Origin of the sequence: Cellulomonas sp., from assembly GCF_036279715.1 — a bacterium.
Taxonomy (GTDB): Bacteria; Actinomycetota; Actinomycetes; order Actinomycetales; family Cellulomonadaceae; genus Cellulomonas_A.
Window position 1 is genome coordinate 1 of record NZ_DASUIR010000153.1, and the last position, 102,397, is coordinate 102,397.

A 102,397-nucleotide genomic window follows, 5' to 3' on the forward strand; every position below is an offset into this window, starting at 1 on the left:
CTCCCCGAAGGGAGAAAGGGCCTCTGACCTGCTGTCTTACTAGTAGCGGGGGTAGGATTTGAACCTACGACCTCTGGGTTATGAGCCCAGCGAGCTACCGAGCTGCTCCACCCCGCGCCGGTTCCACCACTCTACGGCACGGTCGGAGGGCGGCCAAATCGGGCTCGACCCGGCCGCCCCCACGCACCGCTACTTGCCCAGCGCCTGCTCCGCCGCGATGGCAGCGGTGATGGCGGCGTCGAGGCGCTTCTGGGCCTCGCCGTAGGCGGCGAAGTCGTTGGCGGCAAGAGCGGCCTGGCCGTCGACGATCGCCTGCTTGGCATCCGCGAGCGCTGCCGTCAGTGCGGCCTGGGCGTCCGGGTTGACCGTCGGCGCAGGTGTCGCCGTAGCACTCGGGGTCGGTGTCGGCGTCGGAGTGGCACCCGTCCCGGTCGGCGGGACCACGCCGGCGTCGCCCGCGACCGCGCCGGCGTCACCGCCGAAGACCTGGTCGAGCGCGAGGCTGAGCGTCGGCGCGAACCCGATGTGGTCCCCGAACGCCACGAGCACCCGCTGCAGGAGCGGGAACTTGGTGCCGGTCGAGGACTGCACGTAGACCGGCTGGACGTACAGCAGACCGCCGCCGACGGGCAGGGTGAGCAGGTTGCCGCGCACGACGCGCGAGCTCTGCTGCGTCAGGAGGTTGAGGGTCGAGGAGACCGTCGCGTCGGCGTCGAAGTTGTTCTTGACCTGCCCTGGACCCGGCACGGTCGAGTTGCGGGGCAGCTCGAGGAGACGCAAGGTGCCGTACTCAGCAGCGGGCTTGCCCGCGGTGCTGCCCGCCTCGGCATCGGCCGCGAGGAAGCCGGTCAGGACGTTGCGCTGGTTGGTGCCACCCGGGATGAAGGTGGAGGTCAGCGAGAACGCCGCCGCCTTCTGGTCGGGCATCTTGAGTGTCAGGTAGTACGGCGGCTGCGGGAGGGCCTGGTCCTCGGCCGACGGGTCGGTCGGGTTGGCCCAGAAGTCGCCACCGGAGAAGAAGTCGGTCGCCGTCGTCACGTGGTACTGCGTCAGCAGGTTGCGCTGGACCTTGAACAGGTCCTCCGGGTACCGGATGTGGCTCATCAGCTGGCTGCTGATCTCGGAGACGGGCCGCAGCGACGTCGGGAAGATCGAGTTCCACGCCTTGAGGACGGGGTCGGTCGTGTCCCACGCGTAGAGCTTGACCGAGCCGTCGTAGGCGTCGACCGTCGCCTTCACGGAGTTGCGGATGTAGTTGACGGTCTTCGGCGCGAGGGCCTCGATGGTCGCCGACGTCTGAGTCACGGAGTCGGTCGTCGCCGCCTCGAGCGAGCGCGACGCGGCGTACGGGTAGCCGTCGGACGTCGTGTAGCCGTCCACGATCCACACGACGTGACCGTCGACGACCGCCGGGTACACGCGGCCGTCGAGCGTGAGGTACGGGGCGACCTTCTCGACGCGGGTACGGGGGTCGCGGTCGTAGAGGATCTGCGAGTCGTTCGTCACCCGGTTGGAGAAGACGATCTGCTCCGAGCCGAACTTCAGCGCGTAGAGCAGCTGGTTGAACGGGTTGCCGATGCTCGGGCCTGCGGAGGTCGCGGACGTCGGGAATGTCGTGTTGACCTGCCCGCCGGACGCGTCGTCGGGGTAGTCGAGCTCCCAGTTCGCGGAGCCGCCGGGCGCGCCGACGATCGAGTAGTCGGGCGACTTCGGGCTGAAGTAGATGCGCTCCTCATACTTGCCCATCTCCCCCGCCGACGGGATGCCGCCCTCCCAGAACTCGGGCTGGCCGCCGACCGCCGTCGTGTTGCCGTAGGCGGCCACGACACCGAACCCGTGGGTGTACACGGTGTGGTCGTTGACCCAGTTGCGCTGGTCGACGTTGAGACCCGCGAGGTCGAGCTCGCGGACGGCGATGACGGTGTCGCGGCTCTCGTTGTTCACCGTGTAGCGGTCGACCGAGAGCGAGTCCGTGAAGTTGTAGTAGGCCTTGTTCTGCTGCAGCTGCTTGAACGACGGGCTGACGATCTGCGGGTCGAGCAGCCGGATCGACGCGGTCGTCTCGGCGTCCGAGCGCAGCGCGCCCGCCTCGGCCGTGACCTTGGCGTCGTAGTTGGCGACCTTCACGTCGGCGATTCCGAACGCCTGGCGGGTCGCGTCGATGTTGCGCTGGATGTACGGCGCCTCGGCGTCCTGCTGGTTCGGGTCGACCTTGAAGCGCTGCACGACGGCGGGGTAGATGCCGCCCACCGCGACCGCGGACACGACCATCAGCGCGATCCCGATGGTCGGCAGCCGCCAGTTGCCGCGCACGGCGGTGATGACGAACAGCGCCGCAACGAACACCGCGACACCGGCGAGGATCGCCTTCGACGGGATGACCGCGCTGACGTCCGTATAGCTCGCGCCCTCGAACTTGTCCCCGCTGCGCATGAGCACCGAGTACCGGTCGAGCCAGTAGTTCGCTCCGATGAGGACCATGAGCACGGCGCCGACGACGGCCAGGTGGACGCGCGCTGACCGCGTCGTGCGCGGTCCCTGGGCGGCTGTGCCACCGACACGCAGGCCGCCGTACAGGTAGTGCGTGGCGAGCGCGGCGATCGTCGACAGCACGGCGACGGCCATCAGCAGCGACACGACGAACCGCAGACCGGGCAGCGTGAACATGTAGAACGACAGGTCGATGCCGTACTGCGGGTCCTTCTGGCCGACGTGGACCGCGTGCAGCCACAGCTGCACGGTGCTCCACTGCTGCGCGGCCGCCCCGCCGGCGAACAGGCCGAGGACCGCCGGTCCGACGATCATCACGAGGCGACGCAAGGGCTCGATCGCCTCGCGGTACTGGTCGAGGCTCGCCTGCTCGGGGGTTGACGGCGCGTAGATCGGCCGCGACCGGTAGGCGACGCGCATGCTCGTCCCGACGCCGCCCGCCATGAGCGCGAAGCCGAGGACGAACAGGATCGCCTGGGTGCCCCACTCGACCTTGAGCACGTCGACGAAGCCGAGCTGGTCGAACCACAAGACCTCGGTCCAGACCTGCGCCAGGATCATCACGAGGACGACCACGCCGACGAGCACCGCCACGGTGGGGCCCAGCGGACCGCGTCGGCGGACGGGGCGGGGTCGGGCAGGTCGGGCGGACGGTGTTCCGAAGCTCACGTCGTCAGGGTCCTCGTCATCGCGGCGCCCCGGTGGTTGCGGGCACGGTCGTCATGGGTGCCGGGGGTGATGCACCGACGAACGGTGAACGACCGGCAGCGGACCCAGGTTCCCACATCGGGGATGCGACGATGTCCCCCATGAGCGACGAGATCGTGACCCTGTCCCCTCGAGCCGGCCTCGCCGAGGCCGTGCGGGAGATCGAGCGGCACGTGGCGACCGGCGGCTGGGACGGGCCGGTGCGGGTGTTCGCGCTCGTGCGCACGGCCCAGGCGCTGCTGGTCGAGCCGGGTCTTGCCGACCAGCTGCCGCCGCACGTGCTCGCGGTCGCCGGTCGTGACCCGTACCACCTGACCTCGATCGAGCAGGAGGGCCTGCCGGCGGCGAACGACCTCGAGGAGCTGCTCGCTGCGCTCTCGTGGCCTGAGGGCGTCGACGGCGCGGCCGTCACGGTCGAGCGCGTCGTGCTCCCGCCCGCGGCGGAGGAGAACCTCCCGGCCGATCCCGACGAGGCGCTCGCCTACCTCGCCGCCCACCCCGACCGGCAGGACGTGCGGATCGCCGTCGGTGTGCTGCGCGACGGCACGAGCTGGTGCGCGGTCCGGACCCGCAGCAACGACTCGGACGACGCGGTCGGCCAGGGCGCCGCGCTCGTGCCGGGCCTCGTCGAGGCGGTCCAGGCGACGCTCGTCTGAGCGCAGGGGGCGCGCAGCTCGAGGCGCTGCCCGGCGCGCTCAGCCCGCGGTGCAGGTCGGCAGCGAGTCCGCGGTACCCGCGCCGATCGCGGTGATCGCCTCGCGCGCCTCGTGCAGTGTCGCGATGCGCACGACGCGAAGACCGTCGGGAACGTGGCCGACGACCTCCGCGCAGTCGTCCGCGGGCGCGAGGAACCACGTGGCACCGTCCCGGCGCGCGCCGACGAGCTTCTGCCGGATGCCCCCGATCGGACCGACGTCCCCCGAGATGTCCATGGTCCCGGTGCCGGCGACGACCTGTCCGTTGACCTCGTCCTCGGGCGTGAGCTTGTCGATGATCCCGAGCGCGAACATCGTGCCGGCGCTCGATCCGCCGATGTCGTCGATCTTGATCTTCACGTCGATCGGCGGAGAGAACGTGGGCTTGATGAGGACCCCGAGCTGCGCCCCGCCGCCCTTGCGCTCTGTCGTCACGACGTCGACGTCGATCGGGGAGCCCGCACGCTCGACGCCGAGGTGGACCGTCGCACCCGCCGCCGTCGCCTTGAGGGCGTCGGTGAGCTGCGTGAACGACGTCAGCGCCGTGCCGTTCATCATGACGAGGACGTCGTCCACGAGGAGGACACCGTCGGCACCGCTGCCGGCCGTCGTGCCCGCGACCGTGAGGGTCGCCGGGACGTCGAAGCCCAGCTCCTCGAGCGCGGCGACCGTCGCGTTCTCCTGCGACGACGTCATCTGGACCTGGTTGGCCTTGTCGACCTGGTCCTTCGACGCGTCGGGCGGGTACAGCTCCTCGACCGGGCGGACCGCCGACGAGCCGTCGAACCAGCCGCGCACGACGCCGACCACCGTCGACGGGTACCCCGGCCCGCCGGTCGCGGACACCGTCGTGAGCCGCAGCTGCCCGGTCGAGGGATAGGTCGGGGCGCCGGAGATCGAGATGAGCGGCGTCCCGCTCTGCTCCCCCAGCGTGTCGCGCGTCGGCCCGGGCGAGCTCACGACGTACGGCGCCGGGACGACCGCGAGGACCGCGAAGAGCACCGCGGCGACCAGCATGGCGATCGAGAGCGTCATCGAGCGCGCGCCGGGGCGCGCGGCGTCGTCGTCGGGCTCGGGCAGCCCCTCGGTCTCGTCAGGCTCGGGCGCACCGGTGCCGAACAGGTCGGCGCCGTCGGGCGCGGGGGTCGTGTCGTCCACGCCCCGATCATCCCCTACGGCTGGTGCGGGCCCTGCGCCAGACGGCTGCGGTGCCGATCAGTGCGACGGCGGCGCCCGCCGCGCCGAGCGCCGCGGCGTCCCGGGCACCGACACGCCGACCCGCGAGCGTGATGCGGCCCTGGACGCCCTCGAGCAGGACGTCGAGGCACTCGGAGCTCGACCGCTGCGGCTCCCAGCCCGCGGCGAGCAGCCCGCCGGCGTCGACGGTCCACGGGTACACGGCGTACGCGAGCTCGGAGCTCGGGGCCGGCAACGCACCGACGCGGTGCAGCCGCTCGGCCGTGCCGAACGCCGTCGCGGCCGCGAGCTCGATGCGCCGCAGACCCGCCGCGGCCTCGACCTCGGCCGCCGAGAGCGGACCGGGGACGCCGACGGTGAAAGGCCCGGCGAGGCGGTCGTCGAGCACGAGCGCGACCGCCGCGGCCAGGTCGTCGACGTGCACGAACTGCCAGGGCCGAGCGACCCCACGCACCGCGAGCAGGCGGGGTGCCTCGAAGTGCCGCGTCATGATCGTGTCGATCCCGGGCCCGACCAGGGCCGCCGGCCGCAGCACCGTGACGAGCGCCTGGCTGCGCCGCGCGAACCGGGCGAGCACCTCCTCGACCGCGAGGAGGTCCCCCACGACGCCCTCCGGCACGCCACCCACCGGAGAGAGGACCGGTGCGTCGTCCGTGATGACGGCTCGGTCGGGCGCAGCGCCGTGGACCATCGCGGACGTGACGACGACGACGTGCGGCACGCGCGCAGCCTTCGCTGCCGCAAGGGCCCGCTCCACCAGGTCGACGACCTCGGCTCGCCGACGGACCGGCGGGATGGCCCACGACGCCGCCAGGTCGCCCCGGTGCGGTACGACGACCAGCGCGCCGACGTCCGCGAGCGCCGTCTCGGGTGCGCTCGACGGCAGGTCGTCGAGCACACGGACCGGTCGCCTGCCGTCCGCGGAGAACCAGGCGCCGATGCCCGCGGCGACCGGGCCCGGCCCCACGACGACGACCTCGCGCGGGTCGGCGCCGCCGGGAAGTCCCTCGTGCGGGTCCCCCGCTCCCCTGCGCCCTGAGCGAACCTGGCCGCGCGCCATCCGTCGATCCCGTCCCATGTGGTTACCGTGGAGCTTCTTGGCCCATCGTCCCAGGAGTTCGCCGATGAGCATCGACCGCCCCGCCGGATCCACCCCCGGCGGAGACGACGTGCCCGCATGGGAGCAGATGCTCCGCCAGATGTTCGGGCCCGACACCGACGAGGCCCTGCGTCAGCTGCGCGCGCAAGGCATGGACCCGGCCGCCATGGCCGCCGCGTCCGGCCTCCCGGACGACCCCGCGATGCTCGGCCAGGTGCTCGAGCAGATCCAGCGCCTGCTCGCGGCGTCGGGCAGCGGACCCGTCAACTGGGATGTCGCGCACGACGTCGCACGGCAGGCGGCCGTCGCCGAGGGCGACCCGGTCGTGGCCGCACCGCAGGCCCGCAAGGTCGCCGAGGCGTTCTCCGTCGCCGAGCTGTGGCTCGACGCCGTGACGGACCTGCCGCCGTCGGGCGGTCCGGTCCGTGCCCTCAGCCGTTCTGAGTGGGTCGAGCAGACCCTGCCGGCATGGCGGATCCTGACCGAGCCGGTCGCGTCCTCGCTCTCCACCGCGCTCGCGGGGGCACTCGCCCAGACGCTGCCGGAGTTCGAGGCCGAAGACGCGCCCGCGATCCCCGGTCTCGGGTTCCCCGCCGCAGGCGCCGACCGGACCCAGCTCATCCGCCAGCTCGGCTCGGCCGTGTTCGGGATGCAGGTCGGCCAGGCTGCCGGGACGCTCTCTCGCGAGGTGTTCGGGCTGACCGACATCGGCCTGCCGCTCGTCAAGGAGCCGTCGACGGCCCTCGTGCCGACCAACGTCGACGAGTTCGCCGAGGGCCTCGACGCTCCCGTCGAGGAGGTGCGCCTCTTCCTCGCGCTGCGCGAGGCGGCGCTGGCCCGGCTGTTCACGCACGTCGGCTGGTTGCGCGGGCACCTGCTCGGCAGCGTCGCCGCGTACGCACGCGGCATCACCATCGACCTCGAGTCGCTCGAGGACGCGGTGCACTCGATCGACCCCACCGACCCGGCTGCCCTCCAGGGCGCCCTGTCGAGCGGCGTGTTCGCCCCGCAGACGACCCCCGAGCAGCAAGCGGTGCTCGACCGCCTCGAGACCTCCCTCGCTCTCGTGGAGGGGTGGGTCGACGAGGTCAGCGCCGCCGCCGCGCTGCCGCACCTGCCGCACGCCGTCGCGCTGCGCGAGATGATCCGGCGTCGCCGCGCGGCGGGCGGACCGGCCGAGCAGACCTTCGCGACGCTCGTCGGGCTCGAGCTGCGCCCCCGCCGGCTGCGCGACGCCGCGACGCTGTGGGCCCAGATCGCGCGCGACGGCGGGACGACCGCCCGCGACTCGGTGTGGGACCACCCGGACCTGCTCCCGACGACCGAGGACCTCGACGACCCGTCGGGCTACGCCGCCCGGCGGACCGCCATGCAGGACGCGCAGTCGGAGATCGACCGTGCACTCGCCGAGATCCTCGGCGAGGACCCGGGCTCAGCGATCGACTGAGCCGTCCGGCTCGTCGGGCTCGATGACGTCGTCCTCCAGCTCCTCGGACTCGATCGCGTCGTCGTGCGGCGCGTCGGTCGCGGGGATCTCGTCGTCCAGCTCGCTCGCGCTCTGCGGCGCGAAGGCCACCCCCTCGAGGAAGCCCCGGGCGCGTTCGGTACGCGGGTAGACGGCCAACGTCGCCCAGAACTCGGGACCGTGCCCGGCGTGCAGCAGGTGCGTCAGCTCGTGCATCAGCACGTAGTCGAGGACCCAGGCCGGCATGCCGCGCACCCGGTCGGAGATGCGGATCGTCCCGTCGATCGACGTGCACGACCCCCAGCGGCGGCCCTGGTTGCTCGACCACGTGACGCTCGCGGGCCGCGCCTTGCCGCCCAGGTAGCGCGCGGACAGCTCGGCGGCGCGCGTCGCGAGCTCGTCGTCGGACGGGCGGCGACGCTGCTCCTGGGTCGCGAGCCGCGTGACCATGCGCCGGACCCACTCGCGCTCCTGGGCGCGGGTGAAGCGCGCGGGGATGGCGACGACCGTGCGGTCGCCCTCGCGGAACGCCGTCACCGTGCGCACGCGGTTCCGCGATCGGCGGACCTCGACCTCGGGTTCGCGCACTGGGTCCCGTGACGGTTGCACGCGCAGAACGCTAGCGGGTCCCACGACCTGCGACATCGCGGAACCCTGCGGAGGTGTCCTGTGGAGGACGCGCACGCACGGGAATGGCGGCGTGCCAGTCTTCGCGGCATCGACAACCGCCTCGAAGAAGGGTCGCCATGCGCCTGCGCCCGGGTCTCCGCGTGCTCCGCCGGACCGACGCCGAGGTTCAGATCGGGACGGACACACGCTGGGCCGTGCGGCTGGGCGGACTCGACCCAGGTGAGGCCCGCCTGCTCTGTCTGCTGGACGACGACCCCGAGCTCGACTCGCTGGTCGACCGGGCGAGAGCGTGCGGGGTGACCGACGTGCGCGCCACCGAGCTGCTCGACGCCCTGCACGCCGCGCGCCTCACGTGCCAGACCCCGGCGAGCCGCCGGCCCCGGGTGCGGACGGCCGCGAGCGCCGACGCCGCCGTGTGGTCGCTGCTGCGCGACGACGGCGACGGTCGCGCGCTCGTGCGGGCGCGCGCCGACCGCACGGTCGGGGTCGTCGGTCTCGGGCCGCTCGGCCTCGCGACTGCGGTCGCCCTCGCGGCCGCGGGTGTGGGGACGGTGCTCCTGGACGACGACGGCCGCGTGACCTCGGTGGACGTCGGCGCAGCCGGCTACCGCCTCGGGGACGTGGGCTCGAGGCGCGTGCACGTGGCGAGCCGCCTGGTTCGCGACGTGGCGCCCGACGTGCGGACCGAGGCGGTCGCCGGGACGGTGCCGGATGTCGTCGTGCTGGTCGAGCGCGACGTCGCCGACCCCGCTACGGGGCTCGCGCTGGTGACGGCAGGGATGACCCACCTGTCGGTCGTGGTGCGGGAGGCCGACGCGCTCGTCGGACCGTTCGTCGTGCCCGGCGTGGGACCCTGCCTGCGATGCGTGGACCTGCACCGGGCGGATGTCGACGACTGCTGGCCGACCGTCGTCGCGCAGCTCGCAGGGCGGGTGGGGAAGGTCGGGGTCCTCCGAAGCGAGGTCGGCGTGCTGGCCGGGCTGTGCGGCGCCCTCGCCGCGGCGGAAGTCCTGGCTCATCTCGACGGCGGGCGGCCCGCGACCCGCGGCGCGTCCTACGAGGTCACGCTTCCGGACCTGGCGCCGCGCCGACGCCCCTGGGTGGTGCACCCGGGCTGCGGGTGCACCACCCTGACGTCGGCCCCGCCGACCTGACGCCGTGCCGCGGCGGCACGGACGGCATCAGGCAGCGGGGGCGACGACCTTGCGCGGCCTGCCCCGTCCGCGCTTCGTCGCGACGACTGCCCCCGCGACGAAGACCTCCCCGCCCCACACGCCCCAGGGCTCCTGCCGTTCGATCGCGCCCGCCAGGCAGCCCGCCATCAGCGGGCACTCACGGCACAAGGCCTTGGCGAGCTCGACCTGGGCGGACTGCTCGGCGAACCAGAGCTCGGGGTCGTTCGAGCGGCACGGGATGAGGTCGGCGATCATCCGGTCGAACTTCTGGCGGTCGTCGGTGGTGGTGACGGCCGCCGGTGGCCAGGGGCCGGATCCACCCTGGTTCACGGTGTCGAGCAGCGTCGTGAGCCGCACGAGGTCCTCCTGATGTCCTTGCTGATGAGCGATGTGCACGTCGGTTCCGGAGTGCCGGGGAACCTGCGCCGCCCACCCGAGACATCGGGGGACAAGACGAAGGCCGCGGTATCCGAGTGGACTCCGCGGCCTGGGATCTGGTCGGTCAGACCATCATGATCCTGGTGCGGGGTCGGATGCGGTCCAGGCGAGGCGACGGAAGCCGTAGTTCGCGCCGGAAGCGGTCATGGGCAGATCACCGGCGATGGGCGCACGACGCCCCTGGGTCGGCCCGGTGATGGGCACGAGGGTGCGCGTGGGAACCGCAACGACGGTTGCCGCCCCGACGACTGCGTTCAGCGTCAGCTTCATCTCTCGCACCCCCTCTCTTCTTCCGGCCTGCACCATGTCGGCGCGGCCTCGCACCAAGGACGTGTCACAGCGTAGGGGGGGCCGTTCAGGCAGCACAACCGATTAATCGCACGAGATGGTGCGAGCTTCCTCGGGCGGCCGAACCGGCTCAGGCAGGTGGCCACCTGACCATGGCCTGGACGCTCAGCGTCCGTCGGCCGCGTCGGGTGCGCCGGCCGCGACGACCGCGAGGACCGAGGGACCGAACTTGTCGAGCTTGGCCGGGCCGATGCCGTTGATCCGCGCGAGCTCCGCGATCGAGCCGGGCTTGAGCTGGGCGATCGCGGCGAGCGTCGCATCGACGAGCACGGTGTACGCGGGCTTCGAGGTCTGCGCGGCAACTCCCGCACGCCAGCCGCGCAGTCGCTCGTACAGCTCCAGGTCCGCGTCCGTGGTCAGGTCACGGGCCGCCGTCGGTACGCGCACGTCCGTCACGCGCCGACCGCCCACGCCGCGACCGGTGCCCGCCGCTCGACCGGGCCGGCCCTCCTCACCCGGCCACAGGCCGTCAAGGAAACGCGTCCGGCGCCGCGACGCCCGACCGCCGGGGTTGCGCGACCGCGCGAACGACAGCTCGAGGTGCTCGCGCGCGCGGGTGATCCCCACGTAGAGCAGCCGACGCTCCTCGGCCACCGCACTGTCCGTCTCGGCGAGCGAGATCGGCATGAGGCCCTCGCTCATCCCCGCGAGGAACACCGCATCCCACTCGAGCCCCTTCGCCGCATGCAGCGACGCGAGCGTGACCCCCTCGACCGTCGGGGCGTGCTGGGCGGAGGCGCGCTCGTCGAGCTCGGCGACCAGGTCGGCGAGGCTCGCGCGTCCGCCCGCTGCCTCGGCGGCCGTCGCGAGGTCGTCGGCGAGGGCGACGAGGGCCTGCATCGACTCCCACCGCTCACGTGCGGCGCCACGGGCCGCGGGCGGTTCGTGGGACCAGCCGGCCGAGATGAGGACGTCGCGGACGACCTCGGGCATGGGCGTCAGCGGGTCGACCGCACGGCCCGCGCCGCGCAGGAGCATGAGCGCGTCGCGCACCTCGCGACGGGCGAAGAACCGCTCGCCGCCCCGCACGAGGTAGCCGACGCCCGCCGAGGCGAGCGCCTGCTCGAACGCCTCCGACTGCGCGTTCGTGCGGTACAGCACGGCGATCTCGCTCGGGCGGGTGCCCGCTGCCACGAGCCGACCGATGCGTGCGGCGATCCCGGCGGCCTCCGACTCGTCGTCGTCGTACGCCGCGAACCCGACGGGCGGCCCGGCCGGGCGCTGAGCGACGAGCTCGAGCGGGGCGCTCGCACGGGTCCGGCGCGTACCCCGGAGTCGGGACTCCCGCTCGGCGCCCGCGAGCAGGCTGTTGGCCAGGCTGACGACCTGCGGCGTCGAGCGGTAGTCGCGCACGAGCCGCACGACCTGCGCGCGGGGGTGCGCCGCGGTGAACGTCAGCAGGTGGTGCGGCGTCGCGCCCGTGAACGAGTAGATGGTCTGGCTCGGGTCGCCGACGACGCACAGCTCCTCGCGGCCGCCGAGCCACTGGTCGAGCAGGTGCTGCTGGAGCGGCGACACGTCCTGGTACTCGTCGACCACGAAGTGCCGGTACTGAGCGCGGACCTCCTCGGCGACGTCCCGGCGCTCGCCCAGCATCGCAGCGAGCAGCAGCAGGACGTCCTCGAAGTCGATGACCCCACGCTCGGTCTTGACCTCCTCGTAGGCCGCGATCAGTCGCGCGACCGCCTGCCGGTCGAAGCCCGCGGGGGCCGGGCGGTCGATGGCGGCGCTCGCGCGGACGTAGTCGTCGGACGTGACGAGCGAGACCTTGGCCCACTCGATCTCGGAGGCGAGATCGCGCACAGAGATCCGGTCGACGGGCAGGTTCAGCCTGTGCGCGGCATCGGCGACCGCGGGCGCCTTGTGCTCGAGGATGCGCGGGGGCGCCCCGCCGACGACCTTGGGCCAGAAGAACCCCAGCTGACGTAGCGCCGCGGCGTGGAACGTGCGCGCCTGCACCCCGGCCACCCCGAGCTCACGCAGGCGCGTGCGCATCTCGCCCGCCGCGCGGGCCGTGAACGTGACGGCCAGGACCGTCGTCGGGCGGTACACGCCGGTCCGCACGCCGTACGCGATCCGGTGCGTGATGGCGCGCGTCTTGCCCGTCCCGGCGCCCGCGAGCACGCACACGGGGCCCGTCAGCGCGAGCGCGACAGCGCGCTGGTCCTCGTCGAGCGCGGCCAGGAGATCGTCGGAGGTCATCGTCCGCGATTGTCTCAGCCCCGGCTGACACGCGGGACGCCAAACTCCGCAGGCAAGGCCCCGAGGGAAGGGATCGGGGCCGCCGCGCGTTGGACCCGGCGACCACCCACGCGCGAGAGGGACCCATGACCACGCAGACGCTGCCCGAGGCCGGCACCATCACGATGTACTCGACGACGTGGTGCGGGTACTGCCGTCGGCTGAAGTCGCAGCTCGACTCCGTGGGGATCGGCTACATCGAGATCAACATCGAGGAGCTTCCCGACGCGGCCGCTTTCGTCGAGCAGGTCAACGGTGGCAACCAGACGGTGCCGACCATCGTGTTCCCCGACGGCTCGGCGGCGACCAACCCGTCGCTGGCGGACGTGCAGACGCGGCTCGCGAACTGACGTCGAGGGTCGCTCGCGATCGGCCGCGGCCCGTCGCACGTCTGCTGAGACCGTTCGTCGGCCGACACCGCTCGTCGGCTGACGACGGGGGCGCGGTCAGATCGCGTCGGGCAGCTCGGAGCCGTACCACTCCTCGATGAGCGCGTGCGCGATCGAGGTGTTGTTCGGCAGCCCGACCCACCCGGAGCGGATCCCCGCGCGCAGCTCCATGCGGGTGAACCAGCGGGCCGCGGTCACCTCGACGGCGTCGACCGTGACCTCGGTCGACAGCGCCTGCGCGCGGAAGCCGAGCATGAGGGACCCCGGGAACGGCCACGGCTGGCTGCCGCGATACTCGACGGCCCCGACGATGACGCCCACCTCCTCGCGGACCTCGCGCCGGATCGCGTGCTCGACCGACTCCCCCGGCTCGACGAAACCCGCGAGCGTCGAGTACCGGTGCTGCGGCCACAGCGCGCCGTGCCCGAGCAGGATGCGGTCCGCCTCGTCGACGACCGCCATGATGACCGCCGGGTCGCTGCGCGGGTAGTGCTCTGAGCCGTCGACGATGCACCGGCGGACCCAGCCGGACTGCTCCGAGACCGTGGCCGCCCCGCACCGAGGGCAGCGCGGATGACGCACATGCCATCGTTCGAGCGCGACCGCTGCCGTGGCGAGCCCCGCGTCCCGCGCCGACAGCACCGCGCCGACCTCACGCAGCGACGACCACCGGTCCCCCGCGAGCAGCACCGCCGCATCGACGTCGGGGACGAGCCGCGCGAGATAGCCGGGCGCCCCTGCGGGCCGGGTCTCGGCCGGGCTGACACCAGGCAGCCGGTCGACGTCGTCGACACCGAGGAAGATCCACCCCTCAGGCAGCGCGCCGCCGGGGGCGAGCAGCGCAACCTGGCCGGGCGGGAGCAGGACGAGCTCCGGGTTGTCGTCACCGCGGGTCACGACCGACCCGTCGTGCACCATCAGCACGCGCGTGGTGGCGTCGGTGAGCAGCGCCGCGACCAGGTCGGGGCGTTCGCGCAGGTCCGCTGCGCGGTCCGTCGTCGTCCGGGACAGCGGGAGCTCGGCTGAGATCACCCCGACACGGTACGCGCGGAACCCGGACATGGCAGACACGCCCGGGCGCTCCGGGCCCTTCCCCGCAGGGGCGCCTATCCTGGGCGACGTGCCCCGTTCTCCGCTCGCTCTCGCTGCCCTGGCGACCGTCGCCGTCCCGGGGCTCGACGCCTTCGACGTCCGGCGCCCCCAGGTCGCCGGCACCGAGTTCGACACCGCCGTGGTCATCGACTCCGTGCGCAAGCGCTGGATCGTGCGCGCGCCGATCCACGCGGGCGCCGGCGCGGCCCTCGAGGCCGAGGTCGCGCTGCTCGACGGCATCGTCGCCGAGGTCGATCTGGGCAGGCTCCCGTTCGACGTGCCTCGTGCCGCCGGCTTCGCCCACCTGCCCGAGGGCGGTCGCGCCGTCGTGTACCCCGAGGTCCCCGGGCACCCGCTCCGGCTCGAGGCGCTCGGCCCCGGGCCCGGGCTCGCCGCGTCGCTCGGTCGTGCCATCGCCGCGATCCACGAGCTGCCGACGGCGATCGTCGAGAACGCCGGGCTCCCCGTCTACGACGCCCCCGCCTACCGCGACCGCCGGCAGGCCGAGATCGACGAGGCCGCCCGGACGGGCAAGGTCCCGCCGCGACTCCTGCGGCGCTGGGAGGAGCGGCTCGAGGACGTCTCGCTCTGGCGCTTCTCCCCGACGCTCGTGCACGGCGACCTCACGGCGGAGCACGTCCTGACCGCCGGCGGCGCCGTCACCGGGATCCTCAGCTGGGGGGATGCGAAGGTCGCCGACCCCGCCGACGACCTGTCCTGGCTCCTGGTCGCCGCACCGCAGGAGTCCGTCGACTCGATCATGGAGGCGTACCAGCTGCGCCGGACCGAGCTGCTCGACCCGCACCTGACCGACCGCGCGCTGCTCGCGGGCGAGCTCGCCCTGGCCCGCTGGCTCCTGTACGGCGTGCGTTCACGCAACGACGACGTGATCGACGACGCGGTGCAGATGCTCGCCGAGCTGGACGAGCACACGAACGACGCCGACCAGCCGGCCCGCTCGCTCAGCTGACCGCGTCGGGAGCCGTGCGCTGCTCGGCGGCACGGGCCAGCAGCTCGGTGATCTCGTCCTCGTCGAGCAGCCGCTCAGGTCGGACCGTCCGCCCCACGCCGACGTAGCAGAACGCCGCACCCACGTGCTCGAGCGGTGTGCCCTTCCACCGCGACCACGCGAGCCGGTACACCGCGAGCTGCAGCTCCCGCGCCGCGACCTGGACCGGGTCCGACGGCGGCGCGCCGGTCTTCCAGTCCACGACGACGACCGCACCGGGCACGTCGGGTCGGTCGGGGTCGGGAAACACCGCGTCGACGCGTGAGCGCAGGACGTAGCCCGCGACGGTGGTCTCGATGTCGACCTCGACCTCGAGCGGCGTCCGGTCGGCCCAGGGGGTCGCCAGGAAGGCCGCCCGTAGCGCTGCCTGGTCGGCATCGACCCGGACGGAGTCGTCGTCGGCGCCCGGGAGCGCATCGACGTCGACCAGCGAGGCTGCACCGAACCAGCCCTCGACCCAGGCGTGGAACGCCGTGCCTCGCCTGGCTTGCGGGGACGGCTCGAGCGGGATGGGCCGTCGCAGGGCGAGCGCGAACGCCTGCGGATCGGCGGCGAGGCGCACGACCGCCGACGCCGACAGGTGCGCGGGCAGCTCGACGTCGTTCGACGGCGAGGCGGCGCGGTCGCGCTCGTCGAGCAGCACGTCCGCCAGGTGGTCCCACCGCGAGCTTCGAGGGTCCGGCGGCGCGGCCCCGGCCGATGGGGTGGAGCCGATCGCCGCCGCCAGCTCCGGACGGGCCGGCGCAGGTGCGGCCATCGCCGTCCGGACAGCAGCGGCGGCGGACTCGACAGCGGACCGGCGCGCCGGTGGCAGACCGTCCACCGCAGCCCCGAACGGATCGGCGGGCCACACCGGCGGCGTCTCGGCGCCCGCGCGTGGGTTCGACTCGCCGTCCGCCGGCGCGGCGGACCAGTCGTCGTCGGACACCAGGCCCGCGTCGGCGAGCTCGGTCAGGAACAGGGACGGCCGCCGGGACCCGGTGCCGTCGCCCCACCACGCGCCCGTCAGCAGCAGCGCCGACCGAGCCCTCGTCATCGCGACGTAGGCGAGGCGGCGTTCCTCGGCGACCTGGTGATCTCCTGCGGCCCGAAGGAACTGGCTGCGGCGCTGGTCGAGGTCCTTCGGGTTGTCCGCCCCCGCGTACGCGAGCTCAGGCAGGTCGGCCCGGTCGCCCCGCAACGGGTAGGGCAGCCGGCCGAGGCCGGTGAGCCATGCCGAGTCCGACGGGCCGTCCTTGCCCCCCGTGCGGATGGCCGGCAACCCGCCGTCGACGAGACCCGCGACCGCGACGACGTCCCACTCGAGGCCCTTGGCTGCGTGGATCGTGATGAGCTGGATCGCGTCGGGGTCCGGTTCGGTGACGGGGAGGTCGAGACCGTTCTCGTGGGACTGCGCAGCCGCGAGCCACGCGAGGAACGCGCCGAGGGTCGGGCTGTCGGCACCGTCCGCGAACTGCACGGCAACGTCGCGGAACGCGTCGAGGTGAGCCCTGGCCCGCCCGGCGGTCGCGCCTGCGCGGGCAGCCACCTCGATGTCCAGCCCGAGCAGCCGCTCGGTCTCCCCGACAAGCTCTGTCAGCGAGAGGTAGGTGTGCGAGCGCAGCGTGCGCAGCAGCTCGGCGAGCTCGACGAGGCGCGCCCGGCCGACCGCGGTCAGCGAGCGCCCGGAGTGGCTGTGCCAGCCTGACGGAGGAAGCTCGTCGAGGGCGTCGACGATGCTGCGCTCGTCCACGACGTCGCCCTCGACCGGGACGGGAGTCTCGCCGTCCGCTCCCGCTGGGGCCGGCCTCCGGTGCTGCCGCCCGAGCCCCGCGGCCTGCTCGGCCGACCATGCGCCGAGCGCATGGAGGTCCGCCGCACCGAGGCGCGTCCGGGCACCCGTGAGCAGCCGCATGAGCGCATCCCCGCGGGACGGGTCGTGGGCGGCCTGCAGCGCAGCCACGAGGTCGACGACCTCCGGCGTGGAGAGGAGCCCACCGAGCCCGACGACCTCGACGGGCAGCCCGGCCTCACGCAGCGCCCGGCGCAGCACGGTGAACTGGGCCCGCTTGCGGCACAAGACCGCGGCGCTCACCCGCGCGGCCCCCGGGGTCGCGGGCCGCCAGCGCTCGGCGAGGAACCGCGCAACGGCAGCGGCCTCCTCCTCGAGCGTCGCGGCGACGTGCGCGCGCACCTGTCCCTGACCCGCGCCCGGCCGCGTGACGAGCTCCGGGACCTCGACGCGCGTGCTCGCCCGGCGCAGCGGTGCGGCGACGTGGTTGGCCGCCGCGAGGACGGCAGCGTCGTTGCGCCACGAGGTCGAGAGCAGGTGGACGTCGGCGAGCCGGCGGTCCACCGACCCGTCAGGCGTGTGCGCGTGGACCGGGAACGTCTCGGGAAAGCGCTCGAGGCCGCCCGCGCTCGCACCGCGCCAGCCGTAGATCGACTGGTTCGGGTCGCCGACCGCCGTCACCGGGTGGCCGTCGCCGAACAGCGCGGCCAGCAGCGTCAGCTGCGCGTAGGAGGTGTCCTGGTACTCGTCGAGCAGCACGACCCGGAACCGCGCTCGCTCGCCCGCACCCACCTCGGGGACCTCGCGAGCGAGCCGCGCCGCGAGCGCGACCTGGTCGCCGAAGTCGAGCGCGTCGGCCGCTCGCTTGCGCGCACGGTAGTCCTCGACGAGGTCGAGGACGCGCGTGCGCTCCTCGAGCACCCGGGTCAGCTCGACGACCTTGGCGTACGGCCCGCGCGGCGGCGTACCCGCAGGCGTGGCCCGGATCGCCTCGATGATGGACTCCATGCCGGTCCGTGCTGCTCGGGGCGTGAGCAGGTGCTCGTCGAGCGCGCCCGAGAGGGTCAGGACCGCCTCGACGACCGTGGAGACCGCCGAGTCGGTGTCGAGGTCGCCCGTCCACGACTCCACGACCTCGCTCGCGAGCTGCCACTGCGCGGCCTCGCCGAGCAGCCGCGACGTGGGTTCGACGCCGAGCCTCATCGCGTGGTCGGCGACGAGGGACGCGGCGTAGGCGTTGTACGTCGCGACGGTCGGGCGAGCCAGGTCGAGCAGCCCGGGACCGGCACCGCCCGGTCCGCCGCCGAGGCCGACGAGTCCTGGCAGCACGAGCCCGTCGCGGGCGGCGGCGCGCGCGAGGTGCCGCAGGCGGAGACGCACGCGGTCGCCGAGCTCACCGGCGGCCTTGCGCGTGAACGTCAGCCCGAGCACCTGCTCGGGCGCGACGAGACCGTTCGCGATCAGCCACACGACGCGCGCGGCCATCGTCTCGGTCTTGCCGGAACCCGCTCCCGCGACGACGAGCGACGGGTGGAGCGGCGCCTCGATGACAGCGACCTGCTCGGCGGTGGGTGGGTGCTTGCCCAGCAGGGTCGCGATGCCGACGGCTGTGAACGCCTCGTTCACTCGACCACCTGCGCACCCTCGTCGTGCACCGGGCAGCTGCGCCGGACCGGGCAGTGCTGGCACAGGGGGTTCAGGGTCGCGGTGAACGTCGAGGCAGCCATGCGCCCTGCGACGTCCTCGACGAGCGTGCGCGCCCAGCTCGGCCCGTCGTCCTCGGGCCCGAGCGCGGACTGCGTGCGCAGCGCCGGTCCCTTGTTGACGTCCGACACGAAGACGAGCTGTGCGCCCGCGCTGCGGGTGCCGGGGGGCAGCTCGGCGAACGCGCCCGCGTCGACCGCGAGCTGGTACGCCCCCAGCTGCGGGTTCTCGAGCGCCTGCGCCGGCGAGGGTGCCTGGCGGCCCGTCTTCAGGTCGCTCACGCGCACGGTCGGGGGCTCGTCCGGGCCGCCCTCGTCGACGACCTCGATGCGGTCCGCCGAGCCTCGCACGACAGCCCGCTCGAGCTCGAGCCGGAACTCCCCCTCGACGACGATCGGCCGGCCTGCGGTGCTCAGGTACTCCGCGAACCGGCGCACCATCTGGTCGGCGCGGCGCCGCTCGACGACGGCGGGCCAACCCGGCCCGAGACCGAGCTCTCCCCAGCGCCGGTCGAGCTCCGCCGCCAGCTCCGCGTGCGTGCCGGTCGGGTGCGACTGCGCGATGGCGTGCACGAGCGTGCCGAGCGACTGCCCGGCGTTCGCCGCGGCGGTGCCACCGGCGGCCTCGAGCGCCCAGCGCAGCGCGCAGGTCGCGGCGGCCTCGACCTTCGACGGCGAGACGGGGACCTTCTCGTCGGGTCCCCACAGCGGGGCATCGCTCGACGGATCAGCGAGGCCGTGCCACGCGGACGGGTCCGCGCCCGCGACGCCCTCACGTGCCAACCGGGCGAGCAGCGCAGCGGCGTCATCCTCCGCGGCGCCGTCGAGCACGCTCTGCTCGAGTCGCGAGCGGAGCAGGGCGACGAGTCCCCGCAGGTCGAGCGGCGACGGCGCCTGGGCCCGGCGCGGGTCGAGGTCCTCGTCGCACGGCTCCACCAGCTCGCAAAAAGGGGAGGGCTGCGCGTCCGTGTCGGCGACCGCGGTCACGAGCAGGGTGCGACGCGCCCGCGAGACCGCGACCGTGAAGGAGCGCAGCTCGTCGCTCAGCACCGCGGCCCGCGCCCCCGCCCCGAGCTGACCCGCGTCGGGCTCGCGGCCGGCGAGCAGCTCGACGAGCTGCTGAGCGCCGAGCACCGAGTCGCGCAGCCGCAGGTCGGGCCACACGCCCTCCTGAACTCCTGCCACGACGACGACGTCCCACTCGCGGCCCGCGGCGCCCGCGGGTGTCAGCACCGCGACGGCCTCCCGATGCGCACGCGCCGCGAGAGAGTCGGCCGGGAGGTCCTGGGACAGCACCCAGTCCACGAACGCACCCGGTGGCGCCTGCGGCATGCGGTCGACGAAGGTCTCGGCGGCGCGGAACAGCGCGAGCACCGCGTCGAGGTCCCGGTCAGCGCGCGCACCGGACGTGCCTCCCGTCAGTGCGGAGCGACGCCACGCCGGTGCGAGCCCGGCGGCGTCCCACAGAGCCCACAGCACGGTCTGCGCGTCGGCCGTCGGGGCGACCGCGGCGGCGCGTCCGGCAGCGAGGAGGTCCGCGAGGCGCAGCACCGCGCGGCGCACCGTGGCTGGGAGGCTCGCGGCGCGTGCCGGGTCCTCGAGCACCTCGACGAGCAGCGCGTCGCTCGTGCGACCACCGCCGCCCGCGAGCTCCTCCGCACGCAGCGCCCGCCGCACGCGGCGCAGACCCACGGCGTCGAGCCCACCAAGCGGAGAGCACAGCAGCCGTGCCGCGGTCTCGGGGTCAAGACCGTCTCGAGACCCCTCGCGCGCGGCCGATGGGCCGAGCACGCACCGGACGGCCTCGAGCAACGGCCGCACCGCGGGCTCGTCGCGGAGCGCGACGTCGCTCCCGCTCACGCTGACGGGGACACTGGCCCCGGCCAGCGAGCGTCGCAGTGCCGTGACCTGCGCACCCGACCTGGCAATGACCGCCATGCGGTCCCACGGCGTGCCGTCCTCGAGGTGGGCGGCGCGCAGCGTGTGCGCGACATAGGCAGCCTCCTGCGCGGCGCTCGGGAGGATCGCGACCCGCGCAGACCCGGGATCTCCGGCCCCGGGGGCGGTGGCGCGCCGGTGGGCGACCGCCCCCACCGCTCCGACCCGTGCGGCGACGTCCGTGACGACCTCGCGCAGCCGGGCACCGTGCCGCCACACAGTCCCGAGCACGAGCCGCTCGGCGCCGAGCTCGCCGGGACCGTCGCCCTCGACGTCCGCGCGACCGACCAGGGCCGGGCTCGCACCACGGAACGTCTGCACCGCCGCATCCGGGTCGGCGAGCAGGACGAGTCGTGCACCGTCGTCGGCGAGCACGCGCAGCAGCCTGGCCGTGGCCGCGGTGCTCTCCTGGTGGTCGTCGACGACGACGAGCCGCCACTGCGGCCGCGGCGCGCCGGCGACCTCGTCGTCCCAGGCGAGCAGCGCCTCGGCGGCCTCCTCGACGACGACTGCGGGGTCGTACCGTGCGCCGACGTCCGGGGTCGCTGCTCGCAGCACCGTGACGTCGAGGTACTCCTGGTAGACGACGGCGGCCGCGACCCACGCCGACCGGCCGTGGCGCTCGCCCAGCTCCGCGAGGTCACCCGGTGTCAGCCCGCGCTCGGCGGCACGCATGAGCAGGTCGCGTAGCTCGTCGCGGAACGCCCGCAGCCCCAGCGCCTCGGTGGGGACGCCCGGCGGCCATGTGACGGGGACCCCGTCCCCCTCGGCGTGGCCGGCGAGGAGCTCGGCGAGGAGCAGGTCCTGCTCGGGGCCGGAGATGAGCGTCGGCGCGGGCTCGCCGAGCAGACCGGCCCGGGCGCGCAGGACGGCGAACGCCGCGGATGCGGCCGTCCGCACCATCGCCTGCCCCGACGTGAGCTGAAGCCGTGCGGACAACCGGTCACGGAGCTCGGCGGCCGACCGGCGGCTCGCTGCCAGGACGAGCACGTCCTCGGGCGCGAGGTCACCGCGCGCGACAGCGGCCGCGACGGACTCGACCGCGACCGTGGTCTTGCCCGTCCCCGGCGCGCCGAGCACGAGCAGCGCACGGTCGCCGCCCCCCGCGACGCGCTCGACCACGGCCTGCTGGTCCGGGTCGAGCACCAGCGCCGCGACTGCGCCAACCGCCGCCTCGACGGTGGCCGCACGCGGCACAGCGTCGGCGGCGGCGCCCGACGCCGCACCGACCGGGTCCAGGAGCTGCGGACGCACGAGCCGCAGCGGCGCGTGCGACGACGGACCCGGGTTCACGCGCCGATCACATCACGCGCCGCCCACATCCCCGGTCAGGCTGACGGGAACGGCCACGCGTTGGGAGTGCACACCCCGGTGCTGCCCGACTGCTGCTGCATGAGGGGGGCGAGCTTGCCCGCACCGGCGCAGTGCTCGTGCCGGTGCCCGAGCAGATGACCGACCTCGTGGTTCACCAGGTACTGCCGGTAGGCGACCTTGTCACCGTCCCAGCCGGCCGCCCCCTCGATCCAACGGCGCACGTTCAGCACTGCGCGACCGTTCGTCCCGCAGGAGACCTTGCCGGCGGTCGCGAGCGGCGCGCACAGCCGGTCGACGAGCCGCGGCGAGGCCAGGACGACGCTCAGGTCGGCGTCGGCGTCGGTCCGGGCGAAGGTGACCGAGCCGTCCGCCCCCCACCCGCGGGGGTCGTTGAGGGTCGTCATGACGGTCAACGCGAACAGGCCCGGATCGACGGCGAGCCCGCGCTCGACCTCGATGCGCACGGTCCGCACCGCGCCCGGTCCGGGAGCCGCCTGCACGCCGGGCACGACGACGAGCTCGCCCGACGCGCTCGTGGGCACGGCGAGCGAGAGGAGACCGGCGCTGACGTCCGTCACGAGCAACCCGTCCACGAGATCAGGGAGCGCGGCAGCCCCGAGCTGCGGCGCGACGGCCGAGCTCGTGACCGCCGCGGCGACCACCTCGTTCGTGCCGTCGGCCCAGTCGGGCACCGTCCCCCGACCGCCGACGAGCGAGCGAGACGCGCTCGGCGTGCCCCCGCCTCCCGCGAACCAGCCGCTGCCCGCCGCAGCGACGAGGTCGGGTCCGTCGACATCGGGGTCGAGAACACCCCCTGGGTCGGCCGCGATCCGCGGCGCGCCCGTGATCGCCTCCCACGCGCCGACGACTGCCGCCCCCGGGCCGGTGTCGGGCGAGGCCCACGCACCAGCGCCGGCGCCCGCCAGGAACGCCCCGAGCCCGACGCCGACGACGGCTGCTCGCACGCCCGAGCCACGGCGACGCCTGCCGCGCCCACCGGTGCGCGCAGGCGCAGCAGACCGGTGTCGGGATGTCATCGGCCCATGATCGCATCCTGTGTACCCGCCATGGCTACCATCACCTGATGACAGTGGATCGGGAGGGCCGGGGCAGGGGCCCCCGCATGTCTCGCGACGCCCGTCGCGCGCAGGTGCTGCGCGTCGCGCAGGAGCTGTTCTCGACCGAGGGCTACCACCACGTCTCGATGGACGACATCGCCGATCGCGCCGCCGTCAGCAAGCCCGTGCTGTACCGGCACTTCCCCTCGAAGCTCGATCTCTACGGCGCGGTCGTGGACGAGCGCGCGATCGAGCTGCTCGCCGCGATCGACGCCGCCGTCGAGCCGCTCGAGGCCAGGCCCGTCCAGCCCGGCGAGGGCCGCGCCGTCGTCGCCGCGATCGTGCGCGCGTACGTCGACTTCGTCGAAGGGGCCGGCGAGTCCGCGGCGCTCCTGTTCGAGTCCGACGTCACGAAGGATGTCGGCGTGCGTGCCCGCGTCGAGCACGCCTCGAGCGAGGCCGCGCGCCGCATCGGCACCGTGCTCGTCGACGTCACCGGACTGCCCCCCGAGAGCGCGAGCATGCTCGCCGTCGCCCTGACCGCGATGGCGCAGGCCGCCGCGACCCACCGGTTCCGGTCGTCGGGCGGCCCGACGCCCGAGATCACCTCCGAGCTCGTGGCCCGGCTGGCCTGGCGTGGCATCGCAGGGCTGGTCCGGCCGGACTTCGAGTACGAGGGTTCGGCCTAGGATTGACGCGGCCAGCCGGTCCGACCGGCTCGGCGTCGGACTGGGCAGGCATCGGGGTGGTCCGCCATCGGACGGTCCGGCGTCGCCGCGACGCACCGGCCAGAACTTGAGGAGACGGTTTCAGTGGAGATCACGATCGGCGTGCAGAACCTGGTTCGCGAGCTTGTGGTCGAGTCCGACCAGACCCCCGACCAGGTCGCCGAGGCTGTCGCCGCGGCGCTCGGCGGCAAGCCTGCGCTCGAGCTCGTCGACACGCGGGGGCGTCACATCATCGTCCCGACCGCGTCGATCGGCTACGTGGAGATCGGTGGGGAGACCAAGGGACGGGTCGGGTTCGGCACCATCTGACGCTCTCGCCGCAGGCCGACCTTGCGCGTGCGGGTCTCACGGGCCAGCGGTCGCGCGTCAGGCCGTCAGGCCGAGCCGCCCCATCCGACGCGTGTGCTCGGCGGTGAGCTCGCCGAACAGCTTGCCCGACGCCGCCCCCGCCTCGACGTAGGAGTCGGTGCCCGCAGCGATCCGCAGCAGCGCGGGACGTGACCCGAGCAGCGCCTGGACCACACCGAGGGCCTCTCCACCGAGCCGTCGGCCCCACAGCGCCAGACGTGCGACGAGGACGTCGTCGCCCGCGCCGGCCGCAGCGATCTCGGCGACGGCAAGATCGGCGTGGCTGTGGTCCTCGAGCACGTCGAGGACCAGCGCGCGCGACGTCTCGTCGAGCCGCGCGGCCGCGATCCGGCAGAAGTCGTCAGCGACCCCGTAGCCGACGTACGACGTGAGCAGCCGCTCCCACCACGTGCTCGGGGAGGTCCGCAGGTCGAAGTCGTCGAGCACGTGGTCGAAGCTGCCCATCGCGGCCAGGGGGTCCCCGCCGAGCTCGACGATCCGGTCGATCACACGGTCGCGGCGCCCGACGGCGGCGGCCGCCAACCGGCTCAGTGCGAGGCGCTCGGCGAGGGTCGGCGCGGCGACGGAGTCCTCGGCGCTGCGGGTGAACGCCTCGAGCTGGAGCTGGGCGACCAGCCCGAGCAGCTCGATCGCGTCGGCAGGCGTGCTCTGCGTGCCGGACGAGCCGGACGTGCCTGACTGCGCCGTCTGGGTCATCGGACGATCTTACCGCCGCCCGAACGGCCGTCCGGTAGGATGGCCCCGTACATCGGTTGCCCGGTCGTCTCGACCGCCTCGCGCACCGCGCGAATGACATTCACGATCGGCTGCCGGCCAACCGCGTGACGATGCCCGCTCCCGACCCGGCCCACGTGCCGCAGGAAGCGCGCGGCTCGTCACCACTCGAGTGAAGAGTCCTCTGTGACCACGACCGACACCACCCTCGACCCTGCGACGGACAGCTCCCAGGCCACGGACGCCGACACCGCGGCGAGCGTGCAGGCCACCAACCCGTCCTTCGCGGACTTCGACATCCGCCCCGAGATCGTCGCGGCGCTCGCCGCCGCCGGCATCACGCACCCGTTCCCGATCCAGGCGATGACGCTGCCCGTCGCGCTCGCGGGCCACGACATCATCGGCCAGGCCAAGACCGGGACCGGCAAGACGCTCGGCTTCGGCGTCCCGCTGCTGCACCGCGTCGTCGCGCCCGGCGAGGAGGGCTTCGACGCCCTTCCCGCGCCCGGCAAGCCGCAGGCCCTCGTCGTGGTGCCGACGCGCGAGCTCGCCGTCCAGGTCGCCACCGACCTCGCGACCGCATCGACCAACCGGTCGGTGCGCATCGTGCAGCTCTACGGCGGCCGCGCGTACGAGCCGCAGGTCAGCGCGCTGACGAAGGGCGTCGAGGTCGTCGTCGGGACCCCCGGACGCATGATCGACCTCCAGAACCAGGGCTTCCTCGACCTGTCGTACGCACGGTGCGTCGTGCTCGACGAGGCCGACGAGATGCTCGACCTCGGGTTCCTCCCCGACGTCGAGAAGCTCCTGTCGCGGACCCCCGCAGCGCGGACCACGATGCTCTTCTCCGCGACCATGCCGGGCGCCGTCGTCGCGATGGCCCGCCGCTACATGACCCAGCCGACGCACATCCGGGCCAACGACCCGGACGACGGCGGCCAGACCGTCAAGAACATCAAGCAGGTCGTCTACCGCGCGCACGCGATGGACAAGGTCGAGGTCCTCGCGCGCATCCTGCAGTCCGAGGGCCGCGGTCTGACGATCGTCTTCGCTCGCACCAAGCGCACCGCGGCGAAGGTGGCCGACGACCTGATCGAGCGCGGGTTCGCGGCCGGCGCCATTCACGGCGACCTCGGCCAGGGCGCGCGTGAGCAGGCGCTGCGAGCGTTCCGCAACGGCAAGGTCGACGTCCTCGTCGCGACCGACGTCGCGGCGCGCGGCATCGACGTCGACGACGTCACGCACGTCATCAACTACCAGTGCACCGAGGACGAGAAGATCTACCTCCACCGAACCGGCCGCACCGGCCGCGCGGGGCACAAGGGCACCGCGGTGACGTTCGTCGACTGGGACGACATGCCGCGCTGGGGCCTGATCAACAAGGCGCTCGACCTCGGCATCCCCGAGCCCGTCGAGACGTACTCGAGCTCTCCGCACCTGTACGCCGAGCTCAACATCCCCGTCGGGACGAAGGGCCGCCTGCCGCGGTCCCAGCAGACGCGTGCCGGTCTCGACGCGGAGGTCCTCGAGGACCTCGGGGAGACGGGCAAGCGCCACGCGACGAGCGGCGGGCACGCGGGCGGCGCACGCTCGTCCGACCACCACACCGACGGCGGACGCGGGCGTGGCCCGCGTGACGGCGGTTCACGTGACGGCAGCCAGCGCGCGAGCGGACCGCGTGACGGCGGCCGCGCGCGCGGTGCACGGCCGACCGGCGACGGCGCGTCGTCGCGCAACGCGGACGCAGCCCCGGCGGCCGGTGCCACCCGCGCACCCGAGGCGCCTGCCGGAGCGAATGGCCCCGACACGACCGCGTCGAACGACCGCCCGCGCCGCTCGCGCAACCGTCGCCGCACGCGCGGTGGCGACTCGTCCGCGACGCCGGCGGCGTCCGCCGAGTAGGTCACCGAGCCCGTCGAGGGCTCGCGCACGCAGATCGGCCGACGGGCCGGTCGCCGGGGTTCAGCGAACCCGGGCGGCCGGCCCGTCGGTCGTCAGCGGACGAGTCGGTCAGCTCGACAGGATGAACGCGCGCACCGCGTCCGCGACGAGCTGCACGGCGATCGCGGCGAGCAGCAGACCGGCGATCCGGGTGACCAGCGTCGTTCCGGAGTCGCCGAGCACGCGATGGAACACGCCGGCGAACCGCATCGCCAGGTAGAGGCAGACGTGCACGCCGAGCACGCCGAGCCCGATCGCGACCCAGTTCCCCACCGACCCGTCGGACCGCTGCACGAAGACCATCGTGGCGACGATCGCGCCGGGACCAGCGAGCAGGGGTGTGCCGAGCGGCACCATCGCAACGTTGACGCCCTCGTTGCCGGACGGCTGGGGCTCCTCCATCTTGCCGGTCAGCAGCTCCATCGCGACGAGCAGCAGGAGCAGCCCGCCGGACGCCTGCAGCGCGGGGAGCGAGATGTGCATGTAGCTGAGGAGCTGCTGGCCGAACGTCGCGAACGCGACGATCACTCCGAACGCGACGGCGATGGCCTGCCGGGAGGCGCTGATGCGCTGCCGGCGGGTCATCGCGGCGGTGAGCGCGAGGAAGATCGGCACGGTCCCCGGCGGGTCCATGATCACGAACAGCGTGATGAAGACCTCGGTGAGGAGCCTCAGGTCGACGCCGCTCACGCGCGCACGACCCCGAGCGCGCCCTGCTCCTCGATCGCCGCAAGGACGTCCGGGGCCGTCAGGTTCTCGCCCAGCACGTTCTCCTTGCCGGCGCCGTGGTAGTCGCTGGAGCCGGTCACGAGGAGGCCGAGCCGCGCGGCGATGGCGTGCAGCCGGGCGCGCTGGGCGGGCGTGTGGTCGCGGTGGTCGATCTCGATCCCGGCGAGCCCCGCGTCGACGAGCTCGTCGAACGCCGCGTCGGGCACGATGCGGCCGCGGACCTCGGCGCCCGGGTGGGCGAACACCGGGACCCCTCCCGCGGCGCGGATCGCTCGCACCGCGTCGATGCCCGACGGTGCGTAGTACGGGACGTAATACCTGGCGTGGCTGGACAGCACGCCAGCGAAGGCCGAGCTGCGGTCGGGCAGGACGCCTGCGGCGACCAGCGCATCCGCGATGTGCGGGCGCCCGACGACGGTGTTCGGCGCGGTCTGGGCGAGCACGTCGTCCCAGGTCAGCGGGTAGTCCTCGGCGAGCAGGTCGACCATCGCCCGGCCCCGACGCAGCCGTGCGGCGCGGGTCCGCTCGAGCTCGACCATCAGCTCGGGGTGCGTCGGGTCCTGCAGATAGGCGAGCAGGTGGATGCTCACGCCGTGCAGCCGGGCCGACACCTCGGTGCCGCGCACGAGCGCGACCCCGACCTCGACGGCCGCTGCGGCCGCCTCGTCCCATCCTGAGGTCGTGTCGTGGTCGGTGAGCGCGACGACGTCGAGACCCGCCCGTGCGGCTGCGGTCATCACCTCGGCCGGACTCTCGGTCCCGTCCGACGCGGACGAGTGGGTGTGGAGGTCGATGCGCACTGACCCACCCTAGGTCCCGTCCACCTGTCGAGACCGCACCCGTGCCGGGCGCCGAGAGTGACCCGTCGGCACGAGCAGGCCACCCTCGGGCCGGTGGGAGGATGGGGGCCATGACTGAGGACGTGACGCCGGAGACCACCCAGGGCGAGAACCAGGACCTGACGAGCCGGAACGACAACCGCTCGCAACGACCGGACTCCGCAGCGTTCAGGAGCTTCATCACGTCCGGCTGGGGACCACGCGCCGCCACGACGGTCGCCGCTGGCCCCGCCGCCGCGCAGACCGCCGACCGCCGCGCCCGGCTCGCCGCGCAGTTCCCCGGCGAGCGGCTCGTCATCCCGGCGGGCACGTACAAGACACGCTCCAACGACACCGACTTCCGGTTCCGCCCGCACTCGGCGTTCGCCCACCTCACCGGGCTCGGCGCCGAGCAGGAGCCGGACGCGGTGCTCGTCCTCGACCCGGTGGCCGCCGACGGGGGCGACGACGGCACCCACGAGGCCGTCCTGTACATGCGTCCGCTGGCCGGGCGGGACACCGAGGAGTTCTTCTCCGACTCCCGCTACGGCGAGTTCTGGGTCGGCGCGCGGCCCACGCTGGAGGACCTCGAACGGCTGACCGGCATCCGCACCGCGCACCTGGACGACCTGAGCGACGCGCTCGCCAAGGACGCCGGACCGGGCGGCGTGCGGGTCGTCGTGGTCCCCCGCGTCGACGAGACGGTCGAGGCCGTCGTCGAGGAGATCCGCGCGGCCGAGGACGCCGGCATGCGGGACGACGCGCTCGCGGAGGCACTGTCCGAGCTGCGACTGATCAAGGACGCGCATGAGGTCGAGCAGATGCGCACGGCCGTTGCGGTCACCATCGAGGGCTTCGAGCAGATCGTGCGCCGCCTGCCCGAGGCCGTCGCGCACCGCCGCGGTGAGCGCGTCATCGAGGCCACCTTCATCGCCCACGCCCGCCAGGAGGGCAACGCAGTCGGCTACGAGACGATCGCGGCCGCCGGCGAGCACGCCACGACGCTGCACTGGACGGACAACGACGGGCAGGTCCGGCCCGGGGAGCTCGTCCTCATCGACGCGGGCGCCGAGGTCGACTCGCTCTACACCGCCGACGTGACGCGCACGCTGCCCGTCGACGGGACGTTCACCGAGGTCCAGCGCCGCGTCTACCAGGCGGTGCTCGATGCGGCCGACGCCGCGTTCGCCGTGGCGAAGCCGGGCTCGATCTTCCGGGACGTGCACGCCGCCGCGATGGAGGTCATTGCGGCCCGCCTCGCCGAGTGGGGGCTGCTGCCCGTGTCGGCCGAGGAGTCGCTGAGCCCCGAGGGTCAGCAGCACCGCCGCTGGATGGTGCACGGCACGAGCCACCACCTCGGGCTCGATGTGCACGACTGCGCGCAGGCGCGCCGCGAGCTCTACCTCGACGCGGTCATCGAGCCCGGCATGGTGTTCACGATCGAGCCCGGGCTGTACTTCAAGAGCGACGACCTGCTGGTGCCGGCGGAGTACCGCGGCATCGGGGTGCGGATCGAGGACGACGTCCTGGTCACGGCCGACGGGAACGAGAACCTGTCCGCCGGCCTGCCGCGCCGGCCCGACGAGGTCGAGGCGTGGATGGCGCGCCTGCTGCCGCCGCGCTGAGCCTGCTCGCCCGGCGGGCGAGAACGAGCGGCGCTCAGAGCGCGCCGGGAGTCGGCGGCACGGTGGGCAGCGTCGTCGGAGGAACCGTCGGGGGAACCGCCGGCGGTCCGGCGGGCGGGACGGTGGGCGAGCCGGTCGGCGGCTGGTGAGGCGCGGCGGGGTCGGGGTAGGCCACGCGCGGGTCCGACGGCGGGGTCGACGGGCCGGCCGGCCGGGCGGGCCAGCCCGACTGGACGCCGCCGATCTCCTGCAGCAGCGTCCGGGCCTTGTTCGCGTGCTCGGCCGCGCACAGCACCGCGTACGACGTCGCGACGATCTGGCTCGTCGACGTGAAGTCGCGCTTGCCCCCGGTGAACGAGTAGGTGATCACGGAGAAGAGCAGGCCGAACGCGCCACCGATGAGGATCGCAGCGAACATGAGCGACGTGTCGCCCGAGCCGAACATCGACAGCAGCAGGCCCACGAAAAGCCCGAACCACGCGCCGGACGCGAACCCCGCGAGCGCGACGCGCGGGTAGGACAGCCGCCCGGTCACCCGCTCGACCATGCGCAGGTCGGTCCCGACGATAATCACGTGCTGGACGGGGAACTGCTTGTCGGCGAGGTGGTCGACCGCGCGCTGAGCCTCGAGGTAGGTGCCGTAGGACGCGACGGTCTCACCTTGCGGCAGCGTGGGCGCGGTCGGGGCACGGGTGGCGCGGGTGAACGACATGCCCTAATCCTCCCCCACCGGCTGCGAGAGGCGCCACCCGGTGCGACGTGCTGAGGCCACGCGCGCTCTCCGAGCTCGCGTGACGGGGCTGGCCGTTAGGCTTGCGCCCGTGAGCAGCGCCGGGACACGAGTGTTCGTCGCGCGCCTCGCCGGCACTGCGGTCTTCGACCCGATCGGGGACCAGGTGGGGCGGACGCGCGACGTCGTCATGCTCTTTCGCGACAACTCCGCGCCGCGTGCCGTCGGGCTCGTGGTCGAGGTGCCCGGCAGGCGCCGGGTGTTCCTCCCCCTCACGCGCGTGACCAGCATCGACGCCGGACAGGTCATCTCGACCGGCCTGGTCAACATGCGCCGCTTCGAGCAGCGCGGTTCGGAGACCCTCGCAATCGGCGAGCTGCTCGACCGGACCGTGCAGTTCGTGGACGGCTCCGGCAGCGCCTCGATCGAGGACATCGCGATCGAGCAGCAGCGCAACGGCGACTGGTTCGCGACGCAGCTGTTCGTGCGCCGGCACGTGGCGGGCAAGGGCGGGCTGCTCCGGCGGCGCGGGGAGACCCTCGTCGTCCCCACGTCCGACGTCACCGGGCTGGCGCAGGGCGGTCACGCGCAGGGCGCCGCCCTCCTCCTCGCGTCGTACGAGGACCTCAAGCCCGCCGACCTCGCCGACGTGCTGCACGACATGTCCACCACGCGACGGCTTCAGGTCGCGAGCGCCCTGGACAACGAACGCCTCGCGGACATCCTCGAGGAGCTCCCCGAGGACGACCAGGTGGCGATCCTGTCGGGCCTCGAACGGGGACGAGCCGCCGACGTGCTCGAGGCGATGCAGCCCGACGACGCCGCCGACCTCCTCGGTGAGCTGACGGACGAGCAGGCCGCCGAGCTCCTCGGACTCATGGAGCCCGAAGAGGCGCGCGACGTCCGGCGCCTCCTTGCCTACGAGGACAACACCGCGGGCGGTCTCATGACGACCGAGCCGGTCATCCTCGGCCCCGAGACCTCGATCGCCACGGCGCTCGCGCACGTGCGCCGGCAGGACCTCGCACCGGCGCTCGCGTCGATGGTGTTCGTCGCGCGTCAGCCGCTCGAGACCCCGACCGGGCGGTTCCTCGGCGTCGTGCACCTCCAGCGGATGCTGCGCGAGGCGCCGCACGAGTCCATCGGCGCGATCATGGACTCCGACATCGACGCCGTGAAGGCCGACGCTCCGCTCCTGCAGGTCACGCGCCTGCTCGCGACCTACAACCTGCTCGCCCTCCCGGTCGTGGACGGCGAGAAGCGGCTGCTCGGCGCGGTCAGCGTCGACGACGTGCTCGACCACCTGCTGCCGGAGGACTGGCGCGGGCTCGACGACGAGCCACCGGGCGTGAGTCCCGCGACGGCACCCGCCGCGACGACACCAGGCACGAGCCCGACGGGAGGCCCTCATGCCTGAGCGTCTCGACACCCCGAAGGAGACCCGGCGGACCCTGCTGCCGAAGGTCCAGGTCGACCAGGACGCGTTCGGAAAGATCGCCGAGGGCATCGCGCGGTTCATGGGGACACCGCGGTTCCTCGCCTACATGACGGTGTTCGTCGTGGTGTGGCTCAGCTGGAACTCCATCGGCCCGTTCTCGCTGCGCTTCGACTCGCAGAAGTTCGGCTTCACGCTGCTCACGCTGATGCTGTCGCTGCAGGCGTCGTACTCGGCGCCGCTCATCCTGCTCGCGCAGAACCGCCAGGTGGACCGTGACCGCGTCGCGGCCGAGCAGGACCGCCAGGGCGCCGAGCGCAACCTCGCCGACACCGAGTTCCTGGCCCGCGAGATCGCCGCGCTGCGCATCGCGCTGTCCGAGGTCGCGACCCGCGACTTCGTCCGCGGCGAGCTCCGTGACCTCCTCGAGGGGCTGGCCGCCGAGCGGGCGAACGGCGGCGACACCGACCAGGCACCGGGTGCCGACGCGGGCGCGGGCGCTCCATCGTCGTCGGCACGACCGGCAGGGGCGAACGGCCCATCGACGGGCTGACGACTCGACCTACGATGGTGCCCATGTCCGCCCTCACCGATCCCACCCTTCTCGCCGACGCCGTCCGCGCCACCCTCGTCGGCGTCATCGACCCGGAGATCCGTCGCCCGATCACCGAGCTCGGGATGGTCCGGTCCGTCGAGGTGACCCCCGGCGGCGCGCTCGACGGCGGCCCGCTCGTCACGGTCGGGCTCGACCTGACGACGCAGGGCTGCCCGCTCAAGGACACCCTCACGAAGGACATCACGGCGGCCGCGCGGACGGTCGAGGGCGTCACGGACGTCCGGGTCGCGATGGGCGTGATGTCCCCCGAGCAGCGCACCGAGCTGCGGACGATGCTGCGCGGCGGCTCGCCCGAGCCCGTCATCCCGTTCTCGCTGCCGACCTCGCTGACGAAGGTCTACGCGATCGCGTCCGGCAAGGGCGGCGTCGGCAAGTCGTCGGTGACGGCCAACCTCGCGTGCGCCATGGCGGCCGACGGGCTGCGGGTCGGCATCGTGGACGCCGACATCTACGGCTTCTCGATCCCCCGCATGCTCGGCGTGACACGCCCGCCGACGAAGGTCGACGACATGCTCCTGCCGCCGATCGCCTACGACGTCAAGGTCGTGTCGATCGGCATGTTCGTGCCGGCCGGGCAGCCGGTCGTGTGGCGCGGCCCGATGCTGCACCGGGCGCTGCAGCAGTTCCTGGCCGACGTGTTCTGGGGCGACCTCGACGTGCTCCTCCTGGACCTGCCCCCCGGTACGGGAGACATCGCGATCTCGGTCGCGCAGCTGCTGCCCTCCTCGGAGCTCCTCGTCGTGACGACCCCGCAGGTCGCGGCGGCCGAGGTTGCCGAGCGGGCCGGGTCGGTCGCGCTGCAGACGCGTCAGCACGTCGTCGGTGTGCTGGAGAACATGTCGTGGCTCGTGCAGCCCGACGGCTCACGCCTCGAGCTGTTCGGCTCGGGCGGCGGCGCCGTCGTCGCGGAGAACCTGTCGCGCGCGATGGGGGCGCCCGTCCCGCTGCTCGGTCAGGTGCCGCTCGACATGGCGCTGCGCCAGGCGGGCGACGAGGGCACGCCCATCGTGCTCGCCGACCCCGACTCCCCGAGCGCCGTCGTGCTCCGCTCGGTCGCGCGGACGCTCGCATCCCGGTCGCGCGGGCTGGCCGGTCGGTCGCTCGGGCTGTCCCCCGTCGCGCACTGACCCGTCGTCGGCTCGGCGGTCTCTCGCCGACCTGACGCGGACCGGCCAAGGTCCCGACGACCGGCCTGTTGGTTTCTGTTCGACTGTGGTGAATACTGTCCACATGCTCGCGCCGCAGCGTCAGGATCGGATCCTGGCCCAGATCCGCGCGCACGGCGCCGTGCGGGTCACGGACCTCGTCGACGAGCTGGACGTCTCCGACATGACCGTGCGGCGCGACATCTCCGAGCTCGCCCGGGCCGGCCTCGTCCGACGCGTGCACGGCGGTGCGGTGGCCCCCGAGCCTGCCGGCCGCTCGACCCACGAGCCAGGCTTCGAGACCAAGCGGACGTGGGCCGCCGCCGAGAAGGCAGCCATCGCCCGCGAGGCGCTCGCGACGATCGAGCCCGGGCAGGCCATCGCCCTCTCGGCCGGCACGACGACGCACCTGCTCGCCGAGCTCATCGCCGCCGACCTGTCGCTGCGACCGCTGACGGTCGTGACGAACTCGCTCCCGGTCGCCGACGCGCTGCACCACGCACCGAGCCAGGCCGGCCACGCCGCGCTCGAGGTCATCCTCACGGGCGGGGTCCGGACGCCGTCCGACGCGCTCGTCGGGCCGGTCGCCGATGCCGCGATCGAGCGGCTGCGCGTCGACCGCGCGTTCCTCGGCGTGCACGGGCTCGACCGGCGCGGCGCGACGACCCCGAACCTGCTCGAGGCCGCGACCGATCAGGCCCTGGTCGCGAGCGCCGCCCGGCTCACCGTGCTCGCTGACCACACGAAGTGGGGTGTCGTCGGGCTCGCCCGGATCGCCTCGCTCGACCAGATCGACCTGCTGCTCAGCGACGACGGGCTCCCCGCCGAGGCCCGCGCGATCCTCGAGGACACCGTCGGGCAGCTCGTGCTCGCCACCACGCCCACCACACCCAGCCCGCCCACCACGTCCGCCCCGCCCACCCCCGAGGACCTCTGATGACCGATCCCGCCCGCCCCGCCCGGGTCCGCCGCACCGCGACCCACCTGGCCGACGGCCGCGAGCTGATCTACTTCGACGACTCCGAGCCGTACGTCTCGGGTGGTGCGACGCGGCGGCTCGACGACCCGCGCCCGCTCGGCGACCGCTTCGAGGCGGCGACCTCCGACGACGCCGGCGGCGCGGCTGCCCCCGTGCAGGGCCCCGAGATGCGGCGCGACCCGCTGACGGGCGACTGGATCCCCATGGCGTCGCACCGCATGAACCGCACGTTCCTCCCCGCCGCGGACTCGTGCCCGCTGTGCCCGGCGCGCCCGGACGCCGCGTACTCCGACGGCGAGGTGCCGGACACGGACTACGACGTGGCGGTCTTCGAGAACCGGTTCCCCGCGCTCATGCGCGTCCCCGGCGTCACGCTCGAGGACGGCTGGGACGTCGACGGCGAGCCGCTGTGGCCCGCGCTCCCCGCAGCGGGCCGCTGCGAGGTCGTGTGCTTCAGCTCCGACCACACGAGCTCGTTCGCGGACCTGACCCCGGCGCGCGTCCGGACGATCATCGAGGCGTGGGCGGACCGCACCACGGAGCTCTCCGCCCTGCCGGGGATCGAGCAGGTCTTCTGCTTCGAGAACCGCGGCAAGGAGATCGGTGTCACGCTGCCCCACCCGCACGGACAGATCTACGCGTTCCCGTACCTGACCCCCCGCACGCAGGCGATGCTGCGCGAGGCCGCCGCGTACCGCGAGCGCACCGGGGGGAACCTCCTGGCCGACGTCGTCGCCGCGGAGCGCCGCGCCGGCACCCGCGTGATCCTCGAGACCGAGCACTGGACCGCCTACGTGCCGGCCGCGGCCCGCTGGCCCGTCGAGGTCCACCTCGCGCCGCACCGCGACGTCCCCGACCTGCCGTCCCTGACCGACGCGGAGCGCGACGACCTCGCGGTGACCTACCTCGAGCTGCTGCGCCGCCTTGACCGGTTCTTCGTCGAGCCCGACGGCACCCCGATACCCCTGCCGTACATCGCCGGGTGGCACCAGGCGGTCGTGGGCGACGGCCGCGAGCTCGGGCGGCTGCACCTCCAGGTGTTCTCGGTCCTGCGCGCCGCCGGCAAGCTCAAGTACCTCGCGGGCGTCGAGTCAGGCATGGCCGCCTGGATCAGCGACACCACGCCCGAGCGGGTCGCGTCGCGTCTGCAGGAGCTCGGCCGATGAGCGCGCCCCGGTGGATCCCGGCCTGGACCGGTGACGAGGGCGTCGCCCGAGCGCTGGCGGCGTTCGCTGCGCGCTTCGGGACCGACGGCGTCGCCCCGACCGTCTGGTCCGCTCCCGGCCGCGTCAACCTCATCGGCGAGCACACGGACTACAACGGCGGGCTGTGCCTGCCGATCGCGCTGCCGCACCGCACGTACGTCGCACTCCGGCCCGCTCCGGCCGGCAGCGACGTCGTCCGTCTGGCCTCGGCGCAGGAACCTGCTGCGGGGCTGATCGAGATGCGCCTGGCCGACGTCCGGCCGGGCGCCGTCGACGGGTGGACCGCGTACGTGCTCGGCGTCGCCTGGGCGCTCCGGCAGCCGGGCGCGCTGCCCGCCGGGTCCGACCCGTGGTCGATCGGCGGTTTCGATGCCGTCGTCGACTCGTGCGTGCCGTACGGCGCCGGCCTGTCGTCGTCCGCCGCCCTGGAGTCCGCGGTCGCCGTGGCGCTCGACGCGACCGCCGGGCTCGGGCTCGCCGGTCCGGCCGACGACCCGGACGACGCGGGCCGCGCGGTGCTCGCCGAAGCGTGCGTGCGCGCCGAGAACGAGGTCGCCGGGGCCCCCACAGGCGGCATGGACCAGTCGGCGTCCCTCCGGGCGCAGGCGGGCCACGCGCTGCTCCTCGACACCCTCGACGGCTCGGTCCGCCAGGTGCCGTTCGACCTCGCGGCCGACGGTCTCGCCCTCCTCGTCATCGACACCCGCGCCGAGCACGCGCTGGTCGACGGGCAGTACGCCGCCCGCCGGACGACGTGCGAGACCGCGGCGGCACGGCTCGGTCTCGGGACCCTGCGCGAGATCCACGAGACCGGCGGTCTCGCTGCGGCTCTCGCCACGCTCGCGGCCGATGACGGGGCTGAGGCGGATGTCGCCGTCCGCCGCGTGCGTCACGTCGTCACCGAGATCGCGCGGGTCGAGGAGTTCGTCGCGCTGCTCGACGCCGGGAAGGTCCACGAGGTCGGTCCGCTCATGGACGCGTCGCACGCCTCGCTGCGGGACGACTACGAGGTCTCGTGCCGCGAGCTCGACCTCGCGGTGGCGACCGCCCGCTCGGCCGGCGCGCTCGGAGCACGGATGACGGGTGGCGGCTTCGGCGGATCGGCGATCGCCCTCGTCGAGACCGACGCGGTCGAGCCCGTCGCGGCCGCGATCGCTGCGGCCTTCGACTCCGCCGGGCTCACGGCGCCGACCTTCTTGCTCTCCCCGCCGTCGGCCCCCGCGGGGTAGTCGGCGGGGGCGTCACCGCGCAGCACCCGACCCGCGAGTCATCCCACGGGGGGATATTCCCGGCGCCCGAACGTCGATAGGTTGCGCGTGCGGGGGCGACGGGTGTCGCCCCCGTCCATGACCACTCGAGGGGCAGCGCTGTGGGCATCACACGCAGGTTCATCTTCCCGACCGTGCGGATCATCCTGTGGGCGATCATCGCCGCGGCGCTCGTGAAGCTGGCGTTCACCGGCGCAGACATCACCCCGGTCGCCGACCCGCTGCGACCGACGGCCGAGATCGTCGAACCGCACGTGGCAGCCTCGGCAGGCACGATCACGAACACGGTGACGGTCAAAGCCGCCGTGGTCGCCGACGCCGCCACCTCGGTGCGCGCGACGCTCGCGGGCACGGTGACCAAGCTGCTCGCCAAGGACGGCCAGCAGGTCGACGCCGGCACGGCGATCCTGGTGATCACGCTCGAGACCCCGGTCGACCCGACGGTCACGACGGACCCCGAGACCGGCGTCCAGACCGTCACCGAGAACAAGCCGAAGGTCACGACGGCGACGATCAAAGCCCCGCATGCGGGCGCGCTCGCGCTCCCGACGCTCAAGGACCAGGTCGTCTCGGTGGGGGGCGTCGTCGCGACGGTGTCGCCCGGGACGATGTCGGTGTCCGGGACCCTGGCGCCCGACCAGCAGTACCGGCTGCTCGGCGCCCCTGCCGACGCCCAGGTCACGCTCAAGGGCGGCCCGGCGCCGTTCACGTGCTCGAACCTGCACATCGGCGCCGCGGCACCGACGACGGGCACCACCGACACCACCCAGGTCGCGGACACCACGGGGCAGTCCGCGTCCGGCGTGGTCACGTGCGCGATACCCGCAGGCGTCATCGCGTTCCCGGGCCTCGGCGCCGACATGGCGATCACGAACGGCACTGCCGAGAACGCCGTCGTCGTCCCTGTCACGTCCGTCCAGGGGTCGGTGCAGCACGGGAACGTCTGGGTGGTGCAGCCGGACGGCACGTCCGTGTCGAAGCCCGTGACGCTCGGCCTCACCGACGGCGAGACGGTCCAGATCGTCGAGGGCCTCGCCCTCGGCGACGAGATCCTGCAGTTCATCCCGGTCGGCGACGGCGGTGTGCCCGACTGCAGCGACCCCGCCTCGTTCGACCCGGTGAAGTGCGCCGGATGAGCCTCCTCGAGCTGACCGACGTCACGCGGTCCGTCCGCCTGCCCGACGACCGGGTCCTGCACATCCTGCGCGGCATCACGCTGTCGGTCGACGCGGGCGAGCACATCTCCGTCGTCGGGCGCTCGGGCACCGGCAAGTCCACGCTGCTCAACATCCTCGGCCTGCTCGACGAACCCACCTCGGGCAACTACCTCCTCGAGGGGACGGCGGTCACCCGGCTGTCGGGCCGTCGCCGGGCCCGACGACGCGGGGACGACTTCGGCTTCGTGTTCCAGCAGTTCAACCTGCTCCCGGGCCGCACGGCGCTCGAGAACGTCGCTGCGCCCCTCATGTACGCACGCGGAAGCGCGTTCTGGCGCAGGTTCCGCCTCGCCGCGGCCATGCTCGACCGGGTGGGGCTCGGCGACCGTCTCGACGAGATGCCCGACAAGCTCTCGGGCGGTGAGCAGCAGCGCGTCGCGATCGCCCGCGCGCTCGTGCGAAGCCCCCGCGTGATCCTCGCCGACGAGCCGACGGGCGCGCTCGACGTCGACACGGGCGGGGAGATCATGAGCCTGCTCGACGAGATCGCGTCGCAGACGGGCGCGGCCCTGATCGCCATCACGCACGACCTGGCCGTCGCCGCGCGTGCCCAGCGGCACTACCGGCTCACGGAGGGTGTGCTCGTCCCCATCACGCTCAACGCACCCGGCCGGATCACGGAATGGGTCGGCGACGTCCCGACCGACCGACCCGACGACGACGACGCCGCGACCCTGTCATGAGCGGCATCGTCGGCACGATCGTCGAGGCCTGGGACGAGCTGCGGATCCACAAGCTGCGCGTCCTGCTCGCGCTCATCGGTGTCGCGGTCGCCGTGACCGCGATCACCGGCGTCACCGCGGCGGTGCAGATGATGAACCAGGCGTTCAAGGAGTCCGCCGACCGTCAGAGCGGACGGTCCGTCACGCTCGACCTGTACGCGTGGCCGATGGGCGCGGGCGGCACGACGACGCCGACCCCGCAGCAGTACGCCACCGAGTTCGACCGGATCGTCGATCGCTACGACATCACGTACGCGACCCGACAGCTGGGCGGACCGATGCGGTTCCGGTTCCCCACGGGCACGGCCATCGTCAACGCGCAGGTCGTCGACCCCGACTACGGGGTCATCACACGCTTCCGGACGATCCAGGGGCGCTGGTTCACCGACGACGACGCCCAGCGGTTCGCACCGGTCGCCGTCGTCAACGAGGCGTTCCTCGCCGCGCTCGGCGTCACCGACCTGTCGTCGCACCCGACGGTCCAGCTCGGGACCGACACCCCCGTGCGGACCGAGGTGATCGGCGTCTACCACGACGAGTGGAGCGGTGCTCAGCCGTCGGCGTACCTGCTCTACGACCACGCCACCCGGTGGGGTCTGCTCGGCGCCGAGATGGCCGACCAGCCGCCGAGCTTCAAGATCTGGGTACCGCCGGACCTCGCCGCCGAGCTGCGTCCCCTGCTCAAGCGCGACCTGGCCGCGGCACTCCCCGGCACCCAGATCGAGGTGCCGGAGCCGTTCAGCGGCCAGAACGTGCTCGACGGCGCGACTCGGTGGGTCGTCCTCGGCATCGGCGGGTTCTCGCTGCTGCTCGGCGGGCTCGGGCTCGTCAACATCGCGCTCGTCACCGTGCGGTTCCGGATCCGCGAGATCGGCATCCGGCGCAGCTTCGGCGCGACCTCCGGCCGCGTGTTCTTCGGGGTCCTCATGGAGTCCGTGGTGGCGACGGTGGTCGCCGGAGTGGTCGGGGTCGTGATCGCCGTCGCGGTGATCAAGAACATCCCCATCGAGAAGGTGTTCGGCGGCAGCATCGAGGACATGCCACCGTTCCCGGTCGCGGCGGCCGTCACGGGCATGGTGTGCGCGACGGCGGTCGGCGCCCTGGCCGGACTGATCCCCGCGATCGTCGCCGTCCGCGTCAAGGTCATCGACGCGATCCGGTACTGAGGATGCGCACCGGAAGGCCGCTGACGGTGCGGGGCGGCTCCGGGACACGTCTCCACAACTGCAACAAGTGACTTGCACATCAGATCAGTTAGTGCAACCCTGTGATTGCAGTTGTCGACCGGAGGAAACCGACCGGAAGGAACAGACTCATGACCACCACCGCCAACCAGCCCGCTGTCGCCGACGCCAGTGAGCTCACCGTCAGGCGCACCATCACCATCGCGGCACCCGTCGAGAGGGTCTGGGCCGCGATCACCGAGGCCGAGCACATCGCGAAGTGGTTCGGCCAGGCCGCCACCCTCGACGAGGTCGCCGTCGGCGCAACCGGCGTGTTCTCGTTCGAGGGCTACGGGGACTTCCCGGTGCGGATCGAGGAGCTCGACCCGCCCAGGACGATCGCCTACCGATGGAGCAACGACAACGCTCGGGCGCTCGACCCCGACCAGGTCGACCCGCACCGTTCGACGGTCTTCCGTTTCACCCTCGAGCCGCTCGACGGTGGCACCCAGCTCACGGTCGTCGAGTCCGGGTTCGGCACCCTGGCTGATCCGGCCGCGAGCCTCGAGAGCAACCGCATGGGCTGGACCTCCGAGCTCGACGAGCTCGTTGCCTACCTCGAGGACGGGTCGTGACCACGAGGACCCTCGTGCCGGTGTTCGCGGCGCTCGGCGACGAGACCCGGTGGAGCATCCTGGTGGCCCTCGGCGAGGGCGACGCGTCGGCGTCGGCCCTCGCCGGGCGGCTCCCGGTCACCCGCCAGGCCATCGCGAAGCATCTCGCAGTGCTGCACGACGTCGGGCTTGTCGAGTCCGTGCGCGTCGGCCGCGAGCTGCGCTACCGAGTGCTCGGCTCGACGCTCAGTGCGACCGCGCGCAGCCTCGACCGCATCGGCGCCGAGTGGGAGAGCCGCCTGACCGCGATCAAGGGGATCGCGGAGAGCCTGGAGGCCGGGGAGGTCCGGGGCGGCGAGCCGCGGGGCGGCTCCGCCTAGAGGTCGTAGGTCGCCACGAGCGGGGCGTGGTCGCTCCAGCGGGCGTCGTAGGTGGGGGCCCGGTCGACGTCGACCGACACCGCCGCGTCGGCCAGGTCCCCGGTGGTCAGCTGATAGTCGATGCGCCAGCCCGAGTCCGTGTCGAACGCCTTGCCTCGCCAGGACCACCACGTGTACGGCCCGGGGCCCTCACCGCCGAGCTCCCGACCGAGGTCGTGCCACCCGAGGTCGTCGAACCACCGGTCGAGGTACGCGCGCTCCTCGGGGAGGAACCCGGCGGCCTTGAGGTTGCCCTTCCAGTTCTTGATGTCGACGTTGCGGTGCGCGATGTTGAGGTCGCCCGCGACGACCGCGAGCCCGCCACCCTCCGCGAGCTCACCGAGGCGGGCCGTGACGCGGTCGAGGAACGCGTACTTCTCCTCCATCGAGGGCGTGCCGACCGTGCCCGAGTGGATGTAGGTCGAGACGACCGTGAGGGTGCGCGCGGGTGCGCCGTCGCTCGCGGGGAGCTCGAGGTCCGCCTCGACCCAGCGGCCCGTCTCCCCCGGCACGTCGGAGCCGAGCCCGATGCGGACCGCGCTCATCGGCAGGCGCGAGACGATCGCCACGCCGGCACGACCCTTGAAGTCGCTCTCCTGGTGGGCCAGGTCCCACTCGCTCGTGGGGAAGAAGTCGCTGAGGATCTCGTCGGGTGCACGCACCTCCTGGAGCAGGAGCACGTCCGGCGTACGGGTCTGGATCCACGGACCCATGCCGCGCTTGAACGCGGCCCTGATCCCGTTCACGTTGGCAGTTGCGATCGTCAGCACGGGCCCATCCAACAGCACGGGACCCACACCCCGTCCCGACCGTCCGCCGGGCGCCGACCTGGCCGCGGGCCGACAGCAGCCTCGCCCAGGCACGGCACCGCCCGGGTGCCGGTGCTCCGAGGAGCGCCGGCACCCGGGCGGTCACCAGCCGCGCGTCAGGGCCTGTGCACCCGGACCGTCAGCACCGAGCTGCTCGTCGTTCCCGCAGCGTTCGCGAGCTCGGCGCGGTAGGTGTGCTTGCCCACCGACCGACCCGTGACCGTCGTCGAGGCCGACTGCGGGCCGAGACCCGCGCTCGCGGACATCGCCTGGGTGTCGATCAGGACGCCGTCCTCGTAGAGCCGGTACGTCGTGGCGGGGGTCCCCCACCACTTCACGGCCGTGACCGTGTACGACCCGTTGCCGTCCCAGTTGTCGGAGAACAGGAACGGCTTGCCGGGGTTGGCGTCGGTGACCTTCACCGTGACCGAGGTGGTCGCCGTCGTGCCCTTGAGGTTCGACAGCTCGCCGGTGTACACGTACGTGCCGTTGACCCGTCCCGTCAGGTGCACCTCGACGTGCTGGGCGTTCGGCGTGCGGTCCACGAGCGACTCGGTGTGGATCAGCACGCCGTTCTCGTAGAGCTTGAACGTCGTGCCGTTCTGACCCCGGCGCAGATCGGCCGAGATCGTGTAGTCGCCGTCGTGCAGACCGCGGGGCCACCCGTTGTCGCTGCTCAGGACGGCCCGACCGGGCGCCTTCGGCGGGATCGGGACTCCGGGGGCAACCGTCACCGGGATCGTCACCGTCGTGCCCGACGGCGCGGCGACCAGGCGCAGCGTCGCTGCCCCCACGACGTCCCGGGGGACGACCACGGACACCTGGGCTGCGCCCGCCGTGACCGGCACCTGCACCGGCGTTGCGGCGCTCCCGACCCAGGAGGCCGTGAGCGTCGTGTTGGCGGGGCTGCCGAGCGACGTCAGGTCCAGCTTCGCGACGCCGAACGCCAGGGTGTCGTCCTGCGTCGCCGCGCTCGGCAGACCGGTGACCTGCACGGCGTGCCGCGCGAAGCTCGGCGAGACCGGCTGGTTGGCCGTCAGGTAGGCGATCCACGCGTCCCGGTCCACGAGTCCCGAGTCACGCACGTCGGTCGACGACTGGAAGATCCGGAAGTTGTCGCCGCCCGTCGCGAGGAAGTTGAACGTGCCGACCCGGTAGGACGCAGTCGGGTCGAGCGCTACCCCGTCGATGGTCACCGAGGTGATGCGGCTGCCTGCGGCGAGCGACGCGTCGTAGGTGTACGACACGTTGTCCGACAGGCCGAGCTGCAGGTAGGGCCGCGACGGCACGGTGCCGTCGGGGTTGGTCTGCCACTGCTGCTCGAGCATGGTCGTGAGCTGCGCACCGGTCAGCGAGACCGTCCACAGGTTGTTGAGGAACGGCAGGACCGCGTTCGCCTGGGCGTACGTGATCTGGCCGTCCAGCGCAGGACCGGCGGGGCTGTAGGACGACTGCTTCGCGAACAGGTCGCTCCGCAGGCCGCCCGGGTTGACGACGCCGATCTGGGCGCCGCCGCGCAGCGGGTCGCTGAGCGAGGCACGCAGCGAGTTCGCGACGAGGTTGCCCAGAGTCGACTCCGACGCGCGGTCGTCGCGCGACGTCCCGACGTAGGCCGTCGTGATGTCGGCCGTGAGCGAGCCCACGACCTTGTTGCCCTCGACCGCGGCACTCGCGATCGCCGCGTCGACGATCGTCTTGACGGCCGCTGCCCGCGGGTACGTCGCGACCAGCGTTGCTGCCGGCGTCGTCGTGCGGGCCACGTTCGTCGCCTTGTAGGCGACGACGTCGTCCGTGGCGTTGTCGATCGTCAGCGTGATCTCGCCGACGAACGCCCCGTAGGAGCCCGTCTGCAGGATCGGCCGGGTGGCCGTCGTCGAGCCGGGGACCGGCGCGTCCCACGCGTACACCTTGTGGGTGTGGCCCGTGAAGATCGCGTCGACCTTGGCATCGGTCTGGGTGACGATCTTCGCGAACGCACCACCGGCCGCGACCTCCTGCTGGAGCGTCGCGCCGTCGGGCGTCCCTGCGCCCGCACCCTCGTGGTACTCGGCCACGAACACGTCGGCCTCGCCGTTGGCCTCGTTGCCGTCGCTCAGCTGCGCGACGACGCGGTTGACGGCGTCGACCGGGTCACCGAAGTCGAGCCCCGAGATGCCCGTGGGAGTGACGAGTGCGGGGGTCTCCTGGGTGACGGCCCCGATGACGGCGAGGCGCTTGCCCGCCACGTCGAGGACCTTGTACTCGGGCAGCGCGGGGGTCGTGGTGCCCTTGAGGTAGACGTTCGCACCGAGGTAGTCCCACGTCGCGTTCGTGCCGCCCGCCATGACACGGTCCGTGAGGTCGGCGAAACCACCGTCGAGCTCGTGGTTGCCGACCGCCGAGGCCTTCAGTCCGAGCGCGTTGAGCACGTCGATCGTGGGCTGGTCCTTGGCGACCGACGATGCGAACAGCGTCGCGCCGATGTTGTCACCCGCCGAGAGCAGGACCGTGTTGCCCTCACCCTTGGCCGCGCGCTCCTGCTCGATCGTCCCGGCGAAGTTGACGGTGTTGCCGTCGATCCGGCCGTGGAAGTCGTTGATGTTCAGCAGGGTCACGTCGGTCGTCGGGGGTGCCAGGTTGGCCTTGAGGCCGAGGATCACCGGGTCGTGGTCCGAGGACGCGAACGGGTCGGGCGCGTAGAACAGCGAGCCGTGGTAGTTGTACCGGCTGTACTCGAGCGCGATCGACTCCGGGGAGTTGATCGACCAGATGGTCGAGCCCGTCGAGCGCGCCATCATCGCGGCGTTCACGAGCACGTGGTCCAGCGAGCCCGAGAGCCCGCTGAAGCTGTACGAGTACTCCCCCGTCGCGAACTGCGAGGTGGCGTCGGTGTAGCCCGCCGAGTACAGCACCTGCAGCGGGTCCTCCTGGGTGTAGGAGTTGAAGTCGCCGAGCAGCGCGACCGCGGTGACCGGCGTCGTCGGGTACGACGCGAGGACGGTCGGGACCCAGGCCGCGAGAGCCGTGGCCTGCGCGACGCGCGACGCGTTGGACGCGCCCTGGCCGTCGCCGGTGTCGGCGTCGCCCGGCAGTGGTCCCGCCGAGCCCTTCGACTTCAGGTGGTTGACGGCGACGAAGAACGGCTCGCCGCCGCCGACCGGGGTGAACGCCTGACCGATCGGCTCGCGCGCGTTGGCGAACGCCTGACCGTCGGCGCTCGCGGTGCCCAGCGCGCGGGAGTCGCTGAGCCGAGTGACGGCCGTCGTGCGGTAGATGAGCGCGTTGGTGATCGCGTCCTGGAGGTCGACGGCCGGGAGCTCCGTCGACGAGGGCACGAACGCCCAGTGCGCGGCCGGGTCGGCCGCGTTGAGCGCACCGACGAGCGTGCTCACCGCGGTGTCGACCGGGTCGCCGAGCGCCACGGAGTTCTCGATCTCCATGAGGCCGACGACGTCCGCGTCGAGCGAGTTGATCGCGGCGACGATCTTGGCCTGCTGACGTGCGAGGCTCGCCGCGTCCCAGGCTCCGCGCGGGCCGGTGCCCGGGCAGGTGTTGACGGTGATCGGGTTGCCGGCACGGTCGTTGTACGACGTGCAGCCGGCGACGGCCACCCCGAGCGTGGTGAAGTAGTTGAGCACGTTGAACGACGAGACCCGCAGGTCGGCGCCCGCGAGCGCCGCCGTGTCGGGGGCGTCGGTGCGCGTGTTCTTGAACTGTGCGCGCTCCGCGAGCGGCGTGGTGTCCGTGACCCGCGTCGTGGGGTTGAGCTTCCACGCGGAGTTCCGGTAGTCGACGATCAGCGGCTGCGTGAACTGCACCTGCGCGCCGACCCGGACGGGGTTCGTCAGCGAGACGTACGGGGGCGTCAGGCCGGAGTTCGCCGCGGAGAGGAAGTTCGTCGTGGCGCCGTCGTCGAGCACGACCTTGCGCGCGGCGTTGTTGGCAGCTGCGGCGAGGGCCTCGGCCGAGCCGGGCCGGCCGACCTCGGTCGGCTGCAGCAACGGCGAGGTGCCGAACGCGAGGCCGACCTCGCCGTACTGGTTCGTGGAGTAGGTGTTCGTCACGGTGTAGTCGCCCGTGGGGGCGAACAGCATCGACTCGAGCGGCTCACGCGCGGCGTCGGTCGCGGGCCAGGCGGCGACCGCGGGGGTCACCGGGTCGACTGCGTCGGCGCCGACCTCGACGGTGGTTGCGGTCAGCTCGGTGAGGCCGTTGAACTCGCTCACGGCGCCGGTGACGCGCACGTACTGACCGATCTGCGCGGTCACACCCGACTGCTGGTAGACGAACACCGCGTCGGAGGCCGTGTGCGTGGCGTCGATCGTGCCACCCGTGCCGGGCGTCTGGATCACGAAGCCCGCGATGCCACCCGTCGGGTAGGTCGCGGTCACGACTCCGGCCGTGGTCACGGTCTGACCGACGAGCGGGCTCGCGGCGCCGGCGCCCTGGATCTCGGCGATCGGGACGACGGCCGAGGGCGTGCTGGGCGAGGGTGTCGGGGTCGGCGTCGGCTCGCCCGTCGTCGCGGCGGTCGGCGTCGGCGCCCCGGCACGGAAGTCGGCCGCGTTGTCGGCCGTGGTCACGTAGCCGGTCCGGGAGATCGAGGTGGTCGCGCTCGGCGCGGGTGCTGCGGCGGTGCCCGCGAACGCGGCGCCGGTCCCGAAGCCCACGAGGTCGACGACGGCGGTGTCGCTCGCGCAGGCGGTGGTGACGCAGGTCAGCTTCGTGGTCGACGAGACGAGGGCGACATTGCCGTTCGCCGCGGCGAGGTTGACCGTCGCGCTGCTCGCATCGGGCGTCGGGAGGTTCGAGACCGTCGTGGCGCCCGTCTGCGAGGCGGCCTGGACGAGGTAGGTGCTGTGCGCGGGGATCGAGCCGACGAGCGGGATGAGCCCGCTCCAGCTCGTCCCGGCCGCCGACGCGTACTGCAGCGACCACGTCGACACGTCGAGCGCGGTGTCGGCGCCGTTGTAGAGCTCGATGAAGTCATGGGTCAGCACTGACCCGGAGTTGCCGCCGCCGCCGTAGATCTCGCTGATGACGACCGAGGACGTCGATGACACGGCGGCGAAGCCGGGAGTGATCCCGGGGACGGCGAGTGCGGCAGCAGCCGCGACAGCGACGGTCGACCGTCGCAGCCATGGGTGGTTCAGGAGCATGCGGTGATCCCCTCCGAGCGCGGGCGTTGCCCGCGACGTGACCGAGCACAGGGTCCGGGTGTGGACGGTGCGCAGGCACCGACGACGTGCCCGGGCCGGTAGGCCAGGTCTACGCAGATGCTGTGACGCGCATGTGCGTCACCGGTGAACCCTGTGTGAACATCTCACATATCGGGCGGATCGGAGAAGGGGGACACCCGTTCGGGTGTCCGGGCATCAGGCGCCGAGCGCACGCTCCGCGGACTCGACGACGTTGTTGAGGAGCATCGCGCGGGTCATCGGGCCGACCCCGCCGGGGTTCGGGGAGATCCACGCGGCGATCTCGGCGACGCCCGGGTCCACGTCGCCGGCGATGCGCGTCGCGCCCGTCTCCGGGTCGGTGACGCGCGAGACGCCGACGTCGACGACGACGGCGCCGGGCTTGACGATGTCCGCCGTGATGATCCCCGGGACCCCTGCCGCGGCGATGATGACGTCCGCGTGCCTGGTGTGCTCTGCCAGGTCGTCGGTGCCGGTGTGCGTCAGCGTGACGGTCGCGTTGACCGCCCGCCGGGTCAGCAGCAGCCCGATCGAGCGTCCGACGGTCGTGCCGCGGCCCACGACCACGACGTCGGCCCCCGCGAGCACGACGCCGTGCCGCTCGAGCAGCTCGATGATGCCGCGCGGCGTGCACGGCAGCGGGGAGGTGATCTCCTGGTTGACGCGCAGCACGAGGCGCCCCAGGTTCGTCGGGTGCAGGCCGTCGGCGTCCTTGTCGGGGTCGACGAGCTCGAGCACCCGGTTCGTGTCGATCCCGTGCGGGAGCGGCAGCTGCACGATGAAGCCCGTGCACTCGGGGTCGGCGTTGAGCCGCGCGACGGCGGCCTCGATGTCCTGCTGCGTCGCCGTGGCGGGCAGGTCCTCACGGATCGAGGCGATCCCGACCTCCGCGCAGTCCTTGTGCTTGCCGTTGACGTACCACCGCGAGCCGGGGTCGTCGCCGACGAGCAGCGTGCCAAGACCCGGTCGCACGCCCTTGGCCGCGAGCGCGGCGACCCGGACGGTCAGCTCGGCCTTGATCGCGGCGGCGGTTGCCGTGCCGTCGAGCACCTGTGCAGTCATGTCTGTCTCCTGGCGGACGCGGCAACCTCGCCCCCGACGGCTCCGCGTGCGGAACGGTCGGGGGCGAGGTCGCGGGCGGGTGAGGTCAGTACTGCTGGAGGCCCTCGTACAGCGGGTGCGCCTCGGCCAGCTTGGCGGCGCGGGCGCGCAGCGAGTCGACGTCGGCCGACGCGCCGTTGACGAGGGCCGTGGCGATGATGTCCGCGACCTCCGTGAACTCGGCGTCCCCGAAGCCGCGGGTCGCGAGCGCGGGGGTGCCGATCCGCAGGCCCGACGTGACGCGCGGAGGCCGCGGGTCGAAGGGCACCGCGTTGCGGTTCACCGTGATGCCGACCCCGTGCAGGAGGTCCTCGGCCTGCTGGCCGTCGAGGTCCGAGTGCCGCAGGTCGACGAGCACGAGGTGGACGTCCGTGCCGCCGGTCAGGACGGACACGCCCGCAGCGGCGACGTCGGGCGCCAGGAGGCGGTCGGCGAGGATCCGCGCGCCGGCGAGCGTGCGCTCCTGCCGCTCACGGAACTCCGCGGAGCCGGCGATCTTGAACGACACGGCCTTCGCGGCGATGACGTGCATGAGCGGGCCGCCCTGCTGGCCCGGGAACACCGCGGAGTCGATCTTCTTGGCGAACTCCTCGCGGCTGAGGATGAAGCCCGAGCGCGGGCCGCCGAGCGTCTTGTGGACCGTCGAGGACACCACGTCGGCGTGCGGCACGGGGCTCGGGTGCAGGCCCGCGGCGACGAGCCCGGCGAAGTGGGCCATGTCGACCCAGAGCTTCGCGCCGACCTCGTCCGCGATCGAGCGGAACGCGGCGAAGTCGAGCTGGCGCGGGTACGCCGACCAGCCGCCGATGATGACGTCGGGGCGCTGGGCGAGCGCGGCCTCGCGGACCTTGTCCATGTCGACGAGGAACGTCTCGGGGTCGACCCCGTACGCGCCGACCTCGTAGAGCTTGCCCGAGAAGTTGATCTTCATGCCGTGCGTCAGGTGGCCGCCGTGCGCGAGCTCGAGGCCGAGGATCTTGTCGCCCGCGTTGATGAGCGCGTGCAGGACGGCGGCGTTCGCGGTCGCGCCCGAGTGTGGCTGGACGTTCGCGTGGTCGGCGCCGAACAGCGCCTTGGCCCGGGTGATCGCGAGGGTCTCGGCGATGTCGACCTGCTCGCAGCCGCCGTAGTAGCGCTTGCCCGGGTAGCCCTCGGCGTACTTGTTCGTCAGGACGGAGCCCTGCGCCTGCAGGACGGCGCGCGGCACGAAGTTCTCGCTCGCGATCATCTCGAGGGTGCTCTGCTGGCGGGCCAGCTCACCGTCGAGCACCGCGGCGATCTCGGGGTCGACCACGGACAGGGACTGGTCCAGCAAGGGGGACTGATCGGCGCTCATGTGTCTCCTCGGCAGTCAGCGGGTGTGCGCGGCCCGGCACACGGATGGGCACGCACACAGATGGTGTGGTGACCGGGGGCCCAGGCGTCCGACCCGTAGTCTGCTGCTGCGTCGCTCCCCGGTGGTGTTCCACCCGTTGCGCCAGTTGCGACGGGCACAGCCTACCAATGCCCACCCGTGCCGCGGTGCGGGGGTCAGAGCGTCGCGTCGTGCCCGAGGATCTTGCGCAGGTAGGCGTACGTGAGGTCTCCGGCGGTCTGGTCGTGCTGGTGCTCGTAGCCGTGCTTCGCGTACAGCGCGAGGTTCTGCACCGAGTCGCGGCCCGTGAAGACCCAGACCTCGGACGTGTCGTCGGGCAGGAGCGGCAGGATCGCGAGCAGGAGCTGCGTGCCGACACCCTTGCCCTGGAGGTCCGGTGCGACCGCGAGGCGGCCGAGCGTGGCCTTCGTGCCCTCGAGCAGCACCCGGATCGAGCCGACGAGCCGGTGGCCGTCCCATGCGCCGAGCGTGATGACGTTCGGGTCCGCGAGGTCCGCGCGCAGCTCCTCGAGGGTCTGCGTCAGGGGCGGGATATTGGGATCTCCGTACATCTGCGCCTCGCTGACGAACGCCGCACGGCGCACCGTGAGCAGCTCACCCGCATCGGCGTCGGTCACGGTCCGGATCTGCACCTCGGGCTCGCTCATGGCCCCATCGTCGCACCACCGCTGGCGACGCGTTGCACGACGCGCTCCCGTCCGCCTCGGCTACCGTGGGGCCTCGTGTCCTCCACAGCGCCTGCCGGGCCGACCTCGCCGACCACGCCGTCCGCCGCGACGCCCTGGGTCCTGACGCTCTCGTGCCCCGACCGGCCCGGGATCGTGCACGCCGTGGCGGGCCTGCTCGCCGAGCACGGGGGCAACATCACGGAGTCTCAGCAGTTCGGGGACCCGCTGACCGGCCTGTTCTTCATGCGCGTCCAGGTCACGTCGACGGCGTCCCGCGCCGACCTGGAGCTCGCCCTCGCCGAGCTCGCCGCGCGGTTCTCCATGACCTGGACGCTCGACGTCGCGGGACGCCCGATCCGCACCCTGATCCTCGGGTCGACCGCGGCGCACTGCCTCAACGACCTCGCGTTCCGCCAGCGCTCGGAGAACCTGCCGATCGAGATCGTCGCGGTCGTGTCCAACCACACGGTGCTCGCGGACCTGGCGCGGTTCTACGACATCCCGTTCCACCACATCCCCGTGACTGCCGCGACGAAGGCCGCTGCCGAGGCCCAGCTCCTCGCGCTCGTCGAGGAGCTCGACGTCGAGCTCGTCGTGCTCGCGCGCTACATGCAGATCCTGTCGGACGACCTGTGCCGCGCGCTGGCCGGTCGGATCATCAACATCCACCACTCGTTCCTGCCGTCGTTCAAGGGTGCTCGCCCGTACGCGCAGGCCCACGACCGCGGCGTCAAGCTCATCGGCGCGACCGCGCACTACGTGACGGGCGACCTGGACGAGGGGCCGATCATCGAGCAGGACGTCGAGCGCGTCGACCACACCCGGGGCGTCGAGGACCTCGTCGCCCTGGGCCAGGACGTCGAGCGCCGGGCGCTGGCCAAGGCCGTCCGCTGGCACGCCGAGCACCGCGTGCTGCTCGACGGGCACCGCACCGTCGTCTTCCGCTGACCTGACCTGACTTTGCCTGACCCGACGGGCCGGTCAGCAGACCCGGCAACGGTGCTCAGACCTCGCGCGCCCGGCGCATGAGCGTGTCGATGGCGATCGCCAGCGCGAGCACCAGCCCGGTGATGACGTAGCGCACCGCCGTGTCGAGGTTCAGCAGCGTGAGACCGCTCGAGATCGACTGGATGACGAGCACGCCCAGCAGCGCCGACCACGCACTCCCGCGGCCACCGAAAAGGCTCGTGCCACCGATGACGGCCGCGGCGATCGCCGTGAGGTTCGTGTCGCCCCCGCCGGTCGCCTGGTTCGCAGCGGCGAGCCGGCCGACGGACAGCACGCCGCCGAGCGCGGCGAGCGTCGAGCACGCGACGAACACCGAGACGAGCGTGCGCCGGACGGGGATTCCCGCGCGGCGCGCCGACTCGACGTTGCCGCCGACGGCGCGCACCGCCCTGCCCCAGCGGGTGCGGCGCAGCAGCAGGTCGACGACAGCGACGAGGCCGACGAAGAGCGCGAAGGTCACCCCGACGCCCCGGTTGGTGTTGAGGTAGGCGACGCTCGCCCCGAGCACGACCGCGAGCGCCCCGACGCGGACACCGAGGTCGACCGGGGACGCGACGGGCAGCTCGGCCCGCAGGCGCCGGGAGCGCTCGACCATGAGCATCGTGGCGTACCCGAGCACGACCGCCGCGACGATCGCCGAGGAGGCCGCGGGCGCCAGGAAGCCCTGTTGGCTGAGCCGGACGAGCGTGGATCGGAACGGGAGGTTCACCGAGCCCGTCGGCCCGAGGACGCGCAGCTGCAGACCGGCGAACACGAGCAGTCCCGCGAGGGTCAGGACGAAGCTCGGGAGCCCGAGCCGTGTCGTGAGCGCGCCGTACAGCACCCCGACGACCGCTCCGACGCCGAGCGCGACGACGACCGCGAGCAGCGTCGGCCACCCGAGCTGCACCGACCCGATCGCGACGACGGCCGCGGCCAGGCCGCTGACCGACCCGACGGACAGGTCGATCTGCCCGACCAGCAGCACGAGCACGATGCCGAGCGCGATGACCCCGGTCGCGGCGCACTGGAGCGTGAGGTTGACGAGGTTGTCGCTCGACAGGAAGTGCGGGTTGAGCAGCTGGAACACGAGCCAGATCACGACGAGGGCACCGACGATGGGCAGCGTCCCGAGCTGTCCGCTGCGCATGCGCTGGGTGAGGGCGGCGCGCAGGCCGCGCAGTCCCCCGGTCGGTCCCGGTGCACCGGTGCGTGCACGCGTCGAGGCGGTCATGTGACGTTCTCCTCTCGGCGTGGCGGGCGCGTGCGTCGGCCGACCGGTGTCGCGCCGGTCATCGCGGCGATCAGGTCCTCGTAGCTGACCTGGTCGGCGTCGAACACCCCGTTCGTGCGGCCGAGCCGCAGGACGACGATGCTGTCGGCGACGGCCTGGACGTCGACGATCGAGGAGCTGATGAGCACCACGGCGTGGCCGTCGTCGCGCAGCCGCTCGACGAGGTTGAGCACCTCGGCGGTCTGGGTGATGCCGAGCGCCGCGGTCGGCTCGTCGAGCACGACGACACGCGGGTCGCCGAGCAGCGCCCGGGCGATCGCGACAGCCTGGCGCTGCCCCCCGGTGAGTGCGCCGACGGGCACACGCACAGACGGAACCCGCGCGGCGAGCTTGTTGAGCAGGCTCCAGGCCTCCTTCTCCATCGCGACCTCGTCGAGGACGGGACCGAGCGTCACCTCCTGCCCGAGGAACAGGTTCTCCACGACGTCGAGGTTCGCGCACAGCGCTCCGTCCTGGAACACCGTCGCGATCCCGAGCGCACGGGCGAGACCGGGCGACGCGAGCGTCACGGGCCGGCCGTCGAGCTCGACCAGCCCGGAGTCGGGCACGAGCGCCCCCGACAGCACGCCCGCGAGGGTCGACTTGCCCGCGCCGTTGTCGCCCACGACCGCCACGACCTCGTGGGTGCGCACGTCGAGGTCGACGTGCGCGAGCGCCCGCACGGCGCCGAAGCTCTTGGACACCCCACGCAGGGACAGCACCGGGGAGCTCACGAGCCACCACCGGCGATGAGGCCCGCGTCGATGCACGCTTGTCTGTAGGGCTGCACGCAGATCTCCTCCGTGGTGAAGACGCCGCCACCGACCAGGATGCGGCCGACGTCAGCCTTGGTGACCGCGACCGGCGCGAGCAGCAGCGCCGGGACACCCGAGACGCTCACGCTGGTCGACGGCTGCTCGCCGCGCGTGACCTGCACCGCGAGCTCGGCGGCGATCCCGGCCTGCTGGCGGATCGCCTTGTAGACGGTCATGTACTGGTCGCCCGAGACGATGCGCTGGACCGCAGCGAGCTCGGCGTCCTGGCCGGTGACCGGTGGGACCGGGTCAAGGCCCGCTGCCTTCATCGCCGAGATCGCCCCACCGGCCGTCCCGTCGTTGGCCGCGGCGATCGCGTCGACGCGACCGGCGAACTGGGTGAGCTGGCCCGCGACCCACTCCTGGGCCTTGTCGGGGCTCCAGTCGGGGGTGTCGTACGACGCGAGCACGTCGATGTCGTGGCCCTCGAAGGCGGCGAGCACCCCCCTGCGGTACTGGGCGGAGTTGGGGTCGGTCGCCGCGCCGCCCACGACGAGAACGCCGCGTCGGCCGTCACCGGCGGGCTTCGTCGCGTCGAGAGCGCGCACGAGCGCCTCGCCCTGCAGCCGCCCGACCAGCTCGTTGTCGAACGACACGTAGTAGTCGACCGGTGCGTCAGCGATGAACCGGTCGTAGGCGATGACCTTGACGCCACGCTCGTTGGCCGCAGCGACGATGCTCGCGGCCGCCGCCGCGTCGACGGCGTCGAGGACGAGGACGTTCGCGCCCTGAGTGAGGACCGACTCCGCCTGCTGCTGCTGCCGGGCCGCGTCCTGGTCGGCGTTCGCGTACAGCACGCGGCACTCGGGGCAGCGCGCGGCGACGACGGCCTCGAACGCCGGCCGGTCGGCGCTCTCGTACCGCGCGGTCTTGGACTCGGGCAGCAGCAGCGCGATCGTGTCGGCCGAGCGCGACTGCACGGCGGGCGTCGCGCAGCCGGCGAGGACGACGAGGGCGGCGACCGCGAGGCCGACGGCGCGCCCCTGGCGACGGGCGATCATCCGGTCACCGCCAGGGAGCCGGCGATCCCGGCGCGGTCGAGCGCGACGGAGAGCGCTCCACGGACCTCGGCTGCCGCCCCGAGGTCGGACTCGACCACGTCGACCGGACCCGCGGTGCTCGGCAGGACGCGCTCCGCGAGAACGGCGCGCAGGGGGTCGAGCAACAGCTCCCCGGCCTCGGCGAGCTGGCCACCGACGACGACGAGCTCCGGGTCGAAGAGGTTGCAGACGTTCGCGGCGGCACGGCCGAGGTACCTCCCGGCGTCGGCGATGACGCGCCGGCAGTCGGGGTCGCCCTCCTCGGCGCGCGTGATCATGTCGCGCATCGTGAGGTGCCCGTGGCTCGGCTGGAGCTCGGCGAGCAGCACGGCACCGCCGATGAACGTCTCGAGGCACCCGCGGTTGCCGCACCGGCAGAGCGGGCCGTCGTCGGCCATGATCATGTGCCCGATCTCCCCCGCGATGCCCGCGCGCCCGTGGAACACGTCACCGCCGATGATCAGGCCGCCACCGACGCCGTACGACACGCGCAGGTAGACGACGTCCCGGCGACCCCGCGCGGCACCGAGCCGGACCTCCGCGAGCGCGCCGAGGTTGGCGTCGTTGTCCACGTACACGGGGATGCCGAGCCGCTGCTCGAGGACCTCGGGGACGACGACGCCGTCCCAGCCACGCAGGATCCCGACCGTCGAGACCAGCCCCGTGCGCACGTCGACGGGCGCGGGCACCCCGACCCCGACCGCGAGGACCTCCTGCATGCTCGCGTCGACGGACTCGACCATCTCCGTGAGCAGCAGGGCCGCCCGCTCGAGACCCGCGTCGGCCCGGTGGTCGGGCGGGAGCGGCATGCGCTGCTCGGCGACGATGCGGTGGGCGACGTCCGACAGCGCGACGCGCAGCGAGCGGGTGTCGAAGTGGATCCCGGCGACGAGCCCGAGGTTGCGCGCGAGCGTGACCTGCTGCGCGCGCCGGCCGCTGCGGGACGTGGGCGCGGTGTGGAGCACGCCGATCGCCGTGAGTTCCTTGACGATGTTCGACACGGTCGCCGGAGACAACCCTGTCACACCGGCCAGCTCGACCTGGGTGAGGGAGCCCCGTTGCTGAACTGCACTCACGATCCGGGCCCGGTTGGCTTCACGGAGTGAAGTTTGAGACCCGGGAGTCGCCCGGTCTGTGCCCACGCGCGCACACTACCGCCCACGACGGTCACCGGTCGCCACGTGCGTGGACGCGTCGTCCCGACCGGGGGACGACGCGTCCGGCCGAACGGCTCAGGCGTTCACTTGTTGAGGCCGAGCGGCCCGCGGCAGGTCGTCACCACCACGGCCAGTCGAACCCGTGATGGTGGCTCGCGGGCTGCTTCTCGACCAGGACCGCGACCGTGCGCGGCGGGACCGTGACGGTGCCCGACGCCTTGACCCACGTCGTGCCCTTGACCACCGGGTCGGAGCCCGTGGCCTGGACCGGCGAGAGCGCGAGCGTGCGACCCGCCAGCGCAGGGACCGTCTGGGTCGTGGCCTCGTCGGACGCGTTCAGCACCACGAGCACGCCGTTCAGCGCCCGGTCGACGTCGGGGCCGACCGTGTCGTCGACCCGCATGACGATCACGCCGGGTGTCGCCGTCGGCCCGCCGTCGGGGAACGAGACCTTCTGCTCGATGAGCTGCGCGGACCCGAGACGGAACAGGTCGGTCGAGAACCGCAGCCGCAGCAGGTCGTCGGCCGCGGCCGAGGCAGCCTGGATGTCGGCCGCCGCGGGCTTGAGCGCCGGGTTGGCCAGCGCGGGCTGGTCGTAGACCCACATCGCCTGGTTGTCGGCGCTCGGAGGCAGGCCGCGGCCGAAGCCGTTGTCCTGCTTGGTGAAGTCGAGCGAGTTGAACCAGTCCCCGGAGTTGAACGAGTTCTTGTCCAGGGACTTGCTGCGCAGCAGGTCGGCGCCGGCGTGCCAGAACGACGGCGTCTGGGCGAGCGCGGTCGTCGCGAGCGAGAGGGTGTTCATGCGCACCCGGTCGGTCATGGCCGTGGCGGTCGGCAGCTTGAGCGTGAGCGAGTCGAACAGCGTCTGGTTGTCGTGCGCGTCGACGTAGGTGATGACCTCCTCGGGCGAGTCCGCATAGCCCGCGGGCTGCCCGTTGTAGTCGATCTGGGCGCCCGTGCGGGTCGTCCCGTCGGCCGTCTGGAACGCGTAGGCACGCAGGTTGCCGGCCATGCCGAGCTTGACGAGGTCGGTGTCGTGGCCGAGCCGCGCGAGCTGGTCGGCCTCGGTCCCGTTCACCGCCGCGCCGTTCGGGTCGGTCGCCTCGCCCGAGCCGAAGCCCTGGATGCGGGGGTCGGTGTCGAACGGGCCGCCGCCGCGGACGGCGTCGCGCAGCCGGTCGCTGAAGGTCCCGATGCCGGTGCCGCCGAGCTGACCCTGCGTCGCCTGCGTGAACAGGGCGTTGTTCGCGACCTCCCCGAAGTTCCAGCCTTCGCCGTACAGGTAGACGGCTTTGCCGTCGACGCCGTCCTTGCGGGGCGTGAGCGCGTCGAGGGCGGTCCGCACGGCCTTCATGGTGTCGACCGAGTGATGCCCCATGAGGTCGAAGCGGAAGCCGTCGACCTTGTAGTCCCGGGCCCAGGTGACGACCGAGTCGACCATCATCTTGCCGGCCATGGCGTGCTCGGTCGCGACGTTCTGGCAGCACGTCGAGGTCTCGACCGCGCCCACGGAGTTGAGCCGGTGGTAGTAGCCGGGCACGACGCGGTCGAGGATCGACTTCGGGTCCTGGCCGCTCGCGGCCGTGTGGTTGAACACCTCGTCGAGCACGACCTGCAGCCCGTCGGAGTGCAACGCGCCGACCATCGTGCGGAACTCCGCGACGCGGGCGCCGCCGAACGCGTCGACCGCGTAGGAGCCCTCGGGCGCCGACCAGTGCAGCGGGTCGTAGCCCCAGTTGTACCCGTCGGTGTCCGCGCCGGCCATGACGCAGGCCTGCTGCTCGGACGAGTCCGGCGCGAGCGACGGGAGGTCGCACGCGGGGGTCGTCTGGGCGCTGCGGTTCTCCTCGATCGAGGCGATGTCGAAGGTCGGCAGGAGGTGCACGGTGGTCAGGCCTGCGCCGGCCAGCTCACGCAGGTGGGTGCGGCCTGCACCGTTGACCGCGAAGGCGAGGTAGGTCCCGCGCTTGGCGGCCGGGACGCTCTGGTCGTTGATCGAGAAGTCGCGGACGTGCAGCTCGTAGATCGTCTGGTCGACCGGTGCCACGACGGGCTGCTTGGCCTTCTCCCACTGGCGCGGCCGGTAGGCCGGGTCGGCGAGGTCGACCAGGACGGAGTGCGTCGAGTTCAGGGTGAGGGCGACCGACGACGGGTCGGTGACCTCGTTGACCTCGACCTTGTCCGTGCTCGGCACGTAGACCGAGACGGCGTACCGGTACGCGGCGCCCTTCCAGCTCGCGTCGCCGCGCACGGTCCATGAGCCGTCCGGCTGCCGGGTCATCGCGATCCGCTGGGGTGCCGCGGTCGTGTCGGGCGGGTTCGTGCCCGACGCCGGCCAGAGCAGCAGGTCCACGCCCTGGGCGGTCGGCGCCCACACCGCGAGCGTCGGCCGCTTCTTGCTCCACGTCGCGCCGAACGTACGATCCGCAGCATCTGCGGCGTACAAGTCGTCCAGCACGCCCGGGACCTGCACTCCGGTGGCCGCCTGCAGGGTCCCGTCCGAGGCTGCCTGGGTGACCAGGAGCTCTCCCTTGACCAGCTCCGCCACGGCCGCACGGTCGGCGCCCGCGGGGTGCAGCGCGAGGTAGCCGGCGAGCGCCGGGAACCGTCCGAGCTCAGCGGAGGTCAGTCCCGCTGCGTCGTACGTGAGCGCGACGGTCGTCCCGCCCGTCACGGCGCCGTCGACGACCGCGACCGCGCCGTCGGGCGACGCGTGGAGCGCGAACGTCAGCGTCGCGGGGTCCGCCCCCGCCAGGAGCGCCGCGGGCCACGCGATCGTGCCCGCGTCGATCCACTGCGCCCGGTCCTCACCCGTGCCAGGCAGCGGCGCATCGGTGACCTCGATCGTCAGGATGTGCGTCGCGAGCACGTACGTGAAGGTCACGGGCTTGCCGCCAGGAGCGGTGAACGACATGTTGGCGCCACCAGCTGCTCCGCCGGCGCCGTAGTTCTCGGCCCACGACAGGTTGTGCGCGACCTTGAGCTCATAGGTGCCTGCGGGGATGGCGGCGGCTGTGTAGGTATAGGTGCCGTCGCCCTCCTTGTCCTGCAGGGACGTCACGACACACTCGGGCTGCCAGTCGCCGGGGCAGCCGACCTCGCTCTGGTAGGAGCCAGGCAGGGTGATCAGCGGTCCCTGGGCGCTCGAGGAGAACCACTTCGTCGCGTCGTCGTAGACGAAGGTGACCGACTGCGGCTCCGCGAGCGAGAACAGCACGTTGTCGCCGCCGGGCAGACCGCCCGCACCGTAGTTCTCGGTCCACGCGCCGCCGATGGCGATCTTGTACTGCCAGTCACCGGCCGGGACCGTGAAGGTCGCCGAGTACACGCCGTTGCCGCGGTGGGTGAGCGCGACGGCCGCGCAGTCGGGCTGCCAGTCGCCCGAGCAGCCCAGCTCGCTGTCGAGGCTGCCGGGGATGGTCACCAGCAGATCGGTGCGCCCCCCGACCGTGCCGGGCGCCTCGGGCACGACGCCGTCGACGGCGATGCCGACCGAGGCGTAGGTGGAGCCGGCGACGCGGTTCCCGGCGGCGTCCGTGGACACGGCCCGGTACTCGACCAGGGTGCCCGGCGCCAGCTTCGTCACGTCGTGGAACACGCGCGGGCTCGTCGTCTCGGCGGTCCCGAGCGGCGTCCAGCTCGTCGCACCGACCACGCGGTACGCGACGGACGTCTCGCTCCACGTGCTGGCGGGCACCTCGGCCGCGACCGGGGAGACCCCCGACAGCGCGGCACCCGCGGTCGGCGCGGACACGGTGATCGCCGTGGACGCGCCACCGGCCCAGGCTCCGACCGGCCGGTCGGCGCGCAGCACGACGGCGGACAGCGCCGGGACCGTCAGCGCGACGGAACCGGTCCCGTCAGCGGTCACGGGGGTCGTCGTGCCGTAGAGCGGCGCGTAGGTCGCGCCCGGCGTGAGCGTCGTCAGTGTGACGGTCGCCGGGGTCGCGGCGTTGTTGAGCGCCACGAGGTGCTCGATCTTCTCGGTCCGGTCGACCCGGGCGAAGGCGTACACCGACCCGCTCGCAGACAGCTGGATCTGCGCGCCGTCGGCCAGCGCCGGGTGCGACGAACGCAGGGCCGCGAGCCCGGCGATGTGCTGGTAGAGCGTCGCCGACGTGTCGTAGCGGTCGACGGACCCCGCCGTCGTCCCGTCCACGAGCGCCTGGTTCGCGTACTCCGCGACCTGGGTCGCGAAGAGGGACTGCCGGGCGTCCTTGTCGGTGCCGCCGAGCGAGCCGTTCCCGACGAAGCCCTGCTCGTCGCCGTAGTACACGACGGGCTGCCCGCGCGTCAGGTACATGAGCGAGTGCGCGAGCTCGTCCCGCGCGACCTGGTTGCCCGCGTCCTTCAGCATGTAGCCGATGCGGCCCATGTCGTGGTTGCCGAGGAACGTCGGCAGCGCCGACGCGCTCGTCGTCGGGGTCGTGTAGTAGTCGTCGGTCGCGAACAGTGCCGCGAGCCCCGTCGCCGCCGAGCCCTTCGCGAAGCTCGCCGCGCCCGACTGGAAGGAGAAGTCGAGCACCGAGCTCATGTCGGTCGTGCGCACGTACGGCGACGTCTTCGTCGCGTCCGCGTCGTACACCTCGCCGAACATGAAGAAGTCAGGCTTGCCGTGCGCCCGGGCGTAGTCACGGACCGCCGTGGTCCACTGCTGCCAGAACTCCATGTTGACGTGCTTGGCCGTGTCGATGCGGAAGCCGTCGACGCCCAGGTCGACCCAGCCCTCGTAGACCTGCTCGAACCCGGCGACGACGGTCGGGCTCTCGGTCATGAGGTCGTCGAGCCCGTCGAAGTCGCCGTACGTGACCGACTCCCCCGCCCACGTCGAGTTGCCGCGGTTGTGGTAGAGCGTCACGTCGTTCAGCCAGGACGGGACCTTGAGGTTGGCGTCCTCCGGCTTGACGACCGGCGTGTAGGGGAACGACGTCTCGGCCGAGAGCGTGGGGAACGTGCCCGTGCCCGCGTAGGTCGCCGGGTCGAACGCCGTGCCCGACGCGTCCTTGTACGGGGTCGTGGCCTTGTCGACGTACGTGTAGGTCTGCTGGGTGTTGTCGATGACGTCGGCGGTGTGGTTCGTGATGATGTCGAAGTACACCTTGATGCCGCGCGCGTGCGCGTCTGCGATGAGCTGCTGCAGCTCGGCGTTGGTCCCCAGGTGCGGGTCGATGTGCGTGAAGTCGGTGATCCAGTAGCCGTGGTAGCCGGCCGACGCGTTCGCGCCCGTGCCTTGGACCGGCTTGTTCACGAACGAGGGCGTCAGCCAGATCGCCGACGTGCCCAGACCCTGGATGTAGTCGAGCTTGCTCCGCAGGCCCGCGAGGTCGCCGCCCGAGTAGAAGCCCTTGTCGGTCGGGTCGTACCCCGTCGTCATCCGGTCGCCGGTCAGCCCGCCGGTGTCGTTCGACGTGTCGCCGTTGGCGAAGCGGTCGGTCATGACGAAGTAGAACTGCTGGCCGTCGCCGGCTTCCCGCGCGGGCGGCGCCACGAGCGCGTCGTCGGCCGCGGTGTAGCCGGCGGGGAGGTCGACCGGCGCGAGGGCGATGCGGTGGGTCGTGTCGTCGAACGTGAACCGGACCTTCGCCGACCCGGCCAGCACGAGCGGGATGTTGTCCCCTCCACCGTTCGCCCCGTACGCCTCGTCCCAGGTCCCGTTCACTGCGACCTTGTACTCGAACGAGCCGGCGGGGAGCGTCCACTCGGCGGCGTACTGCCCGGGGGTCGCGGTGGGCGTGAGCGCTGTCTGCGCGCAGTCGGGTTGCCAGTCACCCGCGCAGCCGAGCTCGTCCTGGAGCGATCCGACGAGCACGAACGTGCGCGGCACCGCGGCGGCGGCGGTGCCCGCCCCGGAGGTGCCTGCCACGAGCCCGACGGTGGCGAGGGCCACTGCGGCAAGGGTTGAGGTGAGCTTCCGGACCATTGCGTCGACAGCGACCATTCCCGGCTCCTTCGTCGCCCGCACGACGATGTGCGGGATGGCGTGTGGGGCTGACCGTAGCGATTACTGCAAACCACCGCAATCCCCGAGAAACTGCACGACATCATGGGATGAATGCAGACGGAAGTCGCCCGTTCGTTCTCCGTATCCCCGCAGGTGACACGCCTGGAGGCGCGCGAGCACGACGCGAACCGCTTACAGCCGACACACAGGCCGCCGCGCGGAGGTGCGTTGCTCCCCTCCGCTCAGGGGTCTGTCGCCGGTCCGCTCAGTCGACGGTACGCAGCTCGTCGAGACGCTCCGCGAGCCCCGGCACGTCGTCGTCGACCTCGACGAGCTTGTCCCGGCTCGTCGCGCCCGACACCAGCCGCACGTGCCGGCGCCTCGCCCCGAGGGCGTCCGCCAGGGCCGCGAGGGCCGCCTCCGTGGCCGCACCGTCGACCGCCCGCGCGTTCACCGCGACGACGAGCCGGTCACCGTGCAGACCGCCGACGCGCGCGCGAGACGCACCCGGCTTGACCCTGATCGCGACGCGCACGCTCACCGGCTCCCGGGCACTGGCACCAGCACGCGGTAGCTCAGATGAGACCGAGCGCCTGGACCGCTGCGCGCTCCTCGACGAGCTCGGCGACCGACGCGTCGATGCGCGCCCGCGAGAACTCGTCGATCTCGAGCCCGGGCACGATGTGCCACTCGCCGCCCTCCGACGTCACGGGGAACGACGAGATGAGCCCCTCGGGCACCCCGTACGAGCCGTCGGAGACGATGCCGGCCGACGTCCAGTCGCCCGCCGGCGTCCCGTTGACCCACGAGTGCACGTGGTCGATCGCCGCGTTCGCCGCCGAGGCCGCCGACGACTGGCCGCGCGCCTCGATGATCGCCGCGCCGCGTTGGGCGACGGTCGGGATGAACACGTCCTCGACCCATCGGGGATCCCCGACGACGTCCGTCGCGGGGCGACCCGCGATCGTGGCGTGCGTGATGTCGGGGTACTGCGTCGTCGAGTGGTTGCCCCAGATCGTGAGGCGCTTGACATCGGTGAGCTGCGCGCCGGTCTTCTTGGCGAGCTGGATGTGCGCGCGGTTGTGGTCGAGGCGGGTCATCGCGGTGAAGCGTCCCGCCGGGACGTCCGGTGCGTGCGACGCCGCGATCAGGGCGTTCGTGTTCGCGGGGTTGCCCACGACGAGGACACGGATGTCGTCGGCGGCACCCGCGTTGATGGCCTGGCCCTGCGGGCGGAAGATCCCGCCGTTCGCCGAGAGCAGGTCGGCCCGCTCCATGCCGGCCGTGCGGGGTCGCGCGCCGACGAGCAGCGCCACGTTGGCGCCGTCGAAGGCCGCCGTCGCGTCGTCGAAGATGTCGACCCCGGCGAGCAGCGGGAAGGCGCAGTCGTCGAGCTCGAGCGCGACTCCCGCCGCAGCCTTCATGCCCTGGGTGACCTCGAGGAGGCGGAGCCGGACGGGGGTGTCGGTGCCGAGCAGCTGGCCGGAGGCGATGCGGAACAGCAGCGCATATCCGATCTGGCCGGCGGCGCCCGTGACCGTGACGTTGACGGGGGTCGTCATGAGAGATCTCCTTCGATCGGTTCTGCTGACGTGCCGAAGCGTGAGGTTGTGCCCGCATGCCGGCGCGGGAGCGCCCCGGCGGTCATGCCAGGCGCGCTGAGAGGTTCTCGTCGAGTGCGGCGAGGAAGGCCTCGGTCGTGAGCCACTCGGCGTCGGGCCCGATGAGGAGCGCGAGGTCCTTGGTCATCTTGCCGCTCTCGACGGTGGTGATGACGACGTCCTCGAGCGTCTCGGCGAACTTCGTGACCTCGGGCGTCCCGTCCAGCTTGCCGCGGTGCTTGAGGCCGCCGGTCCACGCGAAGATCGACGCGATCGGGTTGGTCGAGGTCGGCTTGCCCGCCTGGTGCTGGCGGTAGTGCCGCGTCACGGTGCCGTGCGCCGCCTCGGCCTCGACCGTCGTGCCGTCGGGCGTCATCAGGACGCTCGTCATGAGGCCGAGCGATCCGAAGCCCTGCGCGACGGTGTCGGACTGCACGTCGCCGTCATAGTTCTTGCAGGCCCAGACGTACCCGCCCTCCCACTTCATCGACGCGGCGACCATGTCGTCGATGAGGCGGTGCTCGTACGTCAGGCCGGCCGCGGCGAACTGCGGGGCGAACTCGGTGTCGAACACCTCCTGGAAGATGTCCTTGAACGCGCCGTCGTACGCCTTGAGGATCGTGTTCTTGGTCGACAGGTAGACCGGGTAGCCGCGCTGCAGGCCGTACGCGAGCGACGCGCGGGCGAAGTCACGGATCGAGTCGTTGAAGTTGTACATCCCCATCGCGACGCCGCCGCCCTCGGGGTACGTCACGACCTGCTGCTCGATCGGCTCGGAGCCGTCCGACGGGGTGAACGTCAGGGTCAGCGTCCCGGCGCCCGGGACCTTGAAGTTCGTCGCGCGGTACTGGTCGCCGAACGCGTGGCGGCCGATGATGATCGGCTTGTTCCAGCCGGGCACGAGGCGCGGGATGTTCGAGATGATGATCGGCTCGCGGAAGACGACACCGCCGAGGATGTTGCGGATCGTGCCGTTCGGCGAGACCCACATCTTCTTCAGGCCGAACTCCTCGACGCGGGCCTCGTCGGGCGTGATCGTCGCGCACTTCACGCCGACGCCGTGCTCCTTGATCGCGTAGGCCGCGTCGATCGTGACCTGGTCGTCCGTCGCGTCGCGGTTCTCGATCGACAGGTCGTAGTACCGCAGGTCGATGTCGAGGTACGGGTGGATCAGGCGGTCCTTGATGAACTGCCAGATGATCCGCGTCATCTCGTCGCCATCGAGCTCGACGACGGGGCCCACGACCTTGATCTTCGCCATGCGGGGATGCTCCTGTGCTGGGGGGGACACGTGCCTGCGACCAAGATTACTCGACATCAAGAGACTTTGCGTCGCCCCGCACATGCGGGACGGGCCCGACCGGTTGATCCCGGCCGAGCCCGTCCTCGTGCAGTCGTGCGGTGCTGCTGACGTGCTGTCCTACTGGCGTGCTGTGATCAGGAAGCAGCCTTGACGATCGCGAGGAGCTTCTCGTCGTTGGCGTACGACTCGGCAGCGTTCGCCTTGGTGACGATCTGCGGCGGCAGCAGGAACGCCGGGACGGCCTTGACGCCGTTCTCGTACGACTTGGTGTCGTTGACCTCAGGCGTCTTGCCCGTGCTCAGGTCGGTCGCCATCTGGACGGCGGCCTTGACGAGGTTGCGGGTGTCCTTGTTGATCGTGGAGTACTGCTCGCCGGCCATGATCGACTTGACCGACTCGACCTCGGAGTCCTGGCCGGTGACGGTCGGGAGCGCCTTGCCGGCGCCCTTGACCGACGTGATGATCGCGCGGGCCAGGGTGTCGTTCGGGGACAGGACGCCATCGAGCGTCTTGGCACCGTTGTAGGTGCTCGTCAGGAGCGAGTCCATGCGGCTCTGGGCGTTCTCGGCCTTCCAGCCGGCCGTCGCCGTCTGCTTGATGTCGGTCTGACCCGAGCCGACGATGACGTCGCCCTTGTCGATGGCCGGCTGCAGGATGTCCATCGCGCCGTTGAAGAACACGGCCGAGTTGGCGTCGTCGGACGAACCCGAGAACAGCTCGATCGTGTACGGGCCGGTGGCCTTCTTGGCCTTCATGCCGTCCAGCAGGGCCTGGCCCTGGAGCTGGCCGACCTTGAAGTTGTCGTACGCGACGTAGTAGTCGACAGCCTTCGTGTTGAGGATCAAGCGGTCATACGCGATGACGATCGCGCCGGCGGCCTGGGCGGCCTCGACCTGGGTGCTGAGCTGCGCACCGTCGGCCGCACCGATGATGATGACCTTCGCGCCCTTGGTCACCATCGCGGTGATCTGGCCCTGCTGGTCGGCGACGGTGCCCGAGGCGGCCGCGTACTGCACGTCCGACGTGAAGCCCGCGTCCTTGAGGTCCTGGGTGAACAGGTCACCGGCGAGAACCCAGTTCTCCGACGTCTTCGAGGGAAGCGCGACCCCGACGAGCGAGTCGGCGGCGAAGCCCGCGGCGGCAGCCGAGGCCGAGCCCGAGGCTGCCGGCGCGGTGGCATCGGCCGTGCGGCTCGAGCAGGCGGTCAGCGACAGCGCTGCCACCGCGGCGAGCGCGAGGGAGGTCTTGACGATCTTGCGCATGGTGCGTCACATCTCTTTCTCGGAAGTGATCGTGCGTGGTGCTACCCGGCAGCTGCTGTGCTGCCGCGGTGGTCGTTCGTCTCGACGACGCCAGGCGTCGCCTTCCACACTCAAGAAGCGACGCGGACGGGCTCTGGTGGGCCGCTGACTGCCTCGTCCTTCTCGAACCTTCGGGTCATCAACCCGATGAGGGAGGGCTTTCCCTGCATCTTGTTGTAGACGTCGATCCCGACCGCGATGAGCAGCACGAGACCCTTGATCATCTGGACCTTGTCGGCGCCGACGCCCATGAGCTGCAGGCCGTTGTTCAGGACCGCCATGACGAGACCACCGACGATGGAGCCGGTGACCGTGCCGGAGCCGCCGGCGACTGCCGCGCCACCGATGAAGCAGGCCGCGATCGCGTCGAGCTCCCAGTTGAGGCCGTCCTGAGGACCGGAGGCGGCAGAGCGGGCGACGAAGATCATGCCCGCGAGGGAGGCCAGGATCGACATGTTCATCATGACCAGGAAGTGCACGCGCTTGGACTTGACGCCCGAGAGCTGCGCGGCCAGGCGGTTGCCACCCACCGCATAGATGTGGCGCCCGAAGATCATGTTGTTCGTGATGAACGAGTACAGGACCACCAGGGCGAGCAGGATGAGCCCCGACACCGGGAAGCTCGTCCCGACGCGACCGCCGGCGAACAGGAATGCGGCGTAGACGACGACGGCCACCAGGACCGTGACCTTGACGACGCTGACCCAGCCCGGAGCCATCTCCGAGCCCATCTCGCGCTGTGTCGCGCGCAGGCGGAACTCGCGGATCACGACGACGATCGCGATCAGCACGCCGAGCACGAGCGTGAGGTTGTTGTACCCGGTGTTCGGGCCGACCTCGGGCAGGTACCCCGCGCCGATCGTGCGGAAGCCCTCGGGGACCGGGATCGTGTTCGCGTTGCCGATGAACTGGTTCATCCCGCGGAACAGGAGCATGCCGGCGAGCGTCACGATGAAGGCCGGGACGCCGATGTACGCGACCCAGAAGCCCTGCCACGCGCCGATCGCCGCACCGATCACGAGCCCGAGGATGATCGCGACGCCCCAGGGGAGGTCGAACTTCTGCATCGCGGTCGCCACCACGATGCCGGCCACGGCGGCCACGGACCCGACGGACAGGTCGATGTTGCCGAGGATGATCACCATGACCATGCCGATGGCAAGGATCAGGATGTAGGAGTACTGGCTCACGATGGCGATGAGGTTGACCGGGTCGAGCGTCAGCCCGTGGGTCAGGATCTGGAACAGCAGGATGATCCCGACGAGCGTGAAGATCATGCCGAATTGACGGGCGTTCGACGTGCCTCCGCCGAACATCTTCTTGATGTCTGAGAATGTGGTGGTCATCGGTCCTGAGTCTTCTTCTTGGTCGAGGTCATGGTGCGCATGAGCGCTTCGGGGGTTGCGTCGGCAGCGGCCACCTCACTGGTGATCTGGCCTTCGAAGATCGTGTAGATCCGATCCGAGATACCGAGCAGCTCGGGGAGCTCCGAGGAGATGACGATGACGCCCTTCCCCTGGTCGGCGAGCTGCTGGATGATGCCGTAGATCTCGTACTTGGCCCCGACGTCGATGCCCCGCGTGGGCTCGTCGAGGATGAGCAGGTCGGGCTCGGTGAACATCCACTTCGCGAGGACGACCTTCTGCTGGTTGCCGCCCGAGAGCTTCGACAGGCCCTCGTCCACGCTCGGCGTCTTGATGCGCAGGCTCGTCCGGTACCGCTCGGCGACGGCGTGCTCCTGCGACTTGTCGATCCGCTGACCGCGCGCGATCCGTGTGAGCTTCGCCGAGACGACCGCCCGCTTGATGTCGTCGAGCAGGTTCAGACCGAGCACCTTGCGGTCCTCGGAGACGTACGCCAGACCGTGGTCGATCGCCTCCGACACGTCGCGCACCTGGATCGAGCGGCCGTCCTTGACGATCGTGCCGCGGACGTAGTTGCCGTAGGAACGCCCGAACACGCTCATCGCGAGCTCGGTGCGGCCGGCGCCCATCAGCCCGGCGAAGCCGACGATCTCGCCGCGCCGGACCGAGAAGCTCGACCCCTTGCACACGAGCCGCTCGGCGATCTGGGGGTGCTCGACCGTCCAGTCCTTGACCTCGAAGAACACCTCGCCGATGTTCGGCGTGTGGTCCGGGAACCGGTTCTCGAGGCTCCGGCCGACCATGCCGCGGATGATGCGGTCCTCGTTGACGCCGTCGATCTCCTTGTCGAGCGTCTCGACGAGCCGGCCGTCGCGCAGGATCGTGATCGAGTCCGCGACCTGCTCGAGCTCGTCGAGCTTGTGCGAGATGATGATCGACGCGATGCCCTTGCTGCGCAGGCCCACGATCAGGTCGAGCAGGTGCTGGGAGTCGGCCGCGTTCAGCGCGGCGGTGGGCTCGTCGAGGATGAGCAGCTTGACCTGCTTGCTCAGCGCCTTGGCGATCTCGACCAGCTGCTGCTTGCCGACGCCGATGTTCTGGATCAGCGTGTCGGGGTCCTCGTCGAGACCGACGCGGGCGAGCAGCTCGATCGCGCGGCGCTTGGCGGTCTTCCAGCTGATCACACCGCGCTCGGCGGGCTCGTTGCCGAGGAAGATGTTCTCGGTGATCGACAGCCCCGGGATCAGCGCGAGCTCCTGGTGGATGATCACGATGCCGGCGTGCTCGCTCGCGTTGATGTCCTTGAACCGGACGACGTCGCCCTGGAAGACGATCTCGCCCGTGTAGGACCCGTACGGGTAGACGCCCGAGAGCACCTTCATCAGGGTCGACTTGCCGGCACCGTTCTCACCGCAGATCGCGTGGATCTCGTTGGCCCGGACCGTCAGGGAGACGTCCGCGAGCGCCTTGACGCCGGGGAACTCCTTGGTGATCGCGCGCATCTCGAGGATCGTGGGCTCAGCGGACATCGACGAGCCTCTCGTTCTGCGCCACGACGCCGCGCGAGGGAGCGGAGCGACGAGCGTGGGGTGAGCGGGCTTGCATACGTGCCTCCGGCGTGACTGCGCTGTCTGGGGAGGCGACGGCGCCTCGGCTCCGCAGTCAACCGTGGCCGGAGTCTTGGCGTCAACTCTTGAATACAACGACTTGGTAACGACTTCCGAACGCAAGAGCGCTCGGAGACCCCCGTGCGGGTCAGCCGAGGACGGGGTGGCGCAGCACGAGGGCGGCTGCGCCGAGCGCCTCGGCGCGGTCCCCGAGGGACGACACGGCGAGCCGGGTCGTCTGACCCGCGACGGCGATCGCGTAGCGGAGCAGTCCCCGTCGGATCGGCGCGAGCAGGATCTCGTCCAGGACCGCGAGCGGCCCGCCGACGACGACGACCTCGGGGTTGATCAGGTTGACGACGCTCGCGAGGGCTCGCCCCGTCGCGACGCCGGCGTCCTCGATGACCCGCAGCGTCGCGGTGTCGCCCGCGAGCGCCTGGCGGACGATGTCCTCGGTGGTCAGTCGGGGGCGGCTCCCGCGGTCGAGCAGATCGATCATCGTCGACGTCGAGGCCGCCATCTCGAGGCACCCGCGGTTGCCGCACCGGCACAGCGGACCGGTGTCCGAGATCGGCGAGTGCCCGATCTCGCCGGCGATCCCGAGGTGCCCGTGGTAGGGCTGCCCGCCCACGATCAGCCCGCAGCCGATGCCGCTCCCCAGCTTGAGGAACACCAGGTTGTCCACCGCCGAGTGCGGACCCCAGGTGACCTCGGCGAGCGCACCGAGATTCGCGTCGTTGTCGAGGAAGACCGGGACGCCGAGCGTCTCCTCGAGTGCCTGCCGAGGATCGAGGTCGTCCCACTCCGGCCACAACGGACCTTCGAGGACGTGTCCCGAGCGGTTGTCGATGGGCCCGGGTATCCCGACCCCGACGCCGACCACAGCGCTGCGGGGCACGGAGCTCTCGGCGAGCAGGCCGACGAGCAGCCCGACCGCCGCGTCGATCCCCTCGTGGGGTCGGTGCTCGTGCGGAAGCGCGATCGAGCGCTCAGCGATCACCTCGTACCCCAGCGTGGCCAGGCACACCCGGACGTGGGTTCGGCCGAGGTCGATGCCGACCGGGACGATGCCGCGGTCCTCGAGCCGGACGAGCACCGCGCGTCGACCGGAGCTCGTCGTGGGCGACGTCGTGACGATGCCGCGGTCGACCATGGAGCGCACGATGCTCGACACCGTCGCGGTGGACAGGCCCGTGTGCCGTGCGAGCTCGGCCTGCGTGCAGGCGCCCGTGGTCGTGAGCATGCCGACGACCCGCTGCACGTTCAGCGAGCGCAGCGCCGTCTGGGAACCGGGCTGACGCACCGGGCCGCCGTCGGCTCCGGTCGCTGTGTCCACACGTCAACAGTGCCCGACTCCCCCTTTGTGGTCAAGAGCCATACACGCGGGCGAACGACGCGTTCGACCTCTGAACACACTCGCGGCCGCCGGAGTGCCTGCTTCGCACGACCGTTCCGACCTCGCAGTGGCCGGCGTCGGCAGGGGCTGCCCGGAACTGAAGGACGCGCCGAGGTTCGGCTGGCATGCTGGGGTCGCTCAGCCGCAGATCGGACGACGAGGCCCCGCCTCGGTCCGCGCGGCCCACGACTGCGACGACAGGAACACCATGTCCCAGGACACCCCCGCCACGCCCACCCCCGATCCGCTCCATGTGAACGCCGACGAGGTCTTCGCCGCGTACGGGATCCCCGCGGAGTCCCCCACCGAGATCGTCGTGGCCACCGGCCCCGGCCTCGTCGCCCGCCTCGGTGCCGAGGCGTTCGGCACGTTCTTCCTCGTGCTCGCCGGGCTCGGCGTCGCGCTGTACGCCGGAGTCACGGGCGTCGGCGGCGGACCGCTCGCGGTCGCGCTCGCGTTCGGCATCGCCGTCCTCGCGAGCGCCGTCGCGGTCGGCCACGTGTCGGGTGGGCACTTCAACCCCGCCGTGACGTTCGGAGCGGCCGTCGCGGGCCGCACCTCGTGGCGCGACGTCCTCCCCTACTGGCTCGCACAGCTCGTCGGCGGCGCCCTCGCCTCGGCGCTGCTGTACGTCGCGGCCGCGTCCCTGCCCGCGCTCGCCGGCAACGAGCGCAAGTTCTTCAGCTCCGTCGCCAACGGGTTCGGCGCGCACTCCCCGATCGCCGCCCAGACCGGCGGCGAGGGCTTCGGCCTGCTCGGCGCGCTGCTCATCGAGCTCGTCGTGACCGCGGTCTTCGTCGGCGTCATCCTCGGCGCGACCGACCGCCGGTCGGCGCACACGCAGGCCCCGTTCGCGATCGGGCTCACGTTCGCCGTCGGCGTCCTCATCGCGATCCCCGTGACCAACGCCGCGCTGAACCCGGCGCGGGCCACGGCGGCCGCGATCTTCTCCGAGGGCTGGGCGTTGAGCCAGCTCTGGCTCTTCTGGGTCGCCCCGCTCGCGGGCGCCGGGATCGCCGCGCTGATCTACCGGGCGTTCGTCGCGGAGCGGGTCCAGGATGACCTGCTCGGCGAGCCCGACGTCGAGGAGATCGTCTACACCGAGGAGTAGGTCGCCGAGACGCCTGGCTCCTGACCTGACCCACGACGCCCGGGCGACGCCGCACCCCTGAGCGGGCGGCGCCCGGGCGTCGTGCTGTCCGGCGCCGTCAGCGCGTCGGGATCACCTGCGACAGGATCGCGAGCGCGAAGGCGAGCGAGAAGAGCATCAGCACATCGAGCGGCCGACTCCGGGCGACGAGCGCCGCCGGTCCGGGGGGCGGCGTCGCAGCCCGCACGACGGCTCCGACGGCCAGGAGCCCGGCGAGCGTGAGCGCTCCCGCTGCGGTACTCACGAGCACGGAGACGGCGATCGCGACGCCGACGCCCGCGGTCACCCACCACAGCGACGAGTTGCGGCCCGCGGCGAGCGACGCACGGGCGATGGTCCGGGGGTCGACCGGCAGCTCCTCGGCCGCGACCGGGCCCGTCACCGGCGCTGGGTCAGCCGACCCCGCCGTGCCCGCCGCATCCAGCTCGCCGGTACCGTCCTGCGCCATCGATGTGCCTCCCGTCCGGGAGACTACCGTTGCCCGCGTGACGATCCCTGCACAGCTCCGATCCGTCGTCGTCGTCGGTGCCGGGCTGGCCGGGTCCCGGACCGTCGTCGCGCTGCGCGAGCAGGGGTTCGACGGTCAGGTGACGCTGCTCGGCGCGGAGGGTCTCGCGCCCTACGACCGACCGCCGCTCTCGAAGCACCTGTTCGACCGGCCGGGTCCCGCCTGGCTCGCGGACGAGCTCGGCGACGACGGGGTCGCGCTCGCCGACGACGTCCGGCTCGACGCGCGGGCGCAGGGCCTGCTGATCGGCCCGGGCTCGGTCGACGTCACGACCGCCGACGGGACCATCACCGCCGATGCCGCCGTGGTCGCCTCCGGTTCCCACGCGATCCGGCCCGCGGGGTGGGAGGCCGCCGCGACGCTGCACACGGCCGCCGATGCTGCACACCTGCGCTCGCGGCTGACTCCCGGGGCCCGGTTGGTCGTCATCGGTGCCGGGTGGATCGGGGCGGAGGTCGCGGGGGTCGCGGCGGCCGCGGGCGTCACCGTCACGGTCGTCGAGGCGTTGGGGGCGCCGCTGACACCGGCCCTCGGGAGCACCGTCGGCGCGCTGACCGTGCCGTGGTACGCCGCCGCCGGGGTCGAGCTCGTCACGGGCACGCGGGTCGAACGGGTGCGTGGCGACGGCGTCGAGCTCGCGGGCGGACGCCACCTCGAGGCGGACGTCGTGCTCGCCGCGGTCGGCGCACGGCCGTCGACCGGCTGGCTCGCGGGCAGCCTGCCGCTCGAGGAGGACGGCTCGGTCCGCGTCGACGGGACCTTCACGCCTCTGGGTGGACCGTGGCACGTGCGCGCGGTCGGCGATGTCGCACGACGGGCGTCGGCTCGGCATGGGGTCGTCGCCGGCGGGCACTGGGACGGCGCGCTGCGCGGCCCGGCGCTCGCTGTGCGCTCACTGCTCACGCCGACGAACGGCCCGGGGGTCGACGACGACCCCGCGCCCTACGTGTTCTCGACCCAGCTCGGCCACGAGCTCGCGATGTTCGGTCAGCCGGACCCGGCCGACGACGTCGTGCTCCGCGGCGAGCCGTCGACCGGACCGTCGGCCGCTGCCGGCGACGGCTGGACGGCCCTGTGGTTCAGCCCGGGCACCGACGTGCTCACGGCCGTCCTCGCGGTCGACCGTCCCCGGGACGTCGCGGCCGCCCGCCGGCTGTTCACCGACCCGGCCCTACCCCGGCTCGACCGCGGCAGGGCCGCCGACCCGACCCTGCCGCTCCGGGCGGCCGTCACCGGCTGATCCGCCCCGTCTGCTCGGCGGCTGCGGTCGTTGCGGTCGGTGCGGTCAGTGCGCGAAGTGGCGCGTGCCGGTGAGGTACAGGGCCACGCCGGCGGCGACCGCTGCCGCGACCACCTCGTCGTCGCGGATCGAGCCGCCGGGCTGGACGACGGCCTTGATGCCCGCGTCGAGCAGGACCTGGAGCCCGTCGGCGAACGGGAAGAACGCGTCGGACGCGGCGACCGAGCCACGGGCACGGTCACCGGCCCGCTCGACGGCGAGCCGGCACGAGTCGACGCGGTTGACCTGGCCCATCCCGACCCCGACGGACGCGCCGTCAGAGGCGAGCAGGATGGCGTTCGACTTCACGGCGCGCACCGACCGCCAGGCGAACGCCAGGTCGGCGAGCGTCGCGGCGTCGACCGCCTCGCCGGTCGCGAGGGTCCACGTCGTCGGGTCGTCGCCGGCAGCGTCGATCCGGTCGGTCTGCTGCGCGAGCACACCGCCCGAGACCGACCGCAGCTCGAACGGTCGCGGCGACGCCGACGTCACCGTGAGCAGGCGGATGTTCTTCTTCTTGCTCAGCAGCTCGAGCGCAGCCGGCTCGAAGTCCGGGGCGATCACGACCTCGGTGAACACCGGCGCGATCTGCTCCGCAGCGGCCAGGGTCAGCGTGGCGTTCGCCGCGATGACACCGCCGTAGGCCGAGACGGGGTCGCACGCATGGGCCTTGGCGTGCGCAGCGGCGATGTCGGTCCCGGTCGCGATGCCGCAGGGGTTCGCGTGCTTGATGATCGCGACGGCCGGACCGTCGTGGTCGTGAGCCGCGCGCCACGCCGCATCAGCGTCGACGTAGTTGTTGTAGCTCATCTCCTTGCCGTGCAGCTGGGTCGCACCGGCGAGCCCACGACCGGCGGCGCCGTCGTCGTCCAGGTAGAGCGCGGCGCCCTGGTGCGGGTTCTCGCCGTAGCGCAGGACGTTCCCGCGCGTCCAGGATGCCCCGGCGAACGCGGGGAACCCCGACTCGGCCGCGGCGGCGTCGGGCGCGTACTCGGCCGCGAACCAGGCGGCGACGGCGGTGTCGTAGGCGGCGGTGTGCGCGAACGCGTCGGCTGCGAGGCTGCGCCGCTCGGCAAGCGTGAAGCCGCCTTCGGCCGCGGCGGCCGCGACGGCCCCGTACCGCGCGGGGTCGATGACGACGGCCACGCTCGGGTGGTTCTTGGCGGCCGCGCGCACCATCGACGGCCCGCCGATGTCGATCAGCTCGACGCACTCGTCCGGCCCGGCGCCTGAGGCGACGGTCGCCGAGAACGGGTACAGGTTGACGACGACGAGGTCGAACGGCTCGATGCCGAGCTCGGCGAGCTGCTGGACGTGCTCGGTCCGCCGCGTGTCGGCGAGGATGCCGGCGTGCACGCGTGGGTGGAGCGTCTTGACCCGACCGTCCAGGCACTCGGGGAACCCGGTGAGCTCCTCGACCTTCGTCACCGGCACGCCGGCGTTCGCGATGGTCGCGGCGGTCGAGCCGGTCGAGACGAGCTCGACCCCCGCGGCATGCAGGGCCGACGCGAGCTCGGCGAGCCCGGTCTTGTCGTACACGCTGACGAGTGCCCGGCGCAGCGGGCGGCGGGTCGCAGCGGCGGTCGCGTCGGCGACGGGGGCGAGCGGGGTGAGTTCGTGAGACATGGGTGACCTCCCGGGTCGTTGCGGTCTCGTGAGACGTGAAGGACCCGAGCACCCAGGCGAACGGTGCGACGGCGCGATGCTGCGGCCGCTCCCCGGTGGTTCAGCCCACCTCAGGTACGCCAGTCACGGCCGGGGCCCAGTCTACCCGAGCAGGTCGACGTGCAGGCCGACGCCTGCGGCGGCGGTCGCGATCATCGCGTCGAACACCCCGGGGAAGTCGTCCGCGACCCGGTGCAGGTGGCCGTAGAGCTCAGCCGTCAGCCCACCGATGAGCGACGCGAAGAGCGTGAACGACCGGACGACGGCGCGCGCGGACTCGGTCGGGACGTCCTGGGGTGCGCCCATGCCGGCGAACGCGAGCGCCTCGGCCGTCACGAGCCCGTCGGGGTCGAAGTCCGGGCCGGTGGGGGCGAGCGAGCCGTCGTCGAACCCTTCGAGCATGATCGAGACGATCACCGCCCAGATCCGCACCGCCGCGGCGACCGTGTCCTGCGGCGCCTGGTAGCCGGGCACCGGGGTGCCGTAGATGAGCTCGAACGAGTGCGGGTTCGCGAGCGCCCAGGCACGCACTCCCCGCGCGACGGCGAGCCAGGTCTGCGCGGGCGACGAGCCTCCTGCGCGCGCGTGCGCCGCGGCCGACTCCGCGACCTCGCCGACGGCGTCGTAGGCCTCGACGATCAGGAGCGTGAGGAGCGCATCCCGCGACTCCACGTAGCGGTAGACCGCCGACGACGAGACGCCCAGGTCACGTGCCACGGCACGCAGCGACAGGTGCGCTGGGCCGTCGGTGCCGAGGCGCGCGCGCGCCGAGGCGAGGAGCTCGCCCATGACCGCGGCTCGGGCACGTTCGCGGGCGCCTCGCGGCGCGTTGGGGCGGTCCTCCACCGGACGAGTGTGATCGACGCGAGCAGTGTTCGCAAGCGAGAGCACCGCTCTTGACGGGCGCGATGCCGAGTGCGAGCATCGCTCCATACCGAGAGCACCGCTCTCCATGACTCCAGGAGCACGACATGACTCGCCACGTCATCCTCGGCAAGGGCCCCATCGGCTCGACGCTCGCCCGTCAGCTCGCGGACGCGGGGGACGAGGTCCTCGTCCTCAGCCGCTCGGGCGGAACCAGCGCGCACCAGACCGCCGGGACCCTCGCCGACCCCCTCGTCCGGCACGCCGCGGTCGACAGCGCCGACGCCGCAGCGCTCACCCGCGCGGCCCAGGGCGCCGACGTCCTCTACAACTGCGTCAACCCCGCCTACCACCGCTGGCCGACGCTCTGGCCGCCGATCGCCGACGCCGTCCTGGCCACTGCCGAGGCCACGGGAGCTGTCCTCGTGACCACCGGCAACCTGTACGGGTACGGGGCCGGCACGCAGCTCATGCGCGAGGACTCCCCGCTCGCCTCGACCGAGACGAAGGGCCTCGTGCGCATCGCGATGTGGCGCGAGGCCGAGCGGCTCCACCGGGCGGGTCGAGTGCGGGCGACCGAGGTGCGCGGCAGCGACTACGTCGGCCCCGGCGCCCTCGGCCAAGCGCACGCCGGGACCCGCATGCTCGAACCGCTGCTCGCGGGGCGTCCGCTGCACCCGATCGGGGCATCCGACATGCCCCACACCTGGACCTACCTCGCCGACTTCGCCCGAGCGCTCGCCGCTGCGGGAGCCACCGAGGCCGCATGGGGCCGGGCCTGGCACGTCCCCTCGCCCCAGGCGCTCACCTTCCGGCAGCTGGCGACACTGTTCGCCGACGCCGCGGGCGCGCCCGAGCCCCGGATCCGTCCGCTGCCGATGACGGCCGTCCGGCTGCTCGGGATCGGGTCTCCGATGCTGCGCGAGGTGTTCGCCATGGGCTACCAGTTCGTCGAGCCGTTCGTCATGGACTCGACGGTCTCCCAGAGCGTGCTCGGGCTCGCCCCGACGCCGTGGGACACGATCGTCGCGGAGACGCTCGCCTCGTGGGGCAGCCGGTCCTCCGGCGCCACGACTCCAGCCCGGCGCTGACTCAGCCGAGCCGGACGCGCCGTCCCTCAGCCGTCATCCCGACGCGCGCGACGCGGCCGACCACGTCGACCAGAAGGGCACGCTCGACCGTCTTGATGCGTTCGTGCAGGCTCGCCTCGTCGTCGTCGTCGAGCACCTCGACCGCGCGCTGGGCGATGATCGGCCCGGTGTCGACCCCCTCGTCGACCAGGTGGACGGTGCAGCCGGTGACCCGCACCCCGTACGCGAGAGCGTCCCGCACACCGTGGGCACCGGGGAAGGCCGGCAGCAGCGCGGGGTGGGTGTTGATGACGCGGCCGGCGAACCGGGCGAGGAAACCCGCTCCGAGGATCCGCATGAAGCCCGCGCTCACGACCAGCGTCGGGCCGAACACCCCGACCGCGTCCGCGAGCGCGAGGTCCCAGGCGGCGCGGTCGGGGAAGTCGGCGATCCGCACGACGGCGGTCGCGACGCCCGCGGCCCTGGCCACCTCGAGGCCGCCTGCGGCTGGGTCGTCGCTCAGCACGCCGACCACTCGGGCACCGAAGGCGGGCTCGGAGTGAGCGGCAAGGAGAGCCGCCAGGTTGGTGCCGCCCCCCGAGACGAGCACGACGACCCGAGCCGTGGGGGGGACGACGGCGGTCCTCGGTGGCCTCGACGGGCTCGGTGCTGACACAGGGCGACCCTAGCCGCCCTCGGGGCGGGTCGAGCTGTGTGGTCGACGAACGGGCACCGCGCAGACGACCCCGGCGCATGGGCGAGAATGCTCGGGTGAGCAACCCGTACGCACCGCCGTCCGGCGATCGCCCACGCGCCGACCAGCACCCCGACCAGCACCGACCGGCACCCACGCCGGGCCAGGGCCGGCCGCCCGTCGCCCAGCGGCCGCCGGTCGCGCCGCCCCGACCGCCGGATCCCGCCGCCGTGGTGCGCGGGAGCCGTCAGATCGTGCACTTCGGCCTCTTCATGCTCGCGGCGATCCTCCTGAGCGTGCTGAACCTGCCGTGGAAGGTCGCGTCGCTCGCGTTCCTCGTCGCCGCCGTCGTCACCGGGATCCGCGCGCTCGTCACCGTCGTCCGCGGACGGGTGCGCGGCTCGCTCGTGCCGATGCTCGTCCTCGGGCTGGTGTTCTCGATGCTCTTCTCGTTGACGCTGCTGGCGACGTTCGCAACGTGGCCGCTGCAGGTCAAGCAGCAGGACTGCCTGCGCGGCGCGCTGACGATCTCAGCCCAGGCGGCGTGCCAGCACGACCTGGAGCAGGGCCTGAAGGACTGGGAGCAGCAGCTGCGCGACCGTTCGACCGGCGGCTGAGGCGACAAGACGCGGCGTCCGAGCTCTCGGCCGTCAGATCGGCCGCTGCCTGATCGCCCGCTGTCGGATCACCCGCCCGGTTCGTTCGAGGTCGTGCCCGTCCGGACGGGGCGCACCGCGGCGGGCTCCGTCGTGTCCGTGCCGCGGGCCAGCGCGTCGTGCCACGCACGACCGACCCGCGCCCTGACGGCAGGGTCGAACGGGAGCACCGCGAGGAACGCACCGAGCAGGACGCCGCCAGCGATCGCGGCCCCGACGACGAGCCCGGACGCACCCACGTCCGCCATCCGCCCGGGTCCGAGCGCGCCGCTCGCGAGCACCACGAGGAGCCCAGCTCCCCCACCGGCCGCGACGGCCGCGGCGACGCACGCCAGGACGGCGTCGGTCCACCGCACGGCGACGAGCCGCCGGCGCAGCCACGCACCCGCGACGACCCCGGCCACGACCAGGACCAGAGGCACCGCCCTGAGCAGCCCACCGGCGGCGTCGGGCTGCGGCAGGGCCCCCAGGAGCGGGATCGCCGGCAGCGGACCGGACACGACAGCGGCTCCCGAGAAGACCGTGCCGGTCCCCACGTGGAAGCCCGGGCCGGCGAGCCACGACAGCGCCCACACGACGAAGTTCGGCACGAAGGCGACCTCGGCGACGGCGAGCACGCCGCCTCCGACCGGGTCCAGCCCGAGCGAGGAGATGATGTCGGTGATGGTCGTGCGTCCCGCCAGGACCCACAGGACGACCGTGGCCGACGCGGCCACCAGGAGCAGCGCGACCGCGAGCGTCCCGGCGGCGGCCCCCGTGCGGAGCGGGGGGGCGAGCCGTGACCACACCGGGCGCAGGACGTCGCGCAGCGGGCGCGCCTCGGGCCGGCGCGCGAGCCCGGCAGCGAGCCCGAGGCCCGAGACCACCACCGCACCGAGCGCCGCGAGGATCGCGTCCGCGGCGGACGCGCGGACCAGGAGGGCGACGGCGACGGCGATCGCCGTGTACCCGCCGACGCCCGCGGCCCAGGACAGCACGGTGGCGTTCCCCGATCGCCGCGCCGACACGTAGCACGTGAACACCGCGAGCAGGGTCACCCCCAGCGGCGTCAACGTGAGCACGTCGCCTGCCACGGTCAGGGGGACGCCGTGCGCGAGCAGCCACACCGCGCCGCCGAACGCGACCGGCCGGGTCCAGGGGACGCCGGCGTTCGTGGGGTCGGCCGACGTCACCACGTACGCCGTCACGGTGGGCAGCACGACGACGAGCAGGGACAGCAGCGCGCCCTGCAGTCCGGCGAGCAGTCCGCCGACCCAGCGTGGTGCACCGTCGAGGTCGCTCGCGAAGAACCGCGGGGTGCCGTCGTCGGACGTCAGGACACGCCGACGCAGCCGGTCGAGCCGGTCGGTGCCAGACGGGTCGTTCACCCCACCATGGTCGCCGCTCGGACGCGACCGACGAGCCAACCGGCTCGGCGCGCCGTGGTTGTCGGGCCGGCCCGGCGTCAGGAGAGCAGCGCGCGGGCGAGCGCGGCCGTCTCGCTCGGCGTCTTGCCGACCTTGACCCCGGCGGCCTCGAGGGCCTCCTTCTTCGCCTGCGCGGTGCCGGCCGACCCGGACACGATCGCGCCGGCGTGGCCCATCGTCTTGCCCTCGGGCGCGGTGAACCCGGCGACGTAGCCGACGACCGGCTTCGTGACGTGCGCCTGGATGTACGCCGCGGCGCGCTCCTCGGCGTCCCCGCCGATCTCACCGATGAGCACGATGACCTCAGTCTCGGGGTCGGCCTCGAACGCCTCGAGCGCGTCGATGTGCGTCGTGCCGATGATCGGGTCACCACCGATGCCGATCGCGGTCGAGAACCCGAGGTCCCGCAGCTCGTACATCATCTGGTACGTCAGCGTCCCGGACTTCGAGACGAGACCGATCCTCCCGGGTCCCGTGATGTCGGCCGGGATGATGCCGACGTTCGACTTCCCGGGGCTGATGAGCCCGGGGCAGTTCGGGCCGATCAGCCGCGTGCCCTTGGCCCGCGCGTAGGTGAAGAACTCGGCCGTGTCCGCGACCGGGACACCCTCGGTGATGATGACCGCGAGGGGGATGCCGGCGTCGACCGCCTCGATGACCGCGGCCTTGGTGTGGGCCGGGGGCACGAAGATGACGGACACGTCGGCGCCGGTCGCGGCGATGGCCTCGGCCACCGTGCCGAACACCGGGACCGCGACGGTCCCGCCGTCGGCCGCCGGGAAGTCGACCGACGTCCCCGCCTTGCGCGGGTTCACTCCGCCGACGACCTGGGTGCCACCCGCGAGCATGCGCGTCGTGTGCTTCTGGCCCTCGGAGCCCGTCATGCCCTGGACGATGACCTTGGAGGACTCGGTCAGAAAGATCGCCATGTCAGTTGTTTCTCTCGTCTCGTGAAGAAGTCAGGGGGCTCAGGCGTTGGCCAGCTCGGCGGCCTTGTCGGCCCCGCCGTCCATCGTGTCCGCGAGCGTCACGAGGGGGTGCGCGGCCTCGGCGAGGATCCGGCGACCCTCGAGGACGTTGTTGCCGTCGAGCCGCACGACGAGCGGCTTCGTCGCGTGGTCGCCGAGCATCACGAGCGCCGCGACGATGCCGTTGGCGACCGCGTCGCACGCCGTGATGCCACCGAACACGTTGACGAACACGGACTTCACCTGCGGGTCGGACAGGATGATGTCGAGCCCGGCGGCCATGACCTCGGCCGACGCGCCGCCCCCGATGTCGAGGAAGTTCGCGGGCCGCACCCCGCCGTGCGCCTCGCCGGCGTAGGCGACGACGTCGAGCGTGCTCATGACGAGCCCCGCACCGTTGCCGATGATGCCGACCGAGCCGTCGAGCTTGACGTAGTTGAGCGACTTCTCCTTGGCGCGCGCCTCAAGCGGGTCGGCCGCAGCGGCGTCCTCGAGCTCGGCGTGGTCGGGATGGCGGAACCCGGCGTTCTCGTCGAGCGTGACCTTGCCGTCGAGTGCGACGATGTCACCAGCCTCGGTGAGCACGAGCGGGTTGACCTCGACGAGCGTCGCGTCCTCGCCCTGGTAGACGTCCCAGAGCCGCTGCAGCACGACGGCCACCTTCGGGGCGACGTCGGCGTCGAAGCCGGCGGCCGCCACGATCTCGTCGGCCTTCGCCTGGTCGATGCCGACCAGAGGGTCGACCGCGACCTTCGCGAGGGCGTCGGGGCGCTCGACCGCGAGCTGCTCGATCTCCATGCCGCCCTCGACGCTCGCCATCGCGAGGCACCGGCGCTCGGCCCGGTCGAGCAGCACCGAGAAGTAGTACTCCTTGGCGATCTTCGCGCCCGCGGCGATCATCACGCGGTGGACCGTGTGGCCCTTGATGTCCATGCCGAGGATCTCGGACGCCTTGGCCTCGGCGTCGTCGGCCGACGTGGCGAGCTTGACGCCACCCGCCTTGCCGCGACCGCCGACCTTGACCTGCGCCTTGACGACGACGACACCCGGCCCGCCGCCGAGCAGCTGCTCGGCGCCCGCGCGGGCCTCCTCGGGTGTGGTGGCGACGACGCCGCCGAGCACGGGCACGCCGTGCTTCTCGAAGATGTCACGTGCCTGGTACTCGAACAGGTCCACCTGGCTTGGTCCTTCCGTCGACCCGCGCGTGGCCTGGTCTGGCCGCGCCGCCCAGTCGATCGTAACCGCGACGACGAACTATCTTCACATCGAGAGATGTCGTCTCGGACACACCCTCGTCAGAGCTTGGTCACCGGCGAGAAGCGCAGCAGCAGGCGCTTGGTCCCCTCGGTGCCGAAGTCGACCTTCGCGACCGCGTTGGGACCGGAGCCCTCGAGACCGACGACGGTGCCGAGCCCGTACGCGTCGTGCGTGACGCGATCGCCGAGCGCGAGGTCCGGGACCGTGCCCTCGGGTCGGGGCGTCGCGGAGCCGAACGTCGCGCCGCCGGCGGCCCGCGGCGCCGTCGAGCCTGCCCGCGCCGTGGAGGTCGATCCGCTGCGCGTCGACGACCCCGCGGTGCGCGTCCCGGACCCGCCGGAGCCGTACCCGCCCGAGACGTACCCGCCCGAGCCGTGACCACCTGACCCGTACCCGCCCGAGCCGTAGGCCGGACGACGCAGCGTGTCCATGCTCGACTCACGCCGCCGCCAGTCGACGACCTCCTCGGGCAGGTCGTCGAGGAACCGGCTCGCGGGGAACTCGTTGGGCACGCCCCACGACGTACGGACCGCGGCGCGCGAGACGTACAACCGCTCCCTGGCGCGCGTCAGGCCGACGTACGCGAGCCGGCGCTCCTCGGCCAGCTGGTCGGTGTCGGCCAGCGACCGCATGTGCGGGAAGGTGCCGTCCTCCATGCCGGTGAGGAACACCACCGGGAACTCGAGGCCCTTCGCGGTGTGCAGCGTCATCAGGGTCACGACGCCCTGGTCGATCCCACCGTCCTCGCCGTCGGCCGACGGGATCTGGTCGGAGTCGGCGACGAGCGAGACCCTTTCGAGGAAGTCGGCCAGGTCGCCGTCGGGCTCGCTCTGGGCGAACTCGCTCGCGACCGCGTGCAGCTCGGCGAGGTTCTCGACCCGGGACTGGTCCTGCGGGTCCTCGCTCGCCCGCAGCTCGGCGAGGTAGCCGGTCCGGTCGAGCACCGCGCCGAGGACCTCGGCCGGACCCGTCCCGGACGCGGCGAGCGAGCGCAGGTCGGTCATCATCGTCGCGAACGCCGCGAGGCCCGTGATCGCGCGGGTGCCGAGCCCCGGCACCTCGTCGAGGCGCCCGAGCGCCGAACCGAACGAGATGCGCTCACGCTCGGCGAACGCCGCGACCATGGCCTCCGAACGGTCGCCGAGGCCGCGCTTGGGCACGTTGAGGATGCGACGCAGGTTGACGTCGTCGTCCGGGTTCGCGATCGCCCGCAGGTACGCGACGGCATCCTTGATCTCGCGCCGCTCGTAGAACCGCGTCCCACCGACCACCTTGTAGGGCAGGCCGACCCGGATCAGCACCTCCTCGAGCGCGCGGGACTGCGCGTTGGCGCGGTAGAACACCGCGACGTCACCCGGGCGCACGCCGTCGGAGTCGCCGAGCCGGTCGATCTCCTCGGCGACGAAGCGCGCCTCCTCGTGCTCGTTGTCCGCGACGTACGCGACGATCTGCGCGCCCGCTCCCGAGTCGGTCCACAGCCGCTTGGGCTTGCGACCCGAGTTGCGGGAGATCACGGCGTTCGCGGCCGAGAGGATGTTCTGGGTCGAGCGGTAGTTCTGCTCGAGCAGGATCGTGCGCGCGTCGGGGTAGTCGGCCTCGAACTCGAGGATGTTGCGGATGGTCGCGCCGCGGAACGCGTAGATCGACTGGTCGGCGTCACCGACGACCGTGAGCTCGCCGCGGGGGCCGTCGTCGGGCACATCCTCACCCTCCACGCGGCGACGCGCGCCGACCCCGGCGAGCTCGCGGACCAGCGTGTACTGCGCGTGGTTGGTGTCCTGGTACTCGTCGACGAGCACGTGGCGGAACCTCCGCCGGTAGTGCTCCGCGACCGCGGGGAACGCCTGCAGCAGGTGGACCGTCGTCATGATGAGGTCGTCGAAGTCGAGCGCGTGGGCCTGGCGGAGCCGGGCCTGGTAGCGCGAGTAGACCTGCGCGAGCACCGACTCGAAGGAGCTCGTGTCGCTGCTCGCCGTCGCCGCGAACGTCTCGGGGTCGACCAGCTCGTCCTTGAGCGCCGAGATCTTCGCGGCGAGCGCCTTGGGCGGGAACTTCTTCGAGTCGAGGTCGAGCTCGCGCGCGACCATCGTCAGCAGGCGCTGCGAATCGGCCGAGTCGTAGATCGAGAAGCTCGACCGCAGACCGAGCGTCGCTGCCTCCCGGCGCAGGATCCGCACGCACGCGGAGTGGAACGTCGAGACCCACATGCGGCGCGCGGACGGCCCGACGAGGGTCGCGACGCGCTCGCGCATCTCCGCGGCAGCCTTGTTGGTGAACGTGATCGCGAGGATCTCGCCGGGGTGTGCACGACCCGTGGCCAGGAGGTACGCGATGCGGTGCGCGAGAACCCGGGTCTTGCCGGAGCCCGCACCCGCGACGATGAGCAGCGGGCCACCGTGGTGCAGCACCGCCTCGCGCTGCTGCGGGTTCAGCCCGACGAGCAGGGCCTCGGCCTCGGCGGCCGACCCTGCGACGCGGCCGGTCGGGGGATCGGTCTCCTCGTCGGCGGCGGCCGCACGGCGGGTGGTGGCGACATCGCGCGGGGGCACGGCCGAGGGCAGCCGCGCGACGTCGGCGGCGCCGAGCCCGGGCAGGGGAAGGTTCTGGAAGAGCGAGGTCATGGCGACACCAGCCTAGGCAACCGCGCCGACACTCGTGACCGTCGCCGGCCTTCGACCGCCCGGACCGCCGCGGTCAGCCCTGGAGCACCAGCACCGACTGCTGCAGCCGCAGCGACGTCTCGGCCAGGTCGCGCGCGGCCTGGCGGATGCCGTCGATGTCGGCGGTCGTGCGCTGCGACGCGTGCTCGACCTCCTCGAGGTTCGACGCCATGGCCCGTCCGCCAGTCGCGACCTCGGCCACGGCCTGCGCCATCGCCGACGTCGTCGCGGTCTGCTCCTCGACCGCGCCGGCGATCGTGCCCTGGTAGTCGTTGATCCGGTCGATGATCTGCGAGATCTGCGAGATCTCGCCGGCCGCCTGCTGGGCGGCGGCCTGGATCGCCTCGATGCGCTCCGCGATGTCGCCGGTCGCGCGCGCGGTCTCGCTCGCGAGCTCCTTGACCTCACCCGCGACGACCGCGAACCCCTTGCCGGCCGTCCCCGCCCGCGCCGCCTCGATCGTGGCGTTGAGTGCGAGCAGGTTCGTCTGGGCCGCGATCGCGGTGATGACCTTGACGACGTTGCCGATCTGCGCGGACGACTCCCCGAGCTCGGCCACCGTCCGGTTCGTGCGGCGGGCGACGTCGACAGCCTCCGCCGCGATCCGTGCCACAGCGTTGGCGTTGCGGGCGATCTCGGAGATCGAGGCGCCCATCTGCGTCGTCCCCGACGCGACGGTGTCGATCCCGTTGCTGACCTCCTGGGCCGAGGTGGCGACCTCGACCGTCCGTCGCGCGGAGCCCGCCGCGACGTCACCCATGGCGTCGCTCGTCCCGACCAGTCGGTGCGCAGCCGAGCTCACCTGCTCGGCGGCTCCCGTGACCTCCCCGGCGACTGCCGCCGTGCGGTCCAGCGTCGCGTTGAGCGCGATCGCGAGGTGGTCGAGCTCGGTCGTGCCACGGCCCGGGTCGAGCCGGGCTGACAGGTCGCCGCTCGCGAGCGCCGCTGCCGCGTCCTCGATGGGTCGGACGATGCTGCGTGCGACGACGAGGCTGAGGCCCACCACGAGGACGAGCATCCCGGCGGCGCCGAGCAGCAGGCCGCGCGCGTCGGACAGGGCCTCGCCCCGCACGTCGTCGACGTAGATGCCCGACCCGACGATCCAGCCCCACGGCTCGTAGCCCGCGACGTAGGAGATCTTGGGCTGCGGCGCGTCGGCACCCGGCTTGGGCCACTTGTAGCTGACGAAGCCCGCGCCGTGGGCCTTGACGACGTCGACGAACTCGACGAACAGGTGGTTGCCGTCCGGGTCGACGTTCTGGGTCAGGTCTGTGCCGTCGAGCTGCGGCTTGATGGGGTGCACCACCATCGTCGGGTGCATGTCGTTGATCCAGAAGTACTCGCCGCCGGCGTACCGCAGCTCACTCACGGCCGCGATCGCCGCGGCCTGCGCCTGGTCGGTCGTCAGGTCGCCCGCGGTCGCCTGCTCGCCGTAGCGGGCGACGATCCCGAGAGCGGTCTCCACGACGGCGCGTGTCGCCGCCTTGCGCTCGGTCATGATCCGACCTTCGACCTGCACCGCGGCCATCGCCGTGATCCCGGCGAGGCCCAGAGCGGTCACCGCCACGAGGGCGAGGACGCGCTTACGGATCGACAACGATGCGAGCGCAGACATGGGACTTCCCTAGGTCGACGGGGCCTTCTGCGCGCCTCATCGACGTGCGACGCTCCCATGTGAGACCTGTGGCGGGTTAAACGCACCGGTGGCCGTGCCGGGACCAGGCGGCCCCCTGCGCTCAGGTGAGGAGCACCGCGACCAGCCAGGCCCCGGCGGCCACGAGCGCACCGGCGAGCTCGACCAGCAGCGCGATCCCGGTCGCCCGGAGCACGGCGACCGTCGCACTCCAGGCGACCCGCCGGTCGCGGCGCCCACCCCACTCGATGAGGTAGACCCCCAGCGCGAACCCCAGCGGCAGCCCCACCACGGGCACGACGAAGAACCCGACAGCCCCCAGCGCGGCGCCCCAGACCAGGGTCGAGCGACGCACGCCCGCGCCCGTGAGGTGCCGGCCCGCGAGCACGTACTTGCCGACGGCCGCAGCGACGACCGCGAGCACGCCCACCCCGAAGGCGGTCCAGGCGACGCCCCCACCCGTCTCTGTGGCCCACACGAGGACGCCGCCGAGCACGATCAGGCTCCCGGGGAGCACCTGGACGACGACTCCCACGAGCCCGGCCGCGATCACGAGCCCGACCAGCAGCTCGCCCGCAGGGCTCATCGGTGTGACGTGCCGGGGTCGGTCCGGTGCGCGTGGTGCACGGTCAGCTCCAGAGGACGGCGATCCCGACGTTGAGGACGACGAGGCCCGCGATCGCGCCGAGGAAGCCCGTGGTGACCTTGGCCGGTGTGCGCCGACCCACGATCACGAGCGCGGCCACGACCAGGGCGACGAGGAGCTTGATCCCGACCTTGGTGTTGTTCGGCGGGTCGCCCGCGAGGCCCGCGGCAAGGATGCCGGTCATGAGGATGCCGGTGACGATCGCGGTGAGGATGCCGTGCAGCGCACCCACCGGGACGACGGGCTGCTTCATGTGGGCCAGGACGCCACCGAGCACCATGGCCCAGCCGACGAGGTGCAGGACGAGAAGGAGGTTCAGGACGACGGTCATGGGCCCACCCTAGGGTCTCGCCGGCCATTTTCCCAACAGTTGTGTCGGGAACCTCAGATCAGTCGCCGGGCGGCCGCCCAGCGCGTGAGCTCGTGGCGCGACGACAGCTGGAGCTTGCGCAGCACCGCCGAGACGTGGGTCTCGACCGTCTTGATCGAGATGAACAGCTCGCTCGCCACCTCCCGGTAGGAGTAGCCGCGTGCGATGAGCCGCATGACCTCCCGCTCCCGGGCCGACAGCCGGTCGAGCTCGTCGTCGCCCGTCGCGACGTCACCGGCCGCAGCGCCGAACGCGTCGAGCACGAAGCCCGCCAGCAGCGGGGAGAAGACGGCGTCACCGCCGGCCACGCGCTGCACGGCAGCCGCCAGGTCGGCGCCGGTGATCGCCTTCGTCACGTATCCGCGCGCGCCGGCCCGGATGACGGCGACGACGTCGTCGGCCGCGTCCGAGACCGAGAGGGCAAGGAACCTCGTCTCGCCGAGCAGGTCGGAGCACGCCCGGATGACCTCCGCACCACCGCCGCCGTCACCGCCCGGCAGGTGCACGTCGAGCAGGACGACGGGCGGCCTCAGCTCCCGCACGACGCGGATCGCCTCGTCGACGCTCGAGGCCTCCCCCACGACGCGGACGCGGTCGTCGAGAGACGCACGCACGCCGGCACGGAACATCAGGTGGTCGTCGACCAGCACCACGTCGACAGGTTCGCTCATGTGTCTCACCGCTCCTTGACCGGGTCGGCGTCGTTCGGCCGGGGCTGCCCCGGCGCGGCCCGCACCCCATGATCCTCGCTCGCACGCACCGGGATGCTCAGGTGCACCTCGGTGCCGTTGCCGTCCTTCGACTGGACGCTCGCCGACCCGCCCCGGCGTCGGATGCGTCCGATGATCGACTCCCGGACGCCGAACCGGTCGGACGGCACCGACTCCAGGTCGAAGCCGTCCCCGCGGTCGCGCACGAACACCTCGGCGACCTCCGGGCCGACCTCGCAGTACAGCGAGAGCGGCGGGCGACCGTGCACGACGGCGTTGACGAGCGCCTCGCGGGTCGCCTGGAGCAGCGCCTCGGTGTCGGCGTCGGGCTCGCGGTCGCCGACGAGGACGGCATCGATGACGACCGCCTCGCCGCCCGGGCCGGACCTCGTGTCCTCGATCTCGGCGACGACGGCCCGCAGCGCGGCGGCCAACGACGTGCCCGGCGCCGGCCGGTCGTCGTAGAGCCACTCGCGCAGCTCCCGCTCCTGCGCACGGGCCATGCGCGCGACCTCGTGCGGGTCGTCCGCGCGCGCCCGGATCAGTGCGAGGGTCTGCAGCACCGAGTCGTGCAGGTGCGCCGCGATGTCCGCGCGTTCGGACTCGCGCGCCCGCGCGGCGCGCTCGTCGCCGAGCTCGCGCACGAGCCTCAGCCACCACGGCGCGAGCACGAGCGCGACACCGGCAAGCACGGCGAGCGCGGCCACCATCGACTGCACCAGCAGGTCGGGGGACATCTCCTGGCCGACGAGCAGCAGGACCCCGGCCCCGGCGAGCACGATCCCGCCGACGAGCCGCAGGACGCTGACGGGCGTGCGGCCACCGGCGCGCGAGCGCCAGCGTCCGCGCTGACCGGCGTCGAGCTGGCTCCATGCGAGGGCCGTCCCGGCCAGCAGGATGAGGGTCGGCACCACCCAGGTGCTCTGGAGGTGCGCGCCGTTGCGGACGGCGAGCAGGACGACGGCGGCGGCGATGAGGACGAGCGCGATCGCGATGTCCGTCACCGGCAGGGTTCGCACGGCGGCAGCCGCAAGCGCGTCGGGCGGCGGTCCGCCGGTCGGCAGCGGTGCCCCCGAGCCCCGCACGCCCTCTGTGCCGTAGCCGCCGACCGGGTCCGCCGGACCAGCGGCCGGACGGACGAGACGGGACAGGTGGGCCGGTCGCTCGTCGAGGGCGTAGGGGTCCCCCTCGGGCACGGTGACCCACAGGAAGACGTACAGGGCGATGCCGACGCCGCCGAGCCCCACGAGGACGACGAACGCGAACCGCACGACGCCGACCGGCAGCCCCAGGTGCGCCGCGAGCCCCGCGGCGACCCCGCCGATGCGACGACCGGTCGTGGGCCGACGCAGCGCGGGCCGCACGGGCGCACCGGACGGCGCAGACGGCACCGGCACGGCCGCGCCTGTCGTGTCGTCGCGTGCGGGCTCCGGCGGGGTCATGGGTTGATCGTCACACGACCGACGGCTCCGCGGCGCCCCCTCAGGGCGTGTGAGGGCAGAGTTCAGGGCTTGCGTCACGGCAGTTCAGGGTCCGCTCAGGGACGTACCCGATGTCCTGCGTCGCCGCGACGACGCACGATCAGGTCATGGACACCTACATCCCCGACCCGACCGGGCCGACACCTCCACCGCCGCCGTCACCGCACGGTACCGACGGCTTCTTCGCCGCCATCCGGCGCACCGGGCTGTTCCGCTCCGACGAGCGGTGGGTCGGCGGAGTCGCCGGCGGCCTCGCGCGCCGTTTCGGCATCGACCCGTTGCTTGTCCGCGCCATCTTCGTCGTCAGCTTCCTGCTCGGCGGCCTCGGCCTCGTCGCCTACGGCGTCGGCTGGGCGCTGCTGCCCGAGCAGCGTGACGGCCGCATCCACCTCGAGGAGACCATCCGCGGCCGGTTCGACGTCGCGCTGCTCGGTGCGATCGCCCTCGTCATCATCGGGCTGAGCCGCGGCGACCACTGGTGGTGGGGCGGCAACGGTGCCGCGTGGATCGTCGGGTTCGTGTGGCTCGCGGGGATCGTCGCGGTCATCGTCCTGATCGCCAACTCCTCGAGCCGTCGTCGCGCCGCGGGTCTGCGCCCGCCGACGCCCTACGGTCCCTACCCGACGGCCGGCATGCCGCCCGTGCCGCCTCCCCCGCCGGGAACCGCTGGCGCCGAGGGCTACGCGCCCACGACGTCGTACGGTCCCCCGTCCTCGAGCACGCCGTCGGCGCCGTACGCCTCCGCAGCGCCCTACGGTGCGACGGCGTCCTACGGCGGCACCCCGTACGCGCCGTATGCGGGCGCTCCCGTCGCGACGGCGCTCCCCCGCAAGGCACGGACACGCGGCCCTGGCGCCGGTGCGCTCGGTGTCGTGGTCGCGCTCACGGTCCTGACCCTCGCGGGTCTGCTCCTCGCCAGCCGGCAGGGGTACTTCGACGGCCCGGTCCTGCTCACCACTGCCGGGGTCGCCATCGCGCTGCTCGGTCTCGGGATCGTGGTCTCGGGCCTCCGCGGACGCACGAGCGGCATCCTGGGGTTCTTCGCGATCGTCACCATCCTGGTCGCGGGACCGCTGGCCTTCGGTGAGAGCAACGACTGGCACTGGGACGGCAACCTGAACAACACGGTCAGGGACAGCGTCGTCGTCATGACGACCCGCGACGAGGCAGCCGTCGGCTACTCGGTCGGCGCCGGCGACACGACGGTGGACCTGCGCCAGGTCCCGCTCACCGCCGAGACGCTCGACGTCCCGATCCACGTGGGTGTGGGGACGCTCGTCGTCCTCGTGCCGGCCGGCACCCCTGTCACCGCTGACGTGCAGGTCGGCGTCGGCGACATCACCTGGGACATCGGCGGGACGCAGACGACGTCCAGCGGCATCGGCAACGGGCCGCGGCACTTCGCGAGCACCGAGGTCGCGGACGGCACCGACGCCCAGCTCGCCCTCGACGTCAACGTCGGTGCCGGCGACGTCACGATCAAGGAGTCACGATGAGCACCGACGACACGACCCAGCAGCTCCCCACCAGCGGCGACGAGCCGCAGGACACCGCGCACGGTGCCCCGACCGCCCCGCACACCGAGATCCCCGGCGCCTTCCATGACGCCGCCACGGCGGGCAGCCCGGCTGCGGCGCCGGCCTTCGCCCCGACGAGCCACCCCGTCGACGTGCCGGCCGCAAGCCCGGCCGAGCGGCCGCGCCTGCGGGTCTCCACGGCGGTCTGGGGACTCGTCATCGCTGCGATCGGAGTGGGCGTTGTCGCCCTGGCATCCGGCGCGGTGTTCGACCTCCAGCTCGCGAGCATCGCGCTGCTCGCGGTCGCCGGCGCCGCGATGCTCGCCGGATCGATCGCGGCAGCCGTCCGGCATCGCGGGCCCTGAGCGGGCCGGCCGCGTCGCTGCGATCGTCGCGCGTCGCACGCAGAAACGCCTCGGGCCGAGGTCGGCAGCTGCCGACCTCGGCCCGAGGAGTGTGGTGCGGGGTGTGTCAGACCTGCGTGGTGACCGTGGCCGGCGCGACCGGAGCAACGACCGTCTCCGGCTTCACGGCGAGAACGCGGATCGCGTAGCCGATGATGATGAAGAGGATGCCGAGGCCCATGACGAGGGCCGAGATGCCGTACGCGACGACCGACGTGAAGAGCGACGACCGCAGGAACGAGCCATTCATGCTCGTGGTGCGCTGACCGGTGAGGGCCAGGACGTCCTTGTCCTTCGCGATGTCCGCGTCAGACGTGCCGGCCGCCTTGAGCTCGGCCTTCTTGGCGCTGATGGCGTCACCGAGCTCGGCGTAGGTCAGGCCGTTGGTCGCGGTCAGCGCGTGGTGCTTGATGGCGTTCGCCTGGGCGAAGGCCGTGAACGGGTCCTGAACGGGCTTGTTGGCAAGCGATCCAGGGTTGTCCGCGGTGATGGGCGCAACGGTGATCTTCTCGTCCTTGAGCTGCGAGGTGACCGCGCCCCAGGTGATCCCGCCGGCGACGATGAGGACGACACCAGCGATGATGGAGAGGAGCGCGATGATGCGCGCGCCCTTGAAGCGGTCCGTGACTGTGACGTTCGACATGATCGTCCGATCCCTTTCGAGTAACCCCCGGGGGTCGGGCCCTGGTGGATTCGGGACCCGGTGAACCTTCTGCGGTTCACATGTGAAGCGTGCTGCACGCCCACAGTACTGAAGCGGGACGTTAGTCACGGTTCGATTCGTGCATTTCGGCGCGTCTCAAGGGTGCCCTTTTGGGAAGAAATACCCGGGGGGCTATAGGCCGGCGAGGGTGGCCGCGCGGCGGTACTCAGACTCGGCGGCACCCAGCACGCGATCCCAGCCGAACGCCGGCCTGACCGCGCGGTTGTGCGCACGGATGCCCGCGAGGAGCCGCTCGTCACGCACGAGATGCACGATCGCCTCGGTCATCTCCGCGTCGTCGACCACGAGGAGGCCGTCCGTGCCGTCCACGACGAACTCCTCGATCCCGGTGCCGCTGCGCGCCACGATCGCGAGCCCCGCGGTGCGGGCCTCGAGGGCTGCGATGCCGAACGCCTCGAGCTCGGCGGGTGCGAGGAACACGTCCGCGTCGGCATACGCAGCCCGGACCTCCTCGCGCGAGAGCCGACCCGTCAGATGCACGACAGCCTCGAGACCGTGCGACCCGACGGCCTGCTCGACCCGGCGGCGCGTCGGCCCGTCGCCGATGATCGTCAGGCGCACCGCACCGGCAGGCACGCGGCGAGCGGCCGCCGCGACGAGCTCGACGAGCGGCACCGCGCGCTTGCGCGGCGCCAGCCGCATCGTCGAGACGAGGTGGACCGGGCTGCCCTCGGCGCGGACGTCGCCGCCCGCCGCCGGCGCCCATGCCGCCAGGTCCATGCCGTTCGGCACGACCTCGACCGGTACGTCGAAGACCTGGCCGACCCGCTGCGCGGCCGCACGGCTCACCGCGCTCAGCGCCGCGGCGGTCGACCGCCAGCGCGTGGCGCGGACGGCCGCGCGCAGCGGCGGGACCATGCCGTCGAGCATGCAGTGCCAGGTGATCGCCGTCGGCAGCCCCCGGGCGACCGCGAGGCGTGCGCCGTCGAACGCGAACGGCGAGACGACACCCGCGTGCACGTGCACGACGTCGGGCTGCAGGGAGTCGAGCGTCGAACGCAGCAGGCGCGCCTGCACGGGGTTCACCGGCAGGTCGAACGGCAACCGGGTACCGAGCCGGTGGACCTGCACACCCCGCGCGAGCTCGACGACCCCGCCGCGCTCGCCGTCCGCCCCGAGCGTCGCGGTGAGGACATGGACGTCGTGGCCCGCCGCCGCCTGCTGTGCCGCGAGGTCGCTGACCTGGGACTCGATCCCACCCGTCCGGGGCAGGAAGCAGTCGGAGACATGAGCGATGCGCACCCGCCCAGGCTAACCGGCGCAGACTCACCCGCCCGCCTTCCTCGATCGGAGTCACGGCCGCTGAGGTCATCGCCGAGGCCGACCGGTGGATGTACGCGGACAAGCGACTGCGGGCGCGCACGACCTGACCCGCCGTTTCCGAGCGACCCGGTCACGCGTGCCGTTCAGGTGCGCCGGGGCGCTACTCCCACTCGATCGTGCCCGGCGGCTTGCTCGTGACGTCGAGCACGACACGGTTGACCTCGGGGACCTCGTTGGTGATGCGCGTCGAGATGATCGCGAGCACGTCGTAGGGCAGGCGCGTCCAGTCGGCCGTCATCGCGTCCTCCGACGAGACCGGCCGCAGCACGATCGGGTGACCGTACGTCCGCCCGTCGCCCTGCACCCCGACCGAGCGCACGTCGCCGAGCAGGACGACGGGGCACTGCCAGATCTCGCGGTCGAGGCCGGCCCGCGTGAGCTCCTCGCGCGCGATCGCGTCGGCTGCGCGCAGCATGTCGAGCCGCTCTGCCGTCACCTCTCCGACGATCCGGATGCCGAGTCCCGGTCCCGGGAACGGCTGGCGCCACACGATCGCCTCGGGCACACCGAGCTCGAGCCCGACAGCCCTGACCTCGTCCTTGAACAGCGCGCGCAGCGGCTCGACGAGCGAGAACTGCAGGTCGTCGGGCAGTCCGCCTACGTTGTGGTGGCTCTTGATGTTCGCGGCCCCCTCGCCGCCGCCCGACTCGACGACGTCCGGGTACAACGTGCCCTGGACCAGGAACTTGACCTCGGTGCCGTGCTCGCCGGCGTCCGCGACGACCTCGCGAGCCGCCTGCTCGAACACCCGGATGAACTCACGGCCGATGATCTTGCGCTTCGTCTCGGGGTCGCTCACGCCCGCGAGCGCGCTGAGGAACTGGTCGCGCGCGTCGACGACCTTGAGCTGCACACCCGTCGCGGCCACGAAGTCGTTCTCGACCTGCTCGGCCTCGCCCGTCCGCAGCAGGCCGTGGTCGACGAACACGCAGGTCAGCTGGGCCCCGACGGCCTTCTGCACGAGCGCCGCGGCGACCGAGGAGTCGACGCCGCCCGAGAGCCCGCAGATCACGCGCGCGTCGCCGACCTGCGCGCGGATCGCGGCGACCTGCTCCGCGATGACGTTGCCGGGGTTCCAGTCGGGGGCGAGCCCCGCACCTCGGTAGAGGAAGTTCTCGAGCGCCTGCTGACCGAGCGGCGAGTGCTTGACCTCGGGGTGCCACTGCATGCCGTAGAGGTGCCGGGTGCGGTCCTCGAAGGCGGCGACGGGCGACCCTGTCGACGTCGCGAGCACCTCGAAGCCCTCCGGCGCGGCGTGCACCGCGTCGCCGTGGCTCATCCAGACGGTCTGCGCTTCCGGGCTGCCTGCCAGCACCGTGCCGGCGTCGTGCACCGAGACCGCCGTCCCGCCGTACTCGCGCGCACCGGTCTGCGCGACCGTCCCGCCGAGGGCCGCCGCCATGGCCTGGAACCCGTAGCAGATGCCGAGGACCGGCACGCCCGCCTCGAAGAGCGCGGGGTCCACGGACGGTGCGCCGTCGGCGTACACGCTCGACGGGCCGCCCGACAGGATGATCGCCACCGGGTCCTTCGCGAGCATCTGCTCGACCGTCGCGGTGTGCGGGATGATCTCGGAGTACACATGCGCCTCGCGCACCCGGCGCGCGATCAGCTGCGCGTACTGCGCCCCGAAGTCGACGACCAGGACAGGCCTGTGCTTCGGGGTGGCGGAGGACGGCTGCGACGGGTTCTGCGCGGCGGAGGTCACGCGTCCCAGGATAGGCGGCGGGCACCACCTGCCTGCGCGCACGTCCGCGGGACCGGCCGCACAGCCCGGGCTAGCGGGCCGCAAGCTCCGCGGCGTCGAGGCGAGCGAGCGCCTCGACGTGCACGCGACGCTCCAGGATGAACGACATGACCGGCACGACGCCGGCCAGAACCATCGCGGCGAGACGACCAAAGCTCCAGCGCATCTTCGACCAGAGGTCCATGACGGTCACGAGGTACACCACGTAGATCCACCCGTGCGCGAACGGGACCCAGCTGATCTTGCTCACGACGTCGGGTCCGACGTGGACCGCGTACTTGAGCAGCATCTCGAGGCACAGGATCAGCAGCATCGTGCCGGTGACCCAGGCCATGACGCGGTATCGCTGCAGTGCCTGACGGCCCTTGACCGGGTCCAGCGCAGCCATCTGACGCTCCTGTTCTGCCCGGTCGGCACAGTGGTCGCCACCGCGGCGAGCACCGCCGACAGGGGGCGGGTCCATCATCCCCGACGCCGGCGGTGCGGGCGCCCCGAACGGCAGGTGGACCCGCGCGGGCCTGCGGAATTGCCTTCGGCGTTGTGGGTGCCCGCACCTACTGTGGCGGTTGTGCGTCAGCTCCCGCTCCCCCATCCCGGCCCAGCGCCGCTGACGTCCCCTGCCGCCCTGTTGTGGTGGCAGGCGCGCCACCAGCAGTGGCTGCTGCTCGCCTCGATCACGTGCGGCATCGTGGGCAACGTGGCGGCCGCCGCGTTGCCGTACGTGCTCGGTCGCATCATCGACGGCGGCCTGACGGATGGCCTGAGCCGCACGCTGTGGCTCGGCTGCGCCGCGTTCGGTGCCGTCGGGCTCGTCCAGGTGGGTGCCAACGTCTGGGGCCACCGTCTCGACGTCGAGAACTGGCTCCGCGCGGCCTACGCGACGTCGCAGCTCATCGGGCACCACGTGACCCGCACGGGCGACGCCGTCACCGCCGAGCTGCCGACCGGCGAGGTCGTCGCGACCGTCGCGAGCGACGCGCTGCGGATCGGGGAGGTGTACGCGGTCGCCGCCCGGTTCGTCGGCGGGATCGTCGCCTACGCGGCCGTCGCCGTCGTCCTCATGCGCACCTCCCTGACGCTCGGACTGCTCGTGCTGCTCGGCCTCCCGGTCGTCGTGTCGGTGCTCGCGCTCCTGGTCAAGCCCCTGCAGCGCCGCCAGGCCACGCAACGCGAGGCGGCGGGTCGCCTGACGACGCTCGGCGCCGACACGGTCTCGGGGCTGCGGATCCTGCGCGGCATCGGTGGCGAGGAGGTGTTCGCGGGGCGCTACCGCGCTCAGTCGGAGCTCGTGCGTCGCGCGGGCGTCGGGGTCGCGCAGACGCAGTCGCTGCTGGACGCCCTCCAGACGCTCCTGCCCGGGCTGTTCCTCGCGGCGGTCGTGTGGGTCGGTGCGCACCTCGCGCTCGCGGGCGAGATCAGCCCCGGTCAGCTCGTGGCGTTCTACGGCTTCGCGGCATTCCTCACGCAGCCCCTGTGGACAGCGACCGAGGCCATGCGCGTCATGACGCGCGCCGTCGTCGGCTGCCGCAAGATCATCAAGGTCCTCGAGATCCCCGAGGCAGGCGCCGACTCGGCCGACCGGCGTGCCGCGGTCGCCGCGACGAGCCCCGCTCGGACCGAGGCGCTCGTCGACGAGCGGAGCGGGCTCGTCGTGCGGCCGGGCGCGCTGCTCGCGCTCGTCAGCGCGAATCCCGACGAGGCCGCACGGCTCGCCACGCGGCTCGGTCGCTTCCGGGCGCCCACAGGCAGCGGGGCGGACGACGACGAGTCGCTCGGTGAGGTGCGCTGGGGAGCGGCGCTCCTGCGCGAGCTGCACCTGCGCGAGGTGCGCGACCGCATCGTCGTCGCCGAGTCGACGCCGCACCTCTTCACGGGGGTGCTCGCCGACGAGCTCGACGTACGCGGCCGGGCGACGGAGTCCGACCTGCTCCAGGCCATGCACGTCGCGGACGCGGCGGACGTCCTCGACTCGGTCCCGGGCGGTCTCGCCGGCGCCGTCGAGGAGAAGGGGCGGTCGCTGTCCGGTGGCCAACGGCAGCGCGTCGCACTCGCCCGGGCCCTGCTGACCGAGGCCGAGGTGCTTGTGCTCGTCGAGCCGACCAGTGCCGTCGACGCCCACACCGAGGCGCGGATCGCGCGGCGGCTGGCGCAGGCCCGACGCGGTCGCACGACCGTCCTGGTCACCGCGTCCCCGCTCGTGCTCGACGTCGTCGAGGAGGTCGTGCTCATCGAGGACGGCCGGGTGCTGGCGCGCGGGAGCCACCGCGAGCTGCTCGCGGCGACCGACTCGGCCGGTCGGGCCTACCGCGCGGTCGTGTCCCGCGGTCACGGGCCGACCAATCCGACCGGCCCCACCGACGACGCCCGAGAGGAGGCCCGCCATGAAGCTGCCCGTCGCTGACGGTCCCGCGCTGCGGCGCGAGACCCGCACGCTGCTGCGCCGTCACCGCGGCGCCCTGACCGTCGTCGTCGCGCTGCATGCCGCAGCGGCGTGCGCCGGCCTGGCCGGGCCGTGGCTGCTCGGCCGCCTCATCGACGCCGTCGCGGTCGGCACGACGTCGTCGTACGTCGACCGGACGGTCGTGGTCCTCGTGGTCGCCGTCCTCGCGCAGACCGTCCTCATCCGCTACGCGCAGCGCTCCGCGATGGTGCTCGGCGAGTCGGTGTTCGCCGAGCTGCGCGAGGAGTTCCTCTCGACGGTCACGCGGCTGCCGCTGTCGATCGTCGAGCGCGCCGGGACGGGTGACCTCATCGCGAGGACGACGACCGACATCGACAGGGTGCAGTACACGGTCCGCTTCGGCGTTCCGCGCCTGCTGGTCAGTGGGGCGACGATCGCGCTCACCGCGGTCGCCGCCGCGCTGACGAGCCCCTTGGTCGCCCTGGGGCTGCTCGCGGGGCTGCCGCTGCTGCTGCCGGTCGCGCGCTGGGACCTGCGCCGCGCGGCGCCGGCCTACCTGCGCGAGTCGGCGGCGTACGCGACGCTGAACGGCACGATCACCGAGAGCGTCGAGGGTGCTCGCACGGTCGACGCGCTCAACCTCGGCGCGCGCCGGCGGGCACGCGTCGACGACGACCTCCGTGAGGCGTTCGCGGCCGAGTCGAGGACGCTCTGGCTCCGCTCGATCCTCTTCCCGGGCATCGACGCGTCCTTCCTGCTGCCCGTGGTCGCCGTGCTGGCGTGGGGCGCCTACCTCGTCTCGACCGGCGGGGCGACGATCGGCGCGGTCACGACGATCGCGCTCTACGCGACGCAGATCATCCACCCGATCTGGGAGCTCATCTTCTGGCTCGACGAGATCCAGGTCGGCGCGACGTCGCTCGCCCGGATCCTCGGTGTCGCGAACGTGCTCCCGGACCGGACGGCCGGTTCGGCGCAGCCGTCCGACGAGCATGTCGTCGCAGAGGCGGTGCGGTACGCCTACCGCGAGGGGCACGACGTGCTGCACGGCATCGACCTCGACCTCGTGGTCGGGGAGCGCCTGGCCGTCGTCGGCCCGTCAGGTGCCGGGAAGTCGACGCTCGGCCGCATGCTCGCCGGCATCCACCCGCCGAGCGGAGGGTCCGTGACCGTCGGCGGCGTCCCGCTCGTCGAGCTGCCGCTCGGGGACCTGCGTGGGCACGTCGCGCTCGTCACGCAGGAGCACCACGTGTTCGTCGGCACGGTCGCGGACAACCTGCGCCTCGCGCGGGTCGCGGCCGACGACGCCGAGCTCGAGCGTGCCCTGCGTGCCGTCGACGCCTGGGAGTGGGTCGACGCACTGCCCGACGGGCTCGGCACCGGCGTGGGTTCAGGCGGCGTGGCGCTGACGCCAGCGCAGGCCCAGCAGCTCGCGCTCGCCCGGCTCGTGCTCCTCGACCCGCACACGCTCGTGCTCGACGAGGCGACGAGCCTGCTCGACCCGCGCGCGGCGCGCCACCTCGAGCGCTCGCTGTCGGCGGTCCTCGCGGGCCGGACGGTCGTCGCCATCGCGCACCGGCTGCACACCGCGCACGACGCCGACCGGGTTGCGGTCGTGGACGGTGGGCGCATCGTCGAGATCGGCTCGCACGACGAGCTCGTCGCAGCCGGCGGCGACTACGCGGCGCTCTGGCGCTCCTGGCAGCAGGAGTAGCGGCCGGTCACAGGACCGCGCCGCTCTCGATCCCGAGGAACGTCACGCCGGGCTCAGTCACCGGGAGCTCATGGAACCCGAGCCGGTCGTAGAACCCTCGGGCCCGCACGTTCGAGCTCGCCATGCCGAGATGAACCGCCGGCACGCCTCGCTCCGCGAGCGCTGCGAGGAACGTCCGCAGCAGTGCGCGCCCGTGGCCGTGGCCCTGGTGCTCGGGCAGCAGGTCGATGTGCAGGTGCGCGGGGTAGTCCGCGAGCCCCTCGTGCACGGCCCGCTCCGGGTGGTGCAGCGTGTCGACCAGTCGCTCCTGCCTGGTCCTGGGCACGTCCGACCTCGGGTAGCGGGGTGCCACCATCGGGAGCCACCTGCGCCGATACTCCCCAGCCCAGCGGCGGGTGTCGGCAGTCCCGAGCACGTAGCCGACCGCGCGGTTCCCGTCGTCCAGCACGAAGGCCAGCTCGGGCTCGAGGTGCAGGTACGAGCCCGCGTAGACGTCCGGCATCAGGTGGTCGTCGCTGTACTGACCCCGGGCGTCACCACCGCCGTCCGCGGTACGCACGCAGACGTCATACACGTCGGCGCGGTCGAAGTCCTCGTACGGTCGGACGAACGCCACATCGGCTCCTTTGCGAGAGCGGCAGCCGGTCATCGGGACGGCCGAGGTGAGTATCCACGCGACAGGGGTGCTCGCGATAGTCGATCCTGGACGCATGTTCGGTCCGGTGGTGCTGCGCGGGGGATCGGTCGTCCCCGAAGACGCCCTCACGTGGCGGTTCTCGCGGTCGAGCGGTCCGGGCGGACAGTCCGTCAACACGGCCGACTCCCGCGTCGAGCTCTCGGTCGACCTCGCGTCGGTCACGTGGGCGACGCCGGCCGACCGTGACCGCGTTCTCGCGCGGCTCGCAACCCGGCTGGCCGTCGACGAGCGTCGCGAAGCCATGGCCCGTCGCGACGACGGCGACGACGGCGACCGGCTCGAACCACGGGAGCCGCTCCGCACCGTCCTGGTCGTGGCGGCGTCCGAGTACCGCTCGCAGCTGCGCAATCGGGAGGCAGCGCTCGCGCGGGTCACCGAGCTGCTCGACGACGCGCTGCGACCGCCTCCCCCGCCGCGCCGCGCGACCCGTCCGAGCCGGGCCTCGCGCGCGCGTCGGGTCCAGGCAGAGAGCCGTCGCCGGTCCGTGAAGGAGATGCGCCGCCGGCCCCAGGCGTGAGGTGCCGGCAGCCCGGTCCTCAGACCGCCCGGTCCCCTGTCGCCTCGTCGCGGACCATGCGCAGCCACAGGAAGATCGCAAACCCGCCGAAGATCCACCACTGCGCGGCGTAGGCGAGATTCTGCACGTTGAGCCCTGTGCCCGAGCGAACCGGCGTCGGCAGCGGCGTCAGGGCGTCGCCCTGGCCCGGCTCCGAGGCGGTCAGCACGCCGTACCCGGTCCAGATCGGTCCGCCCCACCTGTTGAGGAGCTGCGCCGAGCTGATCGCATCGACCTGTCCGCTGGGGAGGTCGGACCGTCCCGACGCCTCGGAGCTCTGCAGCCAGGCGGTGACGGTCACCTCGCCGGTCGGCACCGCGAGCGCGGCGGCGTCGTCGGGCACGGCGACCCAGCCTCGGACGACGGGAAGCACTGGCGTGCCGGCCGGGACCTGCGCGACGTCGGTCGTCGACGCGCTGCCCGCCGCAGGGCCGGGCCGGTCGTCGGTCACGCGCAGCGGGGTCAGGACCAGGTAGCCGGTGCGGCCGCCGAGCGCGCGGTCCACGACGAGCACCTGGCCCGCCGCGTCGTACACGCCCCGGGCGACCACCCGCCGCCCGACGAGCTCGCCGGTGAATGCCGTCTGCGGGGCGAGCGCGTCGCCGAGCCCGACCGGCGGGAGCGCCTCCTGCGCGGCGAGCTTCTGGGCCGCCGCGGTCGCCCCACGGATCTCGGCGCGGTCGAGCTGCCAGACCCCCAGTCGCCCGCACACCGCAGCGGCACCGAGCAGGAGCAGAAGGAGGACCAGCATGCGCGGCCGGACCGCGGCGCGGAGCATCGTCGTCGGCTCACGGGACCCGTCGGCGCGGTCGGCAGCACCGTCGCCAGCGCCGACCGGCTCGCCATCTGCGGCCGCGAGCACCGGGTCCGTCGAGGCGTCGGTGTGTGGCACGTCTCACGGTAACCCGTGACCGTCGCGGGACACTCGTCCTACGCGCGGCCCTGGGCGGGCCCGCAACCCCCTCGGCACCCTGTTTATGCCACCTGACCAGCACATGTGCTCGACCGGATCGCCGTGACCCGATGCGCTCGGGCGCGCGATGCGGTTGTATTGCTGGCGGAGCAGGGTGCGCAACGGCGCGCGCCCTGGGTCGGACGTCCTGCCAGGCGCCCGCGATCCACGTCAGGCTGGAGTCATCCCCGGTGCGGCCAGCGCGGGGAGGAGTACGAGGGACCTGGAGACAGCAATGACTACGACTGCTTCGCGGACGACCTCCTGGCACGCGGGAACCGGAGAGTCGGTGAGCGCCGAGACGCTGCAGCGCATCGACGCCTGGTGGCGCGCGGCGAACTACCTGTCGGTCGCACAGATCTACCTGCTCGACAACCCGCTGCTGCGCGAGCCGCTGACCAGGGACAACGTCAAGCCGCGCCTCCTCGGGCACTGGGGCACGACGCCGGGCCTCAACTTCCTGTACGCGCACCTGAACCGGGTGATCGGCGAGCGCCAGCAGTCGACGATCTACATCACCGGGCCGGGTCACGGTGGTCCCGGCCTGGTCGCGAACGCCTACCTCGACGGCACGTACTCCGAGGTGTACTCCGACATCACGCAGGACGACGAGGGCTTGCGCCGTCTCGTCCGCCAGTTCTCCTTCCCGGGCGGCATCCCCAGCCACGTCGCGCCGGAGACGCCGGGGTCGATCCACGAGGGCGGCGAGCTCGGCTACGCGCTGTCGCACGCCTACGGCGCGGCCTTCGACAACCCCGACCTGCTGGTCGCGACAGTCATCGGCGACGGCGAGGCCGAGACCGGCCCCCTCGCGACGAGCTGGCACTCGAACAAGTTCGTCCACCCGTTGAAGGACGGCGTCGTCCTGCCGATCCTGCACCTCAACGGGTACAAGATCGCCAACCCGACGGTCCTGGCCCGGATCCCCGAGTCCGAGCTCCTCGACCTCATGCGTGGCTACGGCCACAAGCCGCACATGTTCGTCGGCGGGTTCGACGGCGAGGACCACGCGGCGGTGCACGCACGCTTCGCGGCGGTGCTCGACGAGGTCATGGACGAGATCGCCGCGATCAAGGCGCGCGCCGCGGCCGGCGACGACTCCCGTCCGCAGTGGCCGATGATCATCTTCAAGACGCCCAAGGGCTGGACGTGCCCGCCGGTCATCGACGGCAAGCAGGTCGAGGCCTCCTGGCGCTCGCACCAGGTCCCGCTCGCGAGCGCACGCGACACCGC

At 72.6% G+C, this 102,397-nt stretch carries 80 protein-coding genes, 1 tRNA gene, 2 pseudogenes and 2 riboswitches; of the genes and pseudogenes, 31 read left to right on the forward strand and 52 right to left on the reverse strand.

Features of this window, described 5'->3' with window-relative positions; all coding sequences use genetic code 11:
• Positions 1-43: 43 nt before the first annotated feature.
• A tRNA-Met gene (locus VFW79_RS14060) sits at positions 44-117 on the reverse strand.
• Positions 118-189: 72 nt separating this feature from the next.
• Positions 190-3,159, reverse strand: a complete 2,970-nt coding sequence (locus tag VFW79_RS14065; protein WP_329677917.1) for a UPF0182 family protein — start codon at positions 3,157-3,159, stop codon at positions 190-192.
• 140 nt (positions 3,160-3,299) lie between these two features.
• Between VFW79_RS14065 and VFW79_RS14070 the strand changes: the two genes are divergently transcribed.
• Positions 3,300-3,854, forward strand: coding sequence for a PPA1309 family protein (locus tag VFW79_RS14070; protein WP_329677918.1), 555 nt, complete (start codon positions 3,300-3,302; stop codon positions 3,852-3,854).
• Positions 3,855-3,893: 39 nt separating this feature from the next.
• On the opposite strand, the gene VFW79_RS14075 is transcribed toward VFW79_RS14070, so the two are convergent.
• A complete protein-coding gene (locus VFW79_RS14075; RefSeq protein WP_329677919.1) occupies positions 3,894-5,051 on the reverse strand; it encodes a YlbL family protein in 1,158 nt (385 codons plus the stop codon).
• 7 nt (positions 5,052-5,058) lie between these two features.
• Positions 5,059-6,168, reverse strand: coding sequence for a nucleoside-diphosphate sugar epimerase (locus VFW79_RS14080; RefSeq protein ID WP_329677920.1), 1,110 nt, complete (start codon positions 6,166-6,168; stop codon positions 5,059-5,061).
• Positions 6,169-6,214: 46 nt separating this feature from the next.
• Between VFW79_RS14080 and VFW79_RS14085 the strand changes: the two genes are divergently transcribed.
• Positions 6,215-7,636, forward strand: coding sequence for a zinc-dependent metalloprotease (locus VFW79_RS14085; protein ID WP_329677921.1), 1,422 nt, complete (start codon positions 6,215-6,217; stop codon positions 7,634-7,636).
• On the opposite strand, the gene VFW79_RS14090 is transcribed toward VFW79_RS14085, so the two are convergent.
• Positions 7,622-8,200: a M48 family metallopeptidase gene (locus VFW79_RS14090; protein ID WP_329677922.1), complete on the reverse strand. Its 579-nt coding sequence runs from the start codon at positions 8,198-8,200 to the stop codon at positions 7,622-7,624. The genes VFW79_RS14085 and VFW79_RS14090 overlap by 15 nt on opposite strands.
• Before the next feature lie 200 nt (positions 8,201-8,400).
• Here VFW79_RS14090 and VFW79_RS14095 point away from each other — a divergent pair, with 200 nt between their 5' ends.
• Positions 8,401-9,438: a ThiF family adenylyltransferase gene (locus VFW79_RS14095; RefSeq protein WP_329677923.1), complete on the forward strand. Its 1,038-nt coding sequence runs from the start codon at positions 8,401-8,403 to the stop codon at positions 9,436-9,438.
• 27 nt (positions 9,439-9,465) lie between these two features.
• Here the strand turns inward: VFW79_RS14095 and VFW79_RS14100 are convergent, their stop codons facing one another.
• From VFW79_RS14100 to VFW79_RS14110, 3 genes are all read right to left on the reverse strand, one after another.
• Complete coding sequence (locus tag VFW79_RS14100; RefSeq protein ID WP_329677924.1) at positions 9,466-9,816, reverse strand: WhiB family transcriptional regulator; 351 nt, start codon at positions 9,814-9,816, stop codon at positions 9,466-9,468.
• Positions 9,817-9,969: 153 nt separating this feature from the next.
• A complete protein-coding gene (locus VFW79_RS14105) occupies positions 9,970-10,167 on the reverse strand; it encodes a hypothetical protein (protein ID WP_329677925.1) in 198 nt (65 codons plus the stop codon).
• A 183-nt stretch (positions 10,168-10,350) separates the two neighbouring features.
• Entirely contained in the window at positions 10,351-12,447 is a 2,097-nt protein-coding gene (locus tag VFW79_RS14110) for an ATP-dependent DNA helicase UvrD2 (protein WP_329677926.1), read from the reverse strand.
• Between the two features lie 125 nt (positions 12,448-12,572).
• Between VFW79_RS14110 and VFW79_RS14115 the strand changes: the two genes are divergently transcribed.
• Positions 12,573-12,836: a mycoredoxin gene (locus VFW79_RS14115; protein ID WP_329677927.1), complete on the forward strand. Its 264-nt coding sequence runs from the start codon at positions 12,573-12,575 to the stop codon at positions 12,834-12,836.
• Between the two features lie 96 nt (positions 12,837-12,932).
• Here the strand turns inward: VFW79_RS14115 and nudC are convergent, their stop codons facing one another.
• On the reverse strand, positions 12,933-13,907 hold the full coding sequence (gene nudC, locus VFW79_RS14120; RefSeq protein WP_329677928.1) for an NAD(+) diphosphatase: 975 nt from the start codon (positions 13,905-13,907) through the stop codon (positions 12,933-12,935).
• Positions 13,908-13,995: 88 nt separating this feature from the next.
• Here nudC and VFW79_RS14125 point away from each other — a divergent pair, with 88 nt between their 5' ends.
• A complete protein-coding gene (locus VFW79_RS14125; RefSeq protein ID WP_329677929.1) occupies positions 13,996-14,937 on the forward strand; it encodes a phosphotransferase in 942 nt (313 codons plus the stop codon).
• Here VFW79_RS14125 and VFW79_RS14130 read toward each other — a convergent pair.
• Genes VFW79_RS14130 through VFW79_RS14140 form a run of 3 tightly spaced genes read right to left on the reverse strand, consistent with a single transcriptional unit; the run spans position 14,930 to position 22,739 of the window.
• A complete protein-coding gene (locus tag VFW79_RS14130) occupies positions 14,930-18,373 on the reverse strand; it encodes an ATP-dependent DNA helicase (RefSeq protein WP_329677930.1) in 3,444 nt (1,147 codons plus the stop codon). The genes VFW79_RS14125 and VFW79_RS14130 overlap by 8 nt on opposite strands.
• Positions 18,370-21,681, reverse strand: coding sequence for an ATP-dependent DNA helicase (locus VFW79_RS14135; protein ID WP_329677931.1), 3,312 nt, complete (start codon positions 21,679-21,681; stop codon positions 18,370-18,372). The genes VFW79_RS14130 and VFW79_RS14135 overlap by 4 nt, the downstream gene beginning before the upstream one ends.
• 35 nt (positions 21,682-21,716) lie before the next feature.
• Complete coding sequence (locus tag VFW79_RS14140) at positions 21,717-22,739, reverse strand: DUF3152 domain-containing protein (protein WP_329677932.1); 1,023 nt, start codon at positions 22,737-22,739, stop codon at positions 21,717-21,719.
• An 86-nt stretch (positions 22,740-22,825) separates the two neighbouring features.
• Here VFW79_RS14140 and VFW79_RS14145 point away from each other — a divergent pair, with 86 nt between their 5' ends.
• A complete protein-coding gene (locus VFW79_RS14145) occupies positions 22,826-23,449 on the forward strand; it encodes a TetR/AcrR family transcriptional regulator (protein WP_329677933.1) in 624 nt (207 codons plus the stop codon).
• 123 nt (positions 23,450-23,572) lie between these two features.
• Entirely contained in the window at positions 23,573-23,797 is a 225-nt protein-coding gene (locus tag VFW79_RS14150) for a DUF3107 domain-containing protein (RefSeq protein WP_109130637.1), read from the forward strand.
• Positions 23,798-23,854: 57 nt separating this feature from the next.
• Here VFW79_RS14150 and VFW79_RS14155 read toward each other — a convergent pair whose 3' ends face one another.
• Entirely contained in the window at positions 23,855-24,553 is a 699-nt protein-coding gene (locus tag VFW79_RS14155; RefSeq protein WP_329677934.1) for a ferritin-like fold-containing protein, read from the reverse strand.
• 204 nt (positions 24,554-24,757) lie between these two features.
• Between VFW79_RS14155 and VFW79_RS14160 the strand changes: the two genes are divergently transcribed.
• The gene (locus VFW79_RS14160; RefSeq protein ID WP_414647984.1) at positions 24,758-26,473 is read left to right on the forward strand and encodes a DEAD/DEAH box helicase; all 1,716 of its coding nucleotides are present in this window, start codon (positions 24,758-24,760) and stop codon (positions 26,471-26,473) included.
• 108 nt (positions 26,474-26,581) lie between these two features.
• Here the strand turns inward: VFW79_RS14160 and VFW79_RS14165 are convergent, their stop codons facing one another.
• Positions 26,582-27,202: a MarC family protein gene (locus VFW79_RS14165; protein ID WP_329677935.1), complete on the reverse strand. Its 621-nt coding sequence runs from the start codon at positions 27,200-27,202 to the stop codon at positions 26,582-26,584.
• Entirely contained in the window at positions 27,199-28,041 is an 843-nt protein-coding gene (locus VFW79_RS14170) for a PHP domain-containing protein (RefSeq protein WP_329677936.1), read from the reverse strand. Before VFW79_RS14170 ends, VFW79_RS14165 begins: the two co-directional genes overlap by 4 nt.
• Before the next feature lie 110 nt (positions 28,042-28,151).
• Between VFW79_RS14170 and VFW79_RS14175 the strand changes: the two genes are divergently transcribed.
• Positions 28,152-29,684 (forward strand): aminopeptidase P family protein, encoded by a 1,533-nt coding sequence (locus tag VFW79_RS14175; protein WP_329677937.1) that lies wholly within the window; start codon positions 28,152-28,154, stop codon positions 29,682-29,684.
• A gap of 34 nt (positions 29,685-29,718) precedes the next feature.
• Here VFW79_RS14175 and VFW79_RS14180 read toward each other — a convergent pair whose 3' ends face one another.
• The gene (locus tag VFW79_RS14180) at positions 29,719-30,396 is read right to left on the reverse strand and encodes a general stress protein (RefSeq protein ID WP_329677938.1); all 678 of its coding nucleotides are present in this window, start codon (positions 30,394-30,396) and stop codon (positions 29,719-29,721) included.
• A gap of 109 nt (positions 30,397-30,505) precedes the next feature.
• Here VFW79_RS14180 and VFW79_RS14185 point away from each other — a divergent pair, with 109 nt between their 5' ends.
• From VFW79_RS14185 to VFW79_RS14235, 11 genes are all read left to right on the forward strand, one after another.
• Complete coding sequence (locus tag VFW79_RS14185; RefSeq protein ID WP_329677939.1) at positions 30,506-31,831, forward strand: magnesium transporter MgtE N-terminal domain-containing protein; 1,326 nt, start codon at positions 30,506-30,508, stop codon at positions 31,829-31,831.
• Positions 31,824-32,402 carry a DUF1003 domain-containing protein gene (locus VFW79_RS14190; RefSeq protein ID WP_329677940.1) on the forward strand — a complete coding sequence of 193 codons (579 nt, stop codon included), beginning with the start codon at positions 31,824-31,826 and terminating at the stop codon, positions 32,400-32,402. Before VFW79_RS14185 ends, VFW79_RS14190 begins: the two co-directional genes overlap by 8 nt.
• A gap of 23 nt (positions 32,403-32,425) precedes the next feature.
• Entirely contained in the window at positions 32,426-33,592 is a 1,167-nt protein-coding gene (locus tag VFW79_RS14195) for an Mrp/NBP35 family ATP-binding protein (RefSeq protein WP_329677941.1), read from the forward strand.
• Positions 33,593-33,695: 103 nt separating this feature from the next.
• The gene (locus VFW79_RS14200; protein ID WP_329677942.1) at positions 33,696-34,547 is read left to right on the forward strand and encodes a DeoR/GlpR family DNA-binding transcription regulator; all 852 of its coding nucleotides are present in this window, start codon (positions 33,696-33,698) and stop codon (positions 34,545-34,547) included.
• Complete coding sequence (gene galT, locus VFW79_RS14205) at positions 34,547-35,755, forward strand: galactose-1-phosphate uridylyltransferase (RefSeq protein WP_329677943.1); 1,209 nt, start codon at positions 34,547-34,549, stop codon at positions 35,753-35,755. The genes VFW79_RS14200 and galT overlap by 1 nt, the downstream gene beginning before the upstream one ends.
• Positions 35,752-37,023 (forward strand): galactokinase, encoded by a 1,272-nt coding sequence (galK, locus tag VFW79_RS14210; RefSeq protein ID WP_329677944.1) that lies wholly within the window; start codon positions 35,752-35,754, stop codon positions 37,021-37,023. The genes galT and galK overlap by 4 nt, the downstream gene beginning before the upstream one ends.
• Positions 37,024-37,163: 140 nt before the next feature.
• The gene (locus VFW79_RS14215) at positions 37,164-38,198 is read left to right on the forward strand and encodes a secretion protein HlyD (protein ID WP_329677945.1); all 1,035 of its coding nucleotides are present in this window, start codon (positions 37,164-37,166) and stop codon (positions 38,196-38,198) included.
• Complete coding sequence (locus VFW79_RS14220) at positions 38,195-38,962, forward strand: ABC transporter ATP-binding protein (RefSeq protein WP_329677946.1); 768 nt, start codon at positions 38,195-38,197, stop codon at positions 38,960-38,962. Before VFW79_RS14215 ends, VFW79_RS14220 begins: the two co-directional genes overlap by 4 nt.
• Positions 38,959-40,167: an ABC transporter permease gene (locus tag VFW79_RS14225; RefSeq protein WP_329677947.1), complete on the forward strand. Its 1,209-nt coding sequence runs from the start codon at positions 38,959-38,961 to the stop codon at positions 40,165-40,167. The genes VFW79_RS14220 and VFW79_RS14225 overlap by 4 nt, the downstream gene beginning before the upstream one ends.
• 149 nt (positions 40,168-40,316) lie before the next feature.
• Positions 40,317-40,799, forward strand: coding sequence for an SRPBCC family protein (locus VFW79_RS14230; RefSeq protein ID WP_329677948.1), 483 nt, complete (start codon positions 40,317-40,319; stop codon positions 40,797-40,799).
• A complete protein-coding gene (locus tag VFW79_RS14235) occupies positions 40,796-41,158 on the forward strand; it encodes a metalloregulator ArsR/SmtB family transcription factor (protein WP_329677949.1) in 363 nt (120 codons plus the stop codon). The genes VFW79_RS14230 and VFW79_RS14235 overlap by 4 nt, the downstream gene beginning before the upstream one ends.
• Here VFW79_RS14235 and VFW79_RS14240 read toward each other — a convergent pair.
• The 5 genes from VFW79_RS14240 to VFW79_RS14260 all read right to left on the reverse strand — a co-directional run bounded on the left by VFW79_RS14240 (position 41,155) and on the right by VFW79_RS14260 (position 50,306).
• Positions 41,155-41,967 (reverse strand): exodeoxyribonuclease III, encoded by an 813-nt coding sequence (locus VFW79_RS14240; RefSeq protein ID WP_329677950.1) that lies wholly within the window; start codon positions 41,965-41,967, stop codon positions 41,155-41,157. The genes VFW79_RS14235 and VFW79_RS14240 overlap by 4 nt on opposite strands.
• A gap of 155 nt (positions 41,968-42,122) precedes the next feature.
• Positions 42,123-47,144, reverse strand: coding sequence for an ExeM/NucH family extracellular endonuclease (locus tag VFW79_RS14245; RefSeq protein ID WP_329677951.1), 5,022 nt, complete (start codon positions 47,142-47,144; stop codon positions 42,123-42,125).
• 216 nt (positions 47,145-47,360) lie between these two features.
• Positions 47,361-48,245 (reverse strand): bifunctional methylenetetrahydrofolate dehydrogenase/methenyltetrahydrofolate cyclohydrolase, encoded by an 885-nt coding sequence (locus tag VFW79_RS14250; RefSeq protein ID WP_329677952.1) that lies wholly within the window; start codon positions 48,243-48,245, stop codon positions 47,361-47,363.
• A gap of 85 nt (positions 48,246-48,330) precedes the next feature.
• Positions 48,331-49,620, reverse strand: coding sequence for a serine hydroxymethyltransferase (gene glyA / locus VFW79_RS14255; RefSeq protein ID WP_329677953.1), 1,290 nt, complete (start codon positions 49,618-49,620; stop codon positions 48,331-48,333).
• Positions 49,621-49,691: 71 nt separating this feature from the next.
• Positions 49,692-49,779, reverse strand: a riboswitch (ZMP/ZTP riboswitch).
• 35 nt (positions 49,780-49,814) lie between these two features.
• Complete coding sequence (locus VFW79_RS14260; protein WP_329677954.1) at positions 49,815-50,306, reverse strand: GNAT family N-acetyltransferase; 492 nt, start codon at positions 50,304-50,306, stop codon at positions 49,815-49,817.
• A gap of 75 nt (positions 50,307-50,381) precedes the next feature.
• Here VFW79_RS14260 and purU point away from each other — a divergent pair, with 75 nt between their 5' ends.
• Positions 50,382-51,275 (forward strand): formyltetrahydrofolate deformylase, encoded by an 894-nt coding sequence (gene purU, locus VFW79_RS14265; RefSeq protein WP_329677955.1) that lies wholly within the window; start codon positions 50,382-50,384, stop codon positions 51,273-51,275.
• A 55-nt stretch (positions 51,276-51,330) separates the two neighbouring features.
• On the opposite strand, the gene VFW79_RS14270 is transcribed toward purU, so the two are convergent.
• From VFW79_RS14270 to VFW79_RS14325, 12 genes and pseudogenes are all read right to left on the reverse strand, one after another.
• Positions 51,331-52,548 carry a sugar ABC transporter permease gene (locus tag VFW79_RS14270; RefSeq protein ID WP_329677956.1) on the reverse strand — a complete coding sequence of 406 codons (1,218 nt, stop codon included), beginning with the start codon at positions 52,546-52,548 and terminating at the stop codon, positions 51,331-51,333.
• Complete coding sequence (locus VFW79_RS14275; protein ID WP_329677957.1) at positions 52,545-53,321, reverse strand: ATP-binding cassette domain-containing protein; 777 nt, start codon at positions 53,319-53,321, stop codon at positions 52,545-52,547. Before VFW79_RS14275 ends, VFW79_RS14270 begins: the two co-directional genes overlap by 4 nt.
• A complete protein-coding gene (locus VFW79_RS14280) occupies positions 53,318-54,403 on the reverse strand; it encodes a substrate-binding domain-containing protein (RefSeq protein ID WP_329677958.1) in 1,086 nt (361 codons plus the stop codon). The genes VFW79_RS14275 and VFW79_RS14280 overlap by 4 nt, the downstream gene beginning before the upstream one ends.
• On the reverse strand, positions 54,400-55,584 hold the full coding sequence (locus VFW79_RS14285) for an ROK family transcriptional regulator (protein ID WP_329677959.1): 1,185 nt from the start codon (positions 55,582-55,584) through the stop codon (positions 54,400-54,402). The genes VFW79_RS14280 and VFW79_RS14285 overlap by 4 nt, the downstream gene beginning before the upstream one ends.
• 133 nt (positions 55,585-55,717) lie before the next feature.
• A complete protein-coding gene (gene pulA, locus VFW79_RS14290; RefSeq protein WP_329677960.1) occupies positions 55,718-61,537 on the reverse strand; it encodes a pullulanase-type alpha-1,6-glucosidase in 5,820 nt (1,939 codons plus the stop codon).
• A 268-nt stretch (positions 61,538-61,805) separates the two neighbouring features.
• Positions 61,806-62,081 carry a DUF167 domain-containing protein gene (locus VFW79_RS14295; RefSeq protein WP_329677961.1) on the reverse strand — a complete coding sequence of 92 codons (276 nt, stop codon included), beginning with the start codon at positions 62,079-62,081 and terminating at the stop codon, positions 61,806-61,808.
• Positions 62,082-62,115: 34 nt separating this feature from the next.
• Positions 62,116-63,102, reverse strand: a complete 987-nt coding sequence (locus VFW79_RS14300) for a malate dehydrogenase (protein WP_329677962.1) — start codon at positions 63,100-63,102, stop codon at positions 62,116-62,118.
• Between the two features lie 82 nt (positions 63,103-63,184).
• Positions 63,185-64,402 (reverse strand): NADP-dependent isocitrate dehydrogenase, encoded by a 1,218-nt coding sequence (locus tag VFW79_RS14305; protein ID WP_329677963.1) that lies wholly within the window; start codon positions 64,400-64,402, stop codon positions 63,185-63,187.
• 176 nt (positions 64,403-64,578) lie between these two features.
• Positions 64,579-65,706: a sugar-binding protein gene (locus VFW79_RS14310; protein WP_329677964.1), complete on the reverse strand. Its 1,128-nt coding sequence runs from the start codon at positions 65,704-65,706 to the stop codon at positions 64,579-64,581.
• A gap of 110 nt (positions 65,707-65,816) precedes the next feature.
• On the reverse strand, positions 65,817-67,091 hold the full coding sequence (mmsB, locus tag VFW79_RS14315) for a multiple monosaccharide ABC transporter permease (protein WP_329677965.1): 1,275 nt from the start codon (positions 67,089-67,091) through the stop codon (positions 65,817-65,819).
• Positions 67,088-68,572: pseudogene (gene mmsA / locus VFW79_RS14320) on the reverse strand (multiple monosaccharide ABC transporter ATP-binding protein); the annotation flags it as partial. The pseudogene mmsA and the gene mmsB, both read right to left, overlap by 4 nt.
• 292 nt (positions 68,573-68,864) lie before the next feature.
• Positions 68,865-70,052 (reverse strand): ROK family transcriptional regulator, encoded by a 1,188-nt coding sequence (locus VFW79_RS14325; protein WP_329677967.1) that lies wholly within the window; start codon positions 70,050-70,052, stop codon positions 68,865-68,867.
• Between the two features lie 268 nt (positions 70,053-70,320).
• Between VFW79_RS14325 and VFW79_RS14330 the strand changes: the two genes are divergently transcribed.
• Positions 70,321-71,223, forward strand: a complete 903-nt coding sequence (locus VFW79_RS14330) for an aquaporin (RefSeq protein ID WP_329677968.1) — start codon at positions 70,321-70,323, stop codon at positions 71,221-71,223.
• A gap of 97 nt (positions 71,224-71,320) precedes the next feature.
• On the opposite strand, the gene VFW79_RS14335 is transcribed toward VFW79_RS14330, so the two are convergent.
• The gene (locus VFW79_RS14335) at positions 71,321-71,710 is read right to left on the reverse strand and encodes a DUF3017 domain-containing protein (RefSeq protein WP_329677969.1); all 390 of its coding nucleotides are present in this window, start codon (positions 71,708-71,710) and stop codon (positions 71,321-71,323) included.
• Between the two features lie 37 nt (positions 71,711-71,747).
• Here VFW79_RS14335 and VFW79_RS14340 point away from each other — a divergent pair, with 37 nt between their 5' ends.
• Positions 71,748-73,010, forward strand: a complete 1,263-nt coding sequence (locus VFW79_RS14340; RefSeq protein ID WP_329677970.1) for an NAD(P)/FAD-dependent oxidoreductase — start codon at positions 71,748-71,750, stop codon at positions 73,008-73,010.
• 45 nt (positions 73,011-73,055) lie between these two features.
• Here VFW79_RS14340 and purH read toward each other — a convergent pair whose 3' ends face one another.
• Both purH and VFW79_RS14350 read right to left on the reverse strand, forming a co-directional pair.
• Positions 73,056-74,675, reverse strand: coding sequence for a bifunctional phosphoribosylaminoimidazolecarboxamide formyltransferase/IMP cyclohydrolase (purH, locus tag VFW79_RS14345; RefSeq protein WP_329677971.1), 1,620 nt, complete (start codon positions 74,673-74,675; stop codon positions 73,056-73,058).
• Positions 74,676-74,718: 43 nt separating this feature from the next.
• Positions 74,719-74,812, reverse strand: a riboswitch (ZMP/ZTP riboswitch).
• A 4-nt stretch (positions 74,813-74,816) separates the two neighbouring features.
• Positions 74,817-75,560 carry a TetR/AcrR family transcriptional regulator gene (locus VFW79_RS14350; protein ID WP_329677972.1) on the reverse strand — a complete coding sequence of 248 codons (744 nt, stop codon included), beginning with the start codon at positions 75,558-75,560 and terminating at the stop codon, positions 74,817-74,819.
• A gap of 125 nt (positions 75,561-75,685) precedes the next feature.
• Here VFW79_RS14350 and VFW79_RS14355 point away from each other — a divergent pair, with 125 nt between their 5' ends.
• Complete coding sequence (locus VFW79_RS14355) at positions 75,686-76,669, forward strand: NAD-dependent epimerase/dehydratase family protein (protein ID WP_329677973.1); 984 nt, start codon at positions 75,686-75,688, stop codon at positions 76,667-76,669.
• Between the two features lies 1 nt (position 76,670).
• Here VFW79_RS14355 and purN read toward each other — a convergent pair whose 3' ends face one another.
• Positions 76,671-77,324: a phosphoribosylglycinamide formyltransferase gene (gene purN / locus VFW79_RS14360; protein WP_329677974.1), complete on the reverse strand. Its 654-nt coding sequence runs from the start codon at positions 77,322-77,324 to the stop codon at positions 76,671-76,673.
• Between the two features lie 95 nt (positions 77,325-77,419).
• Between purN and VFW79_RS14365 the strand changes: the two genes are divergently transcribed.
• Positions 77,420-77,959 carry a hypothetical protein gene (locus VFW79_RS14365; protein ID WP_329677975.1) on the forward strand — a complete coding sequence of 180 codons (540 nt, stop codon included), beginning with the start codon at positions 77,420-77,422 and terminating at the stop codon, positions 77,957-77,959.
• A 68-nt stretch (positions 77,960-78,027) separates the two neighbouring features.
• On the opposite strand, the gene VFW79_RS14370 is transcribed toward VFW79_RS14365, so the two are convergent.
• The 9 genes from VFW79_RS14370 to VFW79_RS14410 all read right to left on the reverse strand — a co-directional run bounded on the left by VFW79_RS14370 (position 78,028) and on the right by VFW79_RS14410 (position 89,090).
• Positions 78,028-79,365: a DUF6350 family protein gene (locus VFW79_RS14370; protein WP_329677976.1), complete on the reverse strand. Its 1,338-nt coding sequence runs from the start codon at positions 79,363-79,365 to the stop codon at positions 78,028-78,030.
• A gap of 77 nt (positions 79,366-79,442) precedes the next feature.
• Positions 79,443-80,333 (reverse strand): succinate--CoA ligase subunit alpha, encoded by an 891-nt coding sequence (gene sucD, locus VFW79_RS14375; protein WP_329677977.1) that lies wholly within the window; start codon positions 80,331-80,333, stop codon positions 79,443-79,445.
• Positions 80,334-80,372: 39 nt separating this feature from the next.
• Positions 80,373-81,548 (reverse strand): ADP-forming succinate--CoA ligase subunit beta, encoded by a 1,176-nt coding sequence (sucC, locus tag VFW79_RS14380; protein WP_329677978.1) that lies wholly within the window; start codon positions 81,546-81,548, stop codon positions 80,373-80,375.
• A gap of 119 nt (positions 81,549-81,667) precedes the next feature.
• Entirely contained in the window at positions 81,668-84,250 is a 2,583-nt protein-coding gene (pcrA, locus tag VFW79_RS14385) for a DNA helicase PcrA (RefSeq protein ID WP_329677979.1), read from the reverse strand.
• Between the two features lie 73 nt (positions 84,251-84,323).
• Positions 84,324-85,904, reverse strand: coding sequence for a methyl-accepting chemotaxis protein (locus VFW79_RS14390; protein WP_329677980.1), 1,581 nt, complete (start codon positions 85,902-85,904; stop codon positions 84,324-84,326).
• Between the two features lie 121 nt (positions 85,905-86,025).
• Positions 86,026-86,508: a DUF456 domain-containing protein gene (locus VFW79_RS14395; RefSeq protein WP_329677981.1), complete on the reverse strand. Its 483-nt coding sequence runs from the start codon at positions 86,506-86,508 to the stop codon at positions 86,026-86,028.
• 43 nt (positions 86,509-86,551) lie between these two features.
• A complete protein-coding gene (locus tag VFW79_RS14400) occupies positions 86,552-86,899 on the reverse strand; it encodes a hypothetical protein (RefSeq protein ID WP_329677982.1) in 348 nt (115 codons plus the stop codon).
• A 53-nt stretch (positions 86,900-86,952) separates the two neighbouring features.
• Positions 86,953-87,609 (reverse strand): response regulator transcription factor, encoded by a 657-nt coding sequence (locus tag VFW79_RS14405; RefSeq protein ID WP_329677983.1) that lies wholly within the window; start codon positions 87,607-87,609, stop codon positions 86,953-86,955.
• 5 nt (positions 87,610-87,614) lie between these two features.
• Complete coding sequence (locus VFW79_RS14410) at positions 87,615-89,090, reverse strand: PspC domain-containing protein (RefSeq protein WP_329677984.1); 1,476 nt, start codon at positions 89,088-89,090, stop codon at positions 87,615-87,617.
• A 146-nt stretch (positions 89,091-89,236) separates the two neighbouring features.
• Between VFW79_RS14410 and VFW79_RS14415 the strand changes: the two genes are divergently transcribed.
• Positions 89,237-90,625, forward strand: a complete 1,389-nt coding sequence (locus VFW79_RS14415; protein ID WP_329677985.1) for a PspC domain-containing protein — start codon at positions 89,237-89,239, stop codon at positions 90,623-90,625.
• Positions 90,622-91,011 (forward strand): hypothetical protein, encoded by a 390-nt coding sequence (locus VFW79_RS14420; RefSeq protein WP_329677986.1) that lies wholly within the window; start codon positions 90,622-90,624, stop codon positions 91,009-91,011. The genes VFW79_RS14415 and VFW79_RS14420 overlap by 4 nt, the downstream gene beginning before the upstream one ends.
• A 106-nt stretch (positions 91,012-91,117) precedes the next feature.
• Here the strand turns inward: VFW79_RS14420 and VFW79_RS14425 are convergent, their stop codons facing one another.
• The 4 genes from VFW79_RS14425 to VFW79_RS14440 all read right to left on the reverse strand — a co-directional run bounded on the left by VFW79_RS14425 (position 91,118) and on the right by VFW79_RS14440 (position 95,232).
• Positions 91,118-91,693 carry an aromatic ring-opening dioxygenase LigA gene (locus VFW79_RS14425; protein ID WP_329677987.1) on the reverse strand — a complete coding sequence of 192 codons (576 nt, stop codon included), beginning with the start codon at positions 91,691-91,693 and terminating at the stop codon, positions 91,118-91,120.
• A 192-nt stretch (positions 91,694-91,885) separates the two neighbouring features.
• Positions 91,886-93,016 (reverse strand): glycosyltransferase family 4 protein, encoded by a 1,131-nt coding sequence (locus VFW79_RS14430; protein WP_329677988.1) that lies wholly within the window; start codon positions 93,014-93,016, stop codon positions 91,886-91,888.
• Positions 93,017-93,197: 181 nt separating this feature from the next.
• Positions 93,198-94,805: a glutamine-hydrolyzing GMP synthase gene (gene guaA, locus VFW79_RS14435; protein WP_329677989.1), complete on the reverse strand. Its 1,608-nt coding sequence runs from the start codon at positions 94,803-94,805 to the stop codon at positions 93,198-93,200.
• Between the two features lie 70 nt (positions 94,806-94,875).
• Positions 94,876-95,232 carry a DUF3817 domain-containing protein gene (locus VFW79_RS14440; RefSeq protein ID WP_329677990.1) on the reverse strand — a complete coding sequence of 119 codons (357 nt, stop codon included), beginning with the start codon at positions 95,230-95,232 and terminating at the stop codon, positions 94,876-94,878.
• A gap of 180 nt (positions 95,233-95,412) precedes the next feature.
• On the opposite strand from VFW79_RS14440, the gene VFW79_RS14445 reads away from it, so the two are divergent.
• The gene (locus tag VFW79_RS14445) at positions 95,413-97,245 is read left to right on the forward strand and encodes an ABC transporter ATP-binding protein (protein WP_329677991.1); all 1,833 of its coding nucleotides are present in this window, start codon (positions 95,413-95,415) and stop codon (positions 97,243-97,245) included.
• Positions 97,226-98,959: an ABC transporter ATP-binding protein gene (locus tag VFW79_RS14450; protein ID WP_329677992.1), complete on the forward strand. Its 1,734-nt coding sequence runs from the start codon at positions 97,226-97,228 to the stop codon at positions 98,957-98,959. The genes VFW79_RS14445 and VFW79_RS14450 overlap by 20 nt, the downstream gene beginning before the upstream one ends.
• A 7-nt stretch (positions 98,960-98,966) precedes the next feature.
• Here the strand turns inward: VFW79_RS14450 and VFW79_RS14455 are convergent, their stop codons facing one another.
• The gene (locus VFW79_RS14455) at positions 98,967-99,575 is read right to left on the reverse strand and encodes a GNAT family N-acetyltransferase (protein ID WP_329677993.1); all 609 of its coding nucleotides are present in this window, start codon (positions 99,573-99,575) and stop codon (positions 98,967-98,969) included.
• A gap of 94 nt (positions 99,576-99,669) precedes the next feature.
• On the opposite strand from VFW79_RS14455, the gene VFW79_RS14460 reads away from it, so the two are divergent.
• Positions 99,670-100,173, forward strand: coding sequence for a peptide chain release factor-like protein (locus VFW79_RS14460; protein ID WP_329677994.1), 504 nt, complete (start codon positions 99,670-99,672; stop codon positions 100,171-100,173).
• Between the two features lie 19 nt (positions 100,174-100,192).
• Here the strand turns inward: VFW79_RS14460 and VFW79_RS14465 are convergent, their stop codons facing one another.
• Positions 100,193-101,104 (reverse strand): SURF1 family protein, encoded by a 912-nt coding sequence (locus VFW79_RS14465; RefSeq protein ID WP_329677995.1) that lies wholly within the window; start codon positions 101,102-101,104, stop codon positions 100,193-100,195.
• A gap of 295 nt (positions 101,105-101,399) precedes the next feature.
• Here VFW79_RS14465 and VFW79_RS14470 point away from each other — a divergent pair.
• Positions 101,400-102,397: pseudogene (locus tag VFW79_RS14470) on the forward strand (phosphoketolase); the annotation flags it as partial.

What these genes read in the sequence shown, in the direction of transcription:
- VFW79_RS14195 (WP_329677941.1), top strand. Translation starts at nt 32,426, where the DNA reads ATGTCCGCCCTCACCGATCCCACCCTTCTCGCCGACGCCGTCCGCGCC.
- VFW79_RS14310 (WP_329677964.1), bottom strand. Translation starts at nt 65,706, where the DNA reads ATGCGCAAGATCGTCAAGACCTCCCTCGCGCTCGCCGCGGTGGCAGCG.
- VFW79_RS14390 (WP_329677980.1), bottom strand. Translation starts at nt 85,904, where the DNA reads ATGTCTGCGCTCGCATCGTTGTCGATCCGTAAGCGCGTCCTCGCCCTC.
- VFW79_RS14200 (WP_329677942.1), top strand. Translation starts at nt 33,696, where the DNA reads ATGCTCGCGCCGCAGCGTCAGGATCGGATCCTGGCCCAGATCCGCGCG.
- VFW79_RS14190 (WP_329677940.1), top strand. Translation starts at nt 31,824, where the DNA reads ATGCCTGAGCGTCTCGACACCCCGAAGGAGACCCGGCGGACCCTGCTG.
- VFW79_RS14155 (WP_329677934.1), bottom strand. Translation starts at nt 24,553, where the DNA reads ATGACCCAGACGGCGCAGTCAGGCACGTCCGGCTCGTCCGGCACGCAG.
- galK (WP_329677944.1), top strand. Translation starts at nt 35,752, where the DNA reads ATGAGCGCGCCCCGGTGGATCCCGGCCTGGACCGGTGACGAGGGCGTC.
- VFW79_RS14335 (WP_329677969.1), bottom strand. Translation starts at nt 71,710, where the DNA reads ATGGCGCAGGACGGTACCGGCGAGCTGGATGCGGCGGGCACGGCGGGG.
- VFW79_RS14110 (WP_329677926.1), bottom strand. Translation starts at nt 12,447, where the DNA reads ATGACCTCCGACGATCTCCTGGCCGCGCTCGACGAGGACCAGCGCGCT.
- VFW79_RS14080 (WP_329677920.1), bottom strand. Translation starts at nt 6,168, where the DNA reads ATGGGACGGGATCGACGGATGGCGCGCGGCCAGGTTCGCTCAGGGCGC.
- VFW79_RS14450 (WP_329677992.1), top strand. Translation starts at nt 97,226, where the DNA reads ATGAAGCTGCCCGTCGCTGACGGTCCCGCGCTGCGGCGCGAGACCCGC.
- VFW79_RS14105 (WP_329677925.1), bottom strand. Translation starts at nt 10,167, where the DNA reads ATGAAGCTGACGCTGAACGCAGTCGTCGGGGCGGCAACCGTCGTTGCG.
- VFW79_RS14070 (WP_329677918.1), top strand. Translation starts at nt 3,300, where the DNA reads ATGAGCGACGAGATCGTGACCCTGTCCCCTCGAGCCGGCCTCGCCGAG.
- VFW79_RS14095 (WP_329677923.1), top strand. Translation starts at nt 8,401, where the DNA reads ATGCGCCTGCGCCCGGGTCTCCGCGTGCTCCGCCGGACCGACGCCGAG.
- VFW79_RS14330 (WP_329677968.1), top strand. Translation starts at nt 70,321, where the DNA reads ATGTCCCAGGACACCCCCGCCACGCCCACCCCCGATCCGCTCCATGTG.
- VFW79_RS14410 (WP_329677984.1), bottom strand. Translation starts at nt 89,090, where the DNA reads ATGACCCCGCCGGAGCCCGCACGCGACGACACGACAGGCGCGGCCGTG.
- VFW79_RS14355 (WP_329677973.1), top strand. Translation starts at nt 75,686, where the DNA reads ATGACTCGCCACGTCATCCTCGGCAAGGGCCCCATCGGCTCGACGCTC.
- VFW79_RS14280 (WP_329677958.1), bottom strand. Translation starts at nt 54,403, where the DNA reads ATGATCGCCCGTCGCCAGGGGCGCGCCGTCGGCCTCGCGGTCGCCGCC.
- VFW79_RS14145 (WP_329677933.1), top strand. Translation starts at nt 22,826, where the DNA reads ATGTCTCGCGACGCCCGTCGCGCGCAGGTGCTGCGCGTCGCGCAGGAG.
- VFW79_RS14230 (WP_329677948.1), top strand. Translation starts at nt 40,317, where the DNA reads ATGACCACCACCGCCAACCAGCCCGCTGTCGCCGACGCCAGTGAGCTC.
- VFW79_RS14175 (WP_329677937.1), top strand. Translation starts at nt 28,152, where the DNA reads ATGACTGAGGACGTGACGCCGGAGACCACCCAGGGCGAGAACCAGGAC.
- mmsB (WP_329677965.1), bottom strand. Translation starts at nt 67,091, where the DNA reads ATGACCACCACATTCTCAGACATCAAGAAGATGTTCGGCGGAGGCACG.
- VFW79_RS14425 (WP_329677987.1), bottom strand. Translation starts at nt 91,693, where the DNA reads ATGTCGAACGTCACAGTCACGGACCGCTTCAAGGGCGCGCGCATCATC.
- VFW79_RS14440 (WP_329677990.1), bottom strand. Translation starts at nt 95,232, where the DNA reads ATGGCTGCGCTGGACCCGGTCAAGGGCCGTCAGGCACTGCAGCGATAC.
- VFW79_RS14415 (WP_329677985.1), top strand. Translation starts at nt 89,237, where the DNA reads ATGGACACCTACATCCCCGACCCGACCGGGCCGACACCTCCACCGCCG.
- VFW79_RS14085 (WP_329677921.1), top strand. Translation starts at nt 6,215, where the DNA reads ATGAGCATCGACCGCCCCGCCGGATCCACCCCCGGCGGAGACGACGTG.
- pulA (WP_329677960.1), bottom strand. Translation starts at nt 61,537, where the DNA reads ATGGTCGCTGTCGACGCAATGGTCCGGAAGCTCACCTCAACCCTTGCC.
- VFW79_RS14420 (WP_329677986.1), top strand. Translation starts at nt 90,622, where the DNA reads ATGAGCACCGACGACACGACCCAGCAGCTCCCCACCAGCGGCGACGAG.
- VFW79_RS14395 (WP_329677981.1), bottom strand. Translation starts at nt 86,508, where the DNA reads ATGAGCCCTGCGGGCGAGCTGCTGGTCGGGCTCGTGATCGCGGCCGGG.
- glyA (WP_329677953.1), bottom strand. Translation starts at nt 49,620, where the DNA reads ATGAGCGCCGATCAGTCCCCCTTGCTGGACCAGTCCCTGTCCGTGGTC.
- sucD (WP_329677977.1), bottom strand. Translation starts at nt 80,333, where the DNA reads ATGGCGATCTTTCTGACCGAGTCCTCCAAGGTCATCGTCCAGGGCATG.
- VFW79_RS14220 (WP_329677946.1), top strand. Translation starts at nt 38,195, where the DNA reads ATGAGCCTCCTCGAGCTGACCGACGTCACGCGGTCCGTCCGCCTGCCC.
- VFW79_RS14245 (WP_329677951.1), bottom strand. Translation starts at nt 47,144, where the DNA reads ATGCTCCTGAACCACCCATGGCTGCGACGGTCGACCGTCGCTGTCGCG.
- VFW79_RS14180 (WP_329677938.1), bottom strand. Translation starts at nt 30,396, where the DNA reads ATGTCGTTCACCCGCGCCACCCGTGCCCCGACCGCGCCCACGCTGCCG.
- VFW79_RS14115 (WP_329677927.1), top strand. Translation starts at nt 12,573, where the DNA reads ATGACCACGCAGACGCTGCCCGAGGCCGGCACCATCACGATGTACTCG.
- VFW79_RS14225 (WP_329677947.1), top strand. Translation starts at nt 38,959, where the DNA reads ATGAGCGGCATCGTCGGCACGATCGTCGAGGCCTGGGACGAGCTGCGG.
- VFW79_RS14300 (WP_329677962.1), bottom strand. Translation starts at nt 63,102, where the DNA reads ATGACGACCCCCGTCAACGTCACGGTCACGGGCGCCGCCGGCCAGATC.
- galT (WP_329677943.1), top strand. Translation starts at nt 34,547, where the DNA reads ATGACCGATCCCGCCCGCCCCGCCCGGGTCCGCCGCACCGCGACCCAC.
- VFW79_RS14405 (WP_329677983.1), bottom strand. Translation starts at nt 87,609, where the DNA reads ATGAGCGAACCTGTCGACGTGGTGCTGGTCGACGACCACCTGATGTTC.
- VFW79_RS14460 (WP_329677994.1), top strand. Translation starts at nt 99,670, where the DNA reads ATGTTCGGTCCGGTGGTGCTGCGCGGGGGATCGGTCGTCCCCGAAGAC.
- VFW79_RS14260 (WP_329677954.1), bottom strand. Translation starts at nt 50,306, where the DNA reads ATGAGCGAGCCCGAGGTGCAGATCCGGACCGTGACCGACGCCGATGCG.
- pcrA (WP_329677979.1), bottom strand. Translation starts at nt 84,250, where the DNA reads ATGACCTCGCTCTTCCAGAACCTTCCCCTGCCCGGGCTCGGCGCCGCC.
- VFW79_RS14400 (WP_329677982.1), bottom strand. Translation starts at nt 86,899, where the DNA reads ATGACCGTCGTCCTGAACCTCCTTCTCGTCCTGCACCTCGTCGGCTGG.
- VFW79_RS14250 (WP_329677952.1), bottom strand. Translation starts at nt 48,245, where the DNA reads ATGACTGCACAGGTGCTCGACGGCACGGCAACCGCCGCCGCGATCAAG.
- VFW79_RS14270 (WP_329677956.1), bottom strand. Translation starts at nt 52,548, where the DNA reads ATGACCGCCTCGACGCGTGCACGCACCGGTGCACCGGGACCGACCGGG.
- VFW79_RS14140 (WP_329677932.1), bottom strand. Translation starts at nt 22,739, where the DNA reads ATGACATCCCGACACCGGTCTGCTGCGCCTGCGCGCACCGGTGGGCGC.
- VFW79_RS14305 (WP_329677963.1), bottom strand. Translation starts at nt 64,402, where the DNA reads ATGGCGAAGATCAAGGTCGTGGGCCCCGTCGTCGAGCTCGATGGCGAC.
- purH (WP_329677971.1), bottom strand. Translation starts at nt 74,675, where the DNA reads ATGTCTCACGAACTCACCCCGCTCGCCCCCGTCGCCGACGCGACCGCC.